Here is a 115,343-nt window from a genome sequence, read left to right on the forward strand (position 1 = left end):
GATAGTCGGTGAGGAATTCGACGATGCGCGGGTCGGCAACGATCCTCGGGTACTGCGTGAAGATCGGGCTCTTCATTGGTTCGTCGATATCGGCTTCGAGCGTCAGCGTGCCTTCCTTGCGGGCCTTTGCGAGCAGGACGTAGAGCAGCGCGAGCAGCTCCATATAGACGTCCTTGCTGTATTTCGAGCCCTTGAACAGCGCCGGAATGACGAGGACCGTCGACTTGATCGTCTTGACTCCGTTGCCCAGGATGAACGCGCCGAGTCCCGCTCCAGCGATCATCAGCACTTCGACGGGCTGAAGTAGCGCCGCCAGATGGCCGCCCGCCAGCGCATAACCGCCGAAGACGGACAAGATCGTCACGAGTGTTCCCACGAAAATCAGCACAGCCGGGTCCTCACTTGAGAATGTGCCGCGAACCGCCATCGGCCCGCGTCCTTAGCTGGTTTACGGCATCGTTGGGAAAAACTTTGGGATTGGTCAGCGGGCTTTTGCGGCGCACCGGAATAGATATGGGGCCAGATTAAACCAGCGGGCGCGCAAACGTTGCGATGCGCTGCCGCCGGTCATGTGGTGGCGGGTGCCGGCTGGCTCGCGCGGCGCGTGCGGCCCGCCCGCGAAGGCGGCTGACACAGGCCGCAGACGTAGCCGCGCCGCGGGTCGTGCGCGTGCGCGACGAAATGCCCGCCGCAACGGGTGCACTGGGTCGTCTGCAGGAGCCCCGAAGCGAAGTAGCGCACGAGCGTCCACGCGCGAGTGAGGCTGAGCGCGGGTTCTTCACCCAGGAGCCGCGTGTGTTCGAGATAGAGCCGGTAGCTTTTCACGATCGCGTGGATCGGCTCGCAGCGCGCCTCGCGGCTCATGAACTGGAACGTGCTGTAGAACAGCGACGAATGGATGTTGGGTTGCCACGTCATGAACCAGTCGGTCGAAAACGGCAGCATGCCCTTCGGTGGTGACTCACCTTTCACCTCCTTATAGAGGCGGATGAGCCGGTCGCGCGAGAGCGAAGTTTCCGCTTCGAGCAACTGCAGCCGCGCACCGAGTTCGATCAATTCAATCGCCAGTGCGACTTCCTTGACCTCGAGTACCACGCTCCTGGTCGCCATAGATCCCCGACGATTTCCGGAAATGAAGCAGCACCAGGCGGCGGGCCGGATGCGGCGAAGCTCCGCGCCGCGCCTCTAGCGGGCGGCGCGGCAGAACTGCAGCAGAATGAATCAGGCGATCTGTGCGACGGGCTGGCTGGCCATCAGGATGGCAGCGTGGGTCTGTACGGACTTGCCCTTGTCGGCGAGCGAACTGAGGATGGCGTGATCGTCGAACCGGAAGCGGCAAAGCACCTGGTTCGAGGCGGCAAGCCGCACCGCTTGCGCCAGCGTGAGATTGACGAGAACTTCAGCGAGCTGCTCCGAGATCCCCATGCGAAACATGCCGGTCGGCCTGTCTTCACGCAACAGACGTTGCGCCAGTAACAGGTACGACAGGTTGACTTCCCTGATCTCGCTGAGCATGTCGCTCTGCGTCGTCGCGCTCATTGATTCCCCCGAATTTGAAACTAGGCAGCTGGTCAAGCTGGTTGCGAAAACGTTTGCTCGCTCGCGCCCAGTAAAACCCTGGCGAACGGCCCGCTTTTGGTCGTTCATGCATTGTGGTGACAGCGGACTCGATTGGAAATTGGGGGGACACCGCGACGATTTGCGAGAAATTGCTGCGCTATCGCGTAAGAATTTTTCTGACAAAAGGCGCGAGAGGGGGGCGAGACAGGCACGCGCTCATGCGTAGTACATAAGCGGCAGGGGAGGCGGCGGATTATAGAGCTTTTTCATTTCCCTGTAATACGAGGGGGCATTACGTGACCAGGAGCCGGCACGCGGCTTGCTCAATGCACCCGCCCTTCCACGGCACCAACGGCGTGAAATGCCCTTAACGCGCGTGTTTCCCGCTGTAACAACATTAAGCGATTGCAAAAGGACTCGTATCGATCAGGCAACTCCCCATAATCGAGCCTGGGGATAACCCGACACCGCAGCGTCCTCGCTGCTCGCGCGTAGAGCGGTGACCTGACGAGACGCTCGCCCGGCCCGTGCACAAGGAGAACATGCCCATGCGAATCGCACAGATTGCGCCGCTTTACGAAGCCGTTCCGCCGAAACTTTATGGCGGCACCGAGCGCGTCGTGTCCTACCTGACTGAAGCGCTCGTCGACCTCGGCCATGAGGTGACGTTGTTCGCCAGCGGCGATTCGGTCACATCGGCGAAACTCGAAGCGGCGTGGCCGCGTGCGCTGCGGCTCGACCCGACGATCCGCGACTCGATCGCGCCGCACATGGTGCTGCTCGAACGCGTGCAGCGCGTCGCGCACGAGTTCGACGTGCTGCACTTCCACCTCGACTACCTGCCGTTCCCGCTCTTCTCGACGCTCGACACACCGTTCATCACGACGCTGCACGGCCGTCTCGACCTGCCCGAGCTGCAGCCGGTGTTCGACACGTTCGCAGACGCGCCGGTGGTGTCGATTTCAGATTCGCAGCGCCAGCCGCTGCTTCAGGCGAACTGGCAGAGCACGATCTACCATGGCCTGCCCGACGGCCTGCTTACGCCGCAGACCGGCCGCGAACCGGAGTACCTGGCCTTCCTCGGCCGCATCTGCCCCGAAAAGCGGGTAGACACGGCCATCAGGATCGCGGCGCAAAGCGGCCTGCCGCTGAAGATCGCGGCGAAAGTCGACAAGGTGGACCGCGACTACTTCAAGGCCGAGATCGAACCGCTGCTCTCGCAGGCACACGTCGAGTTCATCGGCGAGATCGACGAAACGCAAAAACCCGCGTTCCTGTCCGGCGCAAAAGCGCTGCTGTTCCCGATCGACTGGTCCGAGCCGTTCGGCCTCGTCATGATCGAAGCGATGGCCTGCGGCACCCCCGTTATCGCGTTCAATCGCGGCTCGGTGTCCGAAGTGATCGATCCGGGCGTGACGGGCTTTATCGTCGAGGATGTAGAAGGTGCGGTCGCGGCAGTCCAGAATCTCCATTCGCTATCGCGCGTCGCGATTCGCGAACAGTTCGAACGCCGTTTCACGTCGCATACCATGGCCCGCAATTATGTCGACACTTATACCGCGCTCATCGAAGCCGAACGCCGGCCAATGCTGCGCCGTGTCGCCGCTGCGGGATGAATGGCGCGCCGCACATAACGTTGAGATAACCCCGACGAATACGCCACTTGAATCGTTTGCGTACAACTTTATTAGCGTAATTACGGTGTCTGCGTAAAAAAAGCCGCATGTAACCATGCGGCTTTTTTATTCCATAAGTCCTGCGGCAGGCACTGCCGGCGCACAGAAGGAATGTCTGCGCGCTTAACCGATCAGATAGCGCTCACGATTCTTGCCCGCAATCCATTTTGGCGGCTTGCCGCGTCCGCTCCAGGTCGCCCCGGTTTTCGGATCCTGATAGCGCGGCGGCAGCGGCGCCTTTTTGGGCGGCCGCCCGCGCCGGGCCACCTCGGCGAACCCCAGATCCTGGGCACTCAGCCCATATTCGGCGATTTTTTCGCGGATCATCGTGATCACGTCCGCAATTTCGGTGCGCCGCGCTTCTTCTGCCTGCGCCTGGAGCCTGGCGATCTGGGCTTTGAGTTCTGAATATTGCGACATTGCACTCCCCCCTTTTCATTAAGAAGCTAGCCAACTCGAACGCAGATTAGACGCAAATAAGAGAATTCGCAATCACGATTAATACGGTTTTATCACCCCAATTCCCAAATTTAACGATTGATCGCCCGCAGTGAAATCCGGCAACCGTCGAACGCAAACAATGCCATAAATGGCTCTGGAATTGACAATGCTTGACACCCGTCGATCAGTTGACTCCCTAAAATCGGTCATTGACCGGAGCCGGCCTTCTTTTTTACCGGCCTTTTCAATTCGACTTTTGAGGTGTCACTCGATGCACTTATCCAAACGACTCGCAGCCGAAATGTTCGGCACTTTCTGGCTCGTACTCGGCGGCTGCGGTAGCGCCGTGCTCGCCGCCAACTTCGCTGGCCCCGTTCATGGTCTGGGCATCGGTTTCGTGGGCGTTTCGCTGGCGTTCGGGCTCACCGTGATGACCATGGCGTTCGCCATCGGCCACATTTCCGGCTGTCACCTGAATCCGGCGGTGAGCGTCGGCCTCGTGGTCGCCGGCCGGTTTCCCGTGCGCGACCTCGTGCCGTACATCGTCGCGCAGGTGATCGGCGCGGTGATTGGCGCGGCAGTCCTCGCGTGCATCGCCTCCGGCAAGCCCGGTTTCGACCTCGTGGCGAGCGGCTTCGCAACGAACGGCTATGGCGAGCACTCGCCGGGCGGCTATTCGCTGATGGCCGCGTTCCTGTGCGAAGTCGTCATGACGGCCTTCTTCCTGTTCGTGATCCTCGGCGCCACCGACAAGCGCGCTCCCGCCGGCTTCGCGCCCATCGCGATCGGCCTGTGCCTCACGCTGATCCACCTGATCTCGATCCCCGTCACGAACACGTCGGTGAACCCGGCGCGCTCGATCGGTCCGGCGCTGTTCGTCGGCGGCGAGGCGATCTCGCAACTCTGGCTCTTCGTGATTGCGCCGATCGTCGGCGCGGTGATTGCGGGTGTGGTCTATCCGACGATTGCAGGCCGCCGCGAGGCAGCCGACCGGGTCGCAGCGGGCAGCCCTGCATAACGGGGCCGCTCTCGCGAGCAAACGGGCGCGATGTGAACCATCGCGCCCGTTTTTGTATCCGCCGCTGTGCGCGCGGACGCGCTGCTAGAATCGGGCGACTCACCCGCTTTCCCCTCACGGCCCGCACCATGGCGCACTCCCCCGCATCGTTTCTCCGCATCGCCCTGGCCCTCGTTGTGACGGCGAGCGCCAGCGCACACGCGGCGGACGCCCCCGAAGCCCCCGGCGCGACGGGAAATATCGAAACGCTCGTGTTCGTGCGCCACGCCGAAAAACCACCCGCGGGCCTTGGCCAGCTCAGTTGCAAGGGGCTGAACCGATCGCTGGCGCTCCCGGCCGTGGTCGCCGCGAAATACGGCAAGCCCGACGCGATCTACGCGCCGGATCCGGGCGAGCGCAAAGACGACAACGGCCAGCCGTACTACTACGTGCGGCCGCTCGCGACAATCGAACCGACCGCGATCCAGTTCGGCCTGCCCGTGCAGACGCCGTACGGCTTTTCGCAGACTGCGGCGCTGGGTGACGCACTCGTGAATCCGAAGTGGCGCAACCGGACCGTGGTCGTAGCCTGGGAGCATCGCGAGATCGAGAAATTGGTGCGGCAGATCGTCGGCGCGCACGGCGGCGAGCCGCGCGATGTGCCCGAATGGCAGAGCGCCGATTTCGACAGCATCTATGTCGTGCGGATCGACTGGAGCGGCGACAGGCCGCGCGCGCGTTTCTCGCACGAGCGCGAAGACCTCGATGGCCGCGCCGACGACTGCCCCTGCGCCGACCTGCCCCCCGCGCAGTAGCGCTCGCGCTTACGACGGCTTACAACGCGCGTTCGTCGCCGAGCGCGAAAAGCTTGCGCAGATGACGGGCGACGCCCGCCTCGGAGTTGTTGCCGATGCGCGGAACCATTGGCAGGCGCGCGATGAGATCAGGATTCGCGTTGTCCATCATGAACGGATGCCCGGCCGTTTCGAGCAGGTCGATGTCGTTCATGTTGTCGCCGAACGCGATGCACCGGGCTGCCGCGATGCCGAGCCGCTCGAGCACGACGCGCAGCGCGCGCCCCTTCGAGACGCCCTGAGTCATCACTTCGAGGCAGTCAGGCAGCGAGTAGGTGACATAGAGCGATTCGCCGAACTCGTGCGCGAGCCGCTGCTCGATCTGCGCGAGATCGGCCGGGTCGCCGACATAGAGCGCCTTGCCGATGCCCACGCCATCGTGCGCGCGCAAGTCCGTCACATGCCAGGCGAAGCCCGATTCCTGGTGGAACGCGAGCATTTCGGGCGCCTCGCGGTTGATGAGCCAGGCGTCATCGGAAAAGAGGCTCACGATCACGCGGTCGTGCGCACCCGCCACATCCGGCGCTACGAGGCGCTGAATCGTCGATTCGGGCAGGTTCGCGGCGTGGATCAGCGTATCGTCAGGCGCATGAACGCGCGCCCCGTTCGACGTGATCAGATAGGGCCGGATACCCAGACGGTCCCGGATACCGGCGACGTCGCAGTAGTGGCGCCCCGTGGCGATGATGAACTGCAGACCTTGTTCGTCGAGCGTCTTTAGGGTGGCAACCGTAATTGGGTCGATCTGGTGGTCGGAATTAAGCAGCGTTCCGTCGAGATCGGTTGCAATGACCTTGTACATGGGAGTTGGGCAGCAGGCGTGAAGCAGTTAATCCTAACATCGGCGGGCTAATGTTGCTCCGCGGGCACTGGCCCGCCATCCCGTCGCCGCGCTCCCCGGTGGCGCCCTTTTCGGCCCCTATGCCCCCTATGCCCCCTACGCCCCCGCCAGCCGCGCGGCTTCGCGTTGCGCAAGCCTGAGCGCGCCGCTGGTGGAATCGGCGAGTGGTGCGCGCAGCCGCTCGCGCACCGCCTGCGGCACCCATTCGCGCAACGGCTGGCCAAGCCCGCCAGACAACGCGGCAGGCAACGCGGCCGTGGGATCGAGCGCGCCGATCAGTCGCGCGATGGCTTCGCCCGCCTCGGACAGCAGCTTCGCGACGAACGGGTGCTCGCGGTGCGCGAGAACCACGGGCGCAAGGCTCGCATAGGCCGTCTGGTTAGCTGCACACAACCACACGATGAGACTGTCGCGGTCGGAGGAGTGGGTATGCGCGAGCAAGGCCTGCGCGAAGGCGTCGAGCGGTGCACGGCCGTCAAGTGCCTGCTGCGCCCAGACTATCGCGCGCAGCCCGAACCAGGCGCCGCTCGCCTCGTCGCCCGACGGAAAGCCGAAGCCACCCGCAATGCGGCATGCGCCCGCGGCGTCGAGCGCTGCCGCGATGCTGCCGGTGCCGAGCGCCACCACCACGCCCGGCTCACCGCCGTGAGCGCCGAGCAAGGTGGTGTACGCGTCGCTTTCAACGGCGAGGCCAGCGACCGGCGGTGCCTGATCGCGAAACGCTGCCTGCCAGTCCGGATTGTTCACGCCGGCGAGACCGCAGCCGAGCACGCAGCGCGACCAGTCCAGCGCGAGCCCCGCATTGGCGAATGCGGCGCGGCAACCTGCCTCGATGGATTCCCACGCGCGTGCGATGCCGAGCCCGAGGCCGGATGGCCCAGCGGCGGCGCGCGCCAGTTCCGCGCCGTTTGCGTCGCCGAGCGCGACGCGCGTGCCGGTGCCGCCGCCGTCCACGCCGATCAGCCAGGTGTAGGTCTGCATGACAATGAGTGCCGTGTCCGTTGCGATAAGAGTCGTGCCGCAGAGACTAACGGGTCTGCGACTTTCGCACAATCGGCCGGATGGCCAGGGTGGTGAGGCGATCGCGATCCGCTATGCTGACGTGGCCTGAACGAACCGTAGCAAGGAGAAATCGACGTGACTGACGTAACACAGCGCTGCAACTGGGCGACAACTGAAGCGCTCGCGCACTATCACGATACCGAGTGGGGCGTGCCGTCACGCGACGACCAGCACCTGTACGAAATGCTCGTACTGGAGGGCGCGCAGGCAGGTCTCTCGTGGTCGACGATCCTGAACAAACGCGAAGGATACCGCCGCGCATTTGCAAGCTTCGATATAGGGAAGGTTGCACGCTTCACGCCCAGACACGTAGAAACGCTCATGCAGGATGCCTCTATCGTGCGCAACCGCGCCAAGATCGAGGCGGCCATCCTCAACGCGCGCGCGGTCCAGCAGATCCAGGCCGAGCATGGCTCGCTCGCGAAATTTATCTGGTCGTTCGTGAACGACACGCCGATCCAGAACGACTGGCACTCGTACCGCGACGCGCCGGCATCCACCGAAATTTCGGATGCACTCAGCAAGGCCCTCAAGAAATACGGCTGCAAATTCGTCGGCACGACGATCTGCTATGCGTTCATGCAGGCAGTGGGCATGGTGAACGACCATCAGCACGACTGCATCTGCCGCGCGAGCTGCGCGGCGCACGGCAAGAAACGCCGAGCGGCGGGGAAAACTTAATCGGTGGGGCTGACGCGCGTCGCCAGCAACGGCGCGCCTGAAGCGGAACGTGAGACCGCACCCAAGGTGCCGGACTCAAGGCGCCGCGCCAAAAGCAAACGGCGGCGCAGCTTCGAACGAAGCATGCGCCGCCGTCTGGCGGAACGCTGGAGAGCGCGAAAAAGCTTAGTGGAGCTTCTTCGGCAGCTGCTGGCTGCGCAGGCGCTTGTGCAGGCGCTTAACAGCCGCTGCCTTCTTGCGCTTACGAACGGCCGTCGGCTTTTCGTACGACTGGCGCTCGCGCAGCTCGGCGATCAGGCCGTTCTTTTCGATTGCACGGCGGAAGCGGCGGATCGCAACTTCGAACGGCTCGTTTTCTTTCAGAAGAATCGTCGTCATGTTTGGCTAATAGCTAAATAAGTTAAATGGGCACACTCCGTACCGGAGCGGCTATCGGGAACACCTCCGGCGCAGCATCGGCGTGCGCGCCTGGATGGTCTTCCCCTGTTTTCTGCTTTCCCTGCCTGTGGTTCGCCGCGGCAAAAATCACCCCCTAGGAGCGCGCCGAACCAGAAAATTGGTTGAATCGGTGACTATACCAGATAATCTCCGAGCCAAAAAGAATTTTCTCAATCCTGCCAAAGACTTACTTGTGCGGATTCTCCGTGGCCACCTGGTTTGGGTTTGCTTACCGTGTACCAAGCGCGTACTAACCGCGTACTAACCGCAACCAAACCAACGGCACTCGCCCCACGCACGCCTCAGGCGCTTGCGTCATTGAGCGCCTGGATATCGGCGGGATCGAGCTTCAGGCTCACTGCCGCCACCAGACTCTGGAGCTGGTCGAGCGAAGTCGCGCTCGCGATCGGCGCCGTGATGCTCGGCCGCGCGATCATCCACGCCAGCGCCACGGCGGCCAGCGTCGCACCGTGCCGCTTCGCGACGTAGTCGAGCGCCCCAAGAATGCGGATACCACGGTGATCCAGATATTTCTCGACGCGCGAGCCGCGCGCGCTCTTCGCCAGATCTTCACGCGACCGGTATTTGCCCGACAGGAAGCCGCTCGCGAGACTGTAATAGGGCACGACCGCCAGTCGTTGAGCAAGCGCGACCGGTTCGATATCGGCTTCGTAGTGCGCGCGATCGTACAGGTTGTATTCAGGCTGGATGATCTGATAGGCGGGCAGCCCCGCTTTACGCGACACGGCCAGCGCCTCCTCGATGCGCGCGCCGCTGAAGTTCGATGCGCCGATCACGCGCACCTTGCCTGCGTCGATGAGCCGCTGATACGCCCCCAGCGTCTCCTCCTGAGGCACCTTCGGGTCATCCTCGTGTGAGAAGTAGACGTCGATGTAATCCGTCTGCAGCCGCCGCAACGAGTCATCGACGGCCGCCGCGATGTTGGCCGCCGACAGGCCCGGGCGCCGCGCGGACTTCGCCACTTTCGTTGCAATCACCACCTTGTCGCGCTTGCCGCTCTTCGCGAGCCACTGACCGATGATCGTCTCCGACTCGCCGCCCTGATTGCCCGGCACCCATGCCGAATAGACGTCGGCGGTGTCGATGAAGTTGAGGCCGGCGTCCGTGAAGGCGTCGAGGATCGAGAACGAGGTGGCGGCGTCGGCGGTCCAGCCGAACACGTTCCCGCCGAACATCAGTGGCGCGACCTGCAAAGCGGAAGTGCCGATCCGGCGCTGTTCCATATGTGATGTCTCCTTGATTGTCGGGCCCGCGGGCGAGCCCGCCACGTCGAGTAAAGCCGAGCATACGCCGGCTCCCGGCGGGCTGCAGCGAGGCGGCGCACTGGTCATGCGCTGCGCATTCGACGCGCAAATGTTTGCATCTGCCCCTCAAGTTTTGTTTACGGACGCCGTCATCCTTCACTGAGGCGGCCAGCAATGAAGTGTGCTTCCGCCGATTGCAACGTGGCTCAAGTTCACAGACTAAAGCCTCAACGGAGAATTCCATGCTCTCGATTAATACCAACGTATCGTCGCTGATCGCACAGAACAACGTGACGAACACGGGCAGCGCGCTTACGCAAGCTATCACGCGCCTCTCGTCGGGCAAGCGCATCAACAGCGCAGCTGACGATCCCGCAGGCATCGCGATTGCCAGCACGCTGCAAACGTCGATCAACGGCCTGAACCAGGGTGTTTCGAACGCGAACAACGCGGTTTCGATGGTTCAAACCGCCGGTTCGGCGCTGATGCAGATCCAGAACGCACTGCAGTCGATCTACCAGGCTGCTGACGATGCACTGGGACCGGATAACACGTCGGCCAACATGGCGTCGTACCAGAAGACGGTTTCGCAGCAGATCGCTGAAGTGAACCGTATCGCTTCGCAAACCACGTTCAACGGCCTGAACCTGCTGAACGGCACGGCTGGCGTGCTGCACGTGCAAGTTGGCGTGAACGTCGGTCAGACGGTTTCGCTCGACCTGAGCCAAAGCCTCTCGGCTGCTAACCTCGGCGGCGGTTACGTCCAGGCTGGCAACACGCTGGGTCAGCTGACGGGCCTGAACCTGAACTCGGACGGTTCGGAAAACACGTCGGGTACGCCGGGCGCGATCACCTCGATCAACGTCGTGTCGAACGGTGCAGGCAGCTTCATCTTCACCGACCAGAACAACCAGGTTCTGTCGACGACCACGTCGAACGCCCTGTTCTCGCAAGTGACGACCAACGGCGTCACGAAGCTCGAACTGAACAACGCAGCGGCCGGCGCAACCGGCAGCGGCCTGATTTCGTCGAACGCAGTTGCAGCTATCAAGGGTGCGTTCACGGCAGACAGCGCGACGGCTCTGTCGGGTCAGGTGTACGGCACGATCTCGGGTCTGAACATCGATCCGTCGACGGGCACGAACGAAACGACGCCGGGTACGGCTGGCGTGATCACCTCGGTTTCGGTACAAGCCGACGGCAACACCGCTAACCCGGGCCTGCTGTTCTTCGATCAAAACGGCAACCAGCTCTCGCAAACGGCAGTTTCGGGCCTGTTCGGCGGCTCGGCTTCGGCTCCGGCTACCCTGGCACTGGCTGGCACCCCGGAAAACACGTTCGACGGCAAGGCAGGTTCGGCTGGTAACGTCGTGGCAACCACGGGTGCTGACGTTTCGGGTGTGGTCTCGACCCTCGGCCAGATCAACCTGAACAACACGCCGACCAGCGTTGCCAACATCAACGTCAGCACGACGGCAGGCGCGAACCTCGGTCTCGAAATCGTCAACAACGCACTGGCGACGATCGCGAACCAGCTCGCTACGCTCGGCTCGGTCCAGACCCGCTTCACGGGCCTGGCAACGGCTCAGCAATCGGCTTCGACGAACATGTCGACCGCACAGTCGACGATCCAGGACGCGGACTTCGCGTCGGAATCGGCGGCCATGAGCAAGGCACAGGTTCTGCAGCAAGCTGGTATCTCGGTGCTGGCACAGGCAAACTCGCAGCCGCAGCAGATCCTCAAGCTGCTCCAGTAAGGCCGCATGCAGTAAGCTCTCGCCTCTCTCACGAGAGGCGAGCACGGACAAGCGGCCGGGTTCGCCCAGCGCTTGTCCGTTTCGCTTTGTTTCGGGGCGCGTGCCGATTCGCGCGCGCCCCATCCCGAATTTTCGGTCCGGACCGCTTGCAGGTCGGGACCAGACGAGGAGTCAGCTGTGTCGACCATTTCCGGAACTTCGAGCACAACCCCTAGCGTGTCATCGGCCCAGTCGGCCGCACAGACAGCGTCGGCCGCCGCCCAGCAGGCGCTGCTCCAAGCCGGGCAATCGCTGATCAGCGGCTCCACCGGCAATACCACGATCGATCCGCAAAGCATGGTCACCGCGCTCGTGAATGCGAAGGTGGCCGGCCAGCAGGCTTCGCTGCAAATCGAAGCGGCGAACGACAACCTGCAAATCTCCAACATCGGCCAGTTGTCCGCCTCGCTGGCGATGTTGCAGGGTGCGCTCACGCCCCTCCAGAACGGCTCGCTGATGAGCACGTTCACGGCGACCACGAGCGGCAGCGGCATCACCGCGACCGCCGGTACGGGCGCCACGGCCAGTTCGTATTCCGTGTATGTCGGGCAGATCGCCCAGACGCAGAGCATCACGTCGGCAGCCATTCCGGTCGCCAGTACCACGTCGATGGGCACCGGCACGATGACGCTCTCGGTCGGCGGCCAATCCATGACGATCAAGATCGGCTCGAGCAATAACAGCCTGAGCCAGATCGTATCGGCCATCAATTCGTCGAGCAGCAACCCGGGCATTTCGGCCTCGATCGTTACCGGCTCGGACGGCTCGCACCTTGTGCTGAGTTCGACGCTGACCGGCGAGGCGAACACGATCAACGTATCGGTCAACGCCGACTCGTCCACCAGCGCGCTCGCCCAGCTCGGCGGCGTGCAGACGATCCAGGGCGGCACCTATGCGTCGGCGGGCATTGCCAGCGCAACGACGGCGAGCGGGGACGGCTCCAGCCTGACCATCAGCGCCGGCGGCAGCTCGTTTTCGGTCACGCCCGCGGCTGGCGATACGCTGGCGAACATCGCATCCCAAATCAACACGGCCGGTAGCAGCCTGAACGTAACGGCCAGCGTCGTCACGGACAGCAGCGGACAACAACACCTGGTGATCGCCAAGCAGGGCGCTAATTCGTCCACGCCGGTGACGGTCACGGCGAATGCCTCGTCCTCCGGCACGACGGACTCGACGCTCACGGCAATCGCCACGGCGCTGCCGGCCTCGACCGCCGCGCCGACCACCGGCACGTCAGTCGGCGCATCGTCGATCATTTCGCTCTCCGGGGCCGGCTGGTCCCAGACAACGGCCGCACAAAGCGCCCAGCTCACGATCAACGGCACGCAGATCACGAGCGCGCTGAACACCGTCAACGCGCTGTCCGGCGCGACGCTGAGCCTCTCGTCGGCTGCCGTGGGCACGAGCCAGACGCTGACCATCGCGCAGGACACGACCACGATGGCGAGCGAGATCAGCTCCTTCGTATCCGACTACAACACGGTGGTCAGCACGATCTCCTCGCTGACGAAGTTCGATTCCAGCAACCCGACCGGTTCGGGCACGATGCTCGGCGATTCGATGATCAACGCGATCACGTCGAGCTTCGGCACGATCATCGGCGGTCGCGTCAAGGGCTCCGGCGTGACGGCCACGCTCGCCGACCTTGGCATCACGCTGAACTCGGACGGCACGCTGTCGCTCAACTCGACGACGCTCGGCAACGCTTTGCAGAACAATCCGTCGAAGGTCGCGGCGATATTCAATTCGACCAACGGCATCGGTGAGCAGCTCAACACGAAGCTCAAGACGTTTACGCAGACCGGCGGCGTCATCGCCATGCGCGAGACCGCGTTGAGCAACGACCTGAACAGCGTCACGAAGCAGACGAGCCAGTTGCAGACGTATATCGCCCAGCTGACGTCGATGTATCAGGACCAGTTCACGATGCTGAACGACATCATGTCGACGACCAACAACGAGACCGCGTATCTGACGCAGCTGTTCGGCGGCGCCAACAACACCGGTACGTTGAACAAGAGCTCGTAAAGCGGGGCAAGCCATCGCATGAACAAGCCCGATCTGCTCCGGCGGGTGCTCGATCTGACGCTTCAGATGGAGCACGCCGCCCAAATGGACGACTGGCAAAGCGCCGCGCGCCTCACGCGCGAGCGCAACCCGCTTCTCATGTCCCTCGGCAGGCCGAAATCTCCCGAAGCCCTCGCCGCCATCGAGCGGATCCGGAACGTTACGGTCGCCGTCAACCAGCGCGCTGAGACGGCTTGCTCGGAGCTTTCCGCCGAGTATCGTGCCGCGATGAGCAAGACTTCGGGCGTTGCCGCCTATCAGCGCGGAGCCGGGTTCTAAGCCGGCCTTCTCCGCCCCCCGGCCGCACGCCGGGACCGCGCCCTCCCCTGTCCGAATTGCCGGACAATGTAGCCCCTCCTTGGTGAATTGCCGCGCAGAGCCCGCGGCTACACTGGGCAGCCATGCTTCTTAGCCTGCCCCGCCATGACCGCCACGCCGACCGCTCTCACCGATTCGGGTAACGCCGAAGCCGCTTCCCTTGCAGCCACCCTGTCGGCCGATCAGCGCGCCGCGCTCGTGCACGACTTCGTCGCCACGATCGACAAACTCACGGCGATCGAGCAGCACGACGACGCTTGCGCCATCGCCCGCCAGATGACGCAGTTTCTGCCGGACGAGGGCTATGGCTGGAAAACGCTCGCGTACGACCGCTTGCGCCGCGGCGATCTGCCGGGCTCGCGCGATCTCCTGCGCCGTGCGGCGTCGCTGCTGCCACCGGACGCCCAGCTGACGACGCACCTGGCCGCCGCCGAGGCGATGCACGCCGGAGGTCTTGCCAGCCGCGCCGGGCAGCATGAAGAAGCGGTCCGGCAGTTCGAGACCGTACTGACTGTGTACCCGCATTACCCGGATGCAAATCACGGGATCGCACTGGCCCTGCTCGCGCTACGCCGCCCGCTCGAAGCGTTGCCGCGGCTCGAAACGGCGATTGGGATCAATCCGAACAATGGCCAGTACTGGGCCAACTATGTCGATGCGCTGATCCACGCCAACCGGCTGAAAGCGGCCTGGGTCGTGCTCGAACTCGGGCAGCGCCACGGCTTGCAGGGGCCGGTGGTGGACCAGTTGATCAACCTGATGAGCAACCTGACGTCGAAGGGTGGCTATACCATCCAGCACGCCACGCAAGACGACTCGACACAGCAGCCGCAACAACCCCAACTCGAACCGGAACGCGCCAAAGGCGAGCAGAAAAATCCGACGCTCAAACAGCTCGAAGCAATCGCCACGCCGTACAACAAGCGGCAATTCGATGTGGCCGAGAAAAATGCACGTGCATTCCTTGAGCAGTTCCCCGGTCACGCGATGGGAACGAAGGTCCTTGGCCTCGCGTTGTATTCGCTGGGACAGCTCGACGCTGCACGGGAGATACTGAGCCAGGCGTATGCGTTGAATCCCGAGGACTCGGATGTCCTCCACGCCTACACGGCCACGCTGGAAGCGGCCAACCAGCATCAGGCCGCGCTGGCTGTGTGCCAGAAACTGGTGGCATGTCACCCGAAGCACCCGGAAGGCCCCCGGCTGATGGGCCTGATTCTGGCGTCGCTCGGCCGCCTCGACGAAGCCGAACAAAGCTTCGTTCAGGCAAGGAAACTCGCCGTCGATCCGACGACGGTCGCGATCGCGCAAGGCTCCCTCCACATCCGGCAGGGGCGTCTTGAGGACGCTGTCGAGCAGTTCCGATGCGCACTTCGGCATACGCCCGATCTGCCCCACGGCTGGAGCAATCTGCTGTTTACGCTCGCGCACAACGAAGCCGTCAGCGCCGATCAGCTGTTCGCCGAACATCGACGCTTCGGCGAGCATTTCGAACCGAAATTCCGCGCGAAATGGCCAAAGCACACCAACACACGCGAACCAGGGCGCAGGCTGCGCATCGGCATCATCTCGGCCGATCTGCGCGGCCACGCGGTCGCGAGTTTCCTGCTGCCGGTGCTGCCGGGCCTGGCGAGCGACCCTGGTCTTGAGCTTTACGCGTACTCCAACACCTACGGCAGCGATGCGACCACCGAAAGACTGCGAGCGCATTTCGCACACTGGCGCAGCGTTACCCTGATGCCCGACGAGGAGGTGGTCAAACAGATTCGAGCCGACGGCATCGACATTCTGATCGATCTGGGCGGACACACCGCCGAGAACCGGCTCCTCGTCCTCGCCCGCAAGGCCGCGCCGCTGCAGGCGTGCTGGATCGGCTATCCTGGCACTACGGGATTGAGCGCCGTCGACTATTTCATCGGCGACCGCTTCTGGGTCCCGAACGACGCGTTCCGCGCACGTTTCACGGAAAAGATCGCCTACCTGCCCGCTGTCGCACCGTTCAAGCCAGCCGAACTCGCACCGCCGATCAATGCACTGCCCGCGTTGTCCAACGGCTATATGACGTTCGGCAGCTTCAACCGGCTCGAAAAGCTGCGGCGCCACACCATCGCCATGTGGGCGCAATTGCTCCGCGCGCTGCCCACCGCCCGCATGCAGATCGGCGCGATGCCGAGCGATGAAACCGGTGCGAACAAGCTGCTGGCGTGGTTCGACGAAGAAGGTATCGCACGCGAGCGATTCGACTTCCGTTCACGCGGTTCCATCCCCGTGTTCCTGCAACAGCATTACGCCGTTGACGTCTGCCTCGATTCGATCCCGTTTGGCGGCCTGACCACGGCACTTCAATCGTTGTGGATGGGTGTGCCGACGCTGACCCTCGCCGGCGAGACGGTACCGGGACGCAGCGGCGCGACGGCAATGGGGCACGCCGGGCTGGAGCAGTTCGTGGCCTCCGATCCGCAAGATTTCGTGCAACGCGGCGTCGCGCTGGCGAACGAGATCCCGATGCTGGCCGAACTGCGCGCCACCATGCGCGAGCGCTGCCTCGCCTCACCGATGTTCCAGCCGGACGTGGTCGCGCAAAGCGTCAGCCGCGCACTGCGCACGATGTGGCAACGTTGGTGCGCCGGGTTGCCGGCGGAAACCTTCGAAGTGACGGCGCAGGACACGAAATGACCACAGCCATTCAGTCGAACGTCGAATTCGAAGCACTGGCCCGCCAATTTGAAGCGACCATCGAGCGCCTGATCGCCGTCGAAGACTTCAGGCAGGCCGAGGCACTCGCTCGCCAGATGACGCAACTCCTGCCCGATGCGGGCTACGGCTGGAAGGCGCTGGCGTTCCTGCGCCTCGTCGACGGCGACCTGCCCGGCGCCTATGAACCGATGTGCCGATGCATGACGCTCCTGCCCGCCGATACCGACCTCCAGCCGCACTGGTCCGCTGTCCGCGCCGCATACGAGCAGGCAGTCCAGCCTGCATCGACCGTCGATGCACAACGCCCCACCGCACTCCCCACGCGGGAGCAAGGCGAAGCGGCCATCGCGCTCTTCGACACCGGCCGCCTCGAAGAAGCCCTCGCTGCGGCGCGCGCGTTGGTCGAGCAGTTTCCCGAGCACCCGCTGGGCTGGAAAATGCTCGCGCTGACGCTGTACCGGCTGAACCAGCATCAGGCGTCCGACACCTGTCTGCAACGCGCTCACGAACTGATTCCCGACGACCGCGACATCCTTCAGGTCTACGCCGCGCGACTTGAAGCCATAGGAAACCACGCAGACGCGGAACGCGTCTGTCGCAGGCTCATCGAGATCGATCCGGCTCACGCGGAAGGCACACGACTGCTCGGTGTCATTCTGATGGCCACCGATCGCGTCGGTGAAGCGGAGCCATTCCTGCTGCAGGCGGCGCAGCTCACACCCCAGTCGGCACTTGCGTGGAATTCGCTCGGCTCGCTCTATCTGCGCCTCGGGCGCATCGAGGACGCCGCTCAGCAGTTTCTACGCTCGCTTGACTGCGAACCGCATGGCGCCGCCACATGGAGCAACCTGCTGTTCTGCCTCACGCATAGCGAAAACGTCGAGCCCGATGCGCTGCTCGCCGCGCATCGCGGATTCGCGGAAATGTTTGAAGCGCCTTTCAAGGCTGCCTGGCCGCATCACACGAATACGCGCGAGCTGGACCGCGTACTGCGAATCGGCTTCGTTTCCGCGGATCTGCGCCGGCATGCCGTCGCCAATTTCCTCGAACCCATTCTGACGCACCTCGCGCGCGACGCTGGCCTGCGCCTCTATGCGTACTCGAACACCGTAGCGCCGGACGCGGTATCGGAGCGACTGCGCACTCACTTTGCCGTTTGGCGCGATGTGAGCGAGCTGGACAACGCGGCCTTCACAAGCCTCGTTAAGGCCGATGAAATCGATATCCTGATCGACCTGTCCGGCCACACCGGCTATAACCGGCTACCGGCGCTGGCGCTGAAGCCCGCCCCGGTGCAGGCAAGCTGGATCGGCTACCCCGGCACGACAGGTCTCACTGCGATCGATTACTTTTTCGCCGATCGGTTCTGGGCGCCGTCCGGACAGTTCGAAACCCAGTTCACCGAGAAGATCGTCTATTTGCCCGCCGTGGCGCCGTTCCTTCCCGAGCAGGAAGCGCCGCCATTGAATACGCTTCCGGCGCTGCGCAACGGGTACGTGACGTTTGGCAGCTTCAACCGCATCAACAAACTGCAACGCAACGTCATTGCGCTCTGGGCGCAATTGCTGCGTGCCGTACCTGACGCGCGACTGAAAATCGCCGCGATGCCCGCGGACGGCGGCGTCGAAGCGCAACTCAGCAACTGGTTCGCCGAGGAAGGTATTGCGCGCGAACGGCTCGACTTCCATCCGCGCACGTCGGTCGCCGCGTATCTGCAACTGCACCATGAAGTCGACATCGCACTCGATACGTTTCCGTTCGGCGGCCTGACAACCGCGCTGCAATCGCTCTGGATGGGCGTCCCCACGTTGACGCTGACGGGCCGGACGCTGCCCGGCCGCAGCGGTGCGACCGTGATGAGCCATGCCGGACTCGAACGCTTTGTGTCCAGCAGCGCAGAAGACTTCGCGCAGCGCGGCGCAACACTCGCGGCCGATCTCCCTGCGCTCGCCGAACTGCGCGCACGCATGCGCGAACGCTGCGCGGCCTCGCCGATGTTCCAGCCCGCTGCGCTCGCGCAAAATGTCAGCGCGGCGCTGCGGACGATGTGGCACCGCTGGTGCGCGGGATTGCCCGCGGTATCGTTCGACACGAAGCAAGCCGGATCGGTGCAACATCCGCGCGCGCTCTCCGAAAAGCCCATTCGCCTTGTGTGTGGAACTCGCGGCACACGAGAGCACTTTTTCGAACATAGCGCGCTCGGCCGTTCCGTCGAGATGAATCTGCAGCGGCAGCCCGGACAGGTTCAAGTGCGACTGTTCGATCAGAACACACTAGGCCTTTCGACGATCTACAACGTCGCCATTGAAGAAGCACGGCAAGATCCGGCGATTCTCGTCTTCGTCCACGACGATGTCTGGCTGACCGACCTGTTCTGGACCGATCGTATCGCAGAGGCTCTCGCGCACTACGACATCGCGGGATTGGCCGGCAACCGTCGACGAGTTAAAGGTCAAGTGGTGTGGAGCATGACCGGGCCGAACCAGCCGGATGACGCGCAGAATCTGACCGGCATGGTCGGGCACAGCAAGGGGTTTCCGCCAAAAGGCCTGACTTACTACGGACCATCCGGACAGGAATGCAAGCTACTGGACGGTTTGATGTTGATCGTCGATAGCGAAACGCTCGCGAAAACCGGACTGCGCTTCGACGAGCAATTCAACTTTCACTTCTACGATCTCGACTTCTGCCGCCAGGCGGAGCGTCGCGGCCTGCGCATGGGAACCTGGCCCATCAGCGCGGTCCACGAAAGCGCCGGTCAGTTGGGGACCGGCTGGGCAGAAACGGCCGTGCTCTATCTGCAAAAATACGGGGAATATAGCGACGCCATCGCTTAAACCGTCCCGGTTACAGATTGCAGCACCAACGCCTCAGTCAACGACTGAGGCGTCTTGAGTACGGCGCGAGCGATTACGCTCACAGGACTACGCGACACCCGCCTCGGTAATGACCTTCCAGTCGAAGTCGGTGTGCGCGCACAGTTGCTCGAGTGCGCCCGGATACTCGCTGGCTGTCGCCTGCACATACCGCAGGTCGTCGGACCACTCGGGCAACGCGCCTTCCTGCGTGGTCAGCACGACGACCATATGATCGCTGCACGGGCCCTGGGCATGTCGGGTCAGGCTTTGCTGGACCCGCTGGGAATCGCCTTCGGCATCGAGAATCAGCACGGCCGGAATCCGCGCCACCTCCGGCATCGAACCGGGATTACCGCCGGCACAACGCACGAAAAACTCGTGATATCGAGCGATCTGCGATTGCAGCGATGCATGCTTGACCACAGCCAGTTGCGCGGTACGCGCGAGGCCGCGACGATACGCCGGATCTTCGATCAGTCGCGCAATGGCATCGATCCATGCGTCCGTCGAATTCGACGGAATGCGCAGTCCGTTCCCCCCGTGCGTCACCAATTCGTTATACGCAGCGTGATCGCTGCCGATCGTCGCGACACCCGCTGCCGAATATTCCAGCCATTCCAGCCGCGTTGCGCCGTCGTCAGCTTCCGACCCGGCGAGCGGCATGAGGCCGATGTCGAGTTCGAGTTGCCGGAACGCGGCCGCGTGCTCCTCGTACGATTGAGCGATGCCCGTCACCGTGACGTCAGCCCTGGTCATCCAGTCCGCCGGCGGCAGGGTGCCGACGAAAACGAACTGCACGTTGTCGGCAAAGCGCGCACGGATTGCGTTCAACGCCGGCTCGACCAATGCAAAGTTACGTGGTTTAGCGGCCGAGCCCATCACGCCGATTCGCACCGTGCCGCCCTGCTCGCGCACCGGGGAATAGAAGAGATCCAGGTCGACATGGGTCGGCACCACGTGAATGTTGGCATTCCAGGGGCGCAGACGCTCAGCCAGTGCAGGGGTCGTGACGAGCAGTGCCGTCGCGCGGCGCATCACAGACTCGACCTTCGCTGCCGTGCCCTTGCTGAGGAAATGGAGCGGGTGATCGACCGGCAGGTCGTGACACGGCTCACTGGTTTCGTAGACGACGGGCTTGCCCGTCGCGAACAGGGAGTCGAGTTGTTCCTGCGATGCAAACATCGGCAGACTGCTCTGAATCAGCAGCACATCCATGTTGGACACATTGGTGCTGTCCTGAACGGGCCAACAGATGTCCCAGTAGTTCTCGAGCTGGCCGAACGGCTTCGCGATCCGCACGGCCGGCCACCGATGCGTATCCGGTTCCGCCGACACGGCGGCAATGCGCCGCTTCGGCTCTATCGGCTGCGATCCCTGTGATCCTCGAGCAGCGGATTGTGCTTTCCGCGCGGCGTTCTGCGACTTTTCCAGAAACACGGGAAGTTGCGCCCAGAATATGTTGGACAGCGCAACGGACGCCGGATAGACGGATCCCACCGTGGCCGCCGCGCGCGCAAGACCGTTTTTCTCGCTCACCATCGCGGCACCGTTGATGCCGAACATGAACTGCTCCGGCAGGTCCTTCAGACCACCGTCGTGCATGTAAATAACCGGGCAGCCGCACGCCATCGCCTGGGCGCAGACGGCCGTGACCTCATAGGAGTACAACACCCGCCCGGCTTGCAGCTTCGTCGCCAGCTCGGGAAGGGACACGGGATTCGCCATCGACATCAGCTCCGTGCCCGCCGGAAACAGCGAGAAGTCGATCTTGTCGAGCGGAAACCGGTATTGGAAAACAAAGGACCGGTCTTTTTTGCGCGACGGATCGGGTTTGAACAATTCGGTATCGAGGATCGGCAGAAAAAGAAAATCGACCTCTGCCTTCTTCGCGTCCCCGAGGAAATTTTCCGAATAATAGAAGAACAGGTCGTCCTTGCCCTCGTTGAGCGGCTTCCCCGATATACGTCCGATGCGGTTCAGGATGTAGCGCACGCAAACTTCCGCATTGAGCGGATTGCCTGACACGACCTCCGGGTAGACGGCGATAGGCGTTCGCCCCTGCAGCTTGTGCGCAACGAGCACATCCGGTCTGGCGACCGGCGTGTCGAATTTCGGGTTGACCACATCCGTTCCGGCGATGTAGGCCTCGTAGCCCTCTCGATTGAGCAGATGGCAAAGGGTGTGCAGCACCACGATCCCCGCAGACGTCTCCCGGTACGGCGGTGCGTAAATGTAGTAGGGGTGTCCCTTGCCCCTGCGCGAGACTTGAGTGCTGACGGGAATATTGATGCTGTTCATTGAGCGGAACCCTGCGATTTCCGGGCTGATTCGTGGCCGGCCCGGGCGTTTTGCGGTTTTGCGATTCGGGGAGCGTTCACGGCTGGATGGCCGGAATACATTCGCCCGAATTCTCCGAGCAGGCAGTTTGCGCGGGCGAGGACCGCGTCATTCGCGCAAACACGCGCACGTTTGGGCCTTTTTTCGCTCCATTGCCGAGGCTTCTCGCGCAGCATAATTTGTCAACATCGCCTTGCTGCGCCGACGACACGTGACGCCGCCAGGCGTGGGGGACGCCGCAAACGTGGCGCGACACTACGAAACCTCGACGCCACCATGACCGCCAGCCTGCCCACCGACACTGTCTCTACGCTGCTGCGGCAGGAGCGGATATTCGTTACCCAGCCGCATCTACCGCCGCTTGAGCAGTTCATGCCATATCTCGAGCAGATCTGGCAGAGCAAGATCCTGACCAACGGCGGTCCGTTCCACCAGCAGCTCGAACAAACGCTGTGCGAATACCTGGGCGTGCCTTACCTCTCGCTCTTCAGCAACGGCACACTTGCGCTGATCACGGCACTACAGGCGCTGCGCATCACGGGCGAAGTCATTACGACACCGTATTCGTTTGTGGCGACCGCGCATTCGCTCCTGTGGAACGGCGTCAAGCCGGTATTCGTCGACATCGACCCGCGCACGTTCAATCTCGACCCTGCACGCATTGAAGAGGCAATCACGCCGCAGACGACGGCCATCATGCCCGTTCATTGCTACGGTCAGCCGTGCGACGTGGAAGCGATCCGGAAGATTGCCGACAACTACAACCTGAAGGTCATCTACGACGCCGCGCACGCATTCGGCGTGCGCAAGAACGGGGAAAGCGTCCTGCGTCACGGTGACCTCTCGGCATTGAGCTTTCACGCCACGAAGGTTTTCAATACCTTCGAAGGCGGCGCCATCATTTGCCCGGACGCAAAAACGAAACAGCATATCGACCATCTGAAAAATTTCGGATTCGTCGACGAGGTGACGGTCGTCGCCTCAGGCATCAACGGCAAGATGAGCGAAATCAACGCGGCATTCGGCATGCTGCAAATGCAGCATATCGATCGCGCGATTGAACGCCGGCGCGAGATTGGAGCGACCTATCGCCGATTGCTTGCTGACGTGCCGGGCGTGCGCTGCGCCGAAAGCAGCCCCGATACCGAGTCGAACTACTCCTACTTTCCGATCCTCGTGGACGAAGAGTATGGGCTGAGCCGCGATGCCCTCTATCACAAGCTGCGTGATCACGAGATTTATGCGCGCCGCTATTTCTATCCGCTGATTTCCGATTTCCCGATGTATCGAGGGCTGGCTTCCGCACAGCGTAGTAATTTGCCCGTAGCGTCGGAGGTTGCGCTCAAGGTGCTCTGCCTGCCGATCTATCCAGAGCTGCGCGACGAAGACCAGGGTCGCGTCATCGAAATCATCCGCGCAGCGCGCGCATAAGGCATCGGACCGGAAACAGCCCGTGGACAAGATCGCCATCATCGGCTCTTCAGGCCACGCGCGGGTCGTCATCGACATCGTCGAACGCGGAGGACAGTACGCGATCGCCGGGCTGATCGATTCTTTCCGACCCGTTGGAGAAAGCACGTTCGGCTATTCCGTCATCGGCACGGAAAACGAACTGCCGCAACTCGTGAAAGACTTCGACCTGAGAGGTGTGATCGTCGCGATAGGCGACAACCACTCGCGCTCAGTCGTCTCGGCCAGAGTCAGCGCATCAGTCCCGGATCTTCCGTTTGTCAGCGCCATCCATCCGTCCGCGGTGATCGGCAAATTCGCATGCATCGACGCCGGAACCGTCGTCATGGCGGGCGCCGTCATCAATCCAGGCTGCCGGATCGGGCCGGGATGCATCGTCAATACCCGAGCGTCGCTCGATCACGATTCGGTTATGGAAGCGTTTTCGAGTCTTGCACCGGGCGTCGTGACGGGCGGCAACTGCGTGATCGGCGAAGGCTCCGCCGTAGGGATCGGCGCCACGCTCATTCACCGGATCACGGTCGGCAATCATTGCGTGATCGGCGCGGGCTCCGTGGTGCTCGGCGATATCGACGCCGGTTCGGTCGCTTACGGCAATCCTGCCCGTATAGTGCGCAGCCGGGATCCGGCCGAGCGTTATCTGTGAGACACAGCGTTCAGCGCTGCCCGTTTATCAACGACCATAAAAGTCTCCGCCTCGCGGCGCACTCGTTCGACTAAAGCATTCCAGTCGACTTCAGGCGACCGCCTGAACAACCTCACCCCCGGATACCACGGCGAATCCTCGCGCCCATGCATCCACCTCCAGTCGATATCCTGCGGGGGCAGCAGCACCCAGCACGGCGTGCCGACCGATCCCGCGATATGGGCAATCGCAGTATCCACACAAATCACCAGATCGAGCTGCGCGACGATCGCAGCACTATCGGCCAGATCGACGACCTCAGACCCCAGATGCAGCAGCGGCTGCCCCTCGGGCGGCGTTGCGGCTTCATCCTCGCCCTCGCCTTTTTGCAGACTGACGAACTGAACCCCGGGCACCTGCCACAAAGGCTCAAGCACGGCGAGCGACGGCAACGACCGATGCGCATCGTTGTGATGCTTCGGATTGCCCTTCCACACGAGACCCACGCGCAACCCCGGCGGCAGCACATCGAGACGCGCACGCCACCGCTCGACCAGGACGGGATCGGGCGTCAAATACACCGCCGGCGAAAGCGCCTCGTCTTGCCCATGATCGACCATCCCCAAACGCAGCGGCACGCTCATCAGGCTGGTCCAGCAAGCGAATTCTCCCGCACGCGCCTGGGCATCTGCGTGATCGACGACCGCATCCACGCCCTCGACCGAACGCAACAACCGATGCATCGGCGGCAAACACGCCACCGTCAAACGAGAAACCCCGAGCGACTTCAAGCGCGTCAGATAGCGGCCGAACTGCACCATATCGCCGAGCCCGTCCTCCTGCCACACCAGCAGCGAGCGGCCCTGCAGCGACTCTCCGCGCCAACGTGGACAGGGCTGCAGCACCACCTCGGACTTGCGATGAACGAAACGCTCCGGTTCGTAACGCGCCTCGTATTCCGCCCACGCTTCTTCATACTGCCCAAAACTCAGCAATAACGTCGCCAGCCCAAAACGCGCATCGGAATAATCCGGATCAATCGCAAGCGCGGCACGATACTCGGATTCGGCTTCGGCGAAGCAATCCAGACTCTTGAGCACCGTCCCGAGGTTGTAGTGTGCAACGCTTAGTCCGGGGCGCAGCGCCAGCGCCTGACGATAGAGCGCCGCCGCCTGTTCCGGCAACCCGAGAGCCTGTAGCAGACCGCCTAGATTATTCAGGACTTCGATACTATCCGGGCGAAGTGCGAGCGCCTCGCGATAGCTCGCCTCGGCCATATCGAGACTTCCCAGCGTCTGCAATACGTTCCCGAGGTTGTAATGGCCTTCGACGAAATCCGGACGAATGGCGATTGCCTGGCGATAGGCCGTTTCGGCTTCGGGCAAACGCCCCAGTTTCTCCAGAATCGTGCCGTGCGTGATGTACGCATCCGCGTAACGCGGCTGCAATTCGAGCGCGCAGCGACACGCGAGTTCGGCCTCGATATAACGCTCGCGCAGCTTCAATACGCTCGCGAGATTATTCAGCGCAAGCGGATATTGCGGACGAATCTCGATCGCCCGCCGATACGCCACCTCCGCCTCCTGCAAACGCCCGAGTGTCTTCAGCACGTTGCCGAGATTGTGATGCGACTCGGCATGCCCGGGTTGAATCGTCAACGCACGGCGATATGCTGCTTCGGCGTCCCCTGGACGATCGGCGGCCTGCAACACGAGCGCGAGGTTGTAGCAGGCATCGAGATAGTCGGAGCGCAGCGCGAGCGCCTGACGAAACGCGTCCTCTGCCTCCTGCAAACGGCCCGTGCGTAGCAGCATCACGCCGTGATTGTTGTGGGCTTCGGGGACGTCGGGGTGTTGGTCGCGAACCTGCCGATAGAGCCTCTCCGCGTCCACAGGTGACAGGTCCGTCACTTTCGCTCTCCCGGCAACCGCAGCACGCGCGCCACCTGCTCGTCGACCGGCACCCCGTCGCCCATTCTCGACACCAGCGCCAGCGGCGCCTCATACGGACTGTTAACTCCGGTCATGTTCGGTATCTCACCCCTGCGTGCCTGCGTGTAAAGTCCCTTCGGATCGTGCGCCTCGCACGCATCGAGTGGCGTGCTCCCATCCGTGGCGTGCGTAAAGCGATCCACCAGAATGAATCGGCCGATCCAGAGTTCGCGCCATGATGACGCCGGCTCGCACCGTTCAAATCCGCAAACTGCGACAGATTCTGGCCGCTAATCGCCTGTCGGCACGACGATGAAGTGCACGCCCCATCGCGCGGCATTCGCACCGGCCGCAACGATCAGGCGCGCGACGGCGAAATCAGCGTCGCTGGCAAGCCGTGCGGCCCGGCCGCCTGAACAGCTTTTCCGCCACGCCGGTAGTGATTGGGCCCCTGATGCCCCGCAAGCGATAACGGGTAAAGTAACGGCCCATGGAAATCAAACGCGTCCACTTCATCGGCCTCGGGGCCATCGGTCTGAAATATGCGGCAAGGATTCACGATGCGGATCCTTCCCTCGTCCGCGTCATCGCCGACGATGCTCGCATCGCACAGTTCCGGGCGACGCCGCCGACTGTGAACGGCAAGCCCTACGATTTCGAGTTCGTCCGGCCGGACCTCCCCGGCGAGCCAGCCGACGTCATCTTCGTCGCCGTGAAATGGCGACACCTGGAACGGGCGCTCGCCGACATGCGCGGCTTCGTGGGCAAACGGACCTCCATCATCTCGCTCATGAACGGCATTGCGAGCGAGGAGGTCATAGCGCGCGAATTCGGCCGCGAGCGCGTCATCTACGCCAACGTGTACATGGATGCCGTGCGCAGCGGCAATGCGGTCACCTGGCGCGATATCGGCCGGATCGTCTTCGGCGAGGAAAACAACGCGGTCGTTTCGGCACGCGTGAAATCCATCGAGACGTTGTTCGACAAGGCGCATATTCCGTCGAACGTGCCCGCCGACATGCTGGGCGCACATTGGGCGAAATTCATGCTCAACGTCGGGATCAATCAGGCATCGGCGGTGCTGCGAGCGCCGTATGGCACATTCCAGACCAACCGGTACGCGCGCGAACTGATGGTTTCGGCCGCGCAGGAAGTCGTCGAGATCTCGCAGCACGCCGGGGTCGGGCTCGACCAAAGCGACATCGACCGCTTCCTTGCCATCATCGATTCACTCGACCCGGCCGGAAAGACATCGATGCTTCAAGACGTCGAGGGCAACCGCGAAACGGAGGTCGACATCTTCGCGGGCACGGTCGTCGATCTGGGCGAGCGGTATGACGTGCCGACGCCGGTCAATCGCACGCTACTCACGATCATTCGCGCGATAGACGCGGATGACCGACGGGACCGATAAGGCAGTCGCAAGGACCCACGCGTTTGGGCGCCCTGAAGCGCGTGCCCGGAAGAAGATTGCCCGGCTAATGGCGGGCACATGAAGAACGCGGCGATCCAACGCGCCGAAGCGCGGCGAGAGACCGTCGCCGCGTCATCACACAGCGCCAACCCGAAACGTGCCCATCACCGACTGCAGGCGCTTCGCCTGCTCGGTGAGCGACTGGGCCGCCGCCGATGCTTCTTCGACGAGCGCGGCGTTCTGCTGCGTAATCGAATCCATCTGCGTTACGGCGTGATTGACCTGTTCGATTCCCGAGCTTTGCTCCGCCGCCGCAGCAGCGATCTCCTGAACGATCTGCGCGACGCGCGCGATCTCTTTGCGCGCCTCGTCGAACGAGCCACCCGTACGCTCGACGAGCCCGGCACCGCTGCCGACACGTTCCACCGCCCGGCTGATCAGTTCGCGAATTTCCTTCGCGGCGCTGCCGCTGCGTTGAGCCAGCGATCGTACTTCACCCGCTACCACCGCGAAACCGCGACCCTCGTCGCCGGCGCGCGCGGCTTCCACAGCGGCGTTGAGCGCGAGAATGTTGGTCTGGAACGCGATCCCTTCAATGACGGCGATGATCTCCACCATCTTGTGCGACTCGGCTGAAATCTCGCGCATCGTGGAAACCGCCTCCGCCGCCGTCTTGCCGCCACGCTCGACCACCTCGGTCGCGCTCACTGCCAGTTCCGTCGCGCTCCTTGCATTCTCGGCGGTCTGACGCACCATCGACGTCATCTCCTCCATGCTCGCCGCCGTCTCTTCCAGCGAAGCCGCCTGATTTTCTGTGCGCGCCGAGAGATCCAGATTGCCGTGCGCGATCTCTTGCGCCCCGTTCGCCACGTTGTCGGCGGCATCCTTGATCTGGCGAATGGTGCCCGTCAGCGCATCGCGCATGCGCTGGATTACGTGAACGAGGCTCGACGAATCGTTGTGGTGCACGTCGATCGCGACGGCAAGATTGCCCGATGCGATGGCGTCGGCGACCTGCGCCGCGTAACGCGGGTCCCCGCCGATCGTGCGCTGGATGCTCCGGTTGATGAACGTCACGAGCGCGCCCAACGCAAGCGCCAGCGCCACGAATACGCCGCCCACCAGGTAGAGCGAGTCGAAGAACGCCGCGTCGATATCGTCGACGTAGGCACCGGTTGCGATGATCCAGTCCCACGCGGGATAGCGGACCACATAGCCGATCTTGCCCACCGCCTTCGCCGATCCTGCGTTCGAATGCGGAAACACGTAATCGACGAATCCGCCATCCGGCGCCTGCGCGACGGACGCGAATGTCACGTAGTGATGCCGGCCATCGGCATCGGCCGAGCTGGCGAGGTCCTTGCCCTCAAGTGCGGGCTTGATCGGATGCATGATCATGCGCGGCTTCGAATCGATGACCAGAAAATAGCCGTCTTCGCCGTAGCGTATGCCGCGCAGCCGCGCCAGCGCTTCCTTGCGCGCCTGGTCGTCGGTCAATGCGCCGCTTTGCGCGAGCGCCGCGTACTCGTTCACGATCGCGAGGCCGACGTGGGCGATGTTGACGAGATCGTGCTTGCGCTCCTCGATGCGCGTCGCGCGCGTGAGCCAGGCCGCCGATACCGATACCAGCAGCAGAGCGATCAGGCTGATCACCAGCGGCAACCACAGTTTTTGGGTGAAGCTCAGTCTGTTCATGCGTGTTCCTGGACGTGACCGACATGCCCGGCCCCCCTCTCGCGAGGACGCCCGTTCAGGCAGCTTGCACGCGTGGGCCGCGACGGCCATGCGTGAGCGAAACCAGCCGTGCATCGGCGAACAGGTGTGTCACGCCAAGGCGCAACGGCCTTCTCTGGGTTATCGGTTGGGCACAGAGAAAATATCTAGAGTAAAACCCTGTGAAAGCACATCGCAAGGCAGGATCGGGCTCGTACGCGGCCGGGCCAGTTCGAGCACGCCGGCCTCGGCGCGGGCGGCCTTCTGCTTCGGCGTTGTGCGCCGACGCCTGGCGAAGCCCGGCTATTCGCGGCACACGCCGTCACGCGCTTCGCTGCAAGCGCGCCTCACGCCTCCAATCGCCAAACGCGGCATCGAACTCGGCGGCGTCCTTCGACGCTCGCGCCAGTTCGCCAAACGCACGCATTCCGGGCTTCATCCTTTCCGCAGACTCAGGGCTTCATACGAGCGCCGTGCCGAGACCTTCGGGGGTGCATTGGATCGACACCCAAACGCATCCTTCCAGAAACTTTAATTCTTCACGCGGAGAATATGATCGAAGTCAATATTCGCGGAATACGATAGTAATTATTGCGGAGTACGCCATAAAGTCGAATCGTTTGCGTTCGTTAATGAGGGTAAACCATCAAGCGGTTTCAGGGACGTTTCGCGACCGTTACGTCCGCGTGACCCAAGCGGTTTATCACCCATAACGAATTGCACATAAAAAGATGCATCTCTCAGACATGAAAATAGGGACCAGGCTTGGAGCCGGGTTTGCAGTCGTGCTACTGCTCTCGACCTTGATGGTCGGCACCGGCATTACGATGCTTGGACGCCTGAACACTCAGGCCGAAGCCGTCGCCGAGGTCAACTTTCCACGCATGCGCAATGCCAACGCAACCACAGAGGATGTGGATATGGTTGCGATCCGGGTCCGGAATCTGTTGTTGAACGACGATCCGGAATTCAAGAAGGAGACGAAGGAAAAGATCAGTACGGCCCGCCGGGAAGTGCTGGATGAAGTCACGGCACTCGCGAAGACGCTGGCGCGCCCCGCGGTTCGCGAGAAGCTTGTCCAGCAGAGCGCGGACTACGATCAGCGCCTCAGCAAGATTCTGGATATGGAGGCCACCGGCCGGCACGCCGACGCAGTCGAGTCGCTCAACAAGGACCTGCTGCCGATCTTCGTCAGCTACCGGGCGACGCTCGATGACATCATGCAGTTCCAGGTATCGCAGACGCAAACAGCCGCGACGGCAATCGCCGCTATCTACCGGAACTGCTACCTCACATTGGGAAGCCTCGGCACAGCGGCGCTGATCCTCGGTGTCGGTTTCGGCTGGTTCATCTCACGCAGCATCACCCGCCCGATCTCGGATGCCGTGCGAATTGCGGCTACGGTTGCCAAGGGCGACCTGACGCAGCGCATCGAAGCCAGCAGCAAAGACGAGACAGGCCAGTTGCTGGGCACCCTCAAGACGATGAACGACAACTTGCTGAAAATCGTCAGTGACGTGCGCGAGGGATCGGACATGATCGCGACGGCGTCCAGCCAGATCGCGGCGGGCAACACCGATCTGAGCTCACGTACCGAACAGCAGGCGGCGTCGCTCGGGGAGACCGCATCGAGCATGGAACAACTGGCAGCCACGGTCCGCCAGAACGCCGAGAGCGCAAGGCAGGGCAACCAGCTTGCCGCGAATGCATCCGATGTGGCCGCCCGCAGCGGCGAAGCAGTGGGACGCGTGGTGCACACGATGCGCGAAATTGCGGAAAGCTCCACCAAGGTCGCGGAGATCACCAGCACGATCGAAGGCATCGCTTTCCAGACCAACATCCTGGCCCTGAACGCGGCCGTCGAGGCTGCGCGTGCCGGCGAACAAGGCCGCGGTTTCGCGGTGGTGGCCGGGGAGGTGCGCAGTCTGGCTCAGCGCGCAGGCGTCGCGGCCAAAGAGATCAAGGACCTGATTGTCGAGTCGGTGGATCGGGTGAAGATTGGATCGAATCAGGTCGACGAGGCTGGCCGCACGATCGGCGAGGTCGTGCAAGCGGTGAGGCACGTTACGGATCTGATGGGCGAAATTGCTGCGGCATCGCACGAGCAACATCAAGGCATCGAGCAGGTGAACCAGGCGGTCACGCAAATGGACGAGGTCACTCAACAGAACGCGGCGCTGGTCGAAGAGGCCGCCGCAGCGGCCAGTTCGTTGCACAGCCATGCCGGAAATCTGGTGCAGCAGGTGTCGGTATTCAAGGTGGCTTGAGTCGGACTGCGAGGCCGCTCAGAAGACCTCCCACTCGTCATCATCGGTGGCGAAAGCGGCGGCCACGAGACTAGCCGGGGGAACGGCTACCTTCGCGGGCGGGGTGGGTTTGGACGGTTGAGCGGCCACTCTCGTCTCCGGCACAACCGTGCGGCTCGGTGCCGGTTGCGACGGAGCAAACCGCTGCGGTGACGACGACTCATCTCCGAGCCGGAAGAACGTCATGTCGGCCTTCATCTTCGTCGCCTGGTCCTGCAGCGACGCAGCGGCCGCCGCGGCCTCTTCGACCAGTGCAGCATTCTGCTGGGTCACCTCGTCGATCTGCGTGATCGCCTGATGCACCTGTTCGATGCCCTTGCTCTGCTCGTCGGAGGCCGCCGAAATCTCGCCGACGATATCGGACACGCGGCCAATCGCGAGGATCACCTTGCCCATGCTCTCGCCGATGTCGCCGGCCTGCCGGGCGCCGTGCCGCACCTTGCCGGACGACGCGTCGATCAGCTCCTTGATCTCCTTGGCCGCCCCCGACGCGCGTTGCGCAAGCGCGCGCACCTCACCCGCGACCACTGCAAAACCACGCCCATGTTCACCGGCACGCGCAGCCTCGACGGCCGCGTTCAGGGCCAGGATGTTGGTCTGGAAAGCGATGCCTTCGATCATGCCGGTGATATCCGCGATCCTGGCGGAGTCCGCGCTGATCTCCTGCATCGTCGCGGCCATCGCGCCCACTGCCGCGTTACCCACGTCAGTCATCTCGCGCGCGTTGGTGGCGAGCGAATTGGCCTGGCGAGCGTTGTCGGCGTTCTGCTTCACGGTTTCGCTCAACTCCGTCATGCTCGCGGCCGTCTGCTCGAGCGACGCCGCCTGCTCTTCGGTGCGCGCGGAAAGGTCCTGGTTGCCTGCTGCAATCTGCACCGAGGCGACCGTGACCGATTCGCTGCCATCGCGAATGCCGCGAATGGTGGCAGCCAGCTGCTGGCTCATGGACTTCATGGCTTCGAGCAGTTGCCCGAATTCGCCCGTCACATCCACCGCGATCTGGCCGTCGAGCCGGCCGTGCGCGATGTCACTGGCGATGCTCACCGTCTTGCTCAACGGCCGCGTAATCGCGCGGATCAGATAGAGCGCCGCGCCGATCGACAACAGGGCTCCACCAATCAGCAGTGCGATGGAAGCCCACGTCAGCCGCGCCGACTTTGTTGCACCTTCGACGTCGCTGTCTCGCGCCTGATCGGCCTTGATCTGCACGTCCTGTTTGAGCAGCGCGGAAACGCCATCGCCTAGCGGAAGAACGTTGGCCACCTGCCAGGCCAGAGCGCCATCGAAATCGCCCTGCTCGATGAGTGCCAGTTCCTTTTCCACCGCCGCGCGGTACTGCGTGATCAGACCGTCGATCTTGCCTGCGATCGCGCGCTCGTCGCTGGTCGTTACGCCGCTCGGGTAGTAGCTTTTCCAGTCAGCGTCGGTCTGTGCGAGAAAGTCGCGGGTCTTCGGAATAAGCGCCTTGTCCTTCTGAGCAACCATCCGCCATAGCGTGAGTCGCGAATTGAGCGTATCGGACTGCGTCGCGCTCAAATGACCCGTGGGAATGACGATGCTCGCGTAGGTGTCGTGTAGCGAACGGCTCATGGCGAGGACACCGTTCAGGCCGAAGCCACCGACGATCAACGTAATCACCGTGCTAGTGACGAGCACCAGGATGATCTTGGATTTGACCGTTGAAAATAACTGGTTCACCGGGACCCCTTCGAGAAAATTGGTCTGAGAGGCAAGCGCCGGGCCAGGCTAACTCGACAGGAACGTAGCGCCCGGGCGGTTTTACCACCCACGTCGACACGACAGTCGGGTCATGACTCTGCAAAGGCGCATGATCCTTGGCCCGATCGCGGGCGTATTCGCTTTAACCGTGGATGTCCTTCGGCTTTCCGAAAGAATCCTTTAGGCATTTCCGCGCTCCGTTGATCCGATGTCAAAGAAAGGGGGGCGAAAGGAGTGATTACGAGCGAAGTGGCGAACGTGCTTATTAGCGTCCGGGCGATTCGCGACTGCGCCACTAGCGCGCTAAATGGCACATAAAGCGGGAGATCCGAGGGCACAGAAAAGAAAAAAGGCCCTCGACGTTTCGTCGTAGGGCCTTGCTTGACGAGGGCTCCAGGAAGGAACCCATGTCGTACCTCAATCTGGTCCGCCCGTCCGGGATCGAACCAGCAACCGTCCTCAGCCAGCACACCAGGAAATCAACTTCCTCGTACGCCGAATGAGGACCAGCGGTTATCAGAACTGGTTCATCGTGTTGTCTTTACCCGCCGCTTTCAGCGCTGCTTCGCCGCTGAAATACTCCTTGTGATCGTCGCCGATGTCCGAGCCCGACATGTTCTGGTGCTTGACGCAGGCGATGCCCTGGCGGATTTCCTTACGCTGCACGCCAGCCACATAACCCAGCATGCCCTGGTCACCGAAGTATTCCTTCGCGAGGTTGTCGGTCGACAGTGCAGCGGTGTGGTACGTCGGCAGCGTGATCAGGTGGTGGAAGATGCCTGCTTCGCGCGCCGCGTCGGCCTGGAACGTGCGGATCTTTTCGTCGGCGGCGATTGCCAGTTCCGACTGGTCGTATTCCGCGCTCATCAGCTGGCCGCGTTCGTAGGCCGACACATCCTTGCCTGCGGCCTTCATCGCGTCATACGCCTGCTGACGGAAGTTCAGGGTCCAGTTGAACGACGGGCTGTTGTTGTACACCAGCTTGGCGTTCGGGATGACCTTGCGAATCTCGTTGACCATGGCGCCGATCTGGCCGATGTGCGGCTTTTCGGTTTCGATCCACAGCAGGTCAGCGCCGTTTTGCAGCGACGTGATGCAATCCAGGACGCAACGCGCTTCGCCCGTGCCGGCGCGGAACTGGAACAGGTTGCTAGGCAGGCGCTTCGGACGCAGCAGCTTGCCCTCGCGCTTGATGACGACGTCACCATTGCCCAGTGCATCGGCGGAGATTTCGTCGCAATCGAGGAACGAATTGTATTGGTCGCCCAGGTCGCCCGGCGTGTTGGTCACGGCGATCTGCTTGGTCAGGCCGGCGCCCAGCGAGTCGGTACGGGACACGATGATGCCGTCGTCCACGCCCAGTTCCAGGAACGCGTAGCGGATCGCGCGGATCTTGGCCAGGAAGTCCTCGTGCGGCACGGTGACCTTGCCGTCCTGGTGGCCGCACTGCTTCTCGTCGGACACCTGGTTTTCGATCTGGATGCAGCATGCGCCCGCTTCGATGAACTGCTTGGCCAGCAGGTAGGTTGCTTCGGCGTTGCCGAAACCCGCGTCGATGTCGGCGATGATAGGCACGACGTGGGTGACGTGGTTGTCGATCTTGTGCTGGATGGCGGCCTTGGCAGCAGCGTCCTTTGCGGCGTCCAGTTCGCGGAACAGGCCGCCCAGTTCACGGGCGTCGGCCTGGCGCAAGAAGGTGTACAGCTCACGGATCAGCGCGCTGACCGAGGTCTTTTCGTGCATCGACTGGTCCGGCAGCGGGCCGAACTCGGAGCGCAGCGCGGCGACCATCCAGCCGGACAGATAAAGGTAGCGGCGGTCGGTGCTGTTGAAGTGCTTCTTGATGGAGATCATCTTCTGCTGGCCGATGAAGCCGTGCCAGCAACCCAGCGACTGGGTGTATTTCGACGGGTCGGCATCGTAGGCGGCCATGTCGGCGCGCATGATCTTCGCGGTGTAGCGGGCGATGTCCAGGCCCGTCTTGAACTTGTTCTGGGCACGCATACGAGCGGCGTACTCGGGATTGATGGCATTCCACGAGCTGCCTTGTTTCTCTTTCAAACCGGCAACTGCCTTGATGTCGTCTTGATATTGGGTCATGTGAACCTCTCGAGAATAAATCGTGTTTGAAGAAATCGTTGAGTCTGCCGCTACGTGTGCCGAAGCAAACTGCATGACTAAATTGTAGCCTCGTCTCAATAAGTCGAGACGAAGTCTTATATAAGACATAAGACTTAATTTCTTCTTGTTTTTCAATGAGATACGCGACAATTTTTGCAATGCAAAACACGTTTTCAGAGGACGAAAGCATGGCGCGAGGAAATCCAAAAGGAATCCCGCAATGCGAAATGCGTTTTCGTAGTCGGAGGCAGGGCAATTGAGGAAGGTTTGAGCAACGAAAGCTGGGGAGATGATTGCGTAGACATCTGTTTCCACGAACCGACGTTCCGACGCGCGATCACATGCGCCGCGCAAGCTGCCAGGGTGACCAGCGGGTGCGTCGCACGGCTTTTGCCATTCATTGGCGATGCATCCAAGGGAATTGCGACACGACATCCGGACGCTGCAGGAACTGCCGGGGCGTGGCGAGATAGCCGACGCGGGGAATTCACGCTCGCCGGTAGCTGACCGGTTTCCAGATCGCGGCCATTTCTGCTCCAGGCTTTCCAGACTTGAGTGTTTGTTGTTGCGTCTGGGCTATTCCCGCCTCCGCAACTTTTCCGCCAAATGGCGCATGAAGCGGAGTTTCCGGCGGCACAGAAAAGACAAAAGGCCCCGGGGCTTTCGCCGTAGGGCCTTCATTGGGTGGGGTTCTACGAACCCAGGATCACGTCTAATTCTGGCGCGCCCGGCTGGGATCGAACCAGCAACCCCTGCCTTCGGAGGGCAGTACTCTATCCATTGAGCTACGGGCGCATTTGTGCAAAAGCGCCGCCATCAGGCCGAAGAACACGGGGATAGCAGCGCCGGAGTGAGACCGAGAGGATACCCGGTTTCGCCTGACCCGTCCACCGCGCGGGCTGTCCGGGCCGCCCGCGAGCCTGAGCGGGGCAGCGAAGGAAACACGCCGCACAAAACGGCGCCACACCAAACCCGGTTCGCACACATCCCGCCGCTCGGGGTAAACGCCCGCTGAACGCGCCCGCGCACTTACACTCGTCTCAAAACCTTGCGTCTATAATCTTTGCGATATTTGAGCCATCGCAAGGCCTCAGCCGTCCTGCAGTACCCGCTCACGACAATACCAAAGGAAGACGGAGACAAGCATGAGCGAAGCGCCCCACGGAAACCCGATCAAAACGCCCGGCCAGTTGATCGCCGCCGTTGTCGCCGGATTTGCGGTCCCGATCGTCATCATCATCCTGCTCGCCTACTACGTCGACAACACGACGCGCACAGGCGCCGGCACCGACGAACTCGCCCCCGACGAAGTCGCCCACCGCATCGCGCCCATCGCGCAGGTGTCCGTGCACGACGCCAACGCGCCGCGCGTCTACAAGACCGGCGAGCAGGTCTTTCAGGCCGTCTGCTCGGCGTGTCACGCGAGCGGCACGGCGGGTGCGCCGAAGTTCGGCAACTCGGGCGACTGGGCGCCGCGCATCGCGCAGGGATTCGACACGCTCTGGCACACCGCACTCGCCGGCAAGGGCGCCATGCCGCCGCGCGGCGGCACCAGTCCCGACGACTACAGCGATTACGAAATCGGCCTCGCGGTTGCTTACATGGCGAACCGCGGCGGCGCGAACTTCCAGGATCCGCCGAAGCCTGCCGCCAGCGCAGCACAGAGCGCGTCCGGGGCGGCAGCGGCGAGCGCACCGGCTGCTGCGGGTGCCGAGACGAACGCCCAGACCACCGCGGCCATGGCGGCGATCGCGAGTATTCCGCAAGCGGCGTCCGCTCCGGCCGGAGGTGCCGCCGGGCAAAGCGCGGATGCCTCGCAGGCCGGTAAGGCGCTTTATCAGCAGGTCTGCCAGGCGTGTCACGCCGCGGGTATTCTGGGCGCGCCCAAGTTCGGCAACAAGAACGACTGGGCGCCGCGCCTGAAAGACCCCATGGACACCGTCTACAACTACGCGCTGCACGGCAAGGGCCAGATGCCACCGAAGGGCGGCTCCACCGCCTCCGACGCCGATGTGAAGGCCGCCGTCGATTACATGGTGAGCTCGGTGAAGTAAGCGCACGCTCACGTCGCCAGCGCCTTCTGCAACAAACAAGAAAGGGCTGCATCTCGCGATGCAGCCCTTTTAGCTTTCGACGTCACCGCCGCCGTGCAGAGGCAGAGGACACCTCAGCCCTTTTGCAGCAGTGCCTTCAGGCTGGCAAGCCGGTCCTTAGGCGACATCGGCGCTTCTTCGGCGGTGGGTGGCGGCGCGTCATCGAGCGCCATCTCCGGGATGAACCGCGACGCCTCGCACACCACCGTTTCTCTCGCCCGCTTGCGCTTCTTGCACCAGTTCAGATGCAGGCTACGCTGCGCGCGCGTGATCGCGACGTACATCAGCCGACGCTCTTCCTCGATCCGCGCGTCGTCGATCGGTTCGTCGTCGGCGCCGCCGCGGTGGGGCATGATCCCCTCCTCCACGCCCACCAGAAACACGTGCGGATACTCCAGCCCCTTCGATGCGTGCACCGTCGATAGCCGCACGGCGTCCGGGTCGTCTTCCTTGCCTTCGAGCATCGACATCAGCGCCACGGTCTGGATCAGGCCGAGCAGGTTCTTGCCGGTATCCGCGAGGCCGTCGGCGTTGTCGTAGCCGGTTGCCTCCGCGTCTTCGCCGATTTCCTGCTCCGGCTTCGTGCCCTTGCGCTTGAGCCATTCGAGGAATTCGAGCACGTTCTGCCATTTCGACTGCGCCTGGCGCTCGTCGAAGGCGTCGTAGAGATACGCCTCGTAGTGGATCGCGTCCATGAGGTCGTCGAGCACGGTCGTCGCCGCGTCCTTCTCCGCGCGCTCGGCGAGGCGTTGCATGAAGTCGCAGAACACGCGCATCGGCTCGACCTGGCGCGCCGAGAGCCGCGCCTCGATGCCGCCCATGTACACCGCCTCGAACAGCGACACCTTCGCCTGGCCCGCGAACGCGCCGAGCGCTTCGAGCGTCGTGTTGCCGACGCCGCGTCGCGGCGTGGTAATCGCGCGGATGAACGCGGGATCGTCGTCGTGGTTCGCGATCAGGCGCAGGTAAGCGCAGATGTCCTTGATCTCAGCTTTGTCGAAGAACGACTGCCCGCCCGAGAGCACATACGGAATGCGCTCGCGCCTCAGAACCTGCTCGAAGATGCGCGCCTGGAAGTTGCCGCGATACAGGATCGCGTAATCGCGAAACTGCGCACGCCGCTCGAACTTGTGCGCGGAGAGCCGGAACACGACCGACTCGGCCTCGTGTTCTTCGTCGTTGCAGGGCGTGACGGTGATCGTGTCGCCCATGCCGTGTTCGGACCACAGCTTCTTTTCGAAGAGCTTCGGATTGTTCGCGATGACGTTGTTCGCCGCCGTGAGGATGCGCACCGTCGATCGGTAGTTCTGTTCCAGCTTGATGACGTGCAGCTTCGGGAAATCCTTGCCGAGTTGCGCGAGATTTTCGAGCGTTGCGCCGCGCCAGCCGTAGATGGCCTGGTCGTCGTCGCCCACGGCCGTGAATGCTGCGCGCGGGCCCGCCAGCAGCTTGACCAGTTCGTACTGGCAGGTGTTGGTGTCCTGGTACTCGTCGATCAGCAGATACCGCAGCTTGTTCTGCCAGCGATCGCGCACCTGTTCATTCTTCGCGAAGAGTTCGGTGGGCAGACGGATCAGGTCGTCGAAATCGACAGCCTGGTACGCATGCAGCGTTGCGACGTAGTTGCGATAGACGATCGCCGCCTGGTGCTCGTCTTCGTTCGACGCCGTGGCGAGCGCCTCTTCCGGCATCACGAGACCGTTCTTCCAGAGCGAGATGATCGACTGGATCTTGCGGATGAAGCCCTTGTCGGTCGAACCCACCTGCTCCTGGATCAGGGAGAAGCAGTCGTCGGAGTCCATGATCGAGAACTGGGGCTTGAGACCCAGATGCTCGGCTTCCTGGCGCAGGATCTGCACGCCGAGCGAGTGGAACGTACAAACGGTGAGCTGGTTTACCGGCACCTTGCGGCCTTCCTTGCCAGGCGTGGTGAGCGTCTTGCCTTCGAGCAGCTTGCTCACGCGCTCGCGCATTTCGGCGGCGGCCTTGTTGGTGAAGGTGACGGCTGCGATATGGCGTGGCTCGAAGCCTTTTGCTTCGATGAGGTGCGCGATCTTCTGCGTGATCACGCGCGTCTTGCCGCTGCCCGCGCCGGCGAGCACGAGACAGGGACCGTCGAGATAGCGCACCGCTTCGCTTTGGGCGGGATTCAGGCCTGCGGACATCGTTGCTGGATTGGAAAAACGGTTGGAACTGCTGGAACGCGTGCGGCACGGTCTACCGTGCGCGCGGCTGGCGCGCTTTGAACACCGGCGGACACCGGCACGCGCACTGTCACGGTGCGAGGCGCGCGGTGTGCCCGGATGGCTTCCGCACAACTTCACGTGGGGCGAGTCCGGCACGCGGGACGTGGGATGTTAACACGACAACTGCACGACAACCGGATCACCCAGACGCACGCTTGCGGTCAGAGCGAACAGTGCGAACGCCTCACCTCGAGCGTGGCCCCAGGCAACCGATACGACCCCGCGAGCGGTGCTTGCTTGCGCCCCACTCTCCGGGCTCTGCGTGCCACAATAACGCGCTCCTGCCCACCGCCGATGTGGCTCGCACCGCGCCGCCCCTGGAGGAATTACCCCATGACTTCACCGCTGAAAATCGGCCTGATGGGCTACGGCTTTGCCGGCCAGACCTTCCATGCACCCGTGATCGCGCATTGTCCTGGCGCCACGCTTGCCGCCATCGCCACGGGACAGCCCGAACGCGCGCGCGCCGACTTCCCTGATGCCGCAATCGTCCCCGATCTCGACGCACTGCTCGCCCTCGACGACATCGAATGCGTCGTCATCGCGACGCCGAACGACACGCACTTCGACCTCGCGCGCCGCGTCCTTGCGCGCGGCAAGCACGTTCTCGTCGACAAGCCCGTCACCTTGAGCGCCGCGCAAGCGCGCGAGTTGGCCGCGCTCGCCGCCGACCGGGGGCTCGTGTTCGCGCCGTTCCACAACCGCCGCTGGGACGGCGATTTCCTCACCGTGCGAGCGTTGCTCGCCAGCGGCGAACTGGGCCGCGTAACGCACTTCGAATCGCATTTCGACCGCTTCCGCCCGCTGGTGCGCCAGCGCTGGCGCGAGGACGCCGCGCGCGGCGGCGGTCTGCTCTATGACCTCGGGCCGCATCTGATCGACCAGACGCTCGCGCTTTTCGGCGCGCCGGAGACCGTCACCGCGTTCGTGCGCACAAGCCGCGACAATGCGACGGCACCCGACTACGTGCATCTGGTGCTCGGCTACGCGAACCACGACGCCGTGCTGCACGCTAGCGCGCTCGCCGCATTCTCTCCGCGGTTCGTGATCAACGGCACGCGCGGGAGCTATCTGAAGAACGGTCTCGACACGCAGGAAGACCAGCTGAGGGCGGGGTTGCGCCCTGGCCAGCCGGGGTTCGGCGCGGGCAACGAGGCCGGCCGGCTGCATGCACTGAACGACGCCTCCTCGGGGAGCGACGGCGGCGAAACGGAACGCACGCTGCCAACTGCCGCTGGCGATTACGCGGACCTCTATCGTGCGCTGGCCGCATCGATCCGCGAAGGCACGCCATTCCCGGTGAGCCCGCAGGATGCCATCGACGTGATGACGGTCATCGAGCTAGCCATGCAAAGCGCCGACGAAGGCCGCACGCTCCCGTTCGTGCGCACCGCTTGAATCAGGCCGATGCGTACCGTCTGAATGGTCACGGCGCGTGGCAAGCTCCGCGCCGATGACGTTGACGCCACACGCCGGATTTCCGGCCGCCTGGCGGCGCACCAGGACCAACCAGGGGCACATACAAACGGTTGCAGGCGCGTTTGCAGGGTTGGTTATCGCGCGGCGAGCGCGACACGTTGTGCGTCCAGACAACGCCGCAAAGAGCGACCATGAGCAAAAAGGAGTCTCACATGTCCCGCATCCTGCGCACGCTGGCCGCCAGCGCGCTCATCTCGACGCTCGCCGCGTGCGTCGTCACGCGGCCACCACACACGCAGCACCCTGCCGGCCCGAATCCGCACGACGCCGCTGTCGAGCGCCTGCGTCAGGTGGATGGCCGCATCGACAACCTCGGCCACCGACTCGACACGCGCGTGAATCAGGGATACTACCCGCTGCCGCAGGGTAACGCGCTGCATCACCGCCTCGACGAAATCCGCAACGAAGCGCACGACATGGCTGGCCAGCACGGCGGCGGTATCTCGCCCGACGAGCAGCGCGTGCTGAACGAGGAACTCGACACCGCCGCGCGCGCGATCGGCGAGTAATGCCCGTGACCCACAACCTGCGCGTCGCAAATTGGCGAGCGATCGCTGAAGGCCCGCCTCCCACGGCAAACTCCTTCCGGCGCAAGCGCGCCACCCGCCCGCCGACGCTCGCCGTCGCAACAGGCGAGCGCCATCTGCTCCCGCCCCGAAAATATTCCGCATTGACACGTCCCGTGTGCGTCAACGACAATCGCTGCGCGCGCCGGGAGAGCGCGCCGATTGCGCCGTGAGTCGATATACGACGACACACGACACAACCGGCGCCGCCGAAGGGGCAACCCACAAACTCTCAGGCAAAAGGACCGTGCGCGCCGGACCGCCTGTCTGCAAGCCTGTGCGCGAAGCGCGCGGCAAACGGACAAGCACCAGGGTCCGCACTCTGGAGAGCGGCAGCAGAACGGCGGCAAGACAGGCCGCGTTCAGACTGCCCACCGAAGGGGCGCGCGCCGCCAGCACTGCACTCCGCAGCGCGGCGCAATCTCTCAGGTACCGAGGACAGAGGGGCCATGCACGAAACGTCCACAGGCACAGCGCCTGCGGCGGCTCATGCATGGCCCTTTTCGTTTCCGAACGTGCCGAGACCGCCCATGACCGAACTGAAACACACCCCGCTCCACGCCACGCACCGCGCGCTCAATGCACGCATGGTCGATTTCGGCGGCTGGGACATGCCCGTCAACTACGGCTCGCAGATCGACGAGCACCACGCCGTGCGCACCGATGCCGGCATGTTCGACGTCTCGCACATGTGCGTCGTCGATTTCGCGGGCCCGAAGGCGCGTGAATTCTTCTCGCGCGCGCTCGCCAACAACGTCGCGAAACTCGCCACGCCGGGCCGCGCGCTCTACTCGTGCATGCTGAACCCGCAGGGCGGCGTGATCGACGACCTCATCGTCTACTTCTTCGCCGACGATCAGTTCCGCACCGTCGTCAACGCCGGCACCGCCGAAAAAGACATCGCCTGGTTCGAGAAGCTCAACGCCGAAGGTGGCTTTGGCCTCACCATCACGCCGCGCCGCGATCTGGCGATCGTCGCCGTGCAGGGCCCGAATGCGCGCGACAAAGTCTGGCAAGTTGCGCCTTCGACGCGCACCGCCACCGAGCCCCTCAAGCCCTTCAACGCCGCGAAGATCGAAGCGACGCCGTTCGGCGAATTGATGGTCGCGCGCACCGGCTACACCGGCGAGGATGGCTTCGAAGTCGTGCTGCCGGCTACCACCGTCTGCGAGTTCTGGGACGCACTGCAACGCCAGGGCGTGAAGCCCGCCGGCCTCGGCGCACGCGACACGCTGCGCCTCGAAGCGGGCATGAACCTCTACGGCCAGGACATGGACGACAACGTCTCGCCGCTCGACGCGGGCCTCGCGTGGACCGTCGACATGAAGGAGCCGCGCGACTTCATCGGCCGCGCCGTGCTCGAAGCGAACGGCGCACGCATGGCGTTCGTCGGCCTCATCCTGCAGAAGGAAAACGGCAAGGCCGGCGGCGTGCTGCGCGCGCACCAGAAGGTCGTCACGCCGCAGGGCGAAGGCGAGATCACGAGCGGCACCTTCTCGCCGACGATGCAGGAATCCATCGCCTTCGCGCGCGTGCCCCAGGGCGTGCAGCCGGGCGACGTCGTGCAGGTGCTGATCCGCGACAAGGCGCTTCCCGCAAGCGTGGTAAAACTGCCGTTCGTGCGCAACGGCAAGGTGCTCGTCGCCTGATCCGTGCGCTTCGCGTTCCGCGCACGTCCCCTCTTCTCAAGCCTTAACTAAGTTAGCAAACACTGCGAACCACGCACTGGAGCATCCAATGAGCATCCCGGCCGATCTGAAATACACCGAATCGCACGAATGGGTCCGCACCGAAGCCGACGGCACGCTGACCGTCGGTATCACCGACCACGCGCAGGAAGCACTCGGCGACATCGTGTTCCTCGAACTGCCCGCAGCAGGCCGCACCGTCGCCGCGGGCGATGCAGTCGCGGTGATCGAGTCGGTGAAGGCCGCCTCGGACATCTACGCGCCGGTCGCGGGCGAGATCATCGAATCGAACAGCGCACTCGCCGACACGCCCGATCAGGTGAACGGCGCGCCCTACGAGTCGTGGCTCTTCAAGATCAAGCCCGCCGCGGGCGCTTCGCTCGACAAGCTGATCGACGCCGCCGGCTACGAAAAAGCCATCGGCGCATAACCCTCACCGCTCAAGGCGCGGCGGCCCGAGCCCGGCTGCCGCGTCTGGCGGTGCATGGGACCAGAGTCCGGGCTAAGCCCTGACTCTGGTCGACACAGGACACACCCCATGAAGCTCGAACACCCGGATCGTCTGATGAACACCCCTCTCTCGCTAGCTGCGCTTGAAGCGCACGACGCCTTCGCAGGCCGCCACATCGGCCCCGACTCGGCCGACCAGCAAGCGATGCTCGACACGCTCGGCTTCGCCTCGCGGGCAGCGCTTATCGATGCGGTGATTCCGGAGAAGATCCGCCGCAAGGAAACGCTGCCGCTCGGCCCCTTTGCGCTGCCGCGCACGGAAGCCGAAGCGCTCGCGGGCCTGCGCGCGATCGCGGACAAGAACGCGGTGTTCCGCTCATACATCGGCCAGGGCTACTACGACACGCACACGCCGGCGGTCATCCTGCGCAACGTGCTGGAGAACCCGGCGTGGTACACCGCGTACACGCCATACCAGCCGGAAATCTCGCAGGGTCGCCTTGAAGCCCTGCTGAACTTCCAGCAGATGATCACCGACCTCACGGGCCTCGCGATCTCGAACGCTTCGCTGCTCGACGAAGCCACCGCCGCCGCCGAAGCGATGACGCTCGTGCAGCGCACCGGCAAGTCGAAGTCGAATGTGTTCTTCGTCGCCGATGACGTGCTGCCGCAAACGCTCGAAGTCGTGAAGACGCGTGCGAAGCCGATCGGCATCGAGGTGAAGGTCGGTCCGGCTCATGAAGCCGCACAAGCAGGCGCCTTTGGCGTGCTGCTGCAATATCCGGGCACCAACGGCGATGTGCGCGACTACCGCGAACTCGCTGCTGCCGTTCACGCGACGGGTGGCGCGGTCATCGCCGCTGCCGACCTGCTCGCGCTCACGATGCTCACGCCGCCCGGCGAATGGGGCGCGGACGTGGCCCTCGGCAACTCGCAGCGCTTCGGCGTGCCGATGGGCTTCGGCGGCCCGCACGCCGCCTACCTCGCCGTGCGCGACGAATTCAAGCGGCAGATGCCGGGCCGTCTTGTCGGCGTGACCGTCGATGCGCAAGGCAACCCCGCGCTGCGTCTCGCGCTGCAGACGCGCGAACAGCACATCCGCCGCGAGAAGGCGACGTCGAACGTCTGCACGGCGCAGGCGCTGCTCGCGATCATGGCGAGCATGTACGCCGTCTATCATGGCCCGCACGGACTCAAGACGATCGCGCAACGCGTGAACCGCATTGCGGCGATCCTCGCGGCAGGCGCCCAGCAACTTGGCTACACGCGCATCAACGGCACCTTCTTCGACACGCTCACGTTCGAAACCGGCCCGCGCACGCAGGCGCTCGTCGACGCGGCGCTCGCACGCGGCATGAACCTGCGCCACGTGAGCGAAACGCGCGTGGGTGTGTCTGTCGATGAAACGACCACGCGCGCCGATCTCGCCGATCTGCTCTCCGTATTCGCGCAAGCCGCGTTCGCGGGCGAAACGCCGTCGGTCGATGCACTCGACGCCACGCTCGCCAAGTCCAGCGCGGCCACGTTCCCGGCGACGCTCGTGCGCGAAAGCGCGTACCTCACGCATCCGGTGTTCAACCGCCACCATTCGGAAACGGAAATGCTGCGTTATCTGCGCAGCCTCTCCGACAAGGACCTCGCGCTCGACCGTTCGATGATCCCGCTCGGCTCGTGCACGATGAAGCTCAACGCGACGTCCGAAATGCTGCCGGTGACGTGGCCCGAGTTCGGCCGCATTCACCCGTTCGCGCCCTCCGAACAGACCGTCGGCTATCGCGAGATGGTCGATCAGCTCGAACAGATGCTCGTGGCTGCAACCGGTTACGCCGCCGTCTCGCTGCAGCCGAACGCGGGCTCGCAGGGCGAGTACGCCGGTCTGCTCATCATTCACGCGTACCATGCCTCGCGCGGTGAAGGGCATCGCAATGTCTGCCTGATTCCGGCATCGGCGCACGGCACGAACCCGGCGTCGGCGCAGATGGCGGGCATGCAGGTCGTCGTCGTCGCTTGCGACTCGCAAGGCAACATCGATATCACCGACCTCAAGGCCAAGGCCGAACAGCACTCGGCCAATCTTGCCGCGATCATGATCACGTATCCGTCGACGCACGGCGTGTTCGAAGAAAACGTGCGCGAAGTCTGCGAGATCGTGCATGCGCACGGCGGCCAGGTCTACGTGGACGGCGCGAACATGAACGCGATGGTCGGCCTCGCGGCCCCGGGCCAGTTCGGCGGCGACGTCTCGCACCTGAACCTGCACAAGACCTTCTGCATTCCGCACGGCGGCGGCGGACCGGGCGTCGGTCCGGTCGCGGTCGGCGCGCATCTCGCGCAGTTCCTGCCGAACCAGTTGTCGAGCGGCTACAAGCGCGACGACAACGGCATCGGCGCTGTGAGCGCAGCGGCTTATGGCTCGGCATCGATCCTGCCGATCTCGTGGATGTACATCGCCATGATGGGCGCGGCCAACCTCACCGCCGCCACCGAAGCCGCGATCCTGAACGCGAACTACGTCGCGAAGAAACTCGCGCCGCACTTCCCGGTGCTCTACAGCGGCCCCGGCGGGCTCGTCGCGCACGAGTGCATTCTCGACCTGCGCCCCATCAAGGATGCAAGCGGCATCTCCGTGGATGACGTCGCCAAGCGCCTGATGGACTACGGCTTCCACGCGCCGACGATGAGCTTCCCGGTACCGGGCACGCTGATGGTCGAGCCGACCGAATCGGAATCGAAGGACGAACTCGACCGCTTCATCGACGCGATGATTGCGATCCGCGAGGAAATCCGCGCCGTGGAAGAAGGCCGCGCCGACAAGGAAGACAACCCGCTGAAGCACGCACCGCACACGGCGGCCGTGGTCGTCGCGGACGGCTGGAAGCACGCGTACTCGCGCGAACAGGCCGCGTACCCGGTGCGCTCGCTCGTGGCGCAGAAGTACTGGCCGCCGGTTGGCCGTGCCGATAACGCGTATGGCGACCGCAACCTGTTCTGCTCGTGCGTGCCGATCGCAGAATACGACGAAGCACACGCAGCAGAGGCGCAGCAGGGCTGACGCGGCGCCCTGCCCGCCGCCGCGCGCCGACTGGAGTTGGCACGCGGCGTCAAGCATCACCCTCACATTTGCCGCCGCAAACCGCTAACATCACACACCTGTCAGCCTTGAATCAGGGAGCCTGCATGGCGCGGAAGGTGCGAACGGTTTCAACCCGGGCGTCGACCCGGCAGGCGCGCGGTGGCGCGCGCTCGTCAGATGCGGTCAATCGGGCCCGCGCGTCCGGTGCCGGCCGGCCGGAAAAGCGCGTCGCGACGCATCCTCACGCGAAACCCATCGCCGGATTCACCCGCGCACTCGCCACGGCCTGCGCCGCGCTCGCGTTGTCGAGCGCAGCCCACGCGGCGATGAACTTCTGCGCGGCGCCTGGCTTGCAGACGAGCGAGCGCACCAACGCGGACCCGGGCGTGAAGGCGCTCGTCGCGCAAGTCGAGGCGCACATCAACGACACGCCGCGCCCGCTTGCCACGCTTCACACCGAAGGGACGCTGCCGCACGAGGGCATCTACGACCAGAGCGTCGAGGCCGCGAAGGAACTCGACCTCATGCGCGACGCCGCACTCGCGTGGCGGGCAACGAGCGACGAACGGTTTCTGAAGCTCGTCGACCGCTTTCTCGCGGCGTGGGTCGGCACTTATCAGCCGAGCTTCAATCCCATCGACGAAACGCGCTTCGAAGGACTGATCCTCGCCTACGACATGACCGCGAGCGCACTGCCCGTGAAGACGCGCAACGCGACCATGGCGTTCCTGAACCGCTTCGCGAGCGGCTACATCGCCCAGGTGGAGGCGCAGCCGCGGCCGCTCAAGGGTACGTTCGCCAACAACTGGCAGAGCCACCGCGTCAAGCTGATCGCAATGATCGCGTTCACGCTCGACAACCGGAAGATGATCGCGACGGCACAGAGCCTCTTCGTCGAGCATCTCGGCGATAACGTCGCGCCCGACGGCTCGACGCTCGATTTCACCGAACGCGATGCGCTGCACTACGTGGCATTCGATTTGCAGCCGCTGGTGACAGCGGCACTCGCCGCGCGCCGCCACAACCGCAACTGGCTGACCGAGCGCGCGACGAACGGCGCGACGCTCGCGAAGGCGCTCGACTGGCTCACGCCTTATGCAACGGGTGAAAAGACCCATGAAGAGTTCGTGCGCTCGACGGTGCCGTTCGACGCACGGCGCCGCGAAGCGGGCTTGCCCGGTTTCACCGGCGCATGGGACCCGAAAAACGCCGCCGAGCTTTTCCACCTGGCCGCCCGCCTCGACGGCCGCTTTTCACCGGTCGCGCTCAGGCTTGCGCCGACCCCGCCCGCGTGGCTCGCCGTGTGCCTGCCGCTGCCCGCGCGCTAGCAGCGCGGTACGGCCCAGGCAGGCACGGCGAATAAGCGCGATCATTGAACCAGACGTCAGTTTTTCGTAGCAGGAGCAGTACCCATGGCAGTCAGCGTTTTCGATCTCTTCAAAATCGGCATTGGACCCTCCAGTTCGCACACGGTCGGGCCGATGCGCGCCGCGCTGATGTTCGCCGAGGGACTTGAGCGCGACGGCCTGCTCAGCGCCACCGCGACGGTCAAAGTCGAGCTGTATGGCTCGCTCGGCGCGACCGGCAAAGGGCACGGCACAGACCGCGGCGTGATGCTCGGCCTGATGGGCGACGCGCCCGACACCGTGAATCCCGACACCATCGCGGAGCGCCTCGAAGCCGTGCGCGCATCGCGCGTCCTCGCGCTGCTCGGCCGTCACGCGATTCCGTTCGTGCTGAAGGAGCACATCGCGTTCTATCGCCAGGCGCTGCCCGAGCACCCGAACGGCATGAAGCTGTACGCGTTCGACGCCAACGGCACCACGCTGCGCGAGAGCACGTATCTCTCCGTGGGCGGCGGCTTCGTCGTGACGGCCGGTGCGCCGAACACGAAGGTGCTGGCCGCCGCCGCTCAAATGCCGCATCCGTTTCGCACCGGTAACGAAATGCTCGCGCTGTGCGACTCGACGGGCAAGAGCATCGCTCAGCTGATGCTCGAGAACGAACGCGTCTGGCACAGCGATGACGCCATCCGCAGCGGCCTTTTGCGCATCTGGGACGTGATGCAGTCGTGTGTCGCGCGCGGTTGCGGGATCGGCAATCCGGACGCCGATGGCACGCTACCCGGGCCCTTGAAGGTCAAGCGTCGCGCCCCGGAGTTGTATCGCGCGCTCACCGGCAACCCCGAGCGCTCGCTGCAGGACCCGCTCTCGATGATCGACTGGATCAACCTCTACGCGATCGCCGTCAACGAGGAAAACGCCGCGGGCAGCCGCGTCGTCACCGCACCGACCAACGGCGCCGCCGGCATCATCCCCGCCGTGCTCCACTACTACGTGCGCTTCACGCCCGGCGCGAGCGATGACGGCGTGATCGACTTCCTGCTCACCGCCGCCGCGATCGGCATCCTCTACAAGCTCAACGCGTCGATCTCCGGCGCCGAAGTGGGCTGCCAGGGCGAAGTCGGCGTCGCGTGCTCGATGGCCGCGGGCGCGCTTGCCGCCGTGCTCGGCGGCAGCCCCCGGCAAGTCGAGAACGCCGCCGAGATCGGCATGGAGCACAACCTCGGGCTCACCTGCGACCCCGTCGGCGGCATGGTTCAGATTCCCTGCATCGAGCGCAATGCGATGGCATCCGTGAAGGCCGTGAACGCCGCACGCATGGCGCTGCGCGGCAACGGCGCGCATTACGTCTCACTCGACTCGGTCATCAAGACCATGCGCGAGACCGGCGCCGACATGAAGACGAAGTACAAGGAAACGTCGCGCGGCGGCCTCGCGGTGAATATCGTCGAGTGCTGACGCGAGGCGTGCGTCGTCCTGTTCTTTCGAATGAGCTACTGGAGGAGACATAAAGACATGACCGCGATGACACCGCCGACCAATTCCCCATCCCCCGCCAAAACACCGACAACCACAGGCGCACGCCTGCTCGTCGAAGCGCTGAACGCGAACGGCGTGACGCGCGTGTTCTGCGTGCCGGGCGAGAGCTACCTCGCGGTGCTCGACGCGCTCCACGATGTCACGGACCGCATCGAAACGATCGTTTGCCGCCACGAAGCGGCAGCGGCGAACATGGCCGAAGCGGTCGGCAAACTCACCAGCAAGCCCGGCATCGCGTTCGTCACGCGCGGGCCGGGCGCGACGCATGCGTCGATCGGCGTGCATACGGCGTTCCAGGACTCTTCGCCGATGATCCTGCTGATCGGTCAGGTCGCGCGCGAACAGATGGACCGTGAGGCTTTCCAGGAGATCGATTACCGCCGCATGTTCGGGCAGATGGCGAAGTGGGTCGCGCAGATCGACGACGCCCGTCGCGTGCCCGAGTACCTGAGCCACGCGTTCCACATCGCGACGTCGGGGCGTCCTGGACCCGTCGTGCTCGCGCTGCCCGAGGACATGCTCAGCGATCCGTTTCCGGCCGCCGAGGCGCAGGCCGTCACCCCCGCCGCGCAGCGCGTGCAGGCCTCGCCGTCCGCCGCGCAGATCGAGCAGTTGCGCACGCTGCTCGCGAACGCGAAAAAGCCGTTCGTGATCGCGGGCGGCCACGGCTGGACGAGCGCCGCCTGCGCGGACCTGCAGCGCTTCGTCGAGCTCTGGCGTCTGCCCATCGGGCTCGCGTTCCGCTTTCAGGACACACTGAACAACGATCACCCGAACTACGCGGGCGATGTCGGCCTCGGCGTGAATCCGGCGCTTGGAGCAAGCATCCGCGACGCCGATGTGCTGCTCGCGCTCGGACCGCGCCTCGGCGAGGCGACGACAGGCGGCTACGCACTCCTCGACATCCCGAAGACGAAGCAGACGCTGATCCACGTCCATCAGGGCACGGAAGAACTCGGACGCGTCTATGCCGCCGATCTGCCGATCGTCTCAGGTCTGCCCGAAATCGCGTCGATGCTTGCGGCGCTCGACGCGCCCGCCACGTGCGCGTGGGACGGCTCGGCCGAGGAAGCGCATCGCGCGTATCTCGCATGGCGCGAGCCGCGCCCCATGCCCGGCGATGTTCAGTTGGGCGAAGTAATTCAGCAATTGCGCGCGCGCCTGCCCGACGACGCCATCGTCACGAACGGCGCGGGCAACTACGCGACATGGCTTCATCGGCATTTTGCGTATCGCCATTTCCGCTCGCAGCTAGCGCCCACCAGCGGCGCGATGGGCTACGGCGTGCCAGCCGCGATTGCCGCGAAGTCGCTCTATCCGGCGCGCACCGTGGTCGCGCTCGCGGGCGACGGGTGTTTCATGATGTCGGCGCCGGAGATCGCCACGGCGATGCAGTACGGGCTCGCCGTTGTGTTCATCGTCGTGAATAACGGACACTACGGCACGATCCGCATGCATCAGGAACGTCACTACCCGGGGCGCGTCCATGGCACGCGACTGACGAACCCGGATTTCGCGGCGTTCGCGCACGCGTTCGGCGCGTACGGCGAAGTCGTCGAATCCACCACGGCGTTCCTGCCTGCACTCGAGCGCGCGCTCGAAGCAGGACGGCCCGCCGTGATTGAAATCCGCATTCCGCAGGACGCGAGCACGCCCGCCGCAACGCTCACGCAGATTCGCGACGCGGCGCTCAAGTCGCGCGCGTAAGCGCGGGGACGAAGCAGCGACGAAGCACGCGCCTCTGCATTCGCATCCGCTTCCGCGAAAAGAAAAAGCCCTGCAGGAAAGTCTTCCTGCAGGGCTTTACTCAACTGACTCAGCTGCGCGCGCCAGCGGACAACACAACACGTCCGCCGCTCACGCCGCAAGGCGCATTACTTGCCGCCCACGCTTTGCAGCGTCGTCCACTTGCCGTCGACAACCTTGTACAGCGTGATGCCGCCGTTCTTCAGGTCGCCGCGCTCGTCATACGCGAGGTTCTTCGACGTCACGGCCACCATGCTGGTCTTTGCCAGGTACGGCAGGTACTTCGCCGGATCGGTCGAGTTCGCCGCCTTCATGGCCGCGAACATTGCCATCGCGCCGTCGTACGCATACGGCGAGTACGTCTGGACGTCTTCACCGAAGCGCTGCTTGTACTTCGCCACATAGTCCTTGCCGCCAGGCATTTCTTCGAGCGGCAGGCCCGCCAGCGATGCCACCGTGCCGTTCGCCGCGTCGCCCGCGATCTGCAGGAACGTCGGCGTGTGGACCATTTCGCCGCCCATCAGCGGAGCCTTCATGCCGAGCGACTTCATCTGCTTGACCATCGGGCCAGCTTGCGAATCCGCGCCGCCGTAGTAAATCAGGTCCGGATTCTGCGCCTTCAGCTTGGTCAGGATCGACTTGAAGTCCACGGCCTTGTCGTTCGTGTACTCGCGATCGATGATCGTGCCGCCCGCCGACTTCGCTGCCTTCGCGAACTGGTCGGCCAGGCCCTGGCCGTAGGCCGTACGATCGTCAACCACGGCGATCTTCTTCATGCCGAGCGTCTTCACCGCGAACGTGCCCGCCACCGAACCTTGCTGCGTGTCCGAGGTCATCATGCGGAACGTCGTCTTGAAGCCTTGCTGCGTGTACTCCGGCGCCGTCGCCATGGCGATCTGCGGGATGCCAGCGTTCGAGTAGATGCGCGATGCCGGGATGGTCGTACCCGAATTGAAGTGGCCGAGCATACCCTTGATGCCGTCGTCCACCAGCTTCTGCGCGACGGTCGTGCCCGTGCGCGGGTCGGCCTGGTCGTCCTGCGCGTCGAGCACGAAGCGAACCTGCTTGCCGCCGATCATCGGCTTGGTTGCGTTCTCCTGCTCGACGGCAAGCGTGATGCCGTTCTGGAAGTCCTTGCCGTAGTGCGCCTGTGCGCCCGTCATCGGACCGGCAAAACCGATCTTCACTTCCTCGACTTGCTGCGCGTGTGCGGTCCCCGCCAGCGACATGGCGGCAACGATCGTTGCGCCTGCCAGCTGCTTCATCGTGTGTTGCATGGCTTCTCCTAGTTACCAGGTGATTGGAGCGGCTTCGGCGCGTAGCTTTGCCGCTTCGTTGTCAAGAGACGACCGACAGTATGGCTGTTGCTTAACCAATCGTCATCAAGTTAGCGTTACCGCCCGCGGCGGCTGTATTAACGCTCACCGAACGCTCCGTGAGGAGACGCTCGAGTGCGTAATCTTCATCGCCGTTCGCGAGCGCATGGGCCGCGACGCCCTGCACCGAAACGATCGGCCCCGGACGCTTCGCCACTTCCTTCACGAGCGCGAGCAGCTCGTCGCTGTCGCCTTCGAAGAGCACTGCGTCGTATTGCGACGTTTCGCCACCCTTATGCACCGCGCCGTGCGCCTTCAGCGACGCCGGCAACGCGTTCACGAGCGCCTCGCCCGCTGCACCCGAAAAGAGTGCGCGATTGCCCGTCGCGAGTGCGGCGGCGAACTGGGCGCGAGCGCCAGACGCCGTCGACGGCACGCACAGCACCGTGCCGCGCGCCGAAAGCGTATAGGTGTTGCGTTCGCCCGTCGGGCCCGGGAGCACGGCCGTCGCGCCCGCGGGCACGTAGCCGAGGTAGCCGTCGCAGCGGGCCGCGAGGGCCGGTTCGCGTTCGGCGATCAGCCAGTCGCGCAGCGCTGTGAGGGCCGCTTGTGCCGAGAGCGGTGCCGACTGCGGACGCTCCGTGTTCTCACCCTGCGGCGCATCGACCACGAGCGCGTTCGAGAGCGACTTCGGCAAACCGGCCGGACGCTTCGCCAACAGACGCGACAGATACAGCGCGCCGCCGGCCTTCGGACCGGTGCCGGAGAGCCCTTCTCCGCCGAACGGCTGGACGCCGACCACCGCGCCGACCACGTTGCGGTTCACGTAGATGTTGCCCACGTGCGCGCGGCCGACCACGTGCGCGATGGTCTCGTCGATACGCGTGTGAATGCCGAGCGTGAGGCCGTAGCCCGTCGCGCGGATCTGTTCGAGCAGTTTGTCGAGCTGGCTGCGGCGATAGCGGATCACGTGCAGCACGGGGCCGAATACTTCGCGCTTGAGTTCGTCGATGCTGTCCAGTTCGATCAGCGTCGGCGGCACAAACGTGCCCTGGGCTGCTCCTTCCGGCATCGACAGTTGCACGACGTTGCGACCCTTTTCGCGCATCGCCGCGACGTGCGCGTCGATGCCACGCTTCGCGTCGACGTCGATCACGGGGCCGACGTCGGTCGAAAGGCGATCAGGATTGCCAACCGCCAGTTCCTTCATCGCGCCCTCAAGCATTTCGAGCGTGCGCTCCGCCACGTCCTCTTGCAGACACAGCACGCGCAGCGCCGAGCAGCGCTGGCCCGCCGAATCGAACGCCGATTGCAGCACGTCCGCGACAACCTGCTCCGCGAGCGCCGACGAATCGACGATCATCGCGTTCTGGCCGCCGGTTTCGGCGATCAGCGGAATCGGACGGCCTTCGGCGTCGAGGCGCTCCGAAAGCGTCTTGTTGATGAGGCGCGCGACTTCGGTCGAACCGGTGAACATCACGGCGCGCGTGCGCGGGTCGGCGACGAGCGCCGCGCCCACGGTTTCGCCGTCGCCCGGCAGCAGTTGCACGGCGCCTGCCGGAACACCCGCTTCGCGCAGGATGCGCACGGCCTGGGCCGCGATCAGCGGCGTTTGCTCGGCGGGTTTCGCGAGCACGGTGTTGCCCGCCGCGAGCGCGGCGGCCACCTGGCCCATGAAGATCGCGAGCGGGAAATTCCACGGGCTGATACAGACCACGGGGCCGAGCGGACGATGCGTGTCGTTCGAGAATTCCTCGCGGATCTGCGCCGAGTAGTAACGCAGGAAGTCGATCGCTTCACGGATCTCGGCGACGGCGTTCGGCAACGACTTGCCCGCCTCGCGCACGATCAGGCCCATCAGCGTGTGCATCTGCGCTTCGAGCAGGTCGGCAGCGCGCGCGAGGCAATCGGCGCGCGCGTCGACCGGCGTCGCCTGCCAGATCGGCGCGGCGGCTACGGCGTGCGCGAGCGCGGCGCTCACGTGTTCCGCTGTCGCGTCGACCACGGTGCCGACGACGTCGCGATGATCGGCCGGGTTACGCACGTCGCGGGCGACGCCGGACGCGATCTCATCCTGGTGGTCCTCGAGCATCGGCAGGGCGCGCCACGGATGGTTCCCGCTCGCAAGCAGCGCCGACGAGAGCGACGCGAGACGATGCTCGTTCGAAAGGTCGAGGCCCATCGAATTGAGGCGTTCGCTGCCGTAGAGATCGCGCGGCAGCGGAATCTTCGCGTGCGGCGCGCCGGGCGGGACGACCTTCGCGGCTTCGTCGATGGGGTTCGCGACCAGTTCGCTCACCGGCACCGTTTCATCGGCGATGCGGTTGACGAACGACGTGTTAGCGCCGTTTTCGAGCAGACGTCGCACGAGGTACGCAAGCAGCGTCTCATGCGTGCCGACCGGCGCGTAGACGCGGCACGGGCGGTTGAGTTTGCCCGCGGCGAGCGGCCCCGTGACTTCTTCGTACAGCGGTTCGCCCATGCCGTGCAGGCACTGGAACTCGTACTGGCCGGGATAGTAGTTCTGTCCCGCGAGGTGATAGATCGCCGAGAGCGTGTACGCGTTGTGCGTCGCGAACTGCGGGTACACGGCATCGGGTGCGCCGAGCAGCCGCTTCGCACAGGCGAGGTACGAAACGTCGGTGTAGATCTTGCGCGTATAGACCGGATAGCCTTCGAGGCCATCGACCTGGGCGCGCTTGATTTCGGTATCCCAGTACGCGCCCTTCACGAGGCGGACCATGATGCGGTGACGGCTGCGGCGGGCGAGATCGACGATGTAGTCGATCACGAACGGGCAGCGCTTCTGGTACGCCTGCACCACGAAGCCGATGCCGTTCCAGCCCTGCAGTTCCGGATCGAAGCACAGCGCTTCGAGCAGGTCGAGCGACAGTTCGAGGCGATCGGCTTCTTCGGCGTCGATGTTCAGGCCGATGTCATAGCGGCGCGCGAGTACGGCGAGCGCGCGTACGCGCGGCAGCAGTTCGCTCATCGTGCGCTCCTGCTGCGCGCGCGAATAGCGCGCATGCAGTGCGGAGAGCTTGATCGAGATGCCCGGGCCCTCGTAGATGCCGCGGCCACCGGCGGCCTTGCCGATTGCGTGGATCGCCTGCTCGTAGGAGGCGTAATAGCGCTGGGCATCGGCTTCGGTCGTGGCCGCCTCGCCGAGCATGTCGTACGAGTAGCGGAAGCCGCGCGCTTCGAACTTGCGGCTGTTCGCGAGCGCTTCCGAAATGTTCTCGCCCGTGACGAACTGCTCGCCCATCAGGCGCATCGCCATGTCGACGCCCTTGCGGATCAGCGGCTCGCCGCCCTTGCCTATCATGCGCGTGAGCGCCGACGAAAGTCCCGTCTCGCTGTTCGTCGTGACGAGCTTGCCCGTGATCATCAGGCCCCATGTGGCGGCGTTCACGAACAGCGAAGGCGCATGGCCGACGTGCGATTTCCAGTCGCCCTTGCTGATCTTGTCGCGAATCAGCGCGTCGCGCGTGGCGCGGTCAGGAATGCGCAGGAGCGCCTCGGCGAGGCACATCAACGCGACGCCTTCCTGACTCGACAGCGAAAATTCGTGGATCAAACCCTCGACGCCGCCGCCAGTACGCTTGGCACGCAGCGTCTCGACGAGTCGCGTGGCGAGCTTCGACACGTCGTCGGTCAGGTTCGTGGGCAGGCGCGCTTCGCCGATCAGGAACGGCACGCACTCCGGCTCGGGACGGCGGTACGCGGCCGTGATGGCCGCGCGCAACACCGACTGCGGTTGCACGTTCTGCGCGAATTCGAGGAACGGGTGCGACGCGGCTTCGTCCTCGACTTCGGTGCTGGCACCGTCCACGAGATCCGTAGAGCCCGCGTGGCCCGTCAGTTCGGGGGGTAGCTGGCCGTGCTCGATCCTTTCGAGATAAGCGAATATTGCCTGCTTGATGAGCCAGTGCGGCGTGCGTTCGAGGCGTGCGGCGGCATCTTTCAGCCGGGAGCGGAGGAGGTCGTCGACTTTGACGCCGAGAGTGGTGCTGGCCATGATTCCTTCGTATGCCGGGCGACACGCACCGGCGAAAGACTAAAAGTTGGCCGAATCCTAACCTTTCAGATCAAAAGGTGCAACCACTCCAGCGAGTTGGTTGCACCCCGCAAGAACCCTTATGGTGCAGGGATTTGCAGCCGACGCCCGTCCGCCGGGCTTGACGGGTTGCGCTCGGTATTTTCCCTGGCCAGGACTTATTCTGATCACCCTCAGTGAATCCACTTCCGCGCCGATATAGCTGGTATATCAAGATGAAACGATTGCGACCGCAATACGGGAGGGTGAAATGGAACAGTTCGTCGTGGTGATGGGAGTCTGGAGCATGTGCGCGGTGTGTGCCGTGCTGTTCATACGCGGCGCGGCGGCGCCCGCGGAGCGGCGGGTGAGGCTGGTAGAGGGAACGCACCGCTAATCCATCGGCTGCATGCGGCATCGCACGGCGACGGTCTCGCCGCTCGCGCGATGCCCTAAATATCGAGCGGATCGACTTCGACGTTCCAGCGCAGCACGCCACGCAGCGCACGCAGCGCCGGCTGCCACGCGCGCAATGTGGCCTGAAGCGCGGCACGCGACTGGCTCTCCACGAGCAGTTGCGCACGATGGACGTTCATCACCTTGACGATCGTCAGCGGCACCGCGTCGTAGACCGTCACCCGCTCGGACGCAGGAATCGCCGTCAGGGCATGGGCCGCCTGCGAGAGGAATTCGAGCGCCGCTTCCAGCGTGCGCCCCTCGGCACGCAGCAGCGCCTGATACACGAACGGCGGCAGATGCGCGTCGCGACGCTCCGTCAATTGTGTATTCGCAAAACCCACATAGTCATGGCGCGCCAGTGCGTGATAAAGCGCATGTCGCGGATAACGCGTCTGCACCAGCACTTCGCCGGGTAGTCCGGCGCGGCCCGCGCGGCCGCTCACCTGCATCAACTGGGAGAACAGCCGCTCGCTCGCGCGAAAGTCGTGCGAAAAGAGCGCGTTGTCGGCGTTGATCACGCCCACGAGCGACACGCGCTGGAAATCGTGACCTTTCGCGATCATCTGCGTGCCGACCAGAATATCGACGTCGCCCGCATGCACATCCGAGAACAACGCTTGCGCGCTGCCCTTGCGGCGTGTGCTGTCGGCGTCGATACGCAGCACGCGGGCGCCCGGCACCGCGCTCGCAAGCGCTTCCTCGATGCGCTGCGTGCCGCGCCCCATCGGTGCGATATCGACGTTGCCACAATCGGGGCACGAACGCGGGATGCGCGATTCCCAGCCGCAGTGGTGGCAGCGCAGCGCCCGCTCGGGCTTATGCAACACGACGTAGGCACTGCACCGAGGACAGCCCGCCACCCAGCCGCAGGCATCGCACGAGAGCACGGGCGCGTAGCCGCGCCGGTTCAGGAACACTAGGCTTTGCTCGCCGCGCTCGAGACGCGCCTTCATTGCGGCGACCAGCGGCCCCGACAGGCCCTCGAACGACGCGCGGCCGCGCCGCCGCTCCTCTTCCAGGTCGATCAACCTGATCGCGGGCAGCACCGCGTCGGCGATGGCGCGACGCGAAAGCGTGAGGCGCGTGTAGCGGCCCTGCTCGGCCTGCCACCAGCTTTCGAGCGACGGCGTCGCCGAACCAAGCACCACCGGGACGCCGAGCTGCTTTGCCCGCCACACGGCGAGATCGCGCGCGGAATAGCGCAGCCCTTCCTGCTGCTTGTAGGCGGGATCGTGCTCCTCGTCGACGACGAGCATCGCGAGGCGCGGCAGGGAAGCCAATACGGCCAGACGCGTGCCGAGCACGATGCGCGCGCGGCCCGTGTGAGCCGCGAGCCAGTTGCGCGCACGCTCGCCTTCGGCGAGCCCGCTGTGGAGTGTGACGATCGCATCGTCGGCGAGCGTGGCCGCGAAACGCGTGCGGAAGGCCGCTTCGAACTGCGGCGTCAGATTGATTTCGGGGACGAGGACGAGCGCCTGGGCGTCAGGCTCGCGTTCGAGCAACGCGGCCAGCGCGCGCAGATAGACCTCCGTCTTGCCACTGCCGGTCACGCCGTGCAGCAGGAACGGCGCGAAGCTGCGGGCGGCCTGGATCGCGTCGACGGCGGCGGCCTGCTCGTCGCTCAGCGTCGGGCCCTGCACGGTTTCAGCACCCGCGCACTTCGCAGCCACGGGTCCCGCGCCGAACTCGACACGCTCATATTCGACCCAGCCCGCCTCGCGCCAGCTTTCCAGCGTGGGCGCGGCCTTTGGGTGGAGCGCTTTGGCGTCGGCGAGATCGAGTTCGCCGGTTTCCGCCAACGCCTCTGCCAGCCGGCGCAGCGCCTGCGCGCGCGCGGGCAGTGCTTCTGGAAGCGCCTCGCGGCCCGCCGGCAGCAGGCGGTAGCGCTCCTCGGGCGCGAGTAGGCGGTTCCAGCGCGACGGGTCGCGCAGCGCCTGCGGCAGCCCGGGCAGCGCCACTTCGCCGAGACCGCGCTGATAGTAGTCGGCGGCGAAAGCCGCAAGCTCGAGCCATTGCCCGGAGAGCGGCGGGCACGCGGCGCAGACGGCGCTCACGTCACGAAGCTTGTCGGCGGGAACGTCGCTGTGCGAATCCACTTCGCATACGAGACCCACCACGTCGCGCCGGCCGAACGGCACGCGCACCAGCATGCCGGGCTGCGGGGCGGGTGCGCTGGCCGGGTAGCGATAGTCGTATAGCACCGGCAGCGGGTGGTCCAGCGCGACGCGCACGAATCCCGCCGTCAAGGGTATCTCCTGGTCCGTGTCTGTGTCCTGGCGCACACACCCACGAACTTAAAGTAAAACTTTATATTTCGCGCTAAGTTTTGGATTCCGCAGAACAATCGAGCCCCCGACCCTGCGCCTGTGGATAACTTTGTTGAGAACTCGCAACCCGCCGGCCCCAGGCGCCGCCGCAGCGCCATTGTGTTGGACAGCGCACAAAACGCCATGGAGCGCCGAAAGCCTTGCCTGTCAAGGGCCCGATTGATCGTTAGCGGACATGGGTACCCCGTTGCGGCAATATTTCCCTCTTGCGCGCCGCAACGAGGCAAGTGTGTATAAGTCAAGTCTTGACTTCTCCGGAAGTGCCTCTGGCTGGCCATCTCGGCATGCCTGTCCACCGGCGTCCGGAGTACGACGCATTGCGTCGCAACAAAACCATCGTCAGGTGCCGGCGTGAATCGCCCGGCTGTGGCTGTGAACTTCGTCGACCAGTTCCGCCACGCTCTCCGGCGGCGTGAACTGCGAAATACCGTGCCCCAGATTGAACACATGACCCGGATGCGCCCCGAAGCTGTCAAGCACCGCGCGCGCTTCGGCGCGAATCGCTGCTGGCGACGCGAACAACACCGTCGGGTCCAGATTGCCCTGCAGCGCCACACGCCCGCCCACGCGCTCGCGCGCGCGTCCAAGGTTCACCGTCCAGTCGAGGCCGACTGCGTCGACGCCAATCGTCGCGATTTCGTCGAGCCATAGCCCGCCGCCCTTCGTGAACGTGATGACCGGCACACGCCGACCGTCGTGCTCGCGCTTGAGGGCCGCGACGACCTGCGCGATGTATTGGAGCGAGAAGCGTTGATAGGCGCCGTCCGCCAGCGCGCCACCCCAGGTGTCGAAGATCATGACGGCCTGCGCGCCCGCTTCGATCTGCGCGTTCAGATAGGCGGCGACGGCTTGCGCGTTCACATCGAGGATGCGCTGCATCAGGTCCGGCCGCGCGTACAGCATCGACTTCACCGTGCGGAAGTCATCCGAGCCGCCACCCTCGACCATGTAGCACGCGAGCGTCCACGGGCTACCGGAAAAGCCGATCAGCGGCACACGCTGACGGCCTTGCGCATCGGTCAGCGCGCGGCGGATTTCCCGCACGGCGTCCGTAACGTAGCCGAGCGTCGCACCGATGTCCGGCACCGCGAGCTTCGCGACATCGGCTTCCGTGCGCACCGGACGCGCGAACTTCGGCCCCTCGCCCGCCTGGAAATCGAGGCCGAGGCCCATGGCGTCAGGAATGGTGAGAATGTCCGAGAACAGGATGGCGGCGTCGAGCGGATAACGATCGAGCGGCTGCAGCGTGACTTCGGTCGCGTAATCGGGGTTCTTCGCGAGGCCGAGGAAGCTGCCGGCGCGGCTGCGCGTGGCGTTGTACTCCGGCAGATAGCGGCCTGCCTGGCGCATCAGCCAGATCGGCGTGTACTCGGTCGGCTGGCGCAGCAGCGCGCGCAGAAAAGTGTCGTTCAGAAGTGTGTGGGCCACGAGCAGGGAACGCCGGGAGGCGCTTCAGGATTCAGGAGCAAGCCGCTATTTTACCGGAGCGGCCGCCCGCCGACGCCGCGTCACAAACGGCATAACCAGCGACCGAACGCCACCAGGTCAGCCGCTGCTTAACCGTCGCGTGCGTGTTAGCTATCATCGGTGGCCTTTCCGAACGATTACATCAATGCAACCACAAACTGGGGGAGACACCATGAGGAAAGCGTCGATCGTTCACCTCATCACTGCGGGCGCCGTGCTGGGCGCAGCCGCATTCGTGCAACCCGCGTTCGCGCAAAGCACGGCGACGCCCTCGCGACTCGACGAAGTGATCGCACGCGGTACGCTGCGCGTCTGCACGACGGGCGATTACAAGCCCTACTCGTTCCACCGTGCGGATGACACGTTCGAGGGTATCGACATCGACATGAGCGCGTCGCTTGCGAAATCGCTCGGTGTGAAAACGGAGTTCGTGAAGACGACGTGGTCGAGCCTGATGACCGACTTCCTCGCGAAATGCGACATCGCGGTGGGCGGTGTGTCGACGTTGCTCGAACGCCAGAAGCGCGCATTCTTCACGGAAGCGTATCAAGTGGATGGCAAGACGCCGATCGTGCGTTGCGCCGACGTCGCCAAATACCAGACGCTCACGCAAATCGACCAGCCGACGACTCGCGTCATCGTGAATCCGGGCGGTACGAACGAACGCTTTGCGCGGCAGTTCCTCACGCACGCCAACCTCACCGTGTACCCGGACAACGTAACCGTGTTCAAACAGATCCTCGAAGGCAAGGCCGACGTGATGGTCACCGATGCCTCTGAAACGCTGCTTCAGCAAAAGCTCAATCCTGGCCTGTGCTCGGTGCATCCGGACAAGCCGTTCCAGTACGGCGAGAAGGCGTGGATGGTGCCGCGAGGCGACGTCGTGTTCCAGCAATATGTGAATCAGTGGCTCCATCTGCTTCAGGCAAGCGGCGACTATCAGTCGATCTCGGACAAGTGGCTCAAGTGAGTCACCGTCTTGGCTTGCACTGCGTGCGTTGAACCACTCACGGAGTTGTAGCCGTGGATTCGAGTGCGCAAATTTTTGAGGACTTCGTTGGATGGACCGCGGACGGCGCCGATGCCGTCCGCAAAACTGCAAGGCATGCGCGTTTGCCTGGACGAATACACTCGAATGCCCGCGCGCCGGGCATTGGTTCATGCCCGGCGAATTGCCCGCTGACGAATGGACTATCCCGCTATCTGTAAGCTACCGAACGGACCGGTAAGAATGACTCAGACATAATGTTCAGGACGGCAAAAAATCCCGCAAAGCCTTATCTGGCGGGCGTTACAACCTGAAACACTTTGTTACCGTCAAGGTTCACTAATTCGCCCACAATGCCTTCAACGGTTTCAACACGGATGTGGTCGGGTGTGAGTTTGTGTACACGAATCACCGGCCAGTCGGCATCACGCCGAAGCTCTCTCAAGGGGCATCTGTGCTGGAGCCGTGACCGGCGTGTGCAGCACGTCCCACTGCCGGCTCCTCCTTTGGTCTCCTCGCGCTAACCCCGTAGCGTGTGGTTTTTAGCGGGCTCCAGGCCCGCTTTTTTTTCGTCTGCGTTTTGGGATTAACGTCCCGTCTGCTTCGCAATCCTTCGCTTTCCCAGGCATCGCGGCGCATCGCCCGCGGCACACTTGCGCGTCACCGCGGGCTGTCTCGCTCACGCCGTCTTCTGCTCGCCGATCTTCAGTTCGTCCATCATGCGCGCGCGCATTACAAATTTTTGCACCTTGCCCGTTACGGTCATCGGGAGTTCGTTCACGAACCGGATGTATTTCGGAATCTTGTAGTGGGCAATCTGCCCCTGGCAGAACGCCTGAATCTCCTCCGCACTCGCCTCTTCGCCGGGACGCAGCACGATCCACGCACAGACCTCTTCGCCGTATTTCGCATCGGGCACGCCGAACACCTGCACGGACTGCACCTTCGGATGCCTGAACAGGAATTCTTCGATCTCGCGCGGATAGATGTTCTCGCCGCCGCGGATCAACATGTCTTTAATGCGCCCGACGATGTTGCAGTAACCGTCCGCGTCGATCGTCGCGAGATCGCCCGTGTGCATCCAGCCATCGACGATCGCTTCCGCCGTCCTGGCGTCATCGCCCCAGTAACCGCGCATCACCGAATAGCCCTTCGTGCAAAGCTCCCCGGTAACGCCGACCGGCACGATGTTGCCAAGCGGATCGACAATCTTCACCTCCAGGTGCGGCTGGATGCGTCCGACCGTGGTCGTGCGCTTATCGAGCGGATCGGTCGTCGAACTCTGGAACGACACCGGGCTCGTCTCCGTCATGCCGTACGCAATCGTGATTTCCGCGAGATGCATCTTCGACACGACGTGTTTCATCGTCTCGATCGGACACGGCGAGCCGGCCATGATGCCGGTGCGCAAGTGCCTCAGATCGAAGCTCGCGAAGTCCGGGTGATCGAGTTCGGCGATGAACATGGTCGGCACGCCGTGCAGCGCAGTACATCCCTCCTCCGATACCGCTTCGAGCGTCGCGCGCGGATCGAACGCCTCGCCGGGGAACACCATGGTCGCGCCCACCGACACGCAAGCCAGCACCGCGAGCACCATGCCGAAACAGTGATAGAGCGGCACCGGGATGCAGAGCGAATCCGCTTCGGTGAGCCGCATGGCCATCGCAATGAAGCGCCCGTTGTTGAGGACGTTGCGATGCGTGAGCGTGGCGCCCTTCGGATTGCCCGTCGTGCCGCTCGTGAACTGGATATTAATCGGATCGTCTGCGGAAAGCGTCGCGCTGATCCCGTCCAGTTCCGCCTTGCCGGTCCGCTCGAGCCGCTCGCGCCCCATCTCCACCAGCTCGCCGAAATTGAGCATGCCGGGCGTTTCGGTGTCGCACATGCGGATTACTGCGCGCAGATCCGGCAAGCGCGCGGCACGCAGATCGCCGGGCGTAGCATTCGCCAGTTCGGGGGCCAGCGTCTGCAGCATTTCGAGGTACTTCGTGGACTTGAAGCTCTCGGCCGTGACAATCGCCTTGCAGCCGACCTTGTTCAGCGCGTATTCGAGTTCGGCGAGGCGGTAGGCGGGATTGATGTTGACCAGAACCGCACCGATGCGAGCCGTGGCGAACTGCGTAAGCAGCCACTCGACCCGATTCGGCGACCAGATACCGACACGGTCGCCCGGCACGATGCCAAGCGCAAGAAAGCCCGCGGCGAGCACATCGACTTCATCGGCAAACTCGCGCCAGGTCCATCGGATGCCCTGTTCGCGAAACACGACAGCCGGCCGCTCGGGAAACCGTTGAACGGTTTCAAGGAGGAATGCGCCGATGGTCGCGTCGCTGAGTGGCGTCGCGGTCGTGCCGCGCACGTAGGAAAGCCCGTCTTTCGGCGCGATGAGCGCTTCGCGCGCACCCGCTGCGTCGATTGCCATGGTGCCTGTCTCCTCCAGGAGTCTCGCTCCCGAATGAAAAGTATTTGAAAAACATTCTGCCACCAGCGCCAGGCGCGACGGCATCAAGTTTTACCCGCAACGTACGGGCTGCGGTCGAGGCCGTCGAAGACGTCATCAACGGACACGAAGGAGTGATTTCGCCTTACCTTTCCGTAAACGTCAAGTGCCACTCGCAATTTTCGCTATCGGCGTGCAGACTGGCGCAGTGGCGTTTTCCGTTGCACACTAATCGGACGCACAAAAAAGAAAAGGGCTCCCATTGGGAGCCCTTCTCCGTTCGCGCTCTGCGACGCATAAGCGCCGCATGCGCACCAGATCAATGCTGGTTCATCTTGCGCAGGCGCTGGATCGCCGCGAGTTGCGCGACCGCGTAGGCGAGTTCCGCCTGCGCCGTTGCGTACTCGAGGTTCGAGCCTGCGTTCTGCAGCGCCTCTTCAGCGCGCTTGCGCGCGTCGGCGGCCTTCGCTTCGTCGAGGTCCTTGCCGCGGATCGCGGTGTCGGCGAGCACCGTCACGGCGCCCGGCTGCACTTCGAGAATGCCACCGGCGACGAACACGAACTCTTCCTCGCCTTCTGCCGAGACAATACGCACCGCACCCGGACGAATCCGCGTGATCAGCGGCGTGTGACCCGGCAGGATGCCCAGCTCGCCCGCCTCGCCCGGAAGCGCGACGAACTTCGCCTGGCCGTCGAAGATGCTCTCTTCGGCGCTGACGACGTCTACCTTGATGGTTGCTGCCATATGTGTCGACTCCTGTGTCGATCGGAGCTGGCGCTTTAGCGCCTACTCCGATCCCATGCACAGCACGGGTTGAGTAGTTGCGACGGCGCTTCAACCACGAAGCGCTGCGCCGCAATGCCTGCAACTCAACCTTTACTGGATCTTCTTGGCCTTTTCGAAGGCTTCGTCAATCGTGCCGACCATGTAGAACGCCTGCTCCGGCAGGTGATCGCACTCGCCTTCGACGATCATCTTGAAGCCACGGATCGTTTCCTTGAGCGGCACGTACTTGCCCGGCGAGCCCGTGAAGACTTCCGCGACGTGGAACGGCTGCGACAGGAAACGCTGGATCTTACGTGCGCGGGCGACCGACAGCTTGTCTTCCGGCGACAGTTCGTCCATGCCCAGAATCGCGATAATGTCGCGCAGTTCCTTGTAGCGCTGCAGCGTTTGCTGCACGCCGCGCGTGATCGAGTAGTGCTCTTCGCCGATGACGTTCGGGTCGATCTGACGCGAGGTCGAGTCGAGCGGGTCGACTGCGGGGTAGATACCCAGCGAGGCGATGTCACGCGACAGAACGACGGTTGCGTCCAAGTGGCCGAAGGTCGTAGCCGGCGACGGGTCGGTCAAGTCGTCCGCAGGGACGTACACGGCCTGAACCGACGTAATCGAGCCGGTCTTCGTCGACGTAATACGCTCTTGCAGCTTGCCCATTTCTTCAGCCAGCGTCGGCTGATAGCCCACTGCCGACGGCATACGGCCGAGCAGTGCCGACACTTCGGTACCGGCCAGCGTGAAACGGTAGATGTTGTCGACGAAGAACAGCACGTCGAGGCCTTCGTCACGGAAGTGCTCGGCCATCGTCAGGCCGGTCAGCGCGACGCGCAGACGGTTGCCCGGCGGCTCGTTCATCTGGCCGTACACGAGCGCGACCTTGTCGAGAACGTTCGAGTCCTTCATTTCGTGGTAGAAGTCGTTGCCCTCACGGGTACGCTCGCCCACGCCCGCGAACACGGAGTAACCGCCGTGCGCCTTCGCGATGTTGTTGATGAGCTCCATCATGTTGACGGTCTTGCCCACGCCTGCACCACCGAACAGACCGACCTTGCCGCCCTTTGCGAACGGGCAGATCAGGTCGATAACCTTGATGCCCGTTTCGAGCAGTTCGGACGACGGCGACAGTTCGTCGAACGACGGCGCCTTCTGGTGGATCGAGCGCGTCTTTTCGCTCGCGATCGGGCCGGCTTCGTCAATCGGGCGACCGAGCACGTCCATGATGCGGCCGAGCGTCGGCTTGCCGACCGGCACGCTGATGGGGTTGCCCGTGTTCTTGACCACGACACCGCGGCGCAGACCGTCCGACGCACCCAGACAGATCGTACGGACCACGCCGTCGCCGAGCTGCTGCTGCACTTCGAGGGTCAGTTCCGTCCCTTCGAGGATCAGCGCGTCGTAAATCTTCGGCATGTGCTCACGCGGGAATTCCACGTCGATCACCGCGCCGATGCACTGTACGATCTTGCCTTCTACCAAAGCAGTTGTACTCATCGATTTTCCTTTAGATACCTGAATTCTTCACTCGCCCACCGATGCACGGCGGCGCGGTTTCGCACTCGTCGCTTGTCCACTGCGCCCGGTCAGACCGCTGCTGCGCCGCCGACGATTTCCGAAAGTTCCTTCGTAATCGCGGCCTGGCGGCTCTTGTTGTACGAGAGCTGCAGTTCGTTGATGACCGTCTTCGCGTTGTCCGACGCGGCCTTCATCGCCACCATCCGTGCCGACTGCTCCGACGCCATGTTCTCCGCAACGGCCTGATAGACCAGTGCTTCCACATAGCGAACCAGCAGTTCGTCCACAACGGTCTGCGCGTCCGGCTCGTAGATGTAGTCCCACGCGGACTTCGGCGTCGTGCCGTCGTCGTTGCTCTCGAGGCGTTCGGCCGACAGCGGCAGCAACTGCTCGATCACCGGCTCCTGCTTCATCGTGTTGACGAAGCGCGTGTACGCAAGATACACCGCCGAGAGCTTGCCCTCGGCGTACTGGTCGAGCTGCACCTTCACCGCGCCGATCAGCTTCTCGAGGTGCGGCGTATCGCCTAGCTGCACGACGTTCGAAACAACCTTCGCACGCAGACGATTCAGGAAGCCGAGGCCCCTGCTGCCGATACCCGTCGCTTCGACGGTCTTGCCTTCGGCTTCGAGTTCCTTGAACTTCTGCAGCGTCGCACGCAGCACGTTGGTGTTCATGCCGCCGCACAGACCCTTGTCGGTCGTGACGAGAATGACGCCGGCCACTTTCGCATCGCTGTTTTCCGTCATGAACGGATGACGATACTCGGGATTCGCACGGCTCATGTGCGCAGCGATGTCGCGGACCCGGTCGGCATACGGGCGGGCGGCGCGCATGCGCTCCTGGGCGCGGCGCATCTTCGATGCCGCGACCATTTCCATCGCCTTGGTGATCTTGCGCGTGTTTTGCACGCTCTTGATCTTGCCGCGAATTTCCTTCATTCCAGCCATTGCTTGCTCCTTGATCGAAGCGAGGCGGGCGCCTCACCTGCTACGCACCGCCTTGCCTCAATGTCCGTTTATCGTTGGATGATTCCCGGACGGATCAGTATGCGCCGGACTTCTTGAAGTCCTTGAGAGCCGCGTGGAGCGCGTTCTCGTCGTCCTTCGACAGGTCCTTCGAGTCCTCGATACGCTTCACGAGGTCTGCGTGGCTCGTCTTCAGGTATTCGCGCATGCCCTTCTCGAACGGCAGGACGTCCTTCACGTCGAGGTCGTCGAGGTAGCCGTTGTTCGCCGAGAACAGCGCGACGGCCAGTTCCCACACTTGCAGCGGCTGGTACTGCGGCTGCTTGAGCAGTTCCGTCACGCGGCGTCCGCGCTCGAGCTGCTTGCGGGTCGCTTCGTCGAGGTCCGATGCGAACTGCGCGAACGCTGCGAGTTCACGGTACTGCGCGAGGTCGGTACGGATACCGCCGGACAGCTTCTTCACGACCTTGGTCTGCGCCGCGCCACCCACACGCGACACCGACACGCCGGCGTTAATAGCCGGACGGATACCCGCGTTGAAGAGGTCGGTTTCCAGGAAGATCTGGCCGTCGGTAATCGAGATCACGTTCGTCGGAACGAACGCGGTCACGTCACCGGCTTGCGTTTCAATGATCGGCAGTGCCGTCAGCGAACCGGTCTTGCCCTTCACTTCGCCGTTCGTGAACTTCTCGACGTAGTCGGCCGAAACGCGCGCGGCGCGCTCGAGCAGACGCGAGTGCAGGTAGAACACGTCGCCCGGATAGGCTTCGCGGCCCGGCGGACGGCGCAGCAGCAGCGAGATCTGACGATATGCCCAGGCTTGCTTGGTCAAGTCGTCATAAATGATCAGCGCGTCTTGACCGCGATCGCGGAAGTATTCGCCCATCGAGCAACCGGCGTACGGTGCCAGATACTGCAGGGCAGCCGATTCCGAAGCCGAAGCGGCAACGATGATCGTGTAGGCCATCGCGCCCGTTTCTTCGAGCTTGCGCACCACGTTCTGGATCGACGAAGCCTTCTGGCCGATCGCGACGTAGATACAGATGAGGTCCTTGCCCTTCTGGTTGATGATCGTGTCGACTGCCACGGCGGTCTTGCCGCACTGACGGTCGCCGATGATCAGCTCACGCTGGCCACGGCCGATCGGCACCATCGAGTCGATCGACTTCAGACCCGTCTGCATCGGCTGCGACACGCCTTCACGCCAGATCACGCCCGGGGCGATCTTTTCGATCGCGTCGGTCATCTTGGCGTTGACCGGGCCCTTGCCATCGATCGGGTTACCGAGCGGATCGACCACGCGGCCGATCAGTTCCGGGCCGACCGGAACTTCGAGAATGCGGCCCGTCGTCTTGACGATGTCGCCTTCCGAAATGTGCTCGTACTCACCCAGAATCACCGCGCCCACCGAGTCGCGCTCGAGGTTCAGCGCGAGGCCGAAGGTGTTGCCCGGGAATTCGAGCATTTCGCCCTGCATCACGTCCGACAGGCCGTGGATACGCACGATACCGTCGGTCACGGAGATCACGGTGCCCTGATTGCGAACGTCTGCGCTCGCTTCAAGGCCCTGGATCCGGCTCTTGATCAGCTCGCTGATCTCAGAGGGATTGAGTTGCATTATTCGCTCCTGATGTTCAATTCTGTTGCGTGCCAGCTGCCGCGCCGATCAAGGCGCTCAGGCAGACAAAGCCACCTGCATGCTGGCGAGCCGCGCGCGGACCGAGGTATCGAGCACTTCGTCACCGACCGTGACGCGCACGCCGCCGATCAGCGACTTGTCGACTTCAACGGTAGGCTTCAGCTTGCGTTTGAACTTGTGTTCGAGACTGGCGACGAGGTCGTTCAACTGGGCGCCTTCGAGCGGGAACGCGCTGACGATCAATGCATCGGCTGCGCCTTCTTTCGCGTTCTTGAGCGCTTCGAACTGTTCGCGGATTTCCGGCAGCAGTTCGAGGCGACGGTTCGCGAGCAGCATCTGCACGAGGTTCTTCGCCTCGGCGCTATTCTTCAGCGGCGACTGCACCGCCGAAAACAGCAGATCGACGACCTGTTCATGGCTGACTTTCGGGCTCGACGAGACCGACAGCACGTCGGGCAAGGCCGCAACCTGCGCCAGCTCCGCGACGAGCGTGGACCAGGCGGCGACGTCACCAGCTTCGGCCACGCCAAACAGCGCTTCTGCGTACGGGCGGGCGATGGTTGCAAGTTCGGCCATGATCAGAGCTCGGCTTTCAGTTGATTCAGCAGGTCGGCGTGTGCCGACTGGTCGACTTCGCGCTTCAGGATCTGCTCTGCGCCCTGGACGGCGAGAGCGGCGACCTGGCCACGCAGTGCTTCGCGTGCCTTGACGACCTGCTGGTCGGCGTCGGCCTTCGCCTGGGCGACGATGCGCGCTGCTTCCGCGTGCGCCTGAGCCTTGATTTCTTCGGCGACTGCCATGGCGCGCTTTTCAGCGTCGGCGATACGGCTTTGACCCTCGTTGCGGGCCTGCGCCAGTTCTTCACCAACACGCTTGTGCGCTGCTTCGAGTTCCGTCTTGCCCTTTTCGGCGGCTGCGAGGCCGTCAGCGATCTTCTTCGAGCGCTCGTCGAGGGCGTTGATCAACGGCGGCCACACGAACTTCATCGTGAACCACGCGAGGATCAGGAACACGACCATTTGCGCAAACAGGGTTGCGTTGAGATTCACGGTGTTTCCTTAATCGTTGCTATTCCGGGGAATTGAAACGGCAAGGCGCTCATCGGTTGTGAAACTCGATCAGCGCCTCGTCACCCGTTCCGCCATGCGCCCAACTATGGTTATAGGTCAGACGCAATCTTCCAGGGAACTTAGCCCGCGAGCTTCGAGAGCAGCGGGTTGGCGAACGCGAACAGCATTGCAACACCCACGCCAATCAGGAACGCCGCGTCGATCAGACCAGCCAGCAGGAACATCTTCGTTTGCAGCGGGTTCATCAGCTCAGGCTGACGCGCGCAGGCTTCGATGTACTTGCCACCCATCAGGCCGATACCGATACAGGCGCCGATAGCACCCAGGCCGATGATGATGCCGATACCGATCGCGGTGAAACCCTGGATGTTGGCGATGAAAGCTTGCATGATTACTCCTTTGTGAGATTTTCTGGAACTGGGGATTTAAAACTGCAATTCGTATCGACTGCCACCTTAGTGGCTGTCGTGTGCCTGGCCGATGTACACCAGCGTCAGCATCATGAAAATGAATGCCTGCAGCAGAACGATCAGGATGTGGAAGATCGCCCAGACGCTGCCCGCAATCACGTGGCCGATGAAGCCAAGCACCGTCGCGTCCGCACCGAAGCTCCACAGACTGCCCAGGAGGGCGATCAGCAGGAACAGGAGTTCACCCGCATACATGTTGCCGAACAACCGCAGGGCGAGCGAAACCGTCTTCGCGACGAACTCGATGATGTTGAGTGCAAGGTTCGGGATCCACAGCAGCGGGTGTGCGCCGAACGGAGCGGAGAGCAGTTCGTGAACGAAACCGCCTGCGCCCTTGATTTTGAAGTTGTAGTACATCATCAGTACGAACACGCCGAGCGCGATGCCGAACGTGCCGTTAAGGTCGGCGGTCGGGACGATGCGCTGGTGCGGAAGTACTTCAGACAGGCCGAGCCAGCCGATCAGGCGGCCCGGAAGGTCTACAGGAATGAAGTCGAGGGAGTTCATCAGCCCGACCCAGACGAAAACGGTCAACGCTAGCGGCGCAATGAATTTGCGGTTGCCGTGGATGATGGACTTCGACTGGTCTTCGACCATCTCGACCAGCATCTCGATCGCGCACTGGAAGCGGCCCGGAACGCCCGAAGTCGCCTTGCGCGCGGCGAGGCGCAACAAGAAGATGGTCACGAGGCCGCAGAGAATCGACCAGAACAGCGTGTCGATGTTCCAGACGCTGAAATCGACGATCGACGTCTGATGCGAGGTGGAAAAATTCTGCAAGTGGTGCGCGATGTACTCGGACGGATCCAGAGTGCGCGTGCCTTCGCTAGCTGCCATATCGTTAAAGCCACCCAAATTGTCGAAAATCGTTTTAGGCCGTTCCCGCCGCAATACTGTATTGCGGGAACACGCCGCCGCAGGATCGAGTCAAACTAGCACGTCTGCTGTCCGCATGTCGCTCTGCTGCGCTTTGCTGTTTCGGCGTCCGCAGTGCGGCGCCGCAGTTTAAAGCACAGTCAGCGGCCGGTCAGCGCCACGCAAGCGCGATCCAGTAAGTCTTGAGCGCGATCAGGTAAGTGACGAGCAGCGGAATCCACTGCACCTCTCGATACCAGATCGCGATGGCGACGAACATCGCAATCGTCGCCCCCATCTTGAAAGCCTCGCCGAGCATCCAGTTCATCACGGTGCCGGCACCGCTGAGCTGCTTGAGGCGCGCGGCGAACAGCGCACCCGGCAACCAGCAGATCGCTCCGCCCAGAAACGCCGATAGCGCAGCAGCACCCGGCGGCTTGTAGAACAGCCACCACACCAGCGTCGCAACAAGGGACAAAACCAATTGCGCTGCCACGACCCGAAAAGGCGTGACGCGCGATGGGCGACTCACCTGTGGACCGAAGAGCTTCTCGGCTTCAGTCCGGGTGAGCGGAACGATGTCGTTATTATCTTGCTGCTGGTCGGCGTCCCACTGCGCGTTGTGATCCTCACGCGAAGCGGCAATTCGTGATGCACCCCGTTCGTTGCCGCGAGCACCCGCCCCGTGTTGCGATCGGTCGGACTCTTCTTGCGCCTGCGGCGCTCCACTTGTCCTCAGATCCACCATCGCAGCAATTCCGGATGTTCGCTTCTAGTTCGCGTGCCGTTTGCACTTTACGCGTTTATTACAACGCTCTTACAGCGCGGCCAACCAAGTAAATCCGGGCGATTGTAAGCGATAGTTGCAGCCAATTCAAGACTTTAGGCCGCCCAATGACGCCGTGAAATGGCAGTTCATGATATGGAAAAAACGCCTTCTTCCAGGGGGCAACGCAAGCTGTAAAGTGGCGAAAAATGTTGCAGTCTGTTGATCCAGACGGCGTCGTTTTTCTCACCTGGAGCGGCGAATCGGCCCCGCCGCTGTCAGAGAAAATGCAGCAGCAATGCGCCACCGAAGAGCGCAATTATCCAGAACGGCAGCGAAATCAGATGGAACGGCAGCCATACGCCGCGCTCGTTCGAGAGGCGCACGGCGATCAGATTCGCGAGCGAACCAATCGCGACGCCAAAGCCGCCAACACTCACGCCAAAGGCCACCGCGCGCCAGTCGTGCGTGAAACCCGACAGTACGATCGCTGCCGGTACGTTGCTGATGACCTGTGAGAGCACGGCGGCTGCGACATACGACCGCATTGGCGTCTGCAACTCGAGGTCGCCGATCAGGTGGTGAATCCACGGCAGCGCGGCAGCGCTGCGCAAAACGATGAACATCAGCACGAAAATCAGCAGTAGCAGCCAGTCGATTTTCAACACGATGCGCGTGCGCCAGATCAGGAATCCGGCGGCGATGCCAGCGAGTGCAATTCCAGCGCGATGTGTGTCCGCAAGCAACACGAACGCAACAAAGAGCAGCAGCGTGACCGCCGCAAGCGCGCGGTCGACCGGATGTGGCTCGATGTCCGTCGATAGATCGAGCGGTCGCGGCTTGAAAAGACACGCGACCAGCACAAATAGCATGGCCATCAACAGCGCGCAGAGCGGCGCAAGCACCACGACGAAGCGGGTAAATGCAACGCCACTGAGTTGCCAGAGAAACAGGTTCTGCGGATTTCCAAGCGGCGTCAGTACCGATCCGGCATTGACTGCGAGGGCGATCACGATCACGAGACGCTTGAGCGGCAACGGTGTCAGCTTGTGCAGCGATAGCACGAGCGGCACGACCACGAAGAGCGCCACGTCGTTCGTCACCACCGTCGCGAGCGCAGCGGCCATCGCGATCAACAAAAACGCCAGCGCGCGCTCGGAATGGATGTGATGCACGAGACGATGCGCGGCCCACGTCAGCAGTCCTGAATATTCGATAGCCTTCGTGAGAATAAGCAGGCCCGCGAGCGTCATCACCGTCTGCCAGTCGACGAGCGCCGGCAGCGATGTCCACGCGCGCGGCGCGAAAAGCTGGAGCAGCACGAGCGCCGCGACAAGGATGGCCAGCACCGGCTCGCCGGCTGCGAACGCCAGAACCCGGCGCAGGCGCCCCTGCGTGGCTGCTTGAATCTGCCTCACTGTTGGTGGACCGACGTGTGAATGCGAAGTCGCCGCATCAGGCGGCGGTTTCGCCACGCAGGCGCAGAAGAATGCCGTCGAGTGCGTCGAGGTCGCCGAAATCGACCGTCAACTGGCCGCGCCCCCGCCTGCCCAACTTGATCTTCACTGTGGCGGCCAGCAGGTCGGACAACTCTTCTTCGAGACGCCGTGTGTCGCGACCGCCGTCGTGTGCCGCCCTCGCCTTCACCGCGGGCGCGGCCTTCGTCGTGGTCAACACCAACTTTTCGGTCTCGCGCACCGACATGCGCTTGTTGACGACCTGGTTCGCGAGCGTGATCTGCGTCGCGGAATCGACAGCCAGCAGCGCGCGCGCATGGCCCATGTCGAGATCACCCGCGAGCAGCATGGTCTGCACGGGCGCTGCGAGATTCAACAGACGCAGCAAGTTCGACACCGCAGGGCGCGAGCGACCGACCGACTCCGCTGCCTGTTCGTGTGTGAAATGGAATTCGTCGAGCAGGCGCTGAATGCCTTGCGCCTCTTCGAGTGGATTGAGATCCTCGCGCTGGATATTCTCGATCAGCGCCATCGCGGCGGCGGCCTGGTCCGGCACGTCCTTCACGAGGACCGGCACTTCTGTCAGCCCCGCGAGGTGCGCCGCCCGGAAACGCCGCTCGCCCGCAATAATCTCGTAGCGATCCGTGTCGACCGGCCGGACCAGGATCGGCTGCATGAGCCCCTGCGCCCGGATGCTCGCGGCCAGTTCCTGCAACGCGCCCTCGTCCATTCGGGTACGCGGCTGGTACTTGCCCGCCTGCATCTTCGTGAGCGGCAGCGTGTTGGGCGCGCCGTCGATTTTCACCGCGTCGGTAATGTCCGCACTGCCGCCAAGCAGCGCTTCCAGCCCGCGGCCCAACCCCTTCTTCCGTGCTACTGCGTTCATCGTGCTTCCTCTATCCCGTTGGCCGCCGCGAGCGTCAGAGTGCGCGCACCCGCTCGATCATTTCCGCCCCGAACTGGACGTAGGCTTGCGCGCCGCGCGACGCACGGTCGAACACCACGCCCGGCAGCCCGTAGCTGGGCGCCTCGGCGAGGCGCACATTGCGCGGAATCACAGCGTCGAAAACCTTGTCGCCGAAGTGCTCCTTCAACTGGTCCGACACCTGCTGCTGCAGCGTGATGCGTGGATCGAACATCACGCGCAGCAAACCGATCACCTTCAGTTCGCGATTCATGTTCGCGTGGACCTGCTTGATCGTGTTGACGAGATCGGAGAGTCCTTCGAGCGCGAAGTACTCGCACTGCATTGGAATCACCACGCCGTGCGCGGCGCACAAGCCGTTGAGCGTGAGCAGCGACAACGCGGGCGGACAGTCGATCAGCACAAAGTCGTAATCGGCGTCGACTTCGGCCAGCGCGTTTTTGAGGCGGCGCTCGCGCTGCTCCACCGACACCAGTTCCACCTCGGCGCCAGCCAGTTCGCGATTCGCTGGGAGCACGTCGTAGCCCACGGCCTCCGGGCGCTTGCGCGCGTCCGGCACAGTGACACCGTCCACCAGCACTTCGTAGACGGTGTTCTCGCACGCGGCCTTGTCGATGCCGCTGCCCATCGTGGCGTTGCCCTGCGGGTCGAGATCGATGAGAAGGACACGCTGTCCCTGCGATGCGAGGCTCGCGGCGAGATTGACCGTAGTCGTCGTCTTGCCGACGCCGCCCTTCTGGTTCGCAACGCAGAAGATTTTTGCCATCTTTCGGGTGTCCCTTTTACTGCCTTAGAAGGTTTGCTTACGTTATAGCTTGCGCACTGCATGTCCGGGAGATCGTCCGTTCGGCCGACTCTCTGTGCGGACGGTGAATCATGCCGTCGCCGGCTCGACCGCGACTTCGGTCAGGTGCCGCTCCGCGTCGAGCATTGGCACATCCAGCCGGATAGTCCGAAGCGCGCGGGCGCCCGCCGGCAGTCGCTCGATCTCGCCGTCCGGGCGTACGCCCTTCATCGCCCAGATCGCGCCGCCGTCGGCGACCAGATGCCGGGCCAGTGTAACGAAATCGGCGAGTTCCGCGAATGCCCGCGAGACAATCAAGTCAAATTTATTTGGGACTTCAATCCCAGGACGCAGCGACTCGACACGCCCCGTCACAACTGACAGGTTCGTCAGGCCCAATTCAGCCTTCACCTGAGATTGAAACGCAGTCTTCTTGTGCACGATGTCGTTCAGCGTCACCTGCCAGTCCGGTCGCGCGATGGCGAGTACGATGCCCGGCAACCCGCCGCCCGAACCAACGTCGAGCACCGCGGCGCAATCTCGCGTGGGAAGGTGCGGCAGAATCGCAAGCGAATCGAGGATGTGCTGAATCATCATCTGGCGCGGATCGCGAATCGCGGTCAGGTTATAGACCGCGTTCCACTTCGCCAGTAGCGCGACGTAGTCGAGCAGTTGTGCTCGCTGCTGGTCGCTCAGTTCGATACCGAGTGTCTGCACGCCCTCTTCCAGCACTCGCGCCAAGACGTCACGATCACCGACGCCGGGTTGCCGTGCGCGCCCCGTCATTGCGCCACCGGCGTGCTATCGGCGCCGGCATCGCCCGGACTCTGGCGTCGGCGACCGAGGCCACGCTTCAGATGAACCATGAGCAGTGAAATCGCGGCTGGCGTGATGCCAGAAATGCGCGATGCCTGACCGATCGTTTCCGGGCGATACTGATTAAGCTTCTGGCGCGCTTCGAACGACAAGCCGCGCACCTCCGCGTAGTCGATACCTTCCGGCAACCGCGTATTTTCGTGGCCGCTGTTACGCTCGATCTCATCGGCCTGACGATCGATATAGCCCTGATATTTGACGCCGATCTCGATCTGCTCCTTGATCTGCGCAAGCAGGATCTCGTCGTCGGCGAGCGGTGTTTCGGGGGCGCAAGCACCCTCTCGCAGGCCGCAGACGCCGTCATAGCTGACACCCGGACGGCGCAGCAGATCGGCGAGGTTGTATTCGCGGTCGATCGGCTTGCCGAGCAAGGCGGTTGCCTCGTCGGCAGAAAGCGTCTTCGGATTCACCCACGTCGACTTCAGGCGCTCTGTTTCACGTGAAACAGCATCGCGCTTACGGCAGAATGCGGCCCAGCGAATGTCATCGACTACACCCAGTTCCCGACCGATCTCCGTGAGGCGCATATCCGCGTTGTCTTCGCGCAGACTCAGGCGATACTCGGCGCGGCTAGTGAACATACGGTACGGCTCCGAGACGCCGCGCGTCACGAGGTCGTCGACTAGCACGCCGAGATACGCTTCGTCACGGCGCGGGCACCATGCATCCTTGCCCTGCACTTGCAGACCGGCGTTAATCCCGGCCAGCAAACCTTGCGCAGCGGCTTCTTCGTAGCCAGTCGTTCCATTGATCTGGCCCGCAAAGAACAAACCGTTGATCGACTTCGTTTCCAGCGACGACTTCAGAGCACGCGGATCGAAATAGTCGTACTCGATCGCATAGCCGGGGCGCAAGATATGCGCATGCTCCAGGCCGCGCATCGAATGCACAAGCTCAAGTTGGACATCGAACGGCAGGCTCGTCGAGATCCCGTTCGGGTAGAACTCATTCGTCGTCAGCCCTTCCGGTTCCAGGAAGATTTGATGCGATTCCTTCGACGCGAAGCGGTGAATCTTGTCTTCGATCGACGGGCAATAGCGCGGCCCCACACCTTCGATCACCCCTGTGTACATCGGCGAGCGATCAAGACCGCCACGGATGATGTCGTGCGTGCGCGCATTCGTGTGCGTCACCCAACACGGAATCTGGCGCGGATGCTGTTCCGCTCGGCCAAGGAACGAGAACACCGGCACCGGGTCCAGATCGCCCGGCTGCTCTTCGAGTACCGAAAAATCGATTGTGCGTCCATCGATACGCGGCGGTGTTCCAGTCTTCAGGCGCCCTTGCGGCAGTTTCAGCTCCTTCAGGCGCGCCGAAAGCGTCACCGCCGCCGGGTCACCAGCGCGGCCACCCGTGTAGTTGTTCAGGCCAACGTGGATCTTGCCGTCGAGGAACGTCCCTGCCGTCAGAACGACCGCACGACTGCGGAACCGGATGCCGACTTGCGTCACCGCACCGACCACCCGATCGCCTTCAACCATCAAGTCCTCGACGGCCTGCTGGAATAGCCAGAGATTTTGCTGATTTTCCAGGCGACGGCGGATCGCGGCCTTGTAGAGAATACGGTCGGCTTGGGCGCGGGTCGCGCGTACCGCCGGGCCTTTCGAGGAATTCAGGATGCGGAACTGGATGCCACCCTCGTCGGTGGCTGCAGCCATCGCGCCCCCAAGGGCGTCAACTTCCTTGACCAGATGCCCCTTACCAATACCGCCGATCGACGGATTGCAGCTCATCTGGCCGAGCGTCTCGATGTTGTGCGTGAGCAGAAGCGTTCTAACGCCCATGCGAGCGGCAGCAAGCGCGGCCTCGGTGCCGGCGTGACCGCCGCCGACGACGATTACGTCAAACTCTGTGGGATAAAGCATAGGCGGTCCTCACGCACGGCGAACCGCGTGAGCCCTCTCAGAAAAGTGTGGGATGCGCGAATTATAGCGGTTTCGCGAATTGGGCCGTTCACACCCGAATTTCGTTCCACGCGCAGGCAAAAAAAGGCGGCGTGTTTCACGTGAAACACGCCGCTTCGTGAACAACATACAGAGCACTCAGACGGTCTTCTTCGCGAGCCCGAGATAGGTTTCGATCACGCGCGGGTTCTGCGCCAGTTCCGCAGCGGGGCCTTCAAGCGCCAGATCGCCGGTTTCTAGCACGTAGCCGTAATCGGAAATCTGAAGTGCAGCGCGCGCGTTCTGCTCGATCAGCAGCGTGGCCACGCCCGTCTGACGCAACGCGCTGATGATGTGGAATATTTCCTTCACAATCAGCGGCGCCAGACCGAGGCTCGGCTCGTCGAGCATCAGCAGATCCGGCTTTCCCATCAGAGCCCGGCCGACCGCGAGCATTTGCCGCTCGCCACCGGAAAGCGTGCCGGCCGCCTGCGCACGACGCTCCTTCATGCGGGGAAACAACTCGAACACATGATCGAGCTGATCGAGGAAGTTACGCTCGCCTGCCCGCTTTCGCCGATACGCGCCGAGCACGAGATTGTCCTCGACGGTCATCGACGCGAACAACTCACGCTTTTCCGGCACGAGGCACATACCACGCGCGACGCGACCCTCGATCGGTAACGCGCTCACCTCTTCACCGAGGTAGGCAACGTGCCCACTCGCGTGCCCAGTGTGAGGCAGCGCGCCCATGATGGCGTTCAGCAGGGTGGATTTGCCCGCGCCGTTCGGTCCAATCACAGAGACGATCTGCCCTGCGCCCACCTTGATTGCCGCATGATGCAGCGCCTCGATCTTGCCGTAGCGGACCGCGAGGTTCGAGACTTCAAGGACGGTGTTAGCGGATGTCGCCATCACTCCACCCCGCCGAGATACGCTTCGAGCACAGCGGGATCCTGCTGCACGTCCTCTGGCAAGCCTTCCGCGATCCGCGTGCCGAACTCCATTACGACGAGCCGATCCGTGAGATTCATCACGAAGTCCATGTCGTGTTCGACCAGCAGCACGCTCATCCCCTCCTCCTTCAGCTTTCGCAGCAGCGCAGCGAGCTGTTGTTTTTCCTGATACCGCAAACCCGCTGCCGGTTCATCGAGCAGCAGCAAGGTTGGATCGCAACACAGCGCGCGCGCAATCTCAAGAATGCGCTGCTGACCCAGCGCGAGGCTGCCAGCTTCCTCGTACATGTACGGCTCAAGCCCAACGCGCCGCAGTTGCTTCGCCGCCTCGCTCATCAGGCGCCCTTCTTCCGCCACGTTGAACTTTGCGACGCTGCGCAGCACGCCCGCGCGCCCTCGCAGATGCGCGCCGATGGCGACGTTCTCGAGCACCGTCATCGTCGGCAGCAACTTGACGTGCTGGAACGTCCGGCCGATCCCGCGCGCGACGATCTGACGTGAAGTGAGCCGGTCGATCCGCTCGCCGCGGAACGTGATCTGTCCGCTCGTCGGCTGCATCACGCCGGTGACGAGGTTGAACGTCGTCGACTTGCCGGCGCCGTTCGGTCCGATCAAACCGATGATCTGACCGGCGCGCACCTCGAAGCTCACGTCGTTCACCGCGACGAGTCCACCGAACTGCTTCCGCGCCTTGTCGACCGTCAGCAGCATTTCGCCGGCGGCTGGTTTGCTGCGCTGCGGCAACGGCTCTGCGTTCTCGGGAACGTGTGCCTGCGAGCCGTGCGGAAAGAATCGTGCGACGAACGGCCAGACACCGCGCCGCGCGTACTGCAGCAGCAGCACCATCAGAACGCCGAACACGATGATTTCAAAGTTGCCGTTCTCGCCGAGCAGCTTGGGCAACAGCGTTTGCAGCCAGTCCTGCAGCACCGTCAGGATCGCCGCACCGAGTACCGCGCCCCACACGTGCGCGACGCCACCCACGACGGCCATGAACAGATACTCGATGCCATGATTCAGGCCGAACGGCGTCGGATTCACGGCACGTTGCAGATGCGCGTAGAGGAAACCGGAGACAGCCGCGAGCACCGCCGCGTAGACGAAGATCACGACGCGCATCCACGCCGTGTTCACACCCATCGCTTCGGCCATCATCCCGCCGCCTCGCAGTGCGCGGATCGCGCGCCCGGCCCGACTATTAAGCAAGTTCTGAACAGAAACGACAGCCAGCAGCACAACGACCCAGATCAGGTAGTAAATGTGGCGCCCCGACTCGAGATTGATGCCGAGTACGTTCAGCACCGGAATGCCATTGATGCCGTCGTACTTGCCGAGCGCATCGAGGTTGCCGAACAGGAAGTACAGCGCGAGGCCCCAGGCGATCGTGCCGAGCGGCAGAAAGTGGCCCGAGAGCCGCATCGTGACGATCCCGAGCACTAGCGCCACGAGTCCCGTGACCACGACACCGGCGATCAGCGCGAACCACGGCGACACGCCGTACTGCGTCGTCAGAAACGCAGTCGCATAAGCCCCGACGCCGACGAACGCGGCCTGCCCGAAACTCGTCATGCCGCCGATGCCGGTGAGCAGCACGAGTCCGATAGCGACGATCGAATAGAGGCCGATGTAGTTCAGCAGCGTGACCCAGTACTCGGGCACGTGCAGCGGATGCGGCAGCACCGGCAACGCGAACATGACGATGAGAAACAGCCAGAAAAAGCGGTTGCGCATGATGATCCGTTTCATCGCGTCACTCCTCTTCCTCTTCGGCGTGCGGCGTCGAGAGACTGCGCCACAGCAGCACGGGGATGATGAGCGTGAACACGATCACTTCCTTATAGGAACTCGCCCAGAACGACGAATACGACTCCAGCAGGCCGACCAGCACCGAGCCCGCCGCCGCCACTGGATAGCTCAGGAGTCCGCCGATGATTGCGCCCACGAAGCCCTTCAGGCCGATCAGGAAACCCGAGTCGTAGTAGATGGTCGTTAGCGGTGCGACGAGAATTCCGCACAGCGCGCCGAGCCCTGCGGCGAGCGTGAACGCGAGTCGCCCGGCCTGCGCCGTACCGATTCCGACGAGCCGCGCGCCGAGCCGGTTCACGGCGGTCGCACGCAGTGCCTTGCCCGGAATCGTGCGGTCGAAATAGAAGTACAGGGCAACGATCATCACAGCAGCCGCGCCGATCACCCACAGCGTCTGCCCCGAAATCGAGAGGCTGCCGATGTTGAAGGTGGTGTCGGTGAACGCGTTGGTGCGCGAGCCTTCGGCGCCGAACATGACGAGCCCGAGGCCCACCATCGCGAAGTGCACCGCTACGGCGACGATCAGGAGCAACAGCGTCGCCGACTCGGCAATGGGCTGAAATGCAAGGCGGTAGATGAACGGCCCCATCGGCACGACGATCGCGAGTGTCAACGCGATCTGCGCGAGCATCGGCAGAGGTTGTGCGGCCAGTTCGCGGGTCAGCGCATACAACGCAATGGGGAACAGCAGATACTTGCCCGCGAGCGACACTAGCGTGCGCGCTGCGTGCCGGCGCCGTTCGGCGTGGCGCACGAGCCCCAACGTTTCCGCGACGAAGCATGCCGCGCCAAGTGCGACGAGCAACCAGCAAGTCGCCGGAAACTTCTGCGATTGCAGCGCGGCGAGCGTGAGTGCGCCATACGAGACGAACTCGCCTTGCGGAATGAAGATAACCCGCGTGACGGAAAACACGAGCACGAGCGCTAGCGCGAGCAGCGCGTAGATCGCGCCTGTCGTGATGCCGTCCTGCGCGAGGATCGCGGCAATCGATAAATCCATACAGCCCTCTTACTGAAACCCTGGAAACCCGGGAACGCTGGGAACGACGAAAAACAGCAAATGAGAGACAAGCCCGGAGCACAGTGCGCCGGAGATTGTCGATGAGGAGAACGACGCGGAAACGTCCGTGCGTTTCACGAGGAACCGTCCGCGCGGACAGTCCCTCAAGCGCGAAGCGGGATCACTGGCTTTGCAGCTTCCACTTGCTGTCGACGATTTCCACGATCACGCGTGCACGGTCGTCGAGACCTGCGTGATCGGTCGCGCTCATGTTGAAAACGCCATGTGCGCCTGCCATATCGCGCGTGTTTTCGAGCGCGTTACGCAACGCGACGCGGAACGCTTCGGTGCCGGGTTGAGCCGTCTTCAGTGCGACGGGAATCGCGCGCGCCAGCATCTGCCCTGCGTCCCACGCATGGCCTCCGAACGTCGAGATGGAACCGGCACCGTAGGCCTTCTCATAGGCCACTTTGTAGGTGAGCGCCGACTTCTTCACCGGATTCGTATCGGCCAACTGGTCAGCGACGAGCATCGGCCCTGCGGGCAGCAGTTCGCCTTCGCAGTCTTTCCCGCAGACGCGCAGGAAGTCGTTATTCGCGACACCGTGCGTCTGATAAATCTTGCCCTTATAGCCGCGGTCCTTCAGCGTAGTGGCCGGCAGCGCCGACGGCGTGCCCGATCCGGCGATCAGCACGGCCTCCGGATTCGCCGACATCAGCTTGAGCGCCTGGCCCGTCACAGACGAATCGGTACGGTTATAACGCTCGCTCGCGACGATCTTCAGATTGTGCTTCGCCGCTGCCGCCGTGAACTCCTTGAACCAGCTGTCGCCATAGGCATCCGTGAAGCCGATGAAACCCACGGTCTTGACGCCTTGCTTCTCCATGTAGCTCGCGAGTGCGTCGGCCATCAGGCTATCGTTCTGCGGCGTCTTGAACGCCCACTGACGCTTGCCGTCCACCGGCTGCACGATCGCCGCCGACGCCGCGAGCGAGATCATCGGCGTCTTGCTCTGCGCGACCACGTCGAGCATCGCGAGCGAGTTCGGCGTGACCGTCGAACCGACGATCGCGTCGACGTGATCTTCATCGATCAGCTTGTGGGTGTTCTTTACGGCCTTGCTCGTATCCGACGCGTCGTCGAGCACGATGTACTCCACGCTCTTGCCCGCGATCTCTTTCGGCAGGAGTGCGATCGTGTTTTTTTCCGGAATGCCGAGCGACGCGGCTGGCCCCGTCGCCGAAAGCGTCACGCCGATCTTCACCTGTGCGACCGCCACGCCGGTTGTGCCCAACATTGCCGCTGCGAGTCCGGCACCCACCCACTTCATCGTTTTCATGGCGCGTCTCCAAACGCTTTGTCTGTCTGTCGATTGCCCCGGCGTCGGGATTGTTCGCCTCGCGTCGGGCCTTTGAGTGTAGTTAGTAGAACCGCACATGTAATGCATGGTTTTCCCTGCTTGATGCTCGATCCGGCTTATCGACTCGTTGACGGTTACGCCGTGCAACGCTTGCCCTATCCTGCCCGCGCGAAAGTTGCGCGGCCAACAAAAAGGGCACGTCGGATGACCGCCGTGCCCTTGCATGATGCTTCGTTATGCCTGGTTTCCGACGACGCTCAGTCGCCCGCAAGCTTCCACTTGCCGCCGACGATCTCTACCATCACGCGCGCGCGCTGATCGAGACCAGAATGATCGGTCGCGCTCATGTTGAAGATGCCGTGCGCGCCCGCGAGGTCATGTGTGTTTTCGAGCGCCGCGCGCAACGCGTCGCGGAACGCCTTCGTTCCCGGCTGGCCCGCTTTCAGTGCTGCGGGAATCGCGTGCTGCAGCAACAGACCCGCGTCCCACGCATGACCGCCGAACGTCGAGATCGAGCCCACGCCGTAGGCCTTTTCGTATGCACTCTTGTACGCGAGCGCCGACTGTTTCGCGGCATTCGAATCGGGCAACTGATCAGCGACGAGGAGCGGACCCGCCGGCAGATAAGTGGCCTCGCAATCCTTGCCGCATACGCGCAGGAAGTCGTTGTTGGCTACGCCGTGCGTCTGATAGTACTTGCCCGCATAGCCGCGTTCCTTGAGTGTCTTCTGCGGCAGCGCGGCCGGCGTGCCAGCACCGGCGATCAACACGGCGTCCGGATGTTGCGACATCATCTTGAGCGCCTGTCCCGTGACCGACGCGTCATTGCGCGCGAAGCGCTCGTTCGCGACGACCTTGATGTTCTGCTTTGCGGCTGCGACGCTGAATTCCTTGTACCAGCTCTCGCCGTAGGCGTCCGAGAAGCCGATGAACGCCACCGTCTTCACGCCGTGCGCTGCCATGTGTTGCGCGATCGCGCCGGCCATCAACTGATCGTTCTGCGGTGTCTTGAAGACCGATGCGCGTTTCGCGTCCATCGGTTCGACGATCGAGGCAGCGGCGGCCATCGAGATCATCGGCGTGGAGGTTTCAGCGGCAACGTCGATCATCGCGAGCGAATTCGGCACGACGGTCGAGCCAATCAGCGCATCGACGTGATCTTCGCTCGTGAGCTTGCGGGCGTTCTTGACGGCCTGGGTGGAGTCGGTCGCGTCGTCGAGCACAATGTACTCAATCTTCTGACCCGCGATTTCCTTTGGCAGGAGCGCGATCGTGTTTTTCTCCGGAATACCCAGCGACGCGGCCGGACCGGTAGCTGACAGCGTCACACCGATTTTCACGTCGGCGAACGCCGCACCGGACGTCACCGCTACAATCCCCGACACGACACAAGCCGCATTCACCCAACGCAAGGCCAACCGCATCTCCACTCCTTTTGATAATCGCTTTATAAATCGCACCGGATTTTCAGAGGCTCAGGTTTCGATACTTGTATTAATCCGCCGGGCTCTGCCGATGCATTATTCCGACCCTCTAGCCGGAGAAAGCCGAGTGTAGCGGACCGGCAGTTGCGGTCGCAAGCGCTTTCCATAGGCTTACACACGGTCCGATAGCGGCAACGCAATGCGTATTCGCACAACCAGACGCAAAGCCAGACACGACGGGCAATTCGCCGCATCACGTCACGATTGGTGTAAAACCGGGGGCGTATTCGCTCGCGTGAAAAAGAATCTCGCGCGACGCAGAAAGGAAGGGAAAAGATAATCGGCGGAAAATCGCCGGCTAAAATGAAAAGCGCTGTTGGACGTTCATCCAACAGCGCTTCCGTGTCCGGGCACTTTGTGCCTCAGTTGTCTCCTCGTTCTCCACCTGCAAATTCGGTGCATCAGAACTAGGTGAGACTTTAAGCCTCGCCCCCGGCCGTCACAACTAGCATTTACCCTAGTGGTGCAGTGCGGCACCGGTTTGGGGCGCGCTGACACATGCATGTCGCACTGCGAAGTCGCTAGGGTACACGCAAATCGCCGCGACTTTCAGCGCCGCTCGCATCACAGCGTAAATCACCTCATGCGCGCAAACTCCGCACCCGCGCGACGATCTCCCCCACGATGCCGCGCCGGAACGCCAGCACGCACGCGATGAAGATGATGCCGGTGACGATCGTTGCGGACTCACCCAATGCGTTGAACCAGTTCAACCCCGTGACGGATGCGAGCGCCGTACCGATATCGCCGAGCCGGTCTTCGAGCGAGACGATCAGCGCCGCACCGACGATGGGTCCGAAAAGCGTCCCCATGCCGCCCACAAGCGTCATCAGGATCACGAGGCCGGACAGTGTCCAGTACGCGTCGCCGAGCGTCTCGAAGCCCAGCACGAGCACCTTGAGCGACCCGGCGAGCCCCGCCAGTCCCGCCGAGAGCACGAAGGCGAGCAGCTTGAAGCGGTCCGTGTCGTAGCCGAGTGAAACCGCGCGCGGCTCGTTCTCCTTGATCGCACCGAGCACTTGCCCGAACGGCGAATGCACGATGCGCACGATCAGCAGGAACGCGAGCACCATCACGAGGAGCACGACGTAATAGAGCACCAGATCCGACGAGAGCGAGAGCACGCCGAACAGCTTGCCGCGCGGCACGCCCTGCAGGCCGTCCTCGCCATGCGTGAACGGTGCCTGCAGATAGATGAAGTAGACCATCTGCGCGAGCGCGAGCGTCACCATCGCAAAGTAGATGCCCTGGCGACGGATGGCGAAAAGGCCGGTCACGACGCCGAGCAGTGTCGCCGCCGCGGTGCCGATCAGCACGCCGAGCTCGGGCGTGACGTTCAGCGTCTGCATCGTGTAGCCGGTGAGGTAGCCCGCGGACGCGAGAAACATCGCATGCCCGAACGAAAGCAGGCCCGTATAGCCGATCAGCAGGTTGAAGGCGGCGGCGAAGAGCGCGAAACACAGCACCTTCATGACGAAGAGCGGATACACGCCCCCAAACGGCGCAACGATCAAGCCGATGAGCAGCAGTCCATAAAGTGCTTTTCTTTGCATCAGCGTTCCTTGCCGAAGAGGCCTGCCGGGCGAATCAACAGCACGATCGCCATGATCACGAACACCACGGTTGCCGAGGCCTCGGGCCAGAACACGCGCGTGAAGCCCTCGATCACGCCGAGCATCAGGCCCGTGAGAATCGACCCCATGATCGATCCCATCCCGCCGATCACGACCACGGCGAACACGGTGATGATCATCGGCTGGCCCATCAGCGGCGACACCTGGATCACAGGCGCGGCCAGCACACCCGCGAATGCCGCGAGTGCGACACCGAAGCCGTAGGTGAGCGTGATCATGAGCGGCACGTTGATGCCGAACGCCTCGACGAGCTTCGGATTTTCAGTGCCGGCGCGCAGATAGGCGCCAAGACGCGTCTTCTCGATCACGAACCACGTCGCGAAGCACACGACCAGCGATGCGACAACGACCCACGCCCGATAGTTCGGCAAGTACATGAAGCCGAGATTGGTGGCGCCGGTGAGCGCATCGGGCACGTCGTAAGGCAAGCCCGACGAACCGTAGATCGAGCGGAACACGCCCTCCACGACGAGCGTCAATCCGAAAGTCAGCAGGAGTCCGTATAGATGGTCGAGCCGGTAGAGCCAGCGCAGCATCGAGCGCTCGATCACCATGCCGAGCCCGCCCACCAGAAGCGGAGCAACGACGAGCATCACCCAGTACGGCAGATTGAAGTACGCGAGCCCCATCCACGTGAGCATCGCGCCCAGCATGAACAACGCCCCATGCGCAAAGTTGATCACGTTGAGCATGCCGAAGATCACCGCGAGGCCGAGACTCAGGATCGCGTAGAACGACCCGTTCACGAGCCCGAGCAGCAGTTGGCTCAGCATTGCCGGAAGCGGAATGCCAAAGATCGTCATGAAAGCCGCCATCTCATCAAGATCGTCCAGACGCGACGCACGGCGCGTCGTACCGACCGCGCCGTGCCCGCGTCAACGAAAAACATCCTTGCGCTTACTTCCACAACGCGCAGCGCGACTCCTGCTTCGTCGTGAACGCCTGGTCGCCCGGGATTGTCGCGGAGATCTTCAAGAGGTCCCACGGCCCCTTCGACTCAGCCGGCGTCTTCACCTGCATCAGGTACATGTCGTGGATCATGCTGCCGTCCTCGCGGATGTAGCCCTTCGCGTAGAAGTCGTCGATCTTCGTCTTGCGCAGTTGCGCCATCACCTTGTCCGGGTCGGTCGTGCCCGCCGCCTGGACGGCCTTCAGGTAGTTCGTCGTCGCCGAATAGTCCGCGGCCTGCAGGCTCGTCGGCATCTTCTTCGTCTTGTCGAAGAAGCGCTGCGCCCACTTGCGCGTGTCCGCGTTCTGGTCCCAGTACCAGCTGTCGGTCAGCACGAGGCCCTGCGTGGTTTCGAGGCCGAGGCTGTGCACGTCCGAGAGGAACATCAGCAGCGCCGCGGTCTTCATCGTCTTCGGGATGCCGAATTCCTTCGCCGCCTTGATCGAGTTGATCGTGTCGCCGCCCGCGTTCGCGAGGCCGAGGACCTGCGCCTTCGAGGACTGCGCCTGCAGCAGGAACGACGAGAAGTCCGATGCCGAGAGCGGATGCTTCACTTCACCCAACACCTGGCCGCCACTGGCCTTCACGACGTCGGCAGTGGCTTTTTCAAGCGCGTGGCCAAACGCGTAGTCGGCGGTCAGGAAGTACCACGTCTTGCCGCCCTGCTTCGTCACCGCCGAACCCGTGCCCTTCGCGAGCGCAACCGTGTCGTAGGCATAGTGGATCGTGTACGGCGTGCACTGCTCGTTCGTCAGCGTGTCGGCACCCGCGCCCACGTTGATGTAGACCTTGTGCTTCTCGCCGGCTACCTGGCTCGTCGACAACGCCGTCGCCGAGTTCGTGCCGCCGATCACCATCTGCACGCCGTCGCGGTCGAACCATTCGCGCGCGCGCGACGCCGCGATATCGGCCTTGTTCTGGTGGTCAGCGTAGAGCAGATCGATCGGCTTGCCGAGCACCTTGCCGCCGAAATCCGCGATCGCCATGCGAATCGCTTCGAGGCCGCCCGGGCCGTCGATGTCCGCATAGAGTCCCGACAAGTCGGTGATGTAGCCGATCTTCACCGTATCGTCTGCGGCCAGTGCACTCCCGGCACCGAACGCCATCAAGGCCGCAGCAGCGGCGGCGCGGGCTGCGAGCTGCCCGAACGTCGTTTTCTTCATTGCAGTCTCCAACTCTGGTTGCATTGTTTTGAAAGCCAGAAAATCAATCAGCAACTTGCGGCAAAACTATTGCGTGCGGCATGTCGCGCCGCATGCAATGTGAGACCCGGAATGCTAGACGCCCAGCAGGTCGTGCAGCACGGGCATCTTGCTGTCGAGTTCAGCGACGCCGAAATGCTCGACGATACGGCCGTGCTCCATCACGTAGAACCGGTCAGCGAGCGGGGCCGCGAAACGGAAGTTTTGCTCGACCATCACGACCGTATAGCCGCGTGACTTCAGCGTGACGATCATGCGTGCGAGCGCCTGGACGATCACGGGCGCGAGGCCTTCGGATATCTCGTCGAGCAGCAGCAGATTCGCGCCCGTGCGCAGGATGCGCGCGACCGCCAGCATCTGCTGCTCGCCACCCGACAGCCGCGTGCCCTGGCTGTGACGGCGCTCCGCCAGATTTGGAAACATCGCGTAGATCTCGTCGAGCGACATGCTCTTCGCATTAGCGTTCACGAGCGGCGGCAGGAGCAGGTTTTCCTCGCAGGAGAGGCTTGCGAAAATGCCGCGCTCTTCCGGGCAATAGCCGACGCCGCAATGCGCGATGCGATGAGTGGGCATGCCGATCGTCTCGCGTCCACCGATGCGGATCGACCCCGTGCGACGCCCCGCCAGCCCCATGATCGCGCGCAGCGTGGTCGTGCGCCCCGCGCCGTTACGCCCGAGCAGCGTGACGACTTCGCCGCGCGCAACCGAAAGATCGACGCCGTGCAGAATGTGGGATTCGCCGTACCACGTTTGCAGGCCCGCGATCTCGAGCGCAGGCTCGTTCTCCTGAGCGGCGGCATCGACGCGTTCGTTCTCCGCCACCGTACTCATGCGTGGGCTCCGGCGAGGGTTGCGTCCGCGCTGCCCATATAGGCCTCGGCGACAAGCGGGTTCTTCGACACTTCGGCATAGCTGCCTTCGGCCAGCACCTCGCCGCGCTGCAGAACCGTGATCGTGTCGGAGATGCCAGCGATGACGTTCATGTTGTGCTCGACCATCAGGATCGTGCGCCCGCTCGACACCTTCTTGATGAGCGCCGTCACGCGATCCACGTCCTCGTGACCCATGCCCTGCGTCGGCTCGTCGAGCAGCATCAGCTCCGGCTCCATGGCGAGCGTCGTTGCGATTTCGAGCGCACGCTTGCGGCCGTAGGCAAGTTCGACGGTCGGCACATCGGCGAAATCGGTCAGGCCGACCTGTGTGAGCAAGTCCATCGCGCGGTCGTTCAGTTCGGCGAGCGAGCGCTCGCTCTTCCAGAAGTGATACGCCGTACCGAGCGAGCGTTGCAGCCCGACGCGCACGTTCTGCAGCGCGCTGAGGTGCGGAAACACAGCCGAGATCTGGAACGACCGGATGATGCCGCGCCGCGCGATCTGTGCGGGCCGCTCATGCGTGATGTCGATGCCGTTGAACACGATGCGCCCCGCGCTCGGTTCGAGGAATTTCGTGAGGAGATTGAAGCAGGTGGTCTTGCCCGCGCCATTCGGTCCAATCAGTGCGTGGATCGTGCCGCGGCACACGCGCAGGTTCACACCGTTCACGGCCGTGAAGCCCTTGAACTGTTTGGTGAGGCCGTGCGTCTCCAGAATCGTGTCGCCGAGAATCATGTTCCCTTCCACGCGAAATAAAGGCGTAACGCTGCACCTGGTTCGCGCGAGCCGCCGCACGAATGCCAGTGGCCCCGAAGTCGTCGCGTCCCGCACTGCAACGTTGCGATACGTCCGGAACCCATCATGTCAAGCCGATGAAACCGCTGCACTACGCGCCGTTTGCTGACGCACAAGGATGACGCGCTGCGCGCTGTCCGTCTCCGCGCATTGTCTCCCCAATGATGCACCGCAATCATTGGGATTTGCACTTAGGGGGTCAGCGCACGGCCGCCCGTGGCGGGCCTCGCGCAATTGACGAAAGCGGGATGCACGATGCGGACGTGATCAGCCCGCGCCCGGCAATCCATCGCGACGCCTGCAAATGCGGTAGATGCGCGGGGAATACGATCGCATGCACCGCAAGCGCATGACGTGTGACCCCGCCCGCAAACTTCGCGCCCGTTCAGATCACCGGCAGCGGCGGGGAAGAGTCGACGCGTGCGTGTGCACCTTCGCGGCGGTCGGCGAGCACCATCGCGGCGGCTCGCTCGGCGATCATCAACGTGGGCGAATTCGTGTTGCCCGAAGTGATGAACGGCATCACCGACGCATCGACCACACGCAAGCCGTCCACGCCGCGCACACGCAGACGCGAGTCGACCACAGCATCGCTATCGTCAGCACGTCCCATGCGGCAGGTGCCGACCGGATGAAAGATCGTCGTGCCGACGTTGCCCGCCGCTTCGACCAGTTGCGCTTCGGTCTGGAACGCCACGCCGGGAAGAATTTCCTCCGGCTTGTAGCGCGCGAGCGCGGGTGACGCGGCGATACGCCGCGTGAGGCGCAAGGCGTTGGCGGCCACGCGCCGGTCGTGATCGGTAGAAAGGTAATTCGGCGCGATGGCAGGCGCCGTCGCCGGATCGGCGGAAACGATGTGGATGCTGCCGCGCGACGTCGGCCGCAAGTTACATACCGACGCCGTGAATGCATTGAAACGGTGCAGCGGTTCACCGAAACGGTCGAGCGAGAGCGGCTGCACGTGATATTCGAGGTCGGGACGTGTGAGCGCGGGATCGTCGGGATCGGACTTCGCGAACGCACCGAGCTGCGAAGGCGACATCGACATCGGTCCGCTCTGAAATAGCGCGTATTGCAGACCGATTTTCACCTTGCCCCACCAGTGCGCCGACGCCGTGTTGAGCGTACGCACACCGCTCACGCGATACGCCATGCGCAATTGCAGATGGTCCTGCAGGTTCTCGCCCACGCCACGCAGATCCTGCACGACGCCGATGCCGAGCGCCTTGAGTCGCTGTGCATCGCCGACACCGGAGAGTTCGAGCAATTGCGGCGAGTTCACAGCGCCCGCACTCAGGATCACTTCGGCGCGCGCACGCGCGACGTAATCGACATCGCCGCGATACTCGACACCGACGCACCGCCGCCCTTCGAATATCACGCGTTCAGTGAGCGCACCGGTGATGATGGTGAGATTCGGGCGCTTCATTGCGGGGCCCAGAAACGCCTTCGACGCGTTCCAGCGCACACCGCGTTTCTGGTTCACATCGAAGTAGCCGACGCCGCTGTTGTCACCGCGATTGAAATCGTCGGTGGCCGCGATCCCCTGCTCCTGCGCCGCCTGCGCGAACGTTTCGAGAATCTTCCACTTGAGCCGCTGCTTCTCGACGCGCCATTCACCGCCCGCGCCGTGATATTCACTCGCGCCGCCGTGATAGTTCTCGCTTTTGCGGAACACGGGCAGCACCGAATCCCACGACCACGACGCGTCGCCGGTCGCGCGTGCCCATGCATCGTAGTCCTCACGCTGGCCGCGCATGTAGATCATGCCGTTGATCGACGACGACCCGCCGAGCACACGCCCGCGCGGATAGGACAGCGTGCGCCCGTTCAGGCCCGCTTCGGCCACGGTCTTGTAGAGCCAGTCTGTGCGCGGATTGCCGATGCAGTAGAGATAGCCGACTGGGATGTGAATCCAGTGGTAATCGTCCTGGCCGCCCGCTTCGAGCAGCAGCACGGAGACGTTGGGGTCTTCGGAAAGCCGGTTGGCAAGCACGCAGCCCGCCGTGCCGGCACCGACGATCACGTAGTCGAATTCGCCTTCGAGGCGACGCGAGGACGACTGTCGTCCAGGAGGTTCACTCGGTGTGGGCATTATTGTCTCCTGTCGACCCGAGTTAGCGCTTCAGCGCTTACTCGGGTCCCATGCACAGCGGTCGACCCGAGTTAGTGCTTCAGCACTTACTCGGGTCCCATGCAAGGCGGTCGACCCGGGTTAGCGCAGAGCACTGACTCGGGTCTCATGCAAGCTCGCTACCGCCTGGGCCGGCTGCGTCGCGTGCCGGTTCTATTTTCGTGCGAACGGCGCCGCGCGCGACCGCCTCCGCCGGGTTAAAACGTGTACCGTGCGTCGCCTTACTTCGCGACGGGCATCGTGAATTCCGCGCCCTTGGCGATGCTGTCCGGCCAGCGCTGCATGATGCTCTTGTACCGCGTATAGAAGCGCACACCCTCTTCGCCGTAGGCATGATGATCGCCGAACAGCGAGCGCTTCCACCCGCCGAACGAATGCCACGCCATCGGCACCGGAATCGGCACATTGATGCCGACCATGCCCACCAGAATCTGCCGCGAGAACGCACGCGCAATGCCGCCATCCGATGTGAAGAGCGACACGCCGTTCGCGAACTCGTGACGGTTGATCAGCTCGACCGCGCTCGCGAAGTCGGGCACGCGCACCACGGCAAGCACAGGACCGAAGATCTCTTCCTTGTAGATTGTCATATCGGTCTTCACGTCATCGAACAGCGTGCCGCCGATGAAGAAACCATCCTCGTGACCATCGACCGTGTGCGCGCGTCCATCGACCACGAGCTTCGCGCCCGCAGCCACGCCCGCGTCGATATAGCCCTTGACCTTCTCGCGATGCACAGCCGTCACGAGCGGCCCCATCTCCGACGCAGCATCCATCCCGCTACCGATCTTGAGCGCCTTCACGCGCGGCGTGAGACGTTCGATCAGTTCGTCGGCGATATGACCCACGGCCACTGCCACCGAAATCGCCATGCAACGCTCGCCCGCCGAACCGTAGGCCGCGCCGATCAGCGCATCGACGGCCTGGTCGAGATCGGCATCGGGCATCACGACGAGGTGATTCTTCGCGCCGCCCAGCGCCTGAACGCGCTTGCCGTGCTTCGTGCCCTCGGTGTAGATGTATTCGGCGATCGGCGTCGAACCGACGAACGAAAGCGCCGTGACGTCCGGATGCGCGAGCAGTGCGTCGACGGCCACCTTGTCGCCGTGAACGACGTTGAACACGCCGTCGGGCAGACCCGCTTCCTTGAGCAGTTCAGCGATACGCACCGACGCCGAAGGATCGCGTTCCGATGGCTTCAGCACGAACGTGTTCCCGCACGCGAGCGCGACCGGGAACATCCAGCACGGCACCATCATCGGGAAATTGAACGGCGTGATGCCCGCGACGACGCCCAGCGGCTGGCGCAGGTTCCAGTTGTCGATGCCGCCACCGATCTGGTCGGTGAAATCGGTCTTGAGCAGATTCGGAATGCCACACGCGAACTCGACGACCTCGATGCCGCGCATCACCTCGCCCTTCGCGTCCGAAAACACCTTGCCGTGCTCGCGCGTGATCAATTCGGCGAGTTCGTCATGATGCTGGTCGAGCAGATCCTTGAACTTGAAGAGAATGCGCGCGCGCTTGAGCGGCGGCATCTCGCTCCACGCGGGGAACGCCGCAGCGGCGGCAGCGACGGCCGCGTCCACGTCGGCCACAGTGGCGAGCGGCACGCGCGCGCTCACCTTGCCTTGCGCCGGATTGAAGACATCACCGAAACGCTCGCTAATGCCATCGAACGGCTTGCCGTTGATGTAATGCGTCAGCGTCCGGACGCCGGTTTCCCTCAGATGTGTCTCGCCCATGTATGCCTCACTGGTTAGATGAATGCGCGCAACGCACCGCGCCGCACTTTATTGACTCAAGCGTAATCGGCAACCCACAGGGCGATCCAATGAATAATGCTCAACAGCGATATAAGGCGAGTTAATATCAGCGGATGGACCTGACCTTGCTCCGAGCGTTCGTCACGGTCGCACGCGAGGGCAACCTCACGCGCGCGGCCGCTCACCTGCATCTGACGCAGCCCGCCGTCAGCCTGCAGATCAAGCATCTGCAGGAAGGACTCGGCGTGACGCTCTTCACGCGCACCTCGCACGGCCTCGTGCTCACGCGCGACGGTCAGGCGCTCCTTCCACACGCCGAGCGCGCGCTCACCGCCGCAAGCGACGTGCAGCGCGCCGCGGCTCTACTGCGTCACGAGGTGCGCGGCAGGCTGCGTATCGGCACAATCCTCGATCCAGCGTTTCTGCGCCTCGGCGGCTTCCTGCGGCAACTGGTCGAAACCTGGCCGCAGATCGAAACCGCCCTGCGCCACGGCATGTCGGGCTGGGTGCTCGATCAGGTGCGCTCGCGCGAACTCGACGTCGGCTATTACATCGGCCAGCCCGGCCCGGACGCCGACACGTTCCACGCCATCACGCTCACGCGCTTCCAGTACCGGGTGCTCGCACCCGCCGGCTGGAAAGACCGGGTGAAGGACGCGCGCGACTGGGGCGCGCTCGCCGCTCTGCCGTGGATCTGGACGCCGCCCGCGTCCGCACACAACCGGCTGCTCACGCAGATCTTCGAGGCCGTGAACGCCAAGCCCGTCAAGGTCGCGGAAGTCGATCAGGAACCGTCGATGCTCGACCTCGTGAAATCGGGCGTCGGCCTCACGCTGGCGCGCGATTCGATCGCCATCGCCGAGGCGCACGCGCATGCACTGACGATCGTCGAAGGCATGACGGTACCGACCGAACTCACCTTCATCACGCTCGCCTCGCGCCGCGACGAACCCACGATCGCTGCCGCGCTCAAGTCCATCGAAACCCAGTGGGCGATATGAGCCGCGCTCATGAGGCTTCGGCCAGGATTGACCGCTGAATTGACCTGTGAAGTGCGCACAATGTAACGGCGCTGTCACGCAAGTTTTGCTAGATTCAGTTCTCGCCCGCGCGAACCACCCGGCGATGCGAGTCACGCGCGACGCGTCCCGAGCCTCACTCATCGTCCCCTCGTTTCACAGGAGCCCCGCATGGCCCGCAACATCGAAATCAAGGCCCGCACCCGCGAATTCGACGCGCTGCGCGAGCGCGCCGCCCAGCTTGCATCCGACCCGCCGCTGATCTTTCGCCAGCAGGACTCCTTCTACGACGTGCCGCGTGGCCGCCTGAAGCTGCGCCAGTTCGACGACGGCACGCCGCCCGAGCTGATCTTCTACCAGCGCGACGACCGCGACGGCCCGAAAGTCTCGTACTACACGCGCAGCCCCGTGACCAACGCGGAGGCGATGCACTCGCTGCTCGCCACTGCGCTGACCACGCGGGGGATCGTGTCGAAGGAACGCCACGTCTATCTGGTGGGCCGCACGCGCATCCATCTGGACCGCGTTGACGGCCTCGGCGATTTCATCGAACTGGAGGTGGTACTCGCTCCCGATGAGGACGAGCAAGGTGGCGAAGCCGAGGCGCACGCGATGTTCGCGAAGCTCGGCGTCGACGAAAACGACCTCGTGGCGGTCGCCTACGTCGATCTGCTCAATACAGCGGTTCCGGCATAAATAAGACAGGGAACGGTGCAGGAGTCAGGACGCAGGCGCGCCTGGCTCCAGATGCCCGAGCGGCAGCGGCCCGTTGCGCTTGAACGTGGTCAACACGATATTCGAGCGCACGCTGTCGACTCCGGGCACGTGCATCAGCTTCTTCATCACGAACGACGACAGCGCGTTCAGATCCGGCGCCACGATCCGCAGCAGATAATCGGCGTCGCCCACCACGGCATGGCATTCCAGCACTTCGGCCAGCGCGTCGATCTGCTGCTGGAACTGCTCGATGACCGAATCTCCATGATGCTTGAGCTTCAGGCTCGTGAACGCCGTAACGCCGAGCCCAAGCTTTTCAGGCCGCAGCACGACGCGATAGCCGTCGATCACGCCGGACGCCTCGAGCCGCTGCAACCGCCTGCCGATCTGCGATGGTGAAAGCGGCACCTGCTCGCCCAGTTGCTGGTGTGTAGCGCGGCCAAAGCGCTGCAGCACGTCAAGCAGCGCGAGATCGAAGTGATCGAGTTCCAGCATGAATAAATTCCGCATCAAGCACGTTAAAAGTGCGGAATTATTGCATATCGGATCGACCTATCACCTGATGCACGCATATCCCGACGCGCTGGGCACGGGTGACGTGCTCGAAGCCGACACGGTTATCACGCGTTGCATGGACGAAGGCGGACTCGTGCACGGGTAGGTCTGGACGCCGCTCCCCGCGCACCGATCGGAGCGAAGATTGCGATATCCGGATAGCTCGCACCCTGCCGCCATCCGTGGAAAAATGGTTGATCGAGCGCATCGTCCGCGCCGCCGCGCAAAGCGCGCGCCGCGCTCCCCTACCTGACAGGTGCAGAGATGATCAACCGACTCACATCCGAAGAGCGCACCACGGAACTCGCCGAACTCCACGGCTGGCAAGCCGTCGCGGGCCGCGACGCCATCCAGCGCATCTTCCGTTTCGCCGATTTCAACGAAGCCTTTGGCTTCATGACGCGCATCGCGATCAAAGCGCAGGAAATGAACCACCATCCCGAGTGGTTCAACGTCTACAACCGTGTGGAAATCACGCTCTCTACGCACGAGGCAAATGGCCTCACTTCACGCGATATCGCGCTGGCACGCTTCATCGATTCGATCGCACCCGGACCGCTCAGCGTGTAAGCAAAAACCCGCATATGAAAGCTTGATGAAGGGTCTCAGTCGCCCAAGCCTTCAAGGTTGAAGGCCATTATTGAGGGATACGTAAGACTCCCAGGCGGCCCTTGCATCGGGGTCAAAACGATCAAGTGAGATAGCGTTCCGACGCTGTACAATCAGCAACGCATACGGCCTGGAGAGCGCGCTAGCCTCTTTGCACAACGCGAGTTCGTCGCCGCTCGAGGGCGAACGGTTGCGCCAGAAGTTGATCGCGGCTTCGAGTTCGGTGATCGAAATATCGGACATGTTGGTCGTGACTCGCGCAACCGCTGCATTCAGCGCCGACTGGTCGCTGAGCAGATCCGGAACATCGGGCTGCGCTTCGCGAACTGCGTGCCTGTAACGCTAAACCCATTGTACTTGAGCGAATCCCATGCGACTCCTTCTGATCGAAGACGACCGCCCCATCGCACGCGGTATCCAGTCCAGCCTAGAACAAGCCGGCTTCACGGTCGACATGGTCCACGACGGAATTTTCGCCGAACAGGCTCTCACGCAGAATCGCCATGAGCTGGTGATCCTCGACCTCGGCCTGCCCGGCATCGACGGCATGACGTTGCTGTCGCGGTTCCGTCAAAGCAACCGGCACACGCCCGTCATCGTGCTCACTGCACGCGATGAGCTGAATGACCGCGTCCAGGGCCTGAATTCGGGCGCCGACGACTACATGCTCAAACCGTTCGAGCCCGCGGAACTCGAAGCGCGCATCCGCGCAGTGATGCGCCGCAGCGGCCCGCACGGTGACGTGCCGCGCCCCGAAGTCTCGCTCGGCGGCGTGCGCCTCTCGGGTGTCGACCGCCGCATCTTCAACGACGACAAGCCGCTCGAACTCTCGCCGCGCGAATTCGCGGTGCTCGAAATGCTGTTGCTGCGTCACGGCCGCGTCGTCAGCAAGGCACAGCTCCAGGACCATCTGACGCACTTCGGCGGCGATCTCGGCGACACCGCGATCGAAGTCTATGTGCACCGCGTGCGCAAAAAGCTCGAAAGCTGCCGCGTCGAAATCGTCACGGTGCGCGGCTTCGGCTACCTGCTGCAAGAAATTCGCCAGGCGGCCTGACGCGGCATTCCTGATTGCCGGTCCGGCGCAACGTCGGACCGGTTGCTGCTGCGGTGCCGCGTAAATCGCACAAACGGCGCGTATCGCCCGCCTCGGCCGGCGGCTGTGTACGTTTGCGCATAGTGTGCGATCCGCTCGACGCCGCAGTTGCGGTACGCACGCCCTGCCGCGGCGGTTATTGCCCGCGTACAATGAACGAATTCAGGGTCACGCCAAACGCGTCGCGCCCTATCTGCAAAACGCTGCCAGACGCACCCCGTTCATTTCTGGTTCGAACCCATCATGTCCTATCCGGCCGCAAACAGTCTGCGCCGTACGCTGCTGCGCCGCCTCGCTGCTCCGCTGTCGCTGCTTGCGCTGATGAGCGGCCTGATCGCCTACTGGCTCGCGTGGCAGTACACGCAGCACGTGGTCGACCGCTCGCTCGTCGACCTCGCCACTGCGATCTCGAAGCAGATCCAGATCGCCGGTCCCGACGCGTCGGTCAGCGTGCCACCGCTCGCTCAGGCCATGTTCTCCGATCCGGTCGAGCATCTCGTCTATCGCATCAGCGACGGCGAGACCGAAATCGCTGGTGATAACACGCTCCCGTTGCAGGGCACGAACGTACGTCGCATGCACTACGCGTATGTGTTCGAAACGGAGCACAACGGTGTGAACGTCCGCGTCGCGCAAGTGCGCGCTGAACAGCCAAGGGGCAATCCGATTGTGGTCGAAGTGGGCCAGCCCGTGCATCTGCGCTCGCAAATCGCCGCCGAGTTCCTCATCGCGATCATGATGCCGCTGCTGCTGCTGCTGCTCGCCGGCTGGGCGATCGTGTGGCGCGTCGTGAACCAGCAGCTCAACCCGCTCACCGATCTCGCCGACTCGCTAAACCGCCAGACGCACATGTCGCTCGAGCCGGTCGACGAGACCTATGTGCCGGTCGAGATACGCCCGCTCACCGGCGCACTTAACGCGCTGCTCGGGCGCCTGAAAACCGCGCTCGACGCGCAGCGCAAGTTCATCGCTGACGCCGCGCATCAGTTGCGCACGCCGCTTACCGCCGTGAAGCTCCACGCGGAGCAGGCCGCGAACGCGCGCGAGCCGCAACAGGTAAGCGCCGCAGTGCACGAGTTGCGCGCCGCCGCCAACCGGGCGGTGCGTCTGTCGAACCAGCTTCTGTCGCTCGCACGCGCCGAACCGACCGAACAGGCGGCGCGTTTCGTCGATATCGACATGGCCGCGCTCGCGTTCGAGACCGGCGCGGAATGGGTGCCGCGCGCGCTCGCGAACCACGTTGACCTCGGCTTCCAGCGCCTCGACGCGCCCGAGAATGACGAACCGCTCATGGTACGCGGCAATCCCGTGCTGCTGCGCGAGGTGATTGCAAACCTGCTCGACAACGCGCTGAAGTATCTGCCGCCCGCGCGCGTCGACGGCGGACGCATTACCGTGACCGTTACGCAAAACAACGTCGAGAACGTGCAGATGGCCGAGGTCGTCGTCGAGGACAACGGAAGCGGCGTGCCGCTCGCGCAGCAGACCGATCTCTTCAAGCGCTTTTTCCGCGGCGACGGTCAGAGCGAAAGCGGAGTGGAAACCGGCGCCGGTCTTGGCCTCGCCATCGTTCACGACATCATGTCGCTCCATCGCGGCAGCGTGCATTACGAAGATGCGCCGGAGGGCGGTGCGCGCTTCATCGTGCGCTTGCCACTCGCGCGTCGCAAACCGGTCGATGCGAGCGATACTGCATCGGCCGACAAGCATCACCAGAAAACGACCAGTCAGGCGCCGGTCGATCTCTGAAGTCGCATGAAAACAGCAAGGGCCGCTTTAAGCGGCCCTTTTGCATTCATCGCGCACCACGCAATCGCAGCGGTCACTTCTTCTTTTTGCTCTTCCCTGACTTGCCCGCCTTCGCGCCCTTCTCCTTGCTCTTGTCTTTTTCCTTCTCGGGCGGTGCGAGCATCGTGCCCCGGCACTTGCGCGCGCCGCAACGGCATTCGTATTCGCGCTTGAGCTTGCGTGTCTGCTTCGCGTCGATCACGAGTCCGTAGTCATAGAACAACTCTTCATCCGCCGCGATATCGCGCAGCGCATGAATGTACACATGACCATCGATCTCTTCCGCTTCGCAGTTCGGCGCACACGAGTGATTGATCCAGCGTGCGCTGTTGCCGTTCACCTTGCCGTCGATGACGTCGCCGTCCTCGAGCGCGAAGTAAAACGTGTGATTCGGTTCATCCGGATTGTGGGGGTGACGCCGCAACGCTTCCTTCCAGGAGATGCGCTCGCCTTTATATTCGATCAGGCGCGCGCCCGCCTCGATCGGCCCAGTCGCAAACACGCCCTTACCGTGTACGCCCGACTGGCGCACGACGATCCTGCGTACACTCATTGAATGAATCCTTGTGAAGTACTTGGGAAACTATCCCTGCTGCAACGAACGGCGTGAAAGCGGCAACGGCCGCATTGAATGTTCGCTCTGGCCCCGCGCGCATCCCCGCGCATCCCACTACGCAAACGCGGCGCCTCGCAGGCGCCGCGCTCGTGCAGCGCCCGGGCGCGACACAACCGGCATCGTACACGTTCGTGCGGTCTTCGTTCAACCCGTGCAGTCACGCCAGAGGTCCGCGCCTTAGCGTTGCCCGATCGTCGTCTCGCCAAAGAGCTTTTTCTGATCGCGCGGCTGCGAACGCCAGTACTGCGGAGGCGCATTCACGCTCGCACCGAGTTGAGCCGCAGCGTGCCAGGGCCAGCGCGGATCGTAGAGCATCGCGCGCGCCATCGCGATCATGTCGGCGTCGCCATCCGCGATCACCTGATGCGCCTGCAGCGGATCGGTGATGAGACCGACCGCGATCGTCGTCATACCGGTGGCCTGTTTCACTTTGCGCGCGAACGGCACTTGATAGCCCGGCTCGAGCGGTATCTTCTGCAACGGCGAAACGCCACCCGACGACACGTCGATCCAGTCCGCGCCGCGAGCCTTCAACGCTTGCGCGAATACGACGGTGTCCTCAGGGGTCCAGCCCCCATCGACCCAGTCGGTCGCCGACACACGCACGCCAACCGGACGATCGGCGGGAAACTCGGCGCGCACTGCGTCGAACACTTCGAGTGGAAAACGCATGCGGTTCTCGCGCGAGCCGCCATATTCATCGCTGCGCTGGTTCGCGATCGGCGAGAGGAACTGATGCAGCAGATAACCATGCGCAGCGTGCACTTCGATCGCGTCGATGCCGAGCCGCGCCGCACGCCGCGCCGTGGCGCGAAACGCGTCGCGCACGCGATTCAGACCCGCGACATCGAGCGCGAGCGGCGGCGGCTCATCGTCCTTGTGCGGTAGTGCCGACGGCGCATGCGGCAGCCAGCCGCCGTCGTCCACCGATATCAACTGACCGCCCTCCCAGGGTACGTGGCTCGACGCCTTGCGGCCCGCGTGCGCAATCTGCATCGCGACGCAGATCGGCGAATGACGGCGGATCGCGGCGAGCACCGGCACTAGCGCAGCTTCCGTCGCGTCGTCCCACAAGCCGAGATCGCCTGGCGTGATGCGTCCGTCCGGTTCGACCGCGGTGGCTTCGATGCACAGCATGCCCGCGCCCGAGAGCGACAGATGACCGAGATGAATCAGATGCCAGTCGTTGGCCTCTCCGCGCTCGGCGGAGTATTGACACATCGGCGATACGACAATGCGATTGGCGAGCGTCACGCCACGCAGTGAGAGCGGAGTGAAGAGTGGGCTCATGGGAGGAAAGGTGAACGGGGAAAGGGAGCGTTTGAGAATATCACGCAGCCTTTTTTCGTTGCAGGAACCGAGCCAGTCAGTCGGGCGGCAGGCAACGACACGCGCCGCACCGAAGGCAATCTCAGGGCCGGTTCATCGCACTGGCGGCAGGCGCATCGATGCTATCGAGCCAGTCACCGAACATGCGGCTCGCTTGCCGTTCCAGACACGGACCGTGCTTCGCCGTAGCGGCGCGCAGCGCGTTGACGTCGACACCAGCGTGAGCGATTTCAGCGGCATGGCCGATCAACCAGGGTTCGAAGCGGTCGGCACGCACTTCGGGATGACACTGCAGGCCGAGCACATGATTGCCCCACGAGAACGCCTGGTTCTCGCAGAGCGGCGTCGAGGCAAGGCGCGTGGCGCCCTCCGGCAGGTCGAACGTATCGCCGTGCCAGTGCAGCATCGACGTCACGTGGCCGTCGAGGTGACGCAGCGGCGACGTGCGGCCAGCCTCGGTCAGCGTGAGCGGCGTCCAGCCGATCTCGGCTTCATCCGCTGCGTAGACGCGTGCGCCGAGTACACGCGCGATCACTTGCGCGCCGAGACAGATGCCTAGCGTCGGAAGCCCGGCATTGATGCGTTTTTCGACAAGCGCCGCGAGCGAACTGAGAGTGGGATAACGCGCGTCGTCGCACGCGTTGATCGGGCCGCCGAGGATCACCATCAGCGAGGCCGCCAAGGGATTGAGCGCGCCGATCCGCGCAAAGCCGACGTCCAGATAGCGGACGAGGTGCCCGCGTTCGCCCAGGACGCGCTCCAGGGAGCCGAGATCCTCGAAATAGACATGGCGGACGGCCAATACTTCGCGATTCATCGGCTGATTCCCGGGTCAGCGGCACGTTACGGGCACACCAGCTGCCCGGCGCCGCCGCGCGGCTGTGCCCGCAAAGCGGGCGAACAGCCGCAGTCTGCAGACGTTACACCGCGAAGATCTTCCAGTTCTTCTTCTGCGTCGTCGCGTCAGCCTGGTCGTACACCGAGCAATCCAGCCGAAGATCGGTGTCGGTCATGTCGATGCCGAGCAGTGCGCAATGATGCGCCGTCTTCTTCGGATTCTTGCTGACTTCGAGGTGCGAGCAGGTGAGGCACATCCGGTGCTGCGGGATGGCTTCCTGAACTTCGAGTTGATAGACGGTCTTCAGGAGCGTGCGGTAGAACACCGCTTGCTCGTCGCCGCGCAACGTGCCGACGGCCTTCGAGAGGAAGTCCGGCCATTGCGCCGCTTTCTTCGCCGCCGTGCGGCCTCGCGTCGTGAGGCGCACCGCGAGCGCGCGGCCGTCATCGAGCGCGCGTCGTTTTTCGACGAGGCCCTTCGTTTCGAGCGTGCTCACCGCATCGCTGGTCGTCGCTGCGGTCAGCGCCGTTTCCCGGGCGATCTCGCCGAGGCGCATCGGCCCTTTGCGCTGCATCAACAGAACGAGAATTTCGCCCTGGGTCGGCGTCAGTCCTGCTCCTTCGGCCCAGTCCCACGCCTGGCTCCGCATCGCCGTGCTGAGTCGCAACAGGCTATGGGTCACCCGCCCGGCTGCCTGCTCTCCGTATACGCCTTCGCTCATAGTCTTTCGCTGGTTATTGGCAGCTCGCGCTGCATCGTCAGCCGCCACAGAGGACGACTGTCATGTGGGAATAAACTGCGTCCGATAATCCGGACCGCATACCAATCTCAAAATTTACGCCTCAAAATCCTGCGCTGCAAACTTGCTGGCAGGTTTCACTTCGCACAACCGTTCTTTCTCGCCGCAACAGCTCAAGCGTCATCCTCGCACTGGTGCCACCACGACAAACCGACATTCTATGCGAGAGTGGCGAATCGCACAGCTAAGTTATTCAATTCGCATTGTGGATAACCCGTTGATAACAACGCCGATCGTTTGTTGTTGAATCCTTGATGACAAACAATCGCCCCGCTTGACGTTTCCAGGTTATCTCGTATTTCGCACTCGAACGCAACAGGTATCTACGCGACCGTGGCTTGCGCAATGCCTTGAGTTTTCAGGCATTTTTACAGTTACCCACAGGCGAAGAGTCGCTCGTTCGCGACCATTGTGTCCATATTTGTAAATATTAGAACAGGCAAAAGCCTAGAGGACCTCGAAATGACTGAGGAACGCTACGAAAAAAATAATTCGTCGTAGATTCACCCACTGCGTCACTTGGTCTCTCCCGTACCAAAAAACACGAAGGCAGCCCGCAGGCTGCCCCCGTAATGCACCAGGCGCCGATGTCAGCCCCTGGCCCTGACCACTCAGGCGCGCCAACGCAGGCACTGCTGACGAACGGCCTCGTGCAGCGACTTCTCTTCGGCGACCACACCGCGCAGCCAGGTGGCATCGTTGGTCTGGGCGCGGGCGATCGTGCCGATCCCGGTCAAAGCCCGCGTCGCCCCAAGCGCCTCGCCGTGTGGGGCGATCTGCGCGAGCGTATCGATGATGTCTTCCGAAATCGTGCGCCGCTCACCCGTCTGCGGGTTCACGCAGGTGCCGGCCAGCCCGAAACGACATGCCTGGAAACGATTGAACGTGTAAACGAGGTAATCATCTTCGCGCGGCATGATCGGCCGGTCCGTCAGCAAATGCCGCGCGAGCGTCTGGATGTAGCAGGCGATCGCCGCCGCCCGTTCGACGGACAGCGGCGTGTCCATCACGCGCACCTCGATCGTGCCGAAGCCGGGTTTCGGGCGGATATCCCAATAGAAGTCTTTCATGCTGTTGACAACGCCCGTGTGAACCATCTTCGAGAAATACTCCTCGAACTCCGTCCATGTGAGCACGAACGGCGCGCGGCCCGACAGCGGGAACGCGAACACGGAATTCAGTCGTGCCGAGTGAAATCCGGTATCGACACCCTGCACATACGGCGATGACGCCGATAGTGCGATGAAGTGCGGGATGAAGCGTGAGAGCGAATGCAGCAGGTAGAGCGCGCTGTCCGCATCGGGACACCCGATGTGGACGTGCTGCCCAAACACCGTGAACTGCTTCGCGAGATATCCGTAGAGCTCCGAAAGGTACTGAAACCGCGGCGTATCGACGATGCGCCGGTCGCTCCACTCCTGGAACGCATGCGTACCGCCGCCGCACAGGCCGACGTTCAGACGATCCGCCGCGGTGACCAGCGTGTCGCGGATCTTGCGAAGCTCGGACAGCGCCTGGTCGTGCGTCGTGCAGATGCCGGTGGACAGCTCGATCATGCTCTCGGTGATCTCCGGGGTGATGTTGCCCGGGATCTCCTGATCCTTGACGAGACGCATCAAGTCGCTGCCGGCCTTCGTCAGATCGTAGTCGTGAGTGTTGACGATCTGCATTTCGAGTTCGATACCGAACGTGAACGGCTTCGAATCGACAAATGATTCCAGTGACATGGCACCCCCTGTTGCTCACGTGCCGCGCGTTTCCTGCGTCGCTTGCGGCACGCCGTGTTACATGGCTTGCGGCGCCCGGCTGCTAGCCGGCCCCGCATCGTTCACTTTTCGCCCCGTTCGCCTGTGAATGCAAGCGCGCGATAGACGAGCCACGGTCCCAGAAGCTGCAGCACCGCGATCGCGCACATCATGATCGCGCGCATCCGGGGATCGAAGTTTGGATAAAGATCGTAGGTGTCCTGCACGAGCATCAGCGCGAGCGCCGACATCGGCGATAGCGCGAGTCCCAGCGCAATGCCCTGCTTCCACTCGAGCCCGCTCGGCCGGGCAAAGATCAGCACGCCCACCAGTTTCGCAACGAGCCGCGCGACGATCAGTCCGGCCGCCGCCACGCCGCCGACCACGATGTCGTGCCATTGAAACGTCGTGAGCGTAACCACGAAAAGGATCACGGTGAGCAGCCACCCAGCCGTGCCGAAGTGCTGCGGCCACAGTTGCGGACGCGCTTCGCGGTTCTTCACGATGATGCCGGCGGCGAGCAGGCTCAGAATCGTCGACAGCCTGAAGACATGCGCGGCTGCGATCGCGAGCAGCACGATGCCGAAGAGCGCAACGAACGAATGCTCGTCCTGCGGACTGAGCCTTCGATAGAACAGCGTGCATGCGCGCGCGAGCACGTACGCAATGATCAGCGATCCGATGAGCAGATAGAGCGGCTGCACGATCGTCGCGAGCACGTTGCCGTAAAACTCCTGATGCAGCCACCCTGAGACGAGCTTCACGACGACCACCGCATACACACTGTTCAACGCAGTGAGTGTGAGCAGGCGTTGCGTGACCTGACCCTCGGCGCGCAATTCAGTTTTGAGCTGGATCACCATCGCGGGCGAAGTCGACATTGCGATGGAAGCGACGATGAGCGCGATCATGATCGGCACATCGAGCAAAAGCAGCACGACTAGCACGAGCACGAAGCTGAGTGTCGCTTCAGCAAGGCTCGACAGGATCAGCCATGGATTGCGGCGGATCCAGCGCAGGTCGAGGCGGCTGCCGAGTTCGAACAGCAGCAGGCCGAGTGCGACGTCGAGCAGCGGGCGCGCGTCGCTGGCGAGGTCGGCGTCGATCACGCCGAAACCCGCCGACCCGGCAACCAGGCCGATGACCGCGTAACCGGAAATGCGTGGCAGCCGCCAGGCGCGATAGCACAACTCGCCGCACAGACCGGCGGCGAGCAAGGCGAGGCCGGCCCAGAAAATGCCATCGAGGTGTAATGGCCAGGCGGGAAAGAACGAAAACGCCGACTTCATCGTGGTGGCTTCTCCTTGGCAGAAGACAGTCCGGCTGTCCGACGTCACTCGACAACGACTCACACGTGGGCAAGCCGCATACCACGCGGCTTGATTGCGGTCATCCGGCGGGCGGCCCGCAAAGCGGACGACTTGCAGCCGGTGCACGTGGGGCCGGCTGGAATTCGACTGCGCGACTGCGGGAAAGCACTGCGCCGGCGCGCCGCGTGCGGCAGACAGCCGGTGCGGGCGCTTCGCGTGTGGAGAGGGGCGCCCGCCATAGATGAACGAACGTGGCCGGTTCTCCTGATCACTCAGATTCAGGACAAGCTACATCCGTTCCTTGGATGCGTCAGCCGTCTGTTGCGGCTCAAGACGCGGGAAGAAGGCCGATTGTGCCACACCTTTTCTGCAATCGTTCCCATCATCCTCAAACGGAAGCCGGTACGGCAAATGCATCCGTCTTGCAGCGTAAGACGAAAATCCGGCCGCTGCGCGTAAAGCGCGACGACGAAGTCGACTCTCGACAGCGACGGCATCAGCTTCGGGTTTACTGTTTACCGTATGTATACGTAGTAACAGTTAACAAAGGGGCCGCTCTCCTGTGGATAACCGAGGATAAGTCTGAAAAATCAGTTGCTTGTCGAACTCACAACCGATTGCACAGCATGTGCGGGGCTGACCTGGACCCATGAGCAACTTTTTGACCTTTTGCGCGGTGCCGCGAGTTACCCCGTTTACGTCCACATCGATTCCACAGAGGGTTCACCTGCAATCCGCCCGGTTATCCACAGATTGGGGTGGATAACCGGGCGTCGCCGGGGGGGCGCATCAGAGGCTGCGCTGACGGAGTGTGCGCTGCAGGAAACGCGCGGGATCAACGTGCTCAGCGAGTTCGCGCTCGAGCGGCAGCGGCTCGCCCTCGAGTTGCGACGCGATCAGTTCGGCACCGAGCGCCGCCCACACTAGGCCGCGTGATCCGTATGCAAAGGCGCCGTATAGGCCCTCGATACGTGGCAGGTCGAGCGGCCAGGCACCTGAGAGCTGCTGCGCGTCGCGGCGCGCGGCGGATTCGTCGCCGAGCTGGCCGATCATCGGCAAACGGTCGCTCGTGACGCACCGGAACGCGACGCGCCCCGTGCAGTCGTCCGCGTGAGAAGCGTCGCGTGCCGCGTCGAGATCCGGCAGCATTTGTGCGACACGTTGGAGGTTTTCGGCGTGGCCGGCCGGGCGCAGGGTGTTGTCGGGATCGTCGAGTTCGTAGGTAGCGCCGGTCAGCGTGACGCTGTCGGGAAGCGGAACGGCGTATCCATCGCCGATCACCGGCACGTGCAGGTTCGCGAGCGGGCTGTGGGCCACGATCGTCAGCTGCCCGCGCACGATCCGGGTAGGCGCGTAATCAAGCGATGCCGCGCGCGTGGCGTCGTGCGCATTCGCGAAGATCATCACCGGCGCCCCGGCGATAAGCGCGCCGTGGTCGTCGAACGCGCGCCATTCGTCGCCCGCGCGTTCGATGTGCGCGACGCTTACCCCGAAACGTGCGTCGAGTTGCGCGCCGGCCGCCGCGCATTGTGCGCGACACAACAAGGCCGGACTGATCGCCCCGGCCATGGGATAGAACCAGCCGCCCTGCGCCAGCGCAATGCCTGCGATCTCTTCGGCGCGTTCGCGCGAGACGGCGAACGCGTATTCGTCGGGATACCCGAATGATTCGAGTGCCGCGGCGACGGCACGCGATTCGTCATCAGTGGCAAGTTGCAGCAACCCTTTGCGCGTGCGTGTGAGCTCGTGGCCGGCCGCTTCGAGCGCTTTCCAGCGTCGCAACGCGTAGAGAAAAGCGGCGCGCGTGATGCGCGACGCGCTGCTGTCGTCGCGCGAAATCATCGGGTGAAAGACGCCCGCCGGATTGCCCGACGCTTCACATGCGGGCTCCGCGTGCCGTTCGATCAGCGTGACGCGCCAACCGCGCGCGGCGAGCCGTTCGACGAGCGCGCAGCCGGCCATTCCGGCACCGACCACGATCGCATGTCGCTCGCGTGGGGCGACGGGCAGTGGCGGTTCGTAGCGCCTCACCCGCCAGCGCGGCGCGAAGCGACCGACGAGCATCGCGCGTTTCGAGCCGAAGCCCGCGATCTTGCGGTACTCGAAGCCGCTCGCCTCGAGTGCCCGTTTGACCTCGCCAGCGCTGCTCCACGTCGCGAACGTGGCGTTTTCGCCGGCCACGCGCGCGAGTGCCTTGAATACCGCCGGTGACCAGAGGTCGTGATTTTTCGCGGGTGCGAATCCGTCGAGATAGAACGCGTCTGCTCGCAACCACAGTTTGGGAAGCGCATCGGTTGCATCGCCGAAAACGAGCGTCAGCGTGACGAGTCCTCCGTCAAATTCGAGGCGATGGACGCCGGGCACGAGCATCGGCCAGGCATCGGCGAGTTCGTGCGCTCGCTCGGTGAGCGATGTATTCGCTACCACTGCGCTGAGCGCGATCCGCAGGTCGTCGCGGTTGAACGGGTGTTTTTCGACCGAAACAAAATGCAGCCGCTCGCAGCGAGACGCATCGTCGCGCCACGCCTGCCAGGTGGTCAGGAAGTTCACGCCGATGCCGAAACCGGTCTCCAGCACAGTGAAAACCCTGCGTTCGCGCCATCGCTCCGGCAGTTCGTTGCCTTGCAGAAAGACGCTGTGCGCCTGGGCGAGTGCGCCGGAAGCGCTGTGGTAAATATCGCCATAAACGGGCGAAAACGGCGTGCCGTCCTCGCGAAAGGCGAGCATGGCGGGAGTCAGGATGGCGGTCATAGGGAACGCGAACGGGCTAAACGGTGCGATGAAAGCGCTGCGAGCGAGCTAACCGGCGTGTTCGACGCAGCTTGAATCGCCCGCCCAGCGGGGCTTTGCGGGCGCCGGGCGTTGGTTGGACGCAACGCTCGAATGTCCGGAATTGTGAGGCAGGTGGCAGTTTCGACGGATTGCGACGCAAAGGCGCACGCATAACCCTGATTCGGGCGAATACCAGTGCAAATCTTCGAAACCCTTGTCGTTATTGGGTTTGCGCTGCGCTATCATAGCAAGCGCCGCCCAGGGAAGCGGCAGCACGGCCGTCGAGGCGCAGCGGGGGATTTTGCGCCGCGACGCGAATCGCCGGGGAGCTCCGGAACCGTCGCTGCTCGACGGCGCGGCACGCGACCGTATAATCGGCGCGTTCGCGCTGTTCGTGTCAACCTAAACTGATAAGGAACTTCTCAATGAATAAACAGGAACTGATCGACGCCGTCGCAGGACAGACGGGCGCAAGCAAAGCACAAACCGGCGAAACGCTGGACACGCTCCTCGAAGTGATCAAGAAGGCTGTGTCGAAGGGTGACGCGGTGCAGCTGATCGGTTTTGGCAGCTTCGGTTCGGGCAAGCGTGCGGCACGCACGGGCCGTAACCCGAAGACGGGCGAAACCATCAAGATTCCGGCAGCCAAGACGGTCAAGTTCACCGCTGGCAAGGCGTTCAAGGACGCCGTCAACAAGCGCTAAGCAATTACCGCTTCAAGTTGACGCCCGCCCTTGGCGGGTTTTTTTTCGTCCACGCTTTTCATCCGCAGCGCTTTGCGGAGGTCACGCCCGGACGCCAGACGTGCCGCAAGGAGCGGCATGTCTGGTCATCGTGAACACCCGGCTCAACCCGGGCGATGAACGATTTCGCCTTCGCCGCTATCGTGATCGTGGTCGTGGTCGTCGTCGACGTCCCACGACGGGAACGGATCTGCATACGTGCGCCAGGCGTCGGGGCCCGCTGCGTACTCGGCATCGGTCAACAGGCACGCGTCGAGCCTGGACTGCCAAGCTGCACGATCCAGATTCACGCCGATCATCACCAGTTCCTGGCGCCGGTCGCCGATGCGCACATCGTCGGCATCTCCGTACCAGTCGCGCGCGATTTCACTTTCCAGCTCTGCGTCCAGCGGCCAGCTTTCGCGCGGCTGCGCCGCCCACCACGTACCTGCCGGTCCGTGACGGCAAGCGCCACCCGCCTGCGAAAGCGAACCGGCAATATCGTTGCGCGTCGCAAGCCAGAAAAAGCCCTTCGTCCGCAGCACACCCTTCCACTCTTCGTGCAGCAGTGACCACAGCCGCTCCGGATGAAAGGGTCGCCGGGCGCGATACACGAAATTGCCGATGCCGAATTCGTCGGCTTCGCCGTGGTGGTCGTGGTCGTTGAGCGACGCGAGCCAGCCGGGCGCGCTCGATGCTGCATCGAAATCGAATCGTCCCGTATTGAGGACTTCATTCAGCGGTACCGCGCCGAAGCGGCTCACCACCTGCACCGCGCGCGGATTGATGCGCGCAAGGATGCGCTGCAGGTGTGCGAGTTCATCGTCGCTGACGAGGTCGGTCTTGTTCACGACCAGCACGTCGCAGAATTCGACCTGTTCGATCAGCAATTCGACGAGCTGGCGATCGTCTTCCTCGGTGGCCGCAAGGCCGCGTTCGGCGAGCGCGTCGGCCGAGCCGTAGTCGCGCAGGAAGTTGAACGCGTCCACGACGGTCACCATCGTGTCGAGCCGGGCGACGTCGGTGAGCGACGTGCCGTCGTCATCGACGAAGGTGAAGGTTTCGGCGATCGGCATCGGCTCGGCGATGCCCGTCGATTCGATCAGGATCGCGTCGAAGCGATTTTCGTCCGCGAGCCGGCGGATTTCGGTTAGCAGGTCGTCGCGCAGCGTGCAGCAGATGCAGCCGTTCGACATCTCGACGAGCTTCTCTTCGACGTGCGAAAGCGCGGACGCATCGCGCACGCGCGCCGCGTCAATATTGACGGCGGCGAGATCGTTGACGATCACGGCGACGCGCAGGCCGGCGCGATTCGCGAGGATATGGTTGAGCAGCGTGGTCTTGCCCGCGCCAAGAAAACCGGCGAGCACGGTGACGGGCAGTGGCGGCTGGTTCATTGCAGTAGGGAGATCAGAAAGACGGGGATGTGCCGCGCGAGCGGCGCGAGCCACCATTGTGCACCATGCCGGCTGGGCGCGCTGACGGAGCGGGCGGAGATCTGGCTAGGAGTGGGGCTAAAGCGAGCTAAAACTAGATTAAAAGCAGTCTAAAAGCGGACTACTTCAGGAAATTCCATTGCCGCAGGATTCCGGCGATGTCCTGCGCGTAGCGGTCGCGCAACGACGGCGATTCCGAGTGATAGGCGCCGACGGCAGCCCACGTGTTGCCGTATTTGTTCATCTTCTGGCGCAGATGCCATGCGGCGATGTACACGTTTTTGCACGGTTCCATGAGCGTGCTCTGCGAGATGCCGTACTGCAAGAGCGTGGGCAGATGTACGGAATTGATCTGCATTACGCCGTAATCGGTCGAACCATTCGCATTCCTGTGCACTGCGTCGGGTCGGTTGTGCGACTCCTGCCACGCGATAGCGCGCAGGATCAACGGATTCACCTTCTGATACCGCGCGGCTTCATCGAAACAGTCGGCGTGCGCGAGCGGGCTTGCGACGGCAAGCGCGAGTGTGGCAGCGACGGTAATCGAACGGAACCGGTTCTTCATCGGTATGGAAAAGGCAGCGGAATTCAGCCAGTACGATACTCGCTGCGTCGCTGGCGTGGGGCGCACCCGGGTATCGCAGACAGGAAATCGTAAAAGCCTGGGGAATGCCGGGCACGACAGACCACTGCGGGGCGCGACAAGGCACCACAGGGCGGAACGCGCAGATTGCTCTCGGGAAAACCCGGGCATATGTACGCACCGCCATAGATCGCCCGTATCATACCGGCAGACAAGGACGCGTCAACGAAACTGGGCCTTCGGACGAGTCAGAATGAGCATTCCCTGATCGATGGGCCGATCAGATCCGAAGGGAAACGGGAAGATCGACGTCAGATAGCTTTCACGCGGCTTATTCAAGGTCGTCCGGATTGTTGAAGAAATCAACGGCTACTCCTGTCTTGTGACAATTCCGACATGAAAAGCCGCTAACATTGCTTCTTTTGTGAAGCGTCGGAAACCGTGGGGACGGTATTCCGTAGCGTTCGACACCAGAAGGTCGGCCGGGCGTGACGCCCGTTCATTCTGTACGAACAGCCAGTGGCGTCCGTCATCGGCTTCGATATGAGATCCATGAGAAGAAATCGTATGGCCTTGCGTCGTGTCGTCACGGCGTTGCTCTTTAGCGGACTCCTCTCGGCGCAGCTTGCGCACGCCCAGGTGACGCTGAATTTCGTCAACGCCGATATCGACCAGGTGGCCAAGGCCATCGGTGCGGCGACCGGCAAAACGATCATCGTCGATCCGCGCGTGAAGGGGCAGCTCAACCTCGTCTCGGAGAACCCCGTTCCCGAGGATCAGGCGCTCAAGACGCTACAGTCGGCGCTGCGCATGCAGGGCTTTTCGCTCGTGCAGGATCACGGCGTGCTGAAGGTCGTGCCCGAAGCCGACGCCAAGCTCCAGGGCGTGCCGACCTACGTCGGCAACGCGCCAGTCGCCCGTGGCGACCAGGTGGTGACGCAGGTATTCGTGCTGAAGCACGAATCGGCGAATAACCTGCTGCCGGTGTTGCGCCCGCTCATTTCGCCGAACAACACGATCTCCGCGTACCCGGGCAACAACACGCTCGTCGTCACCGACTACGCCGACAACGTGCGCCGCATCGGCGCGATCATCGATGGCGTGGACAGCGCCGCCGGCCAGCAGGTAACGGTCGTTCCGCTGCGCAACGCCAACGCCCTCGATATCGCGCCGCAGATCGCCAAGATGCTCGACCCGGGTGCGATCGGCAGCACGGACCCGACGCTGAAGGTCTCGGTTGTCGCCGATCCGCGCACGAACGCACTGATGCTGCGCGCGTCGAATACGCAGCGCCTTGCCGCCGCGAAACAACTGGCGACACAACTCGATGCACCGACGAGCCAGCCCGGCAACATGCACGTCGTTGCGCTGCGCAACGCCGATGCCGTGGCGCTCGCCAAGACACTGCGCGGCATGCTCGGTAAAGGCGGTAGCGATACGTCGTCCTCCGGCGGCGGCGCAAATTCGTTCAACCAGACTTCGGGCAGCAGCACGTCGACGGGTACCTCCGGCACGCCGCCGCTGCCGAATTCGCTCACCGGTAGTTCGTCGTCGTCGAGCAATCCGATGTCGGGTGGCTCCTCCGCCGGCAGCGGTGACGCGCAGTTCTTCGGGAGCGACAAGGACAAGGGTGACGAAAATACGCCAGGCGGCATGATCCAGGCCGATTCGGCGACCAACTCGCTCATCATCACGGCGCCGGACGCGGTGTACCGCAACCTGCGGACCGTGATCGACCAGCTCGACCGGCGGCGCGCCCAGGTCTATATCGAAGCGCTGCTCGTCGAGTTGAACTCGGACACGAACGCCAATCTCGGTATCCAGTGGCAGATCGGCACGAACCAGCTGTTCGCCGGTACCAATCTCGCGACTGGCAATGGCAACAGCATCGTCAACCTGACGGCAGGTGCGGCTGGCACGGGAGGCCTCGGAGGCGCGCTCGCAGCCCAGGGCCTCCAGCAGGGCCTGAATATCGGCTGGATAAAGGATATCTTTGGCGTGAAGGGTCTCGGCGCGTTGCTGCAGGCACTGTCGCAGACGAGCGATGCCAATGTGCTGTCCACGCCTAACCTCGTCACGCTCGACAACCAGGAAGCGAAGATCGTCGTCGGTACGAACGTGCCGATTCAGACGGGCCAGTATTCGAACCTCACGAGCGGCACGGCGAGCGCGGCGTTCAACACGTTCGACCGCGTCGACGTCGGTCTGACGCTGCACATCAAGCCGCAGATCATCGACGGCGGCCTCCTGAAGCTGCAGCTGTACACGGAGGACTCGGCGATCGTGAACGGCACGACCAACGTGACGACCAATCCGGCCGGTCCCAACTTCACCAAGCGTTCGATCCAGTCGACTGTGCTCGCCGACAACGGCGAGATCATCGTGCTCGGCGGCCTGATGCAGGACAACTACCAGGTCAGTAACAGCAAGGTGCCGCTGCTCGGCGATATCCCATGGATCGGCCAGCTATTCCGCTCGGAAAACAAGACGCGCTCGAAGACGAACCTGATGGTGTTCCTGCGTCCGGTGATCATGACGGACGGCGACACGGCGCGGGCGGTGACGTCTAACCGCTACGACTACGTTCAGGGCGTGACAGGCGCATTCCGGTCCGATAACAACCTGATGAGGGACCGGGACGATCCGGTGGTGCCGCCGATGCCGGTCGGCCCGAGTCAAGGTGGATCCGCGCTGAACCTGTTCGATCTCGACAAGATGAGGCGTCAGCAGGCAACAGGGATGCCGCCCGCAGAGCCCGCTGCCCCGAGCGGCGCAGGGGCGAACGTCGAATCGCCGGGAGCGCACCCGTGACCACGCTCGCGCAAGCACCGGCTCCCGCTGGTGGCGAGCGCGAGGCGCCCTCGCCGCTTGCGGCGCGTCTCGTGCCTTACGGCTTCGCGAAGAGTGGTCAGATTCTCGTCGCCCAGCAGCGTGCGGACGGTCTCGAAGTGTGGATCAGCGAACGCACGACCCCCGCCGCGATCGCCGAGGTCGCGCGCAACTTCGGCGCGATCCGTTT

Annotated in this window: 90 protein-coding genes, 1 tRNA gene and 2 riboswitches (2 of these 93 cut by a window edge); of the genes, 33 read left to right on the top strand and 58 right to left on the bottom strand. The window is 63.4% G+C overall.

The window, feature by feature from the left end; all coding sequences use genetic code 11:
- From motA to flhD, 3 genes are all read right to left on the bottom strand, one after another.
- A protein-coding gene (motA, locus tag D1Y85_RS12780) for a flagellar motor stator protein MotA (protein WP_124151429.1) crosses the window boundary here: on the bottom strand, positions 1-388 show its beginning. The gene continues 473 nt to the left of window position 1, outside the view; the window shows 388 of its 861 coding nt (coding positions 1-388); its start codon is at positions 386-388; its stop codon lies beyond the left edge, outside the window.
- A 179-nt stretch (positions 389-567) separates the two neighbouring features.
- Positions 568-1,110: a flagellar transcriptional regulator FlhC gene (gene flhC, locus D1Y85_RS12785; protein ID WP_124151430.1), complete on the bottom strand. Its 543-nt coding sequence runs from the start codon at positions 1,108-1,110 to the stop codon at positions 568-570.
- 111 nt (positions 1,111-1,221) lie between these two features.
- Positions 1,222-1,539: a flagellar transcriptional regulator FlhD gene (flhD, locus tag D1Y85_RS12790; RefSeq protein ID WP_124151431.1), complete on the bottom strand. Its 318-nt coding sequence runs from the start codon at positions 1,537-1,539 to the stop codon at positions 1,222-1,224.
- Between the two features lie 569 nt (positions 1,540-2,108).
- Between flhD and D1Y85_RS12795 the strand changes: the two genes are divergently transcribed.
- Positions 2,109-3,176 carry a glycosyltransferase family 4 protein gene (locus D1Y85_RS12795; protein WP_124151432.1) on the top strand — a complete coding sequence of 356 codons (1,068 nt, stop codon included), beginning with the start codon at positions 2,109-2,111 and terminating at the stop codon, positions 3,174-3,176.
- A gap of 183 nt (positions 3,177-3,359) precedes the next feature.
- Here the strand turns inward: D1Y85_RS12795 and D1Y85_RS12800 are convergent, their stop codons facing one another.
- A complete protein-coding gene (locus tag D1Y85_RS12800; RefSeq protein ID WP_124151433.1) occupies positions 3,360-3,656 on the bottom strand; it encodes an H-NS histone family protein in 297 nt (98 codons plus the stop codon).
- Positions 3,657-3,948: 292 nt separating this feature from the next.
- Here D1Y85_RS12800 and aqpZ point away from each other — a divergent pair, with 292 nt between their 5' ends.
- Positions 3,949-4,695 carry an aquaporin Z gene (gene aqpZ / locus D1Y85_RS12805; RefSeq protein WP_124151434.1) on the top strand — a complete coding sequence of 249 codons (747 nt, stop codon included), beginning with the start codon at positions 3,949-3,951 and terminating at the stop codon, positions 4,693-4,695.
- Positions 4,696-4,823: 128 nt separating this feature from the next.
- Positions 4,824-5,489: a histidine phosphatase family protein gene (locus tag D1Y85_RS12810; protein ID WP_246024898.1), complete on the top strand. Its 666-nt coding sequence runs from the start codon at positions 4,824-4,826 to the stop codon at positions 5,487-5,489.
- 19 nt (positions 5,490-5,508) lie between these two features.
- Here the strand turns inward: D1Y85_RS12810 and D1Y85_RS12815 are convergent, their stop codons facing one another.
- Positions 5,509-6,330, bottom strand: a complete 822-nt coding sequence (locus D1Y85_RS12815; RefSeq protein ID WP_124151435.1) for a Cof-type HAD-IIB family hydrolase — start codon at positions 6,328-6,330, stop codon at positions 5,509-5,511.
- Between the two features lie 135 nt (positions 6,331-6,465).
- On the bottom strand, positions 6,466-7,350 hold the full coding sequence (locus D1Y85_RS12820) for a glucosamine kinase nucleotide-binding domain-containing protein (RefSeq protein WP_124151436.1): 885 nt from the start codon (positions 7,348-7,350) through the stop codon (positions 6,466-6,468).
- 156 nt (positions 7,351-7,506) lie between these two features.
- Here D1Y85_RS12820 and D1Y85_RS12825 point away from each other — a divergent pair, with 156 nt between their 5' ends.
- Entirely contained in the window at positions 7,507-8,112 is a 606-nt protein-coding gene (locus D1Y85_RS12825; RefSeq protein WP_124151437.1) for a DNA-3-methyladenine glycosylase I, read from the top strand.
- 165 nt (positions 8,113-8,277) lie between these two features.
- Here the strand turns inward: D1Y85_RS12825 and rpsU are convergent, their stop codons facing one another.
- Positions 8,278-8,490, bottom strand: a complete 213-nt coding sequence (rpsU, locus tag D1Y85_RS12830) for a 30S ribosomal protein S21 (RefSeq protein WP_124151438.1) — start codon at positions 8,488-8,490, stop codon at positions 8,278-8,280.
- Positions 8,491-8,852: 362 nt separating this feature from the next.
- Positions 8,853-9,794, bottom strand: coding sequence for an aldo/keto reductase (locus tag D1Y85_RS12835; RefSeq protein WP_124151439.1), 942 nt, complete (start codon positions 9,792-9,794; stop codon positions 8,853-8,855).
- A gap of 263 nt (positions 9,795-10,057) precedes the next feature.
- On the opposite strand from D1Y85_RS12835, the gene D1Y85_RS12840 reads away from it, so the two are divergent.
- From D1Y85_RS12840 to D1Y85_RS12860, 5 genes are all read left to right on the top strand, one after another.
- A complete protein-coding gene (locus D1Y85_RS12840; RefSeq protein ID WP_124151440.1) occupies positions 10,058-11,572 on the top strand; it encodes a flagellin N-terminal helical domain-containing protein in 1,515 nt (504 codons plus the stop codon).
- A gap of 177 nt (positions 11,573-11,749) precedes the next feature.
- Positions 11,750-13,642, top strand: a complete 1,893-nt coding sequence (gene fliD, locus D1Y85_RS12845; protein ID WP_124151441.1) for a flagellar filament capping protein FliD — start codon at positions 11,750-11,752, stop codon at positions 13,640-13,642.
- 18 nt (positions 13,643-13,660) lie between these two features.
- On the top strand, positions 13,661-13,960 hold the full coding sequence (locus D1Y85_RS12850; RefSeq protein WP_124151442.1) for a flagellar protein FliT: 300 nt from the start codon (positions 13,661-13,663) through the stop codon (positions 13,958-13,960).
- Between the two features lie 144 nt (positions 13,961-14,104).
- Positions 14,105-16,675, top strand: a complete 2,571-nt coding sequence (locus D1Y85_RS12855) for a tetratricopeptide repeat protein (RefSeq protein WP_124151443.1) — start codon at positions 14,105-14,107, stop codon at positions 16,673-16,675.
- Positions 16,672-19,533 (top strand): O-linked N-acetylglucosamine transferase family protein, encoded by a 2,862-nt coding sequence (locus tag D1Y85_RS12860; protein ID WP_124151444.1) that lies wholly within the window; start codon positions 16,672-16,674, stop codon positions 19,531-19,533. The genes D1Y85_RS12855 and D1Y85_RS12860 overlap by 4 nt, the downstream gene beginning before the upstream one ends.
- Positions 19,534-19,620: 87 nt before the next feature.
- Here D1Y85_RS12860 and D1Y85_RS12865 read toward each other — a convergent pair whose 3' ends face one another.
- Complete coding sequence (locus tag D1Y85_RS12865; RefSeq protein ID WP_124151445.1) at positions 19,621-21,852, bottom strand: glycosyltransferase family 4 protein; 2,232 nt, start codon at positions 21,850-21,852, stop codon at positions 19,621-19,623.
- A 315-nt stretch (positions 21,853-22,167) separates the two neighbouring features.
- Between D1Y85_RS12865 and vioA the strand changes: the two genes are divergently transcribed.
- Positions 22,168-23,322: a dTDP-4-amino-4,6-dideoxy-D-glucose aminotransferase VioA gene (gene vioA, locus D1Y85_RS12870; protein WP_124151446.1), complete on the top strand. Its 1,155-nt coding sequence runs from the start codon at positions 22,168-22,170 to the stop codon at positions 23,320-23,322.
- A gap of 22 nt (positions 23,323-23,344) precedes the next feature.
- Positions 23,345-24,007 (top strand): acetyltransferase, encoded by a 663-nt coding sequence (locus tag D1Y85_RS12875; protein WP_124151447.1) that lies wholly within the window; start codon positions 23,345-23,347, stop codon positions 24,005-24,007.
- On the opposite strand, the gene D1Y85_RS12880 is transcribed toward D1Y85_RS12875, so the two are convergent.
- Together D1Y85_RS12880 and D1Y85_RS28085 are read right to left on the bottom strand one after the other, a co-directional pair.
- The gene (locus D1Y85_RS12880; protein WP_124151448.1) at positions 23,998-25,896 is read right to left on the bottom strand and encodes a tetratricopeptide repeat protein; all 1,899 of its coding nucleotides are present in this window, start codon (positions 25,894-25,896) and stop codon (positions 23,998-24,000) included. The two genes, D1Y85_RS12875 and D1Y85_RS12880, sit on opposite strands and share 10 nt — an antisense overlap.
- On the bottom strand, positions 25,893-26,120 hold the full coding sequence (locus D1Y85_RS28085; protein ID WP_425466929.1) for an adenylyl-sulfate kinase: 228 nt from the start codon (positions 26,118-26,120) through the stop codon (positions 25,893-25,895). Before D1Y85_RS28085 ends, D1Y85_RS12880 begins: the two co-directional genes overlap by 4 nt.
- A gap of 287 nt (positions 26,121-26,407) precedes the next feature.
- Here D1Y85_RS28085 and D1Y85_RS12890 point away from each other — a divergent pair, with 287 nt between their 5' ends.
- Positions 26,408-27,331 carry a ketopantoate reductase family protein gene (locus D1Y85_RS12890; RefSeq protein ID WP_124151450.1) on the top strand — a complete coding sequence of 308 codons (924 nt, stop codon included), beginning with the start codon at positions 26,408-26,410 and terminating at the stop codon, positions 27,329-27,331.
- A 135-nt stretch (positions 27,332-27,466) separates the two neighbouring features.
- Here D1Y85_RS12890 and D1Y85_RS12895 read toward each other — a convergent pair whose 3' ends face one another.
- Entirely contained in the window at positions 27,467-29,026 is a 1,560-nt protein-coding gene (locus D1Y85_RS12895; RefSeq protein WP_124151451.1) for a methyl-accepting chemotaxis protein, read from the bottom strand.
- 749 nt (positions 29,027-29,775) lie between these two features.
- On the opposite strand from D1Y85_RS12895, the gene D1Y85_RS12900 reads away from it, so the two are divergent.
- Positions 29,776-31,311: a methyl-accepting chemotaxis protein gene (locus D1Y85_RS12900; RefSeq protein ID WP_124151452.1), complete on the top strand. Its 1,536-nt coding sequence runs from the start codon at positions 29,776-29,778 to the stop codon at positions 31,309-31,311.
- A gap of 18 nt (positions 31,312-31,329) precedes the next feature.
- On the opposite strand, the gene D1Y85_RS12905 is transcribed toward D1Y85_RS12900, so the two are convergent.
- The 3 genes from D1Y85_RS12905 to D1Y85_RS12915 all read right to left on the bottom strand — a co-directional run bounded on the left by D1Y85_RS12905 (position 31,330) and on the right by D1Y85_RS12915 (position 35,985).
- Positions 31,330-33,048, bottom strand: a complete 1,719-nt coding sequence (locus D1Y85_RS12905; protein ID WP_124151453.1) for a methyl-accepting chemotaxis protein — start codon at positions 33,046-33,048, stop codon at positions 31,330-31,332.
- A gap of 537 nt (positions 33,049-33,585) precedes the next feature.
- Positions 33,586-35,169 carry an isocitrate lyase gene (locus D1Y85_RS12910; protein WP_124151557.1) on the bottom strand — a complete coding sequence of 528 codons (1,584 nt, stop codon included), beginning with the start codon at positions 35,167-35,169 and terminating at the stop codon, positions 33,586-33,588.
- Positions 35,170-35,909: 740 nt separating this feature from the next.
- A tRNA-Arg gene (locus D1Y85_RS12915) sits at positions 35,910-35,985 on the bottom strand.
- Positions 35,986-36,335: 350 nt separating this feature from the next.
- On the opposite strand from D1Y85_RS12915, the gene D1Y85_RS12920 reads away from it, so the two are divergent.
- Positions 36,336-37,244: a c-type cytochrome gene (locus tag D1Y85_RS12920; RefSeq protein WP_124151454.1), complete on the top strand. Its 909-nt coding sequence runs from the start codon at positions 36,336-36,338 to the stop codon at positions 37,242-37,244.
- A 113-nt stretch (positions 37,245-37,357) separates the two neighbouring features.
- Here D1Y85_RS12920 and D1Y85_RS12925 read toward each other — a convergent pair whose 3' ends face one another.
- The gene (locus D1Y85_RS12925; protein ID WP_124151455.1) at positions 37,358-39,448 is read right to left on the bottom strand and encodes a UvrD-helicase domain-containing protein; all 2,091 of its coding nucleotides are present in this window, start codon (positions 39,446-39,448) and stop codon (positions 37,358-37,360) included.
- Between the two features lie 414 nt (positions 39,449-39,862).
- Here D1Y85_RS12925 and D1Y85_RS12930 point away from each other — a divergent pair, with 414 nt between their 5' ends.
- The 8 genes from D1Y85_RS12930 (at position 39,863) to D1Y85_RS12965 (ending at position 51,374) form a co-directional block, all read left to right on the top strand.
- Entirely contained in the window at positions 39,863-40,927 is a 1,065-nt protein-coding gene (locus D1Y85_RS12930; RefSeq protein ID WP_124151456.1) for an oxidoreductase, read from the top strand.
- Positions 40,928-41,160: 233 nt separating this feature from the next.
- Entirely contained in the window at positions 41,161-41,517 is a 357-nt protein-coding gene (locus D1Y85_RS12935; RefSeq protein WP_124151457.1) for a hypothetical protein, read from the top strand.
- 193 nt (positions 41,518-41,710) lie between these two features.
- Positions 41,711-41,831: riboswitch (glycine riboswitch) on the top strand.
- Positions 41,832-41,886: 55 nt separating this feature from the next.
- Positions 41,887-42,026, top strand: a riboswitch (glycine riboswitch).
- A gap of 78 nt (positions 42,027-42,104) precedes the next feature.
- Positions 42,105-43,223, top strand: a complete 1,119-nt coding sequence (gcvT, locus tag D1Y85_RS12940; protein ID WP_124151458.1) for a glycine cleavage system aminomethyltransferase GcvT — start codon at positions 42,105-42,107, stop codon at positions 43,221-43,223.
- Positions 43,224-43,311: 88 nt separating this feature from the next.
- Positions 43,312-43,692, top strand: coding sequence for a glycine cleavage system protein GcvH (gene gcvH / locus D1Y85_RS12945; RefSeq protein WP_124151459.1), 381 nt, complete (start codon positions 43,312-43,314; stop codon positions 43,690-43,692).
- 108 nt (positions 43,693-43,800) lie between these two features.
- Positions 43,801-46,764 (top strand): aminomethyl-transferring glycine dehydrogenase, encoded by a 2,964-nt coding sequence (gcvP, locus tag D1Y85_RS12950; RefSeq protein WP_124151460.1) that lies wholly within the window; start codon positions 43,801-43,803, stop codon positions 46,762-46,764.
- 347 nt (positions 46,765-47,111) lie between these two features.
- The gene (locus D1Y85_RS12955) at positions 47,112-48,113 is read left to right on the top strand and encodes an alginate lyase family protein (RefSeq protein ID WP_124151558.1); all 1,002 of its coding nucleotides are present in this window, start codon (positions 47,112-47,114) and stop codon (positions 48,111-48,113) included.
- Positions 48,114-48,197: 84 nt separating this feature from the next.
- On the top strand, positions 48,198-49,586 hold the full coding sequence (locus D1Y85_RS12960; RefSeq protein WP_124151461.1) for an L-serine ammonia-lyase: 1,389 nt from the start codon (positions 48,198-48,200) through the stop codon (positions 49,584-49,586).
- A 66-nt stretch (positions 49,587-49,652) separates the two neighbouring features.
- Positions 49,653-51,374, top strand: coding sequence for a thiamine pyrophosphate-binding protein (locus tag D1Y85_RS12965; RefSeq protein WP_124151559.1), 1,722 nt, complete (start codon positions 49,653-49,655; stop codon positions 51,372-51,374).
- A 167-nt stretch (positions 51,375-51,541) separates the two neighbouring features.
- Here D1Y85_RS12965 and D1Y85_RS12970 read toward each other — a convergent pair whose 3' ends face one another.
- Positions 51,542-52,690 carry a branched-chain amino acid ABC transporter substrate-binding protein gene (locus D1Y85_RS12970; protein ID WP_124151462.1) on the bottom strand — a complete coding sequence of 383 codons (1,149 nt, stop codon included), beginning with the start codon at positions 52,688-52,690 and terminating at the stop codon, positions 51,542-51,544.
- A gap of 91 nt (positions 52,691-52,781) precedes the next feature.
- Complete coding sequence (gene putA / locus D1Y85_RS12975) at positions 52,782-56,747, bottom strand: trifunctional transcriptional regulator/proline dehydrogenase/L-glutamate gamma-semialdehyde dehydrogenase (RefSeq protein WP_124151463.1); 3,966 nt, start codon at positions 56,745-56,747, stop codon at positions 52,782-52,784.
- 289 nt (positions 56,748-57,036) lie between these two features.
- On the opposite strand from putA, the gene D1Y85_RS27925 reads away from it, so the two are divergent.
- Entirely contained in the window at positions 57,037-57,162 is a 126-nt protein-coding gene (locus tag D1Y85_RS27925) for a hypothetical protein (RefSeq protein ID WP_281278282.1), read from the top strand.
- Positions 57,163-57,217: 55 nt separating this feature from the next.
- Here the strand turns inward: D1Y85_RS27925 and D1Y85_RS12980 are convergent, their stop codons facing one another.
- Complete coding sequence (locus tag D1Y85_RS12980; protein ID WP_124151464.1) at positions 57,218-59,470, bottom strand: primosomal protein N'; 2,253 nt, start codon at positions 59,468-59,470, stop codon at positions 57,218-57,220.
- A 420-nt stretch (positions 59,471-59,890) separates the two neighbouring features.
- Positions 59,891-60,979, bottom strand: coding sequence for a uroporphyrinogen decarboxylase (gene hemE / locus D1Y85_RS12990; protein ID WP_124151465.1), 1,089 nt, complete (start codon positions 60,977-60,979; stop codon positions 59,891-59,893).
- A gap of 211 nt (positions 60,980-61,190) precedes the next feature.
- Between hemE and D1Y85_RS12995 the strand changes: the two genes are divergently transcribed.
- A complete protein-coding gene (locus tag D1Y85_RS12995) occupies positions 61,191-61,988 on the top strand; it encodes a transporter substrate-binding domain-containing protein (RefSeq protein WP_124151466.1) in 798 nt (265 codons plus the stop codon).
- A gap of 697 nt (positions 61,989-62,685) precedes the next feature.
- On the opposite strand, the gene D1Y85_RS13005 is transcribed toward D1Y85_RS12995, so the two are convergent.
- The 27 genes from D1Y85_RS13005 to D1Y85_RS13135 form a co-directional block, all read right to left on the bottom strand.
- Positions 62,686-64,428, bottom strand: coding sequence for an AMP-binding protein (locus D1Y85_RS13005; RefSeq protein WP_124151467.1), 1,743 nt, complete (start codon positions 64,426-64,428; stop codon positions 62,686-62,688).
- 337 nt (positions 64,429-64,765) lie between these two features.
- The gene (locus tag D1Y85_RS13010) at positions 64,766-65,191 is read right to left on the bottom strand and encodes a F0F1 ATP synthase subunit epsilon (protein WP_124151468.1); all 426 of its coding nucleotides are present in this window, start codon (positions 65,189-65,191) and stop codon (positions 64,766-64,768) included.
- Positions 65,192-65,323: 132 nt separating this feature from the next.
- The gene (atpD, locus tag D1Y85_RS13015) at positions 65,324-66,718 is read right to left on the bottom strand and encodes a F0F1 ATP synthase subunit beta (protein WP_124151469.1); all 1,395 of its coding nucleotides are present in this window, start codon (positions 66,716-66,718) and stop codon (positions 65,324-65,326) included.
- Between the two features lie 89 nt (positions 66,719-66,807).
- On the bottom strand, positions 66,808-67,689 hold the full coding sequence (gene atpG, locus D1Y85_RS13020) for a F0F1 ATP synthase subunit gamma (protein ID WP_124151470.1): 882 nt from the start codon (positions 67,687-67,689) through the stop codon (positions 66,808-66,810).
- A gap of 94 nt (positions 67,690-67,783) precedes the next feature.
- On the bottom strand, positions 67,784-69,325 hold the full coding sequence (atpA, locus tag D1Y85_RS13025; protein WP_124151471.1) for a F0F1 ATP synthase subunit alpha: 1,542 nt from the start codon (positions 69,323-69,325) through the stop codon (positions 67,784-67,786).
- 57 nt (positions 69,326-69,382) lie between these two features.
- Positions 69,383-69,922 (bottom strand): F0F1 ATP synthase subunit delta, encoded by a 540-nt coding sequence (locus tag D1Y85_RS13030; protein ID WP_124151472.1) that lies wholly within the window; start codon positions 69,920-69,922, stop codon positions 69,383-69,385.
- Between the two features lie 2 nt (positions 69,923-69,924).
- A complete protein-coding gene (locus D1Y85_RS13035; RefSeq protein ID WP_124151473.1) occupies positions 69,925-70,395 on the bottom strand; it encodes a F0F1 ATP synthase subunit B in 471 nt (156 codons plus the stop codon).
- A gap of 140 nt (positions 70,396-70,535) precedes the next feature.
- The gene (atpE, locus tag D1Y85_RS13040) at positions 70,536-70,805 is read right to left on the bottom strand and encodes a F0F1 ATP synthase subunit C (RefSeq protein ID WP_028203308.1); all 270 of its coding nucleotides are present in this window, start codon (positions 70,803-70,805) and stop codon (positions 70,536-70,538) included.
- Between the two features lie 66 nt (positions 70,806-70,871).
- On the bottom strand, positions 70,872-71,723 hold the full coding sequence (gene atpB, locus D1Y85_RS13045; protein ID WP_124151474.1) for a F0F1 ATP synthase subunit A: 852 nt from the start codon (positions 71,721-71,723) through the stop codon (positions 70,872-70,874).
- 190 nt (positions 71,724-71,913) lie between these two features.
- Positions 71,914-72,489 (bottom strand): ATP synthase subunit I, encoded by a 576-nt coding sequence (locus D1Y85_RS13050; protein WP_124151475.1) that lies wholly within the window; start codon positions 72,487-72,489, stop codon positions 71,914-71,916.
- Positions 72,490-72,785: 296 nt separating this feature from the next.
- Complete coding sequence (locus D1Y85_RS13055) at positions 72,786-73,916, bottom strand: SLC13 family permease (RefSeq protein WP_246024902.1); 1,131 nt, start codon at positions 73,914-73,916, stop codon at positions 72,786-72,788.
- A 46-nt stretch (positions 73,917-73,962) separates the two neighbouring features.
- Positions 73,963-74,850 carry a ParB/RepB/Spo0J family partition protein gene (locus tag D1Y85_RS13060; RefSeq protein ID WP_124151476.1) on the bottom strand — a complete coding sequence of 296 codons (888 nt, stop codon included), beginning with the start codon at positions 74,848-74,850 and terminating at the stop codon, positions 73,963-73,965.
- Positions 74,851-74,884: 34 nt separating this feature from the next.
- Entirely contained in the window at positions 74,885-75,655 is a 771-nt protein-coding gene (locus D1Y85_RS13065; protein ID WP_124151477.1) for a ParA family protein, read from the bottom strand.
- Between the two features lie 108 nt (positions 75,656-75,763).
- Complete coding sequence (rsmG, locus tag D1Y85_RS13070; RefSeq protein WP_124151478.1) at positions 75,764-76,459, bottom strand: 16S rRNA (guanine(527)-N(7))-methyltransferase RsmG; 696 nt, start codon at positions 76,457-76,459, stop codon at positions 75,764-75,766.
- Positions 76,456-78,414 carry a tRNA uridine-5-carboxymethylaminomethyl(34) synthesis enzyme MnmG gene (mnmG, locus tag D1Y85_RS13075; RefSeq protein ID WP_124151479.1) on the bottom strand — a complete coding sequence of 653 codons (1,959 nt, stop codon included), beginning with the start codon at positions 78,412-78,414 and terminating at the stop codon, positions 76,456-76,458. The genes rsmG and mnmG overlap by 4 nt, the downstream gene beginning before the upstream one ends.
- Positions 78,415-78,591: 177 nt before the next feature.
- Complete coding sequence (locus D1Y85_RS13080) at positions 78,592-79,347, bottom strand: ABC transporter ATP-binding protein (RefSeq protein WP_124151480.1); 756 nt, start codon at positions 79,345-79,347, stop codon at positions 78,592-78,594.
- A complete protein-coding gene (locus tag D1Y85_RS13085; RefSeq protein WP_124151481.1) occupies positions 79,347-81,134 on the bottom strand; it encodes a branched-chain amino acid ABC transporter ATP-binding protein/permease in 1,788 nt (595 codons plus the stop codon). The genes D1Y85_RS13080 and D1Y85_RS13085 overlap by 1 nt, the downstream gene beginning before the upstream one ends.
- A gap of 4 nt (positions 81,135-81,138) precedes the next feature.
- Positions 81,139-82,194: a branched-chain amino acid ABC transporter permease gene (locus D1Y85_RS13090; RefSeq protein ID WP_124151482.1), complete on the bottom strand. Its 1,056-nt coding sequence runs from the start codon at positions 82,192-82,194 to the stop codon at positions 81,139-81,141.
- A gap of 181 nt (positions 82,195-82,375) precedes the next feature.
- Complete coding sequence (locus D1Y85_RS13095) at positions 82,376-83,533, bottom strand: ABC transporter substrate-binding protein (protein WP_124151483.1); 1,158 nt, start codon at positions 83,531-83,533, stop codon at positions 82,376-82,378.
- A gap of 278 nt (positions 83,534-83,811) precedes the next feature.
- The gene (locus tag D1Y85_RS13100) at positions 83,812-84,978 is read right to left on the bottom strand and encodes an ABC transporter substrate-binding protein (RefSeq protein WP_124151484.1); all 1,167 of its coding nucleotides are present in this window, start codon (positions 84,976-84,978) and stop codon (positions 83,812-83,814) included.
- A gap of 641 nt (positions 84,979-85,619) precedes the next feature.
- Positions 85,620-86,591, bottom strand: a complete 972-nt coding sequence (locus D1Y85_RS13105; protein WP_124151485.1) for a branched-chain amino acid ABC transporter permease — start codon at positions 86,589-86,591, stop codon at positions 85,620-85,622.
- Positions 86,591-87,475 carry a branched-chain amino acid ABC transporter permease gene (locus tag D1Y85_RS13110; RefSeq protein ID WP_124151486.1) on the bottom strand — a complete coding sequence of 295 codons (885 nt, stop codon included), beginning with the start codon at positions 87,473-87,475 and terminating at the stop codon, positions 86,591-86,593. Before D1Y85_RS13110 ends, D1Y85_RS13105 begins: the two co-directional genes overlap by 1 nt.
- A gap of 94 nt (positions 87,476-87,569) precedes the next feature.
- The gene (locus D1Y85_RS13115) at positions 87,570-88,784 is read right to left on the bottom strand and encodes an ABC transporter substrate-binding protein (protein ID WP_124151487.1); all 1,215 of its coding nucleotides are present in this window, start codon (positions 88,782-88,784) and stop codon (positions 87,570-87,572) included.
- Between the two features lie 114 nt (positions 88,785-88,898).
- Positions 88,899-89,654: an ABC transporter ATP-binding protein gene (locus tag D1Y85_RS13120; RefSeq protein WP_124151488.1), complete on the bottom strand. Its 756-nt coding sequence runs from the start codon at positions 89,652-89,654 to the stop codon at positions 88,899-88,901.
- Positions 89,651-90,430 carry an ABC transporter ATP-binding protein gene (locus tag D1Y85_RS13125; RefSeq protein ID WP_124151489.1) on the bottom strand — a complete coding sequence of 260 codons (780 nt, stop codon included), beginning with the start codon at positions 90,428-90,430 and terminating at the stop codon, positions 89,651-89,653. The genes D1Y85_RS13120 and D1Y85_RS13125 overlap by 4 nt, the downstream gene beginning before the upstream one ends.
- 445 nt (positions 90,431-90,875) lie before the next feature.
- Positions 90,876-92,585 carry a GMC family oxidoreductase gene (locus tag D1Y85_RS13130; RefSeq protein ID WP_124151490.1) on the bottom strand — a complete coding sequence of 570 codons (1,710 nt, stop codon included), beginning with the start codon at positions 92,583-92,585 and terminating at the stop codon, positions 90,876-90,878.
- Between the two features lie 260 nt (positions 92,586-92,845).
- Positions 92,846-94,369, bottom strand: a complete 1,524-nt coding sequence (locus D1Y85_RS13135) for a CoA-acylating methylmalonate-semialdehyde dehydrogenase (protein WP_124151491.1) — start codon at positions 94,367-94,369, stop codon at positions 92,846-92,848.
- A 134-nt stretch (positions 94,370-94,503) separates the two neighbouring features.
- On the opposite strand from D1Y85_RS13135, the gene D1Y85_RS13140 reads away from it, so the two are divergent.
- Entirely contained in the window at positions 94,504-95,391 is an 888-nt protein-coding gene (locus D1Y85_RS13140) for a LysR family transcriptional regulator (RefSeq protein WP_124151492.1), read from the top strand.
- Between the two features lie 189 nt (positions 95,392-95,580).
- Positions 95,581-96,105, top strand: a complete 525-nt coding sequence (locus D1Y85_RS13145; protein ID WP_124151493.1) for a class IV adenylate cyclase — start codon at positions 95,581-95,583, stop codon at positions 96,103-96,105.
- Between the two features lie 24 nt (positions 96,106-96,129).
- Here the strand turns inward: D1Y85_RS13145 and D1Y85_RS13150 are convergent, their stop codons facing one another.
- Positions 96,130-96,621, bottom strand: coding sequence for an Lrp/AsnC family transcriptional regulator (locus D1Y85_RS13150; protein WP_124151494.1), 492 nt, complete (start codon positions 96,619-96,621; stop codon positions 96,130-96,132).
- Between D1Y85_RS13150 and D1Y85_RS27020 the strand changes: the two genes are divergently transcribed.
- Positions 96,620-96,787, top strand: coding sequence for a hypothetical protein (locus tag D1Y85_RS27020; RefSeq protein WP_185218972.1), 168 nt, complete (start codon positions 96,620-96,622; stop codon positions 96,785-96,787). The two genes, D1Y85_RS13150 and D1Y85_RS27020, sit on opposite strands and share 2 nt — an antisense overlap.
- 158 nt (positions 96,788-96,945) lie before the next feature.
- Positions 96,946-97,251, top strand: a complete 306-nt coding sequence (locus D1Y85_RS13155; RefSeq protein ID WP_124151495.1) for a 4a-hydroxytetrahydrobiopterin dehydratase — start codon at positions 96,946-96,948, stop codon at positions 97,249-97,251.
- A 51-nt stretch (positions 97,252-97,302) separates the two neighbouring features.
- Here D1Y85_RS13155 and D1Y85_RS13160 read toward each other — a convergent pair whose 3' ends face one another.
- A complete protein-coding gene (locus tag D1Y85_RS13160; protein WP_124151496.1) occupies positions 97,303-97,533 on the bottom strand; it encodes a DUF3717 domain-containing protein in 231 nt (76 codons plus the stop codon).
- 127 nt (positions 97,534-97,660) lie between these two features.
- Here D1Y85_RS13160 and D1Y85_RS13165 point away from each other — a divergent pair, with 127 nt between their 5' ends.
- Together D1Y85_RS13165 and D1Y85_RS13170 are read left to right on the top strand one after the other, a co-directional pair.
- Entirely contained in the window at positions 97,661-98,347 is a 687-nt protein-coding gene (locus D1Y85_RS13165) for a response regulator (protein ID WP_091999860.1), read from the top strand.
- Between the two features lie 282 nt (positions 98,348-98,629).
- Positions 98,630-100,135, top strand: coding sequence for a sensor histidine kinase (locus D1Y85_RS13170; protein ID WP_124151497.1), 1,506 nt, complete (start codon positions 98,630-98,632; stop codon positions 100,133-100,135).
- 73 nt (positions 100,136-100,208) lie between these two features.
- Here D1Y85_RS13170 and D1Y85_RS13175 read toward each other — a convergent pair whose 3' ends face one another.
- The 7 genes from D1Y85_RS13175 to mnmC form a co-directional block, all read right to left on the bottom strand.
- Positions 100,209-100,727 carry an SET domain-containing protein gene (locus D1Y85_RS13175; protein ID WP_124151498.1) on the bottom strand — a complete coding sequence of 173 codons (519 nt, stop codon included), beginning with the start codon at positions 100,725-100,727 and terminating at the stop codon, positions 100,209-100,211.
- A gap of 240 nt (positions 100,728-100,967) precedes the next feature.
- Positions 100,968-102,080: an NADH:flavin oxidoreductase/NADH oxidase gene (locus tag D1Y85_RS13180; protein WP_124151499.1), complete on the bottom strand. Its 1,113-nt coding sequence runs from the start codon at positions 102,078-102,080 to the stop codon at positions 100,968-100,970.
- 121 nt (positions 102,081-102,201) lie between these two features.
- Positions 102,202-102,936 carry a glutamine amidotransferase gene (locus tag D1Y85_RS13185; RefSeq protein WP_124151500.1) on the bottom strand — a complete coding sequence of 245 codons (735 nt, stop codon included), beginning with the start codon at positions 102,934-102,936 and terminating at the stop codon, positions 102,202-102,204.
- Between the two features lie 103 nt (positions 102,937-103,039).
- Positions 103,040-103,678: a MarR family winged helix-turn-helix transcriptional regulator gene (locus D1Y85_RS13190; RefSeq protein WP_124151501.1), complete on the bottom strand. Its 639-nt coding sequence runs from the start codon at positions 103,676-103,678 to the stop codon at positions 103,040-103,042.
- Positions 103,679-104,367: 689 nt separating this feature from the next.
- Positions 104,368-105,483, bottom strand: a complete 1,116-nt coding sequence (locus D1Y85_RS13195; protein WP_124151502.1) for a YbdK family carboxylate-amine ligase — start codon at positions 105,481-105,483, stop codon at positions 104,368-104,370.
- 101 nt (positions 105,484-105,584) lie between these two features.
- Positions 105,585-106,790, bottom strand: a complete 1,206-nt coding sequence (locus D1Y85_RS13200; protein ID WP_124151503.1) for a cation:proton antiporter — start codon at positions 106,788-106,790, stop codon at positions 105,585-105,587.
- A gap of 810 nt (positions 106,791-107,600) precedes the next feature.
- Entirely contained in the window at positions 107,601-109,562 is a 1,962-nt protein-coding gene (gene mnmC / locus D1Y85_RS13205) for a bifunctional tRNA (5-methylaminomethyl-2-thiouridine)(34)-methyltransferase MnmC2/FAD-dependent 5-carboxymethylaminomethyl-2-thiouridine(34) oxidoreductase MnmC1 (protein ID WP_124151504.1), read from the bottom strand.
- Between the two features lie 431 nt (positions 109,563-109,993).
- Here mnmC and D1Y85_RS13210 point away from each other — a divergent pair, with 431 nt between their 5' ends.
- Positions 109,994-110,287: an HU family DNA-binding protein gene (locus tag D1Y85_RS13210; RefSeq protein ID WP_444544281.1), complete on the top strand. Its 294-nt coding sequence runs from the start codon at positions 109,994-109,996 to the stop codon at positions 110,285-110,287.
- Between the two features lie 143 nt (positions 110,288-110,430).
- Here the strand turns inward: D1Y85_RS13210 and zigA are convergent, their stop codons facing one another.
- Positions 110,431-111,702, bottom strand: a complete 1,272-nt coding sequence (gene zigA / locus D1Y85_RS13215; RefSeq protein ID WP_124151505.1) for a zinc metallochaperone GTPase ZigA — start codon at positions 111,700-111,702, stop codon at positions 110,431-110,433.
- Between the two features lie 160 nt (positions 111,703-111,862).
- Positions 111,863-112,306, bottom strand: a complete 444-nt coding sequence (locus D1Y85_RS13220; protein WP_124151506.1) for a lytic transglycosylase domain-containing protein — start codon at positions 112,304-112,306, stop codon at positions 111,863-111,865.
- Between the two features lie 585 nt (positions 112,307-112,891).
- On the opposite strand from D1Y85_RS13220, the gene gspD reads away from it, so the two are divergent.
- On the top strand, positions 112,892-115,135 hold the full coding sequence (gene gspD / locus D1Y85_RS13225; RefSeq protein WP_124151507.1) for a type II secretion system secretin GspD: 2,244 nt from the start codon (positions 112,892-112,894) through the stop codon (positions 115,133-115,135).
- Positions 115,132-115,343, top strand: partial view of a type II secretion system ATPase GspE gene (gene gspE / locus D1Y85_RS13230; RefSeq protein ID WP_124151508.1) — the start only. It continues 1,285 nt past the right edge of the window; only the first 212 of its 1,497 coding nucleotides appear in the window; its start codon is at positions 115,132-115,134; the stop codon falls past the right edge of the window. Before gspD ends, gspE begins: the two co-directional genes overlap by 4 nt.

Source organism: Paraburkholderia dinghuensis (genome assembly GCF_003837865.1).
In the GTDB taxonomy this organism is placed as follows: domain Bacteria; phylum Pseudomonadota; class Gammaproteobacteria; order Burkholderiales; family Burkholderiaceae; genus Paraburkholderia; species Paraburkholderia dinghuensis.

Bases quoted from the DNA above. Each gene is read 5' to 3' on its own strand.
- flhC (WP_124151430.1), bottom strand. From the start codon at position 1,110: ATGGCGACCAGGAGCGTGGTACTCGAGGTCAAGGAAGTCGCACTGGCG.
- flhD (WP_124151431.1), bottom strand. From the start codon at position 1,539: ATGAGCGCGACGACGCAGAGCGACATGCTCAGCGAGATCAGGGAAGTC.
- D1Y85_RS12795 (WP_124151432.1), top strand. From the start codon at position 2,109: ATGCGAATCGCACAGATTGCGCCGCTTTACGAAGCCGTTCCGCCGAAA.
- D1Y85_RS12800 (WP_124151433.1), bottom strand. From the start codon at position 3,656: ATGTCGCAATATTCAGAACTCAAAGCCCAGATCGCCAGGCTCCAGGCG.
- aqpZ (WP_124151434.1), top strand. From the start codon at position 3,949: ATGCACTTATCCAAACGACTCGCAGCCGAAATGTTCGGCACTTTCTGG.
- D1Y85_RS12810 (WP_246024898.1), top strand. From the start codon at position 4,824: ATGGCGCACTCCCCCGCATCGTTTCTCCGCATCGCCCTGGCCCTCGTT.
- D1Y85_RS12815 (WP_124151435.1), bottom strand. From the start codon at position 6,330: ATGTACAAGGTCATTGCAACCGATCTCGACGGAACGCTGCTTAATTCC.
- D1Y85_RS12820 (WP_124151436.1), bottom strand. From the start codon at position 7,350: ATGCAGACCTACACCTGGCTGATCGGCGTGGACGGCGGCGGCACCGGC.
- rpsU (WP_124151438.1), bottom strand. From the start codon at position 8,490: ATGACGACGATTCTTCTGAAAGAAAACGAGCCGTTCGAAGTTGCGATC.
- D1Y85_RS12835 (WP_124151439.1), bottom strand. From the start codon at position 9,794: ATGGAACAGCGCCGGATCGGCACTTCCGCTTTGCAGGTCGCGCCACTG.
- D1Y85_RS12840 (WP_124151440.1), top strand. From the start codon at position 10,058: ATGCTCTCGATTAATACCAACGTATCGTCGCTGATCGCACAGAACAAC.
- D1Y85_RS12850 (WP_124151442.1), top strand. From the start codon at position 13,661: ATGAACAAGCCCGATCTGCTCCGGCGGGTGCTCGATCTGACGCTTCAG.
- D1Y85_RS12855 (WP_124151443.1), top strand. From the start codon at position 14,105: ATGACCGCCACGCCGACCGCTCTCACCGATTCGGGTAACGCCGAAGCC.
- D1Y85_RS12860 (WP_124151444.1), top strand. From the start codon at position 16,672: ATGACCACAGCCATTCAGTCGAACGTCGAATTCGAAGCACTGGCCCGC.
- D1Y85_RS12865 (WP_124151445.1), bottom strand. From the start codon at position 21,852: ATGAACAGCATCAATATTCCCGTCAGCACTCAAGTCTCGCGCAGGGGC.
- vioA (WP_124151446.1), top strand. From the start codon at position 22,168: ATGACCGCCAGCCTGCCCACCGACACTGTCTCTACGCTGCTGCGGCAG.
- D1Y85_RS12890 (WP_124151450.1), top strand. From the start codon at position 26,408: ATGGAAATCAAACGCGTCCACTTCATCGGCCTCGGGGCCATCGGTCTG.
- D1Y85_RS12895 (WP_124151451.1), bottom strand. From the start codon at position 29,026: ATGAACAGACTGAGCTTCACCCAAAAACTGTGGTTGCCGCTGGTGATC.
- D1Y85_RS12900 (WP_124151452.1), top strand. From the start codon at position 29,776: ATGCATCTCTCAGACATGAAAATAGGGACCAGGCTTGGAGCCGGGTTT.
- D1Y85_RS12910 (WP_124151557.1), bottom strand. From the start codon at position 35,169: ATGACCCAATATCAAGACGACATCAAGGCAGTTGCCGGTTTGAAAGAG.
- D1Y85_RS12920 (WP_124151454.1), top strand. From the start codon at position 36,336: ATGAGCGAAGCGCCCCACGGAAACCCGATCAAAACGCCCGGCCAGTTG.
- D1Y85_RS12925 (WP_124151455.1), bottom strand. From the start codon at position 39,448: ATGTCCGCAGGCCTGAATCCCGCCCAAAGCGAAGCGGTGCGCTATCTC.
- D1Y85_RS12930 (WP_124151456.1), top strand. From the start codon at position 39,863: ATGACTTCACCGCTGAAAATCGGCCTGATGGGCTACGGCTTTGCCGGC.
- D1Y85_RS12935 (WP_124151457.1), top strand. From the start codon at position 41,161: ATGTCCCGCATCCTGCGCACGCTGGCCGCCAGCGCGCTCATCTCGACG.
- gcvT (WP_124151458.1), top strand. From the start codon at position 42,105: ATGACCGAACTGAAACACACCCCGCTCCACGCCACGCACCGCGCGCTC.
- gcvH (WP_124151459.1), top strand. From the start codon at position 43,312: ATGAGCATCCCGGCCGATCTGAAATACACCGAATCGCACGAATGGGTC.
- gcvP (WP_124151460.1), top strand. From the start codon at position 43,801: ATGAAGCTCGAACACCCGGATCGTCTGATGAACACCCCTCTCTCGCTA.
- D1Y85_RS12955 (WP_124151558.1), top strand. From the start codon at position 47,112: ATGAACTTCTGCGCGGCGCCTGGCTTGCAGACGAGCGAGCGCACCAAC.
- D1Y85_RS12960 (WP_124151461.1), top strand. From the start codon at position 48,198: ATGGCAGTCAGCGTTTTCGATCTCTTCAAAATCGGCATTGGACCCTCC.
- D1Y85_RS12965 (WP_124151559.1), top strand. From the start codon at position 49,653: ATGACACCGCCGACCAATTCCCCATCCCCCGCCAAAACACCGACAACC.
- D1Y85_RS12970 (WP_124151462.1), bottom strand. From the start codon at position 52,690: ATGCAACACACGATGAAGCAGCTGGCAGGCGCAACGATCGTTGCCGCC.
- putA (WP_124151463.1), bottom strand. From the start codon at position 56,747: ATGGCCAGCACCACTCTCGGCGTCAAAGTCGACGACCTCCTCCGCTCC.
- D1Y85_RS27925 (WP_281278282.1), top strand. From the start codon at position 57,037: ATGGAACAGTTCGTCGTGGTGATGGGAGTCTGGAGCATGTGCGCGGTG.
- D1Y85_RS12995 (WP_124151466.1), top strand. From the start codon at position 61,191: ATGAGGAAAGCGTCGATCGTTCACCTCATCACTGCGGGCGCCGTGCTG.
- D1Y85_RS13005 (WP_124151467.1), bottom strand. From the start codon at position 64,428: ATGGCAATCGACGCAGCGGGTGCGCGCGAAGCGCTCATCGCGCCGAAA.
- D1Y85_RS13010 (WP_124151468.1), bottom strand. From the start codon at position 65,191: ATGGCAGCAACCATCAAGGTAGACGTCGTCAGCGCCGAAGAGAGCATC.
- atpD (WP_124151469.1), bottom strand. From the start codon at position 66,718: ATGAGTACAACTGCTTTGGTAGAAGGCAAGATCGTACAGTGCATCGGC.
- atpG (WP_124151470.1), bottom strand. From the start codon at position 67,689: ATGGCTGGAATGAAGGAAATTCGCGGCAAGATCAAGAGCGTGCAAAAC.
- atpA (WP_124151471.1), bottom strand. From the start codon at position 69,325: ATGCAACTCAATCCCTCTGAGATCAGCGAGCTGATCAAGAGCCGGATC.
- D1Y85_RS13030 (WP_124151472.1), bottom strand. From the start codon at position 69,922: ATGGCCGAACTTGCAACCATCGCCCGCCCGTACGCAGAAGCGCTGTTT.
- atpE (WP_028203308.1), bottom strand. From the start codon at position 70,805: ATGCAAGCTTTCATCGCCAACATCCAGGGTTTCACCGCGATCGGTATC.
- atpB (WP_124151474.1), bottom strand. From the start codon at position 71,723: ATGGCAGCTAGCGAAGGCACGCGCACTCTGGATCCGTCCGAGTACATC.
- D1Y85_RS13050 (WP_124151475.1), bottom strand. From the start codon at position 72,489: ATGGTGGATCTGAGGACAAGTGGAGCGCCGCAGGCGCAAGAAGAGTCC.
- D1Y85_RS13060 (WP_124151476.1), bottom strand. From the start codon at position 74,850: ATGAACGCAGTAGCACGGAAGAAGGGGTTGGGCCGCGGGCTGGAAGCG.
- D1Y85_RS13065 (WP_124151477.1), bottom strand. From the start codon at position 75,655: ATGGCAAAAATCTTCTGCGTTGCGAACCAGAAGGGCGGCGTCGGCAAG.
- rsmG (WP_124151478.1), bottom strand. From the start codon at position 76,459: ATGACGGGGCGCGCACGGCAACCCGGCGTCGGTGATCGTGACGTCTTG.
- mnmG (WP_124151479.1), bottom strand. From the start codon at position 78,414: ATGCTTTATCCCACAGAGTTTGACGTAATCGTCGTCGGCGGCGGTCAC.
- D1Y85_RS13080 (WP_124151480.1), bottom strand. From the start codon at position 79,347: ATGGCGACATCCGCTAACACCGTCCTTGAAGTCTCGAACCTCGCGGTC.
- D1Y85_RS13085 (WP_124151481.1), bottom strand. From the start codon at position 81,134: ATGAAACGGATCATCATGCGCAACCGCTTTTTCTGGCTGTTTCTCATC.
- D1Y85_RS13090 (WP_124151482.1), bottom strand. From the start codon at position 82,194: ATGGATTTATCGATTGCCGCGATCCTCGCGCAGGACGGCATCACGACA.
- D1Y85_RS13095 (WP_124151483.1), bottom strand. From the start codon at position 83,533: ATGAAAACGATGAAGTGGGTGGGTGCCGGACTCGCAGCGGCAATGTTG.
- D1Y85_RS13100 (WP_124151484.1), bottom strand. From the start codon at position 84,978: ATGCGGTTGGCCTTGCGTTGGGTGAATGCGGCTTGTGTCGTGTCGGGG.
- D1Y85_RS13105 (WP_124151485.1), bottom strand. From the start codon at position 86,591: ATGCAAAGAAAAGCACTTTATGGACTGCTGCTCATCGGCTTGATCGTT.
- D1Y85_RS13110 (WP_124151486.1), bottom strand. From the start codon at position 87,475: ATGACGATCTTTGGCATTCCGCTTCCGGCAATGCTGAGCCAACTGCTG.
- D1Y85_RS13115 (WP_124151487.1), bottom strand. From the start codon at position 88,784: ATGAAGAAAACGACGTTCGGGCAGCTCGCAGCCCGCGCCGCCGCTGCT.
- D1Y85_RS13120 (WP_124151488.1), bottom strand. From the start codon at position 89,654: ATGAGTACGGTGGCGGAGAACGAACGCGTCGATGCCGCCGCTCAGGAG.
- D1Y85_RS13125 (WP_124151489.1), bottom strand. From the start codon at position 90,430: ATGATTCTCGGCGACACGATTCTGGAGACGCACGGCCTCACCAAACAG.
- D1Y85_RS13130 (WP_124151490.1), bottom strand. From the start codon at position 92,585: ATGCCCACACCGAGTGAACCTCCTGGACGACAGTCGTCCTCGCGTCGC.
- D1Y85_RS13135 (WP_124151491.1), bottom strand. From the start codon at position 94,369: ATGGGCGAGACACATCTGAGGGAAACCGGCGTCCGGACGCTGACGCAT.
- D1Y85_RS13140 (WP_124151492.1), top strand. From the start codon at position 94,504: ATGGACCTGACCTTGCTCCGAGCGTTCGTCACGGTCGCACGCGAGGGC.
- D1Y85_RS13145 (WP_124151493.1), top strand. From the start codon at position 95,581: ATGGCCCGCAACATCGAAATCAAGGCCCGCACCCGCGAATTCGACGCG.
- D1Y85_RS27020 (WP_185218972.1), top strand. From the start codon at position 96,620: ATGAATAAATTCCGCATCAAGCACGTTAAAAGTGCGGAATTATTGCAT.
- D1Y85_RS13150 (WP_124151494.1), bottom strand. From the start codon at position 96,621: ATGCTGGAACTCGATCACTTCGATCTCGCGCTGCTTGACGTGCTGCAG.
- D1Y85_RS13155 (WP_124151495.1), top strand. From the start codon at position 96,946: ATGATCAACCGACTCACATCCGAAGAGCGCACCACGGAACTCGCCGAA.
- D1Y85_RS13160 (WP_124151496.1), bottom strand. From the start codon at position 97,533: ATGTCCGATATTTCGATCACCGAACTCGAAGCCGCGATCAACTTCTGG.
- D1Y85_RS13165 (WP_091999860.1), top strand. From the start codon at position 97,661: ATGCGACTCCTTCTGATCGAAGACGACCGCCCCATCGCACGCGGTATC.
- D1Y85_RS13170 (WP_124151497.1), top strand. From the start codon at position 98,630: ATGTCCTATCCGGCCGCAAACAGTCTGCGCCGTACGCTGCTGCGCCGC.
- D1Y85_RS13175 (WP_124151498.1), bottom strand. From the start codon at position 100,727: ATGAGTGTACGCAGGATCGTCGTGCGCCAGTCGGGCGTACACGGTAAG.
- D1Y85_RS13180 (WP_124151499.1), bottom strand. From the start codon at position 102,080: ATGAGCCCACTCTTCACTCCGCTCTCACTGCGTGGCGTGACGCTCGCC.
- D1Y85_RS13185 (WP_124151500.1), bottom strand. From the start codon at position 102,936: ATGAATCGCGAAGTATTGGCCGTCCGCCATGTCTATTTCGAGGATCTC.
- D1Y85_RS13190 (WP_124151501.1), bottom strand. From the start codon at position 103,678: ATGAGCGAAGGCGTATACGGAGAGCAGGCAGCCGGGCGGGTGACCCAT.
- D1Y85_RS13195 (WP_124151502.1), bottom strand. From the start codon at position 105,483: ATGTCACTGGAATCATTTGTCGATTCGAAGCCGTTCACGTTCGGTATC.
- D1Y85_RS13200 (WP_124151503.1), bottom strand. From the start codon at position 106,790: ATGAAGTCGGCGTTTTCGTTCTTTCCCGCCTGGCCATTACACCTCGAT.
- mnmC (WP_124151504.1), bottom strand. From the start codon at position 109,562: ATGACCGCCATCCTGACTCCCGCCATGCTCGCCTTTCGCGAGGACGGC.
- zigA (WP_124151505.1), bottom strand. From the start codon at position 111,702: ATGAACCAGCCGCCACTGCCCGTCACCGTGCTCGCCGGTTTTCTTGGC.
- D1Y85_RS13220 (WP_124151506.1), bottom strand. From the start codon at position 112,306: ATGAAGAACCGGTTCCGTTCGATTACCGTCGCTGCCACACTCGCGCTT.
- gspD (WP_124151507.1), top strand. From the start codon at position 112,892: ATGGCCTTGCGTCGTGTCGTCACGGCGTTGCTCTTTAGCGGACTCCTC.